This window comes from Actinomyces provencensis (assembly GCF_900155435.1).
GTDB classification, from domain to species: Bacteria; Actinomycetota; Actinomycetes; order Actinomycetales; family Actinomycetaceae; genus Pauljensenia; species Pauljensenia provencensis.
In genome coordinates this window covers 1,162,737-1,253,670 of the sequence record NZ_LT700212.1, presented here as the reverse complement: position 1 = coordinate 1,253,670, position 90,934 = coordinate 1,162,737, and the positions used below count along the sequence as shown (strand labels likewise).

Genomic DNA, 90,934 nt, shown 5'->3' with positions numbered 1-90,934 from the left:
CACCGCCACGACCCCGACCAGGGCGGCGATGAGGGGGAGGACACCGTGGAGGTCCTGGGTGCCCAGGACCACGGGGGAGACAGCGTGGGAGATCAGGAGTGCCTGGGCGATGACGAGGGCGGCTGTGAGCAGTCCGAGTCCGGCCGTGACGATGATGTGGACCCGCGCCGATCGGGCGTGTCGGAGCAGACGCGGGTCGAGGGGTTTCACCCGCCCCATTGTGCCAGCTGTGGGACCGAGGTCCATGGTCAGCGGGGTGTGGGGCGTCGATCACCACGCTGCGTGACCGGGGGCGGAACCGGAGGCAGGCAGGCAGGTCGGCGCGGAAGGGGAGCAGGACGGGGGAGCGGGCAGGTGACGAGGGCGCGGAGGGAGGGCCGGTCATGCGATGGGGGCGCGACGAGGGCGAGCACGCAACGAGGACGCGGGGAGCGGGAACGCGACGAGGGTGCGGCAGGGGCGGGCACGCGACGAGGCAGGTGCGCCAGGCCTCGGGCCAGAACCAGAGCGGACCTCGTGCCTCGAACAGAGCGGACTTCGAGCCGGGAACTGAGCGGACTTCGCGGGGGAAAGGCGGTGGGCCCCTTCCCGGGAGGGAAGGGGCCCACCGGTGTGGCAGGTGGCGCAGGCAGGATCAGCCGGCCAGGAAGTTCGAACCGAGTCGGATCTTCCCGGGCAGCAGGCCCGCGTTGGTGTCGACGTCCGCGGTGGAGACGCGGTGGCGGAACACCCAGTAGGACCAGGTCGTGTAGGCCAGGACGATGGGCACCAGGCACAGTGCCACGATCGACATGATCACCAGGGTCGGGTGGGTGGAGGACGCCTGGGAGATCGTCAGCGAGTAGGCGGGGTCGATGCTGGACTTCATCACGGCCGGAGCCATGGAGGCGAAGACCCAGGACACGGCTCCGGCGATGCCGACGGAGGAGGCCGCGAAGGACAGCTTTTCGTTGCGGGTGGCGTGCTGGGACCAGGTCGCCGAGGCGATGAGCGCCAGGGCGGCCACCATCAGGGGGATCCAGGACCAGACGTTGTTCGAGTAGGCGAACTGTCCCCACAGGACCCATGCGGCGCCGAGCACCACGGCCACCAGGCTGGCGGGAGCCGCCACCCCGTTGGCGCGGTCGCGGACCTCGCCCTTGGTCTTCAGTGCCAGGAACTGTGCGCCGTGTGCGAAGCAGATGGCCACCAGCGCCACGCCCCCCAGCAGGGTGTAGGGCGTGAGCAGGCTGAAGAAGCCACCCGTGAGCTGGTGGGCAGCCCCGGCGAGGACCTCGGGGGTCACGTCCGAGGCGGGGACGACCTCCTGGGTGGCGCGCTCCACGACCTCGATCTTCATGCCCTGGACGAGGTTCGCGAAGGCGACCCCCAGGAGCAGGGGAACGGTGACGGCAGCCACCGTGTGGAAACGGTCCCACACGGTGCGCCACTTCTCCGAGGCGATCTTGGAGCGCCACTCGATGGCTGAGATGCGCAGGATGAGCATGACCAGGATCAGGAAGAGGGCCAGGTACATGCCGGAGAACATCGTGGCGTACCACTCGGGGAAGGCGGCGAACATTGCGCCACCGGCCGTGAGCAGCCAGACCTCGTTGCCGTCCCAGTGGGGTCCGATGGTGCGCACGACGGTGGTGCGCTCCCGGTCATTGCGGGCCGCGATCGGCAGGAGCATGCCCACACCGAAGTCGAAGCCCTCCAGGACCAGGTAGCCGGTCCACAGGACCGCGATGAGGATGAACCAGAGAATGCTGAGATCCATGGGAGTTTCTCCGTCCGATCAGTAGCCGAAGGACAGGGCGCCGACGTTCTCGTCGTCCTCGTCCGGCTCGGCGGAGTGGGTGTGGATGCCCTCGAGGGCGAATCGCTTCATCAGCAGGAACCACACGACGCCGAGCGCTGCGTAGAGGAGCGTGAAGAGCACCATCGTCGTGAGGACCTGCGCCGCGGGGACCGCGGTGGAGATGCCCGCCTCCGTCATCATCATGACCGAGGCGACCGGGTCGCCGTTGTCCAGGGCAGCGAGGTTCGGGTAGACCACCCAGGGCTGGCGGCCCATCTCGGTGAAGATCCACCCGAAGGACGCGGCGATGAAGGGCGTGGGGATCGTGATGATCGCGAAGCGCCCCAGCCACTTGTTCTCGGGCACCGCCCCCTTGCGTGTGGCCCACAGTCCCCACAGGGCCAGCACGGCGGCGAAGCCTGCCAGGCCGATCATCAGGCGGAAGGACCAGAAGATCACGTTGGCGGTGGGACGGAAGTCGTACTGGGAGGCGTCGCCGTACTTCTCGGTGAAGGCCGGTGTCGCGTTGAGCTTCTCGACGAGGTCCTGCTGGGCCTGCGCCACACCCGTGATCTCGCCGTTGGGGCTGTTGGTGAAGAGGATCGAGGAGACGAAGGGGATCTCGATGAACTTCGTCGGTTCACCGGAGTCGTCGAGGGGGCAGGCACCGAACTGGGCGACCGTCATGGCGACCTGGGTGTCCGAGACGCAGACACCGTCCGCCACGGCCATCTTCATGGGCTGGACGCGTGCGAGCTCCTGGCCCTGGATGTGGCCGGTGCCGGCGGTACCGAGTCCGCCGATGATGATGACGAGCAGGCCGAAGCGGGCCAGGGGGCGCCAGATCTCCCGCGCTTCGCGCTGGCCGTCCGCACCGCCCAGTCGGGCTGCGCGAGTCATCCACCAGATGGACAGGCCCGCCACGAAGGTCCCGGCGACCAGCCAGGAGGAGGTGATGACGTGGGAGAACTCCCACATGAGGACCGGGTTGGTGATGACCTTGAGGAAACCGCCCACCCCGTCCAGTTCCGCGCGACCGGTCTCGGCGTTGAAGACCGCACCGACAGGGTGCTGCATCCAGGAGTTCGCCGCGAGGATCCACAGGGCGGAGAGGGTGGTGCCCACTGCCACGAACCAGATGGTGGCGAGGTGCCATCCCTTGGAGAGGCGGCCCCATCCGAAGATCCACAGTCCGAGGAAGGTGGACTCGAGGAAGAAGGCCGCGAGGGCCTCGATGGCGAGCGGCGCCCCGAAGATGTCCCCGACGTAGCGGGAGTACTCCGACCAGTTCATGCCGAACTGGAACTCCTGGACGATGCCGGTGGCGACGCCCAGTGCGAAGTTGATGAGGAGGAGCTTTCCGAAGAACCGGGTCGCCTGGAGCCACGTGTCGTTACCGGTGCGGTGCCAGATCGTCTGCATGATCGCGACGAGGACGGACAGTCCGATGGTCAACGGGACCAGGATGAAGTGGTAGACGGTCGTGATGCCGAACTGCCACCGACCCAGTGTCAGCGCATCCAGCGCTGCCGGAACGAGTGTCATTGTGCTCGCCTTTCCGGTGATGGGATGGAATTGGGCGTGGGGACGAGGTCATCGTCCTGACGCCATGTCAAGAAGATATCTCATTGACCAGACGGTCAGGGCGACATCGCCGTGTGTCGTGGCCGATCCGTGACACTTCACACGGCGTTCCGGTGCGGCCAGTCTAGGCGAATTCCTGCCATTTGAGCAGGGGGATCGGAAAGTTCCTGACGCGGTGTCGCAGCCTCGTGCACATTCGCGTGTCCGACCCGTGCGGGCCCGCCTGCGCCACCGTCGTCCGCCCTCGTGGTGCACCCCTGTGTGCAGCGCCGGCCCGCCCTCGTGTTCCCCGGGCGCCGAGCGCCACCGTCGTCCGCCCTCGTGGTGCACCCCTGTGTGCAGCGCCGGTCCGCCCTCGTCAGCGTCCCCGCCCCGGGGAGAGGAGCCGGCCCATCGGGGCTGCCCCAGCCGCGCCCCGGCCGCCGCGCTGATCGCCCGCAGCGGACATCCCCGGTACCCGGCCCACCCTGTGCGACAATGGGAGTCAAGTATGGACGTCGTGGGCACACCTCCACGACGCGAGCGCCGGAAGAGCCAGCTGACCGGAGACGGTCGCTGCCACCGGGCGCCATCGCGCGAGAGCGCGGTCCTGTCAGGATTTCCGCCCCTCGCGGGCGAGCAAGAGGGACCGCCCGGTGTGGGGCGGCCCCCACAATTGGAGAACCGTGACCAACCCCGACACATCCGCCGCCCCTGAATCACCGGTGGCCTCACTGCTGTTCCAGGCGCCCGCATTCCAGGCACCGACCTCCCAGGAGCCCGAGGCCCCCACCCGTGGCAGCGGGCGTTCCTCCTCCCACGACGAGCCCGACGAGGACGCTCCCGCACCCCGCCGCAAGCGCGGTGGACGCACGAAGGCCGACCAGGCCGAGGCCCCCGATACACCTCGCGACGAGGACGAGGACGCCAAGCCCGCCCGCAAGCGTCGCTCCCGCCGCAAGAAGGACGAGGACACCGGCTCCGGCCAGGACAGCTCCTCCTCCGACTCCGCGGACCAGGACGACTCCGCCTCCCAGGACCACGCTCCTGACGAGGAGTCCGAGGCGGCACCGAAGAAGCGCTCCCGTCGTTCCTCGCGCTCGAAGGCCAAGAAGGAGGAGGACCAGTCCTCTTCCGACACCCCCACCGACTCCGCCGCGTCCGATGACACCTCCGCCGAGGAGGGCTCCGGGCGTTCCTCGGGGAAGTCATCGGGCCGCCACTCCGGTTCCGAGGACTCCGGGGACGACTCCGGCTCCCGCTCCGGCGGGGACGACGAGGACGAGCAGGAAGGTGGCACCTCGCGTCGACGCAGGCGTCGCCGCTCGCGCTCCTCGGAGTCCCGGGGCTCGGACTCCCGTGGTTCAGAGGACCCCTCGGACCAGGTGACCGCCCTCAAGGGCTCCACCCGCCTGGAGGCCAAGAAGCAGCGCCGCCGCGAGGGCCGCAAGGAGGGCCGTCGCCGCCACGTCATCACCGAGTCGGAGTTCCTCGCGCGCCGTGAGGCCGTCGACCGCCAGATGGTCATCCGCCACCACAACGGGCTCGACCAGGTCGCACTCCTGGAGGACGGGCTCCTCGTCGAGCACTACGTCACCCGCCGCACCAGCGCGTCCATGGTCGGCAACATCTACCTGGGCCGTGTCCAGAACGTCCTGCCCTCCATGGAGGCCGCCTTCATCGACGTGGGCCGCGGGCGCAACGCCGTCCTCTACGCCGGTGAGGTCAACTGGGACGCCGTCGGGCTGGAGGGACGTCCGCGTCGCATCGAGGCCGCCCTCAAGTCCGGCGACCCGGTGCTGGTGCAGGTCACCAAGGACCCGATCGGGCACAAGGGCGCGCGCCTGACCAGCCAGATCACCCTGGCGGGCCGGTACCTGGTGCTCATCCCCAACGGCTCCATGATGGGCATCTCGCGCAAGCTCCCCGAGAAGGAGCGCATGCGCCTGAAGAAGATCCTCAAGAAGGCCGTCCCCGGCGGGTCCGGCGTCATCGTGCGCACGGCGGCCGAGGGTGCCACTGAGCAGCAGCTCGCCGACGACATCGCGCGCCTGAGCAAGCAGTGGGCCGACATCGAGGCCAAGCAGAAGAAGACGAAGTCCGCCCCCGTCCTGCTGCGCGGTGAGCCGGAGCTCGCCGTGCGCGTCGTGCGCGACATCTTCAACGAGGACTTCAACAAGCTCGTCATCCAGGGCCGCGAGACCTTCGACACCGTCTCGGAGTACGTCCACGACCTCTCCCCGGAGCTGTCCGACCGCGTCGAGCAGTGGGTGGGCACCGACGACGCCTTCCACGCCTTCCGCATCGACGAGCAGCTCGCCAAGGGCATGGACCGCAAGGTTTGGTTGCCCAGTGGTGGCACGCTGATCATCGACCGCACCGAGGCGATGACCGTCATCGACGTCAACACCGGCAAGTACATCGGCGCCGGCGGCACGCTGGAGGAGACGGTCACCCGCAACAACCTCGAGGCCGCCGAGGAGATCGTGCGCCAGCTGCGCCTGCGCGACATCGGCGGCATCATCATCGTCGACTTCGTGGACATGGTGCTGGAGTCCAACCGCGACCTGGTGCTGCGCCGGCTGGTGGAGTGCCTGGGCCGGGACCGCACCCGCCACCAGGTCACCGAGATCACCTCCCTCGGCCTGGTCCAGATGACCCGCAAGCGCGTGGGGGAGGGACTCGTCGAGGCCTTCTCCACCCCCTGCGAGGTCTGCGAGGGCCGCGGTTTCATCGTCCACCACGAGCCGGTGGAGAACGCCGGCTCCAGCGACCACACCGGTGGCGGACACGGCTCCGGACGCGGCAAGGGACACAAGTCGGTGGAGGAACCCCGTCGCCTCGACGAGGGCGCGGACCGCGGCAGGACGCGCGAGGCCCTCAGTGCCATCGCCGCCGCCTCCGGTCATGCCACCAGGAGCAGTGACGAGGGCGGCCCCGCGATCGCCCCCGTCGCGAGCACACATCCCGAGGTCGTGGCCAACACGGTCGCGGCCCGGAGCGGTGCAGCTGCTGCACCGGACGACGCCACCCCCGGCGAGTTCGCCGACGGGTCGGAGGAGACCCCGACCCCGCGCACCCGCGGATCGCGTCGCCGTCGCGCCGTGAAGGCCTCCTCGGCCGAGCCGGGGGCCGCACAGTCCCAGGAGGTGCCCGAGGTCGAGGCCGAGGTCGCCGCAGCCCCGGTGGAGTCCCTGCTGGTCTCCTCCGAGGAGCCCGAGGACGTCGCCGAGACGGAACTGGTCCCTGTCACCAAGCCCAAGCGTCGTCGTGTGGCCCGCTCCTCCGGGGAGACGGTGCCCGCGAAGTCCGCAGGGGACCGGACCACCGGTGCGCACAGGACCCAGACCACCGGCAGCACCGGGGTCGACACCGGTGCCTCCACCGAGCGGGTCGCAGGAGAGCTGGCCGGTGAGGCGGGCGAGGCCCCCACCGCTGCGGCCACGACCTCCTCCCGTCGGCGTTCGGGTCACCGTCGCGTGGCCTCCTCGGGCACCGTGGACACCGGGGCCGCGCAGGTCCCCGCTTCCGGGTCCGAGGGCACCGGGACACCCGAGCCCACCACGGAGGGGGAGTCCGGCACCCGCTCCGCCGGCCGGAAGTCCAGGGCCACCCGTTCCCGTGCGACGGCCGCGAGCATCGAACTGCCCGAGCCGAAGGCCACCGAGGCGGAGCCCCCGACGCATTCGGTCGCCGAGATCGAGCTGCCCACGCGTGCCGGGTCCGCCGTGGCGGAGGCTCCCGCCGCGGAGCTGCCCGCAGCGAAGGAACCCCGCATCGAGCTGCCCGAGCGTCCCGCGGACGGGGGTCAGTCCCGTCCTGCGGCCAAGCGTCCGCGCCGTCGCCGCGCAGTGACGACCTCGGTCGTGGAACCCGAGGAGGCCGCACCCGCGGCTTCCGCCGACACCACGGTCGGCTCGGCCGACGCCCAGACGGTGGAGGTCGGTGCGGCCCAGCCCCGCGCCGTGACCACCGGTGGTGCCGTGACCACGGAGCCCGACTCGGCGCCGTCCGTGGAGGTCACCGTGCCGACGAGCGTCGACGAGATCAAGTTGCCCGAGCGCCCCGCGGGTGAGGGGTCGACCGGCACGCCGCGCAAGGCGCGCCGTCACCGTCGCGCCGCCTCCACGGGTGTCGTGGACCCGGGGGAGCAGGCCTGACAGCGGTGCTGCGACCCCGCCCGGGAATCCGGGTGGTGCAGTGACGGATGGGAGTGGGCGGGACCGGGTGACCGGTCCCGCCCACTCCCTCGTCCGGGTCCGGACACCACCGGCGGGGTCGGGCACACCGGCACCACAGGGCGCCAGCCAACACGCCCTTCAGTGGTGAACTCGCCCTCCGTGTGGAATCACACAGCTCACCCGGTGCCCTGCACACGGTCCACGGGTTGCCCGGGCGCGCGCGGATCGGCTAGATTGGACCGTCGGCGCACACAGGCGCCAGCGGGATCCGTCCCTCAGTTTCCGGCCTCCGGGTCGACGTCGAGGAGTGGGTCCTGTCCCGAACGAGACAGAGATGAGCTCCAACGTGGTCTACGCGATCGTCAAGGCCGGCGGCCGACAGGAAAAGGTGTCCGTCGGTGACGTCGTGGTCGTCGACAAGCTGGCTGATGAAATCGGCTCCAGCATCGAACTCCAGCCGCTGATGCTGGTGGACGGCGACGCCGTCACCACTGACAAGGCCGGCCTGGAGAAGGTCAGCGTCAAGGCAGAGGTCGTCGACTCCGCGAAGGGGCCGAAGATCCGCATCATCAAGTTCAAGAACAAGACCGGCTACCGCAAGCGCCAGGGACACCGTCAGAAGCTGTCGGTCGTCAAGATCACCGAGATCGCCTGACCGTCCCCGCATCGAGTAGAAAGCACCCACTGAGATGGCACACAAGAAGGGCCTCGGCTCCTCCCGCAATGGTCGCGACTCGAACGCCCAGCGTCTGGGCGTCAAGCGCTTCGGCGGCCAGTCTGTCAACGCCGGCGAGATCATCATCCGTCAGCGTGGCACCCACTTCCACCCCGGCGTCAACGTCGGCCGTGGCAAGGATGACACCCTCTTCGCGCTGAAGGCCGGCGCGGTGGAGTTCTCGACGAAGCGTGACCGCAAGGTCATCAACGTCGTCGAGCCGGTCGAGGCCTGAGCGCCAGACCGCACGAGCATCGCAGGGGCGTCCGGCGTCAGCCGGGCGCCCTTCGTGCACATTCCACACCCCCACCACCATTCCCACAGCCCATCCAGGAGGACGCGTGCCGAGTTTCGTCGACCGAGTGACCATCCACGCCGCCGGCGGTGACGGGGGCAACGGGGTCGCGTCGGTGCACCGCGAGAAGTTCAAGCCCCTGGGTGGGCCGGACGGCGGCAACGGCGGCAACGGTGGCTCCGTGGTGCTGGTCGTGGACCCCCAGGTGACCACCCTGCTGACCTACCACCGCAGCCCCCACCAGCGCGCCGGCAACGGCACCCAGGGCATGGGGGACTACCGCCAGGGCCGCGCCGGTGAGGACATCATCGTGCCCGTGCCCGACGGCACCGTCGTGAAGTCCACCGACGGGGAACTGCTCGCCGACCTCACGGGCGCGGGCGCCCGTTTCGTCGTCGCGGAGGGCGGACGAGGGGGACTGGGCAACTCAGCCCTGGCCTCCAAGAAGCGCAAGGCCCCCGGCTTCGCGCTGCTGGGTGAGCCCGGTGAGGAACGCGACGTCGTCCTGGAGCTGAAGTCCGTGGCGGACGTGGCGCTGGTCGGGTTCCCCTCCTCCGGCAAGTCCTCCATGATCGCGGCCATGTCCCAGGCCCGCCCCAAGATCGCCGACTACCCCTTCACGACCCTGGTGCCGAACCTGGGTGTGGTGCAGGCGGGTGACTCGCGTTTCACCATGGCCGACGTGCCCGGCCTGATCCCCGGTGCCTCCCAGGGCAAGGGACTGGGCCTGGAGTTCCTGCGCCACATCGAGCGCTGCGCCGTCATCGTGCACGTCCTGGACACCGCCACCTTCGAGTACGACCGGGAACCCCTGGCGGACCTGCGCACCATCGAGGCCGAGCTCGGCGCCTACGAGGGCGACCTCGGTGAGGTCGAGGGGTACGTGCCCCTCATGGAGCGCCCGCGCGTGGTCGTGCTCAACAAGATCGACGTCCCCGACGGGCGCGAGCTCGCCGAGATCTGCCGCCCGGAGTTGGAGGAACTCGGCTGGCCCGTCTTCGAGGTCTCCGCGGTGACCCACGAGGGCCTCAAGCCCCTGTCCTTCGCCCTGGCCGAGCTGGTGGAGAAGCAGCGGGCCCTGCTGCCCACGCTGGAGGCTGCACGTCCCGTGATCCGCCCCCGCGCGGTGGGTTCGCGTGACGAGGTGACCGTCAGGCGCCAGGAGCACGCGGGGGAGACCGTCTACCAGGTGCGTGGCGAGAAGCCGGAGCGCTGGGTGCGCCAGACCGACTTCGCCAATGACGAGGCCGTGGGCTACCTGGCGGACCGCCTGGCGGCGGCCGGCGTCGAGGACAAGCTCATGAAGGCCGGGGCCGTGCCCGGGGACACCGTGGTCATCGGTGAGCTGGTGGGTGGCGTGATCTTCGACTGGGAGCCGACCCTGTCCACGGGTCCGGAACTGCTGGGACAGCGCGGCACCGACCTGCGCATCGACGAGAACAAGCGACCCACACGCAAGGAGCGCCGGGAGCGCTACTTCGACTCCATGGATGCCAAGGCCGAGGCCCGCCAGGAGCTGTGGACCGAGCGCGAGGCAGGCGTGTGGACCGACGCGGGTGAGGACACCAAGTGAGCGCCGCCGGTGCCGCGCGGGCGGTACCCGGAGGATCGGGCACCGGGTCCGGTGCGGTTCGGAGCTCGGGTGCCCCGACGCCGGGTCCGGGCAACGGGGGCTCCGCGACGCAGGCTGCCACGGCTGCGGACTCCGTTCCCACCGGCATCGCCTCCGCCCGACGCGTGGTCGTCAAGATCGGTTCCTCCTCGCTCACCCGTGAGGACGGGGGACTGGACCTCAACCGCATCGACGTCGTGGCCAGGCTCGCCTCGCAGTGGTGCGAGGGCGGCCGCGAGATCCTCATCGTCTCCTCAGGTGCCATTGCTGCGGGTCTGGAGCCGCTGGGGCTGGGGGCTCGCCCTCGTGACCTGCCCACTGCCCAGGCCACCGCCGCCATGGGGCAGGGCCTCCTGGTGGCACGCTGGTCCGCGGCCTTCCAGTCCCACCACCGCCACGTCGCCCAGGTGCTGCTCACCACGGACGACGTCATGCGCCGCGACCACTACACGAACGCCCGCCAGGCGCTGGAAAAGCTCCTGGGGTTCGGGGTGGTACCCATCATCAACGAGAACGACACCGTGGCCACCCGTGAGGTCCGCTTCGGTGACAACGACCGCCTCGCCTCCTACGTGGCCCAGATGGTGGCCGCCGATGCGCTGGTGCTGCTCACTGATGTCGACGGGCTCTACACCGCACCGCCGGGAACTCCCGGTGCGCACCTGGTGCCGACGGTGGGCTCGCACGACGAGCTGCGCTCGGTGCTGGTCACGGGAGCGGGCTCCAAGGTGGGCTCGGGCGGCATGGTCACCAAGGTGCAGGCCGCGACCATGGCCACCTCCTCCGGCATCGGTGTGCTGCTCACGCATGCCGACCGGCTGGGGGAGGCCCTGCGTGGTGAGCGCGTGGGTACCTGGTTCGAGGCGACCGGGCAGCGGCCGGCCTCGCGGACCCTGTGGATCGCGCATGCCGCGCCCTCGCGCGGGGAACTGCTGTTGGACCAGGGCGCGGTCGAGGCGATCACGGCTCGCAAAAAGTCGCTGCTGGCGGCGGGCGTGCGCCAGGTGATCAGCCATTTCGACTCCGGTGACGTCGTGGACATCGCGGGGCCCAGTGGCCTGGTGGCGCGCGGCATCGTGTCCTACGATTCCGACACCGTGGCCGCCATGGCCGGGCTGAGTGCCCGCGACCTGCTGCGCTCCGGCTGGGAGAACCCGCGCCCCATCGTCCACCGCGACGACCTGGCAGTCCTCCTCTGACCCCCTCGCCGAAGTCCGCTCTGTTCCACCCTCGAAGTCCGCTCTGTTCGCACCGCGAAGTCCGCTCTGTTGGGGCATTGAGGTCCGCTCTGTTCCACCCTCGAAGTCCGCTCTGTTGGGGCACCGAGGTCCGCTCTGTTCCACCCTCGAGGTCCGCTCTGTTCGGGCGCCGAGGTCCGCTCCCGCCGCCCCGCGAGTACACCCCGGCGCTGCGGGCAGGTGCGTGTCCGGAGCGCCGAGGCAGCTGCGGCGACGAAGACGCCGGGCACTTCAATCAGCACTCAGGACGCGAGCAGCCGGCTGATCCCCTCGCGGTAGGTCGTGGTCCTGAACTCCGGGAACCGCGCGGTGAACTTCATGGACTCGAAGATGTTGTCGCAGCGGTAGCGGGGCAGCAGCTCCTCCACCTCCCTGAGGGCCGGGTTGACCAGTCCACCGATCCGGAACGCGAAGCCCGGGACGGTGACGGAGGGGATGCGCCGCCCGGTGACCTGCGAGGCGACCTCGATCATGCCCTCGTAGGTCAGGCGGTCCGCGTCGCAGGGCAGGTGCCAGGTCTGGCCGAAGGCGTCGGGGGTGTTGCCGATCAGAGCCATGGCCCGGCTGGCATCCGGTGTCCAGATGAGGGTGTGTCGCGTGTGGGCACTCAGGGGCACGATGGGCCGTTGTCCCTGCCTGATCCGGTCGAAGACGGCCGAGTTGGTCAGGCTCTGGGTGTTGCCGGGACCGTAGAACTCGGGTGCCCGGCAGATCGCGGCCTCGATCGTGCCTGCGCCCATCCGGGCGAGCAGCATCTCCGCCATCCGCGCCCGCACCGTCGACTTGCGTCCCACGGGCTCGAAGGGCGTCTCCTCGGTCTGGGGCGTGGCGGTGCGCGGGTACATGTAGGTGTTGTCGAAGAACACCAGCTTGCACGAGTGCCGCTGACAGGCGGCGATCGTGTTCGCCATCATGGGCGGGAATCGCTCCTCCCACAGGTGGGAGTCCATGGGGAGCCCGGCCGTGAAGTACACGATGTCGCTGCCCTCGACCGCTGCCGCCGTGGCCTCGGCATCCGTGAGATCGGCAGCGACGACCTGGTCGCCCTCGTGGATCCTGTGCGGATGCCTGCTCACCAGGCGGATGTCGCGGGTGTGGGAGCGGTGCAGCTCGCGGGCGAGTTCCTCGCCGATCTGGCCGCCGGCTCCGAGGATCGTCTGCATGTGGTGCCGTCCTTGCCGTGGGTGTGGGTGTGGGTGTGGGTGCGGGTCCGGAGGTGGAGAGACGGACGAGGGCGGAGGGGGGTCGCCCGTCGCTCAGAGGAGCGCGGCGATCCTGGTCGCGGTGGCCTTGGCCGAAGCGGGGTTCTGCCCGGTCACGAGGTGGCCGTCGACGACCGTGTTCGGGACGAACGGCAGGAACGCCTTGGAGTAGTGGGCGCCGCGCCTGCGCACCTCCTCCTCGACGTCGTAGGGCACGATCCGGTTGACGCGGCCGAGGACCTCCTCCCGCCAGGAGAAGCCCGTGAGTCGGCGGCCCGCGACGAGGTACTCACCGGTGGAGAGGCGGGTGTCGAGCAGACCGCAGTACCCGTGGCACACGGCGCCGACGACACCGCCGGCCTCGAAGATCGCCCGGGTGATCTCCTGCAGGCCCTCGCTGCCCGGGAAGTCGAACATGGCACCGTGACCGCCGGCGAAGTAGATGGCGTCGTAGTCGCCCGGGTCCACCTGCTCGGGGCTGGCGGTGTGCCTGAGCAGGGCCATCCTCTCGGGGTCGTCGCGCCACGCCCTGGCCGAGGAGTCGAAGTAGGGGAAGCGCAGGGACCGGGGCTCCAGGGGTGACTCCCCTCCGGCGGGGCTCACGATCGTCTGGTCGAAGCCGTGGGCGGCGAACACGTCGTGGGCGTGGCTCAGCTCCGAGAGCCACAGTCCGGTGGGGTGGGAGGGATCGGCCTCGAAGTGGTCGACGTTGGTGACGACGTCCAGGATGCGCGGTGTCATGGTGGCCTCAGTTCTGTTCCGTGGTGGGCGGGGAGGGGAAGACCGAGGCGACGGTGGACCGCACGCGCTGGTCCACCTCCGCAGGGTCCGTGTTGGTGAGCTTGCCGTCGAGGTGGAGGAACGCCAGGCCGTGGGCCAGGGACCAGGCGGCCATGGCCAGGGGGACGGGGTCCGAGTGTGGGTGGACCTCGGACACGACGGAGACCAGGTGCTCCTCCAGGGCCTGGGCGGCGGCGTGCACCGGGTCAGTGGCTCCGTCGACCCCGGGCGTGCAGGCCCGTCCGAACATGAGCCTGAAGAGTGCGGGTCGGCGCAGGGCGAAGCGCACGTAGCGCACGGCGAGCTCGCCGACTGCGGCGGGGGTGCCGGGCAGGGGAGGTCCGTCCGTCAGGTCGTGCATGAGCTCCTGCAGTCCGTGCACGGCCAGGGCCGATTCGAGGGCGTCGCGGTCCGCGAAGTGCCGGTAGGGAGCGGCCGTGGACACGCCTGCCCGTCGGGCGACCGCACGCAGGGAGAAGGACTCACCGGCCTCGAGCATCTCCAGGGCGGTGGTGAGGAGCGTGGCCCGCAGATCGCCGTGGTGGTACCCGTGGGGCGGCGCGACCGGTGTCGCTGCCGGTGTCGCGACCGCTGCCGGCGCGTCCTGTCCCATGGGTCCTCCCTCCATCAAGTAAGCAGTGCTCACATTAGCAGCGTCCTGGGCAGGGCACAGAGGGAAGGAGCGTGGGGCGTGGGCACCGGACGAGGGTGCACGTGCCCGACCGAGCAGGGCACTGGACCGACCTCAGACGTCGAACGCGAGCGTCCCCGACCAGGGGTGCAGTGTGACCCGCGGTCGGGCCGACCGACCGACGGTGTGTGGGGCACCCCACCCCGGTCAGGACCGTCAGAGCCGTGCGCGATGGCTGCTCCCGACATATAGTTGCGACGTCAACAAACTAGACGGGCCACGCGGCCCCCTTCCACACCACCTCGGAGGCACACATGTCGACCTACACCATCGACCCCACCCACTCGACCCTCGGCTTCACCGTTCGTCACGCCGGCATCGGCAAGACCCGTGGAGCATTCGACGACTTCCACGGCACCATCACCGTGGCCGATGAGACCACCCCCGAGGGTTCCTCCGCCACGGCGACCATCAATGCCGCCTCCGTGAACACCAACAACGCCGACCGAGACAACCACCTGCGTTCGGCCGACTTCTTCGAGGTGGAGAAGTTCCCGGAGTGGACCTTCACCTCCACCGGCGTCTCCGGCACCCGCGACGAGTTCGTCCTCTCGGGCGACCTCACCATCCACGGCGTCACCCAGCCCGTCGACATCGACGTGACCTTCGAGGGCACGGCCACCGACCCCTTCGGCTTCGACCGCGCCGCCTTCGAGGGCACCACCACCATCTCGCGGAAGGACTTCGGCCTGACCTGGAACAAGGCACAGGCCGCCGGCGGTATGCTGGTCGGCGACAAGATCGCCATCACCCTGGAGATCGAGGCCACCAAGCAGGCCTGAGCCACTCGCCGCGCGCAGCGGTGAACGTGTAGAGGTGATCCCCGGGACGTCGGCTCCGTGAGCTGAACAGCGTCCGGGGTCGCCTCCCGCGCAGGCGGCAGTCGCTGAACTCGCTGGTCCTCGCCCGTGTGGGTGGGGGCCAGCGAGCTGCTTCGGGGGACGCTCGCGATGTCGGAATGTCGGGGCGTCGGGAGACCAGTGATCGGCACTCCCGCAGGCCGCAGGTCTGCGTTGCTCCGCGCGGGACACGACCCGCGCACGAGGGCGACCCCGGTGGCCTTGCGCTTCCACTCCCGCCGACGAGGGCGACCCCGCCGCCCTCACGCTCCAGACCCAGCCCTGAACCGCCAACCACCGCCCATCCCGCCCCACCTGCTGTGGAATCATTGCGACATGACTGACGTGCCTGACATCTCCGCCCTCACCGACGCCGCTCGCGTCGCCTCCCGTGTGCTTGCCACCTCCACCTCCCGGGTGAAGGACCGCGCCCTGGAGGCCATGGCCACCGCCCTGGAGGACCGCGCCGAGGAGGTCCTGGCCGCCAATGCCGAGGACGTGGCCCGTGCCCGTGCTGAGCACATGGACGACGCCCTCGTCGACCGCCTACGTCTGGACGCGCCCCGCCTCACCGCTGTCGCCGCCGCCGTGCGCGAGGTCGCCGCCCTGCCCGACCCGGTCGGACGCGTCGTGCGCGGAAGCGTCACCGAGGACGGCCTGCGCGTCACGCAGGTAGCGGTGCCGCTGGGCGTCATCGGCATGATCTACGAGGCCCGCCCCAACGTCACCGTCGACGCCGCCAGCCTCGCCCTCAAGTCCGGCAACGCCGTCATCCTGCGCGGCGGCACCGCGGCGGAGGCCACCAACCGGGTCACCATCACCGTCCTGCGCGACGCGCTGGTCTCCGCCGACCTGCCCGCAGACCTCATCCAGACGGTCGACCCCTGGGGCCGCGCGGGAGCCACGGCGTTGATGGAGGCCCGCGGCGGCATCGACGTCCTCATCCCGCGAGGCGGGGCCGGGCTGATCCGCTCCGTCGTCGACCACGCCAAGGTGCCTGTCATCGAGACGGGCACCGGCAACTGCCACGTCTACGTCGACGCCGGAGCGGACCTGGCGCAGGCGGAGAACATCGTCATGAACTCCAAGACCCAGCGCGTGGGCGTGTGCAACGCGGCCGAGACCCTGCTGGTCCACCACGATGTCGCCGAGGAGTTCCTGGTCCAGGCCCTCACCCGCCTGACGACAGTCGGTGTGCGCATCCACGGGGACGAGGCGACGGTGGCCATCGCGCGCGCGAACCCGGGCATCGACCAGGACCTGGTCGTGGACGCCACCGAGGAGGACTGGGGCCGCGAGTACCTCTCCATGGACCTGGCGGTGCGGGTGGTGGCCGACCTGGACGAGGCGATCGAGCACATCCGCCGCCACTCCACCGGGCACACGGAGGCGATCTGCACGCGCAGCATCGACTCCGCGCGTCGCTTCCGCACGGAACTGGACTCCGCGGCCATCGCGATCAACGCCTCCACGCGCTTCACCGACGGCGGCCAGCTGGGTCTGGGTGCGGAGATCGGCATCTCCACCCAGAAGCTCCACGCGAGGGGCCCCATGGGTCTGGAAGAGCTGACCACGACCACCTGGGTCATCGAGGGTAACGGCGCGATCCGGAGCTGACGTCCTCCGGCGGCGTGGCTCCTCGCGCTCCGGCGCGCGGTTCGGCGCGGGGTATGGTGGGGGAGTGCCGCGCTGTGGGCAGGGTTGTGCTCGTCGTGCGCAGCGCGAACGGGCACCGGCATTGACGAGGGCGGACATCCCTTGCCTTCATGACCGGCCCCCCGACAGTGCGCACGTGCGTGCGCCCACTTGTGGTACATCGGCATCGACGTGGACCGATCTGAGCGCTCAACGACGAAACCTACGAGGTGACTTGGCGACGCATGAAGTATCGAGAGTGCGTGCGCTGGATGGTGTCGATACTGTCGGCCACCAACAGGGCGATCTCGATGTCCATGTCTCTTCTCGCGCTCTCCAGCTCCAGACGCTCGTCCACGGCGTCTTCGACCGAGGCGTGGGTGGTCGACACGGACGTCACCCGTGCGTCGGTTGCACTGGACGACGAAACCGCACAGGGTTGACATGCGTCACTTGCGTCCGCGAGCAGCTCTCAGAGCTGTCCGTACAGCGGCAAGGTCCTGGTCGTAGTCACCGAACGCAGTGGCATCCGCAACAATGTCGGACAGCGCTGCATCAGCTTCCTGCGCCTGCCGTTCCCGATACTTGTGTACCTCTGTCAGCAGGATCCGTCGATGTCGACGCGGCTCAATCAATGGGATTTCACCCTCCTCAAGAAGCCGAGACAGTGCAGGGCGGGAGATCCCCAGCATGTCCGCGGCCTCGATGATGGACAGGACCGTGGTGGTCGGGTCCCGGCTACCTTCTGTGCTGCGCATCATCTGTCCCATCTCGAGCCTCATGTGGATGAGGTTCGCGTACCACCGATTTGCTTGCATCGTGATCAGGGGGCGAAGCGCTCGGGCGCTGTCGCGGCCTCGCGTGCCTTCGCCGTCAGTGAGCGCGGGAGTGGCTGAGGTCGAGAGAGACTCAGTAGTGGTACCTCGCCTGGAGAATGACCAGGTCATCGCCGTCCACCAGATACACCAGTCGGTGTTCGTCAGTGATCCTCCTGGACCACGCCCCCTGCGCACCGTACTTGAGCTGCTCAGGCTTCCCGATACCGTCGAATGGATCGCGCAGGCATGCGTCAATGAGAGCGTTGAGTCGCTTGAGAGTCCTCCGGTCCGCGGTCTGCCAGTGCTTGTAGTCCTCCCACGCATACGAGGCCCAGACCAAGCGCATCAGTCCTCCCGGTCGAGCTCGTGCGGCTCCGAGTCTCCCGATCGAGCGCTCTCGTAGGCATCGAGCAGCCTGCGAGCATTGGCGGGCGAGCGGAACAGATAGGCAGTCTCCTGCCAGGCCGCGTACTCGTCGGCAGCCATGAGAACGGCATTGCCCTTCCGGGAAACGATCTCAACTGCGTCGCGATCCTCGTTCACACGTTCAATGAGGGGAAACAGGGTCTTGCGCGCTTCGCTGGCGCTGATGGACATCCTCAGACCTCTCCTTGTGTCGATGGAACAGTACCTATTTACGGTACCACTCGGATGTCGAAAGAGCCATGGTGTGCGTTGTGCATCCCTCCCTGTAGCGCCTACTCGTCGCTCGAGGGGCCGACGCCGCTCCATCCATCAACACGGGCGCGAGGGCGGCCCCTGTTGCCCCCGCGCCATGTGACCCACGTCGCACTACGATCAGGTATGGGCACTCTCAGCTTCACCGCAACTGTCTCTGTCGATGGGTACGCCGCCGACGCCGATGGCGACTTCCAGTGGTCGGCGCCCAATGTGGAGGTCTTCGACTTCCACGTGGAGCGCATGGGGGCGGTCTCCACCGAGGTGCTCGGGCGCAGGACCTACCAGTTGATGAGGTACTGGGAGGCCGAGCCGGAGGGGGAGGAGTGGGGCGACGCCGAGAAGGAGTTCGCCCGCCGCTGGCTGGCCCTGGACCTGGTGGTCGCGTCCTCGACCCTTGGTGAGTCCGATCTGGGGGAAGGAAGCGTGACCCTCGTGCCCCACCTCGACCTCGAGGGGCTCGAGCGCATCGTCGACGATGCGGCGGGGGAGGTGGAGATCTTCGGACCGACAACGGCGGCGGAGGCGATCCGTGCTGGTCTGGTGCGGGACTTCAGGTTCTTCATCGTCCCGAAGACCGTGGGCGGTGGGCTGCGTGCGCTGCCTGACGGCTGCAGGCTCGCCCTCGACCTCGTGGAGGAGCGGACCTTCGAGAACGGGGTCGTGCTCCTGCACTACCGGGGACGTTGAGATCGGGCCGTCCGTCGGGCGCGCGGGACACTCGCCGCCGTCGCACCCGACCGCATTGACGAGTGCGGCACTGGTCGACCGAGGCATGGATGATCCTGCGGTGCTGGTTCGTGTTGGCCGCGGGTGACCCTGCTCTCAGGCGATGGAGATGCGCGGCGCAAGGTCGTGGACGCGCGCCGCCAGATCCTCAAATGTCGCATCGAAGGCGGCATCCGAGCCGTCGCGCACGGGGTCGGGCACCGACCAGTGCACCCGTCCCCGACCGCCGAGCTCCTCGTGGGCGGAGTCGCAGACGGTGATCACGCAGTCATCTGCCACCAGTACCTGGTCGACTGCCCGTGGACTGCGTGCCCGCAGGGCGACGCCGTGGCGTGCGGCAGTGGCGATTGCCCCCGGCTCGATGGCTGCGGCAGGGTGCGTGCCCGCAGATGCGACCGGTACGGCGCTGCACCGGTGCCAGAGGGCGGTGGCCAATTGGGAGCGTGCAGAGTTGCCCGTGCACACGAAGACCACGCGCCGTACGCCCATGGTCGGGGATGGCAGCAGGTCGGCGAATGCGGTCGGGGTCAGGTGGAGGTACGTGCGACGACGGTCCGCCTCGGAGCGGGTGCGTGCCAGCATGCCCGCGTCCTCGAGCGAGTTCAAGTGATGTGCGAGCAGGCTGGAGGAGATGCCGAGCTGGTCCTGGAGTTCGACGGGCGCGAGGTCGCCCAGGGTGAGCAGGTCGACGATCCGCAGGCGCACGGGGTCGGCCAGTGCCGCGAACCTCGCGACCCGGCCCGACAGATCCAATTGCTCAGTGCTCATTACCTCAATGATGATTGAGTGATACTCTCGCGTCAAGAGGAGTCCCACCCAGTGACTCCTGGGGCGCCCCAGGACTGGGGCAACCCCGTCCACCGGTTCCCCCGCTGGTGGCGAACGTCCCACCCGTCGAAAGGCCCACCCGTGACCCATCTGATCGTGGTCGGCGGCAGTGATGCCGGCATTTCCGCAGCACTGCGCGCCCGGGAGCTCGCCCCTGACACGGATGTGAGTGTCGTCGTGGCGGACGAGTACCCCAACTACTCCATCTGTGGCATCCCGTACTACTTCACCGGAGAAGTGGCCCCGTGGCAGTCCCTCGCACACCGCACCGTGGCTGACCTCGAGGCAGCAGGTCTGACCCTGCGACCTGACACGCTGGCCACCGCGATCGACGTCGCCGACCAACGCCTGGAGGTCCGCACTCCCGAGGGATGCAGGGAGTGGATGCCGTACGACGAACTGGTCGTCGGCACGGGCGCGCTGCCCTCCCGCGTCGGGATTGCCGGGCTCGACCTCCTCGGTCCGGGTGACGGGGTCCACGTCATCCATTCGATGGGGGACACCTTCGCCCTCGAGCGCTCCCTCCAGGAGCGTCACCCCGCCTCGGTGATCATCGTCGGCGCCGGGTACGTCGGCCTGGAGATGGCGGAGGCCTTCACTGCCCGCGGCCTGCACGTGACCCAGCTCCAGCGCGGCGGGGAGGTGCTCTCCACCCTCGACCCCGAACTCGGCGCCCTCGTCCACGAGGAGCTCACTGCCCACGGCGTCAGGGTACGGGTGGGCACCACTGTCACCGGTGTCGAGAAGACCTCGGGGAGCTTGACAGTCCGCGGCGCCGACGAGGGCGGGGCCTTCGAGCAGACCGCGGACCTCGTGCTCGTCGTCGTCGGTGTGCGCCCCAACACGGAGCTCCTCCAGCGTGCGGGAGCGGGTCTCGGTGCGGGGCGCGCCGTGGTGGTGGATGAGCACATGCGCACCGGGCTCCCTCGCATCTGGGCCGCCGGTGACGGCGTGATCACCCACCACCGCCTCCTGGGTGAGACCTACCTACCGCTGGGCACCACCAGCCACAAGCAGGGCCGCACCGCGGGGGAGAACGCCGTGGGTGGGAACCGGTCCTTCGCCGGTTCCGTCGGTACCCAGGTGGTCAAGGTCTTCGACCTGGTGGCGGCGCGCACCGGCGTGCGCGACCATGAAGCAGTTGGCGTCGGGCGCACTCCTGTGACGGTCGCCTCGGTCGCCGATGACCACAAGGCCTACTATCCGGGGGCGAACGAGATCCACTTCCGCATCACCGGGGACCCCACAGACGGGCGTCTCCTCGGTGCCCAGCTCGTGGGCCGACGCGGCAGCGAGGTCGCCAAGCGGGTCGACACCTTCGCCACTGCCCTCCACTGCGGACTCACGATCGACCAGATCAGCGACCTCGACCTCGCCTACACCCCACCCCTGGGCTCACCGTGGGACGCCGTCCAGGTCGCGGCCCAGACCTGGTCAGCTCGGCTGGGACAGACGCGGGCCCGCAGCTGATCCGGTCACTGCACCGACCGGTGTGGCGACCGCCCTGGTGTCCGGGGACCCGGTCATGGCGAGCAGAGCGGGGGCTGTGGTCGGCGGATCCGCGAGCAGGGGGACCACGGCCAGGCGCTCGGCCGCTGACCGGACCCGTTCCAGTGGTTCTGCCTCGTTGGCGGCGATGGCACGCAGGAAGGGTGACGTCGGGTCGGCTGCGGTGACCGAGTCGTTGACGATCCACGCCCACGGGGTGATGTCGGCCCTGGCGAGGTCGTCCTGGAGCTGTACGGCCTCCAGAACGGGTGTCGTCTCCGGGGTCGTGACGATCAGGAGCCTCGTGCGGTGGGGGTCCTGGAGGCGCATCAGGGGGGTGACGCACCCGGTGCCCGCGCCCATCTGCTGGATGACCTCGCGGTGGTAGGAGCCCGTGGCGTCCAGCAACAGGAGGGTGTGCCCGGTGGGGGCGGTGTCCATGACGACGAACTTGCGGTCCGCCTGTGCGATGGCCGCGGAGAACTGGCGGAATACTGCGACCTCCTGGGTGCAGGGGGATCGCAGGTCCTCGGCCAGCTGTCGTCGACCGGCCTCGTCGAGGTGGGCGCCCTTGGTGGCGAGCACCTCGCGCGAGTACTCGGTGAGGGCCTCGTCCGGATCGATGCGTTCCACCGTGAGGTCGTCCAGGTCGTGACCCAGTGCCTCGGCCACGATCCCAGCCGGATCCGTCGTGGTCAGCAGGACCTCGTGGCCGCGGGAAGCCAGGGTCGCGGCGATCGACTGGGCGATGGTCGTCTTGCCGACACCTCCCTTGCCCATGCACAGGATGAGACCGTTGCCCTCCGACTCCAGGGAGTCGATGAGTGCGCCCAGCGGGGGGAGACCGGGACCGGGCCGGGTGGAGGAGGGGGTCTCCTCTTCGGTGGTGGATCCCACTCCGGGAGCGCCCTCGTCCGGGTAGGGGGCGAAGAGGTCGCGCAGTCGTCTGACTCCCATGATGTTCCAGGGGCGCAGCTCGAGGACGTCGCGTGGCAGGGACGCGATCCCGGGGGGCATCGTGTCGATCGCACGCTGCTCCCGGGTGCGGATCGCGGTCCGGAGGGGGTCCGTGTCGCGGGCGGCGGGCATGACCGCGTTGATGACGAGGTACTGGTTGACGAGCCCGATGTCAGCCAGTTCCCTGTGCGTGCGCTCGGCCTCCCGGAGGGTGGGGTCCTGCGGTCGGGCGACCAGCACCAGCCGGGACCGTTGTGGGTCTGCGAGGGCGAGGACGGCCGCCGCATAGACCTCGCGGTGTCTGTCCAGGCCGGACATGGGCCCGAGGCAGGACGCGTCACCCTGTCCGTCGTCGATGAAGCGGCTCCAGTCCCCGGGGAGTTGGAGGAGGCGGATCGTGTGACCGGTCGGTGCGGTGTCGAAGATGACGTGGTCGTAGCCACGCGTGCGCCCCGGGTCGGCCAGGAGGTCGGTGAACTCGTTGAAGGAGGCGATCTCCGTGGTGCAGGATCCCGAGAGTTGTTCGGTCATGGTGGCGATCTCCGCAGCGGGCAGGAAGGCCCGAACCGGTCCGATGACCGTCTCACGGTAGGCGGCCGCAGCTGCCTCAGGATCAATCTCCAGGGCGTCGATGCCGGGCACGGCCTCCAGGGGGACGATGCTGTTGCCGATGTGCTGGGCGAAGACCTGCCCGACGTTGGAGGCCGGATCAGTGCTGACCAACAGCACCCTGCTGCCTCGTTCGGCCAGTGTCACGGCGGTGGCGCAGGCCACCGAGGTCTTGCCGACACCACCCTTGCCGGTGAAGAACACGAACTTGGGCAGTGAGGTGAGGAACGTGGTGTCGGGGTGCGGCTGCCCTGCCCCGGACCGCGCGTGGTCCCCGGTCCTCACATCGCTCAACAGCATGATCCGCCCTCACAGCAGCTCTCGGCGGGGCCTGCAGCGGTGAGTCCCAGGTCATTGTGGACCGGCTCGTCAGGGTGGGGGAGCGCCAGTTGCTCCAGGTGGGCGCGGTCCGGGTAGGAACCGGTGGCCACGGTGACTCCGTCCACGAGGACCAGTGGCAGCCCGGCTGATCCGACCACGTCGAGGAAGGCCCTGACGGTCCCGTTGTCGACGAAGGCCTGGGGATCGTTGGCCAGGTTGTGGCGAAGTACCCTCACGCCGCGGGACGCGAGGTACGAGCAGTCCGCGGTGAAGGAGATCAGTGCCTGGCTGGGGTCCGTCCCACACACGCCCGTGTTGCAGCACAGGGCTGGTTCGAACACCTCGATCAACCGTGAGGTGATGCGGGTGGGCTGGGCCGGGTCGGCGGTGTGCGTCTGTGTCATGGGTGACTCTCCTGAGTTGTGGTGGCTGGTGGCTGGTGGCTGGTGGCTGGTGGCTGGTGTCGGGCTTCGCGGTGTGGAGGGTGGGGCGTGGCGGGTGGGGCCGTACCTGCCCAGGGCCTCGCCGGTCCTGGCCTCAGTGTGGTTTTGTGGCGCGGATGACGGCTCCGTGCATGCCGGGTGCGACCTGGTGGGTGAACTCCACCGAGGCGTCCGCGAAGCCGACGGCCGCGAGGCCATCGAGGTACTCCGACCGGGAGAGGGCTCCTGCCACGCATCCGACGCGGGAACCCCGCTCGGCCCGCTCTGCGGCGCTCACCTCGTCCTCGGCGACGACGTCGGAGACCCCGATCCGGCCGCCGTCGGCCAGGACGCGGAACATCTCGGCGAGCACCGCCGACTTGTCGGTGGAAAGGTTGATGACACAGTTGGAGATCACGACGTCGACCGAAGCGTCGGGCAGCGGTACCGCCTCGATCGTCCCCTTGAGGAACTCGACGTTGTCGGCCCCGGCCTCGGCGGCGTTCGCCCGCGCCAGTTCCAGCATCTCATCGGTCATGTCCACGCCGTAGGCGAATCCGCTCGGTCCGACCCGGCGGGCCGAGAGCAGCACGTCGATGCCACCCCCGGACCCGAGGTCGAGCACGCATTCGCCCTCGTGCAGATCAGCGACTGCCGTCGGGTTGCCGCAGCCCAGGCTCGCCAGGACGGCGTGGGTGGGCAGACCACTGGTCTGGGCCGCGTCGTAGAGCACCGACCCGAAGACTGTCCCGACCCCGGTCGACACGGCTCCGGTCGCCGGGGAGGGCTCGCAGCAGGAGCTGGTCGCGGTGCCACAGCGACCTTCGGCGACAGACCGAGCGGCGTCCGCGTATCGCTGACGCACCGCATCCCTGGCAACTTCGCCCATGTCGGTCATCCCCACTTCCCATCGACGTACGTCTATGCGATCCATCCTGTCGCAATGCATCGACGGCTGTCAATACGAGAGGTAGGCTGTACCCCATGAGCACGGTCGCGAACACGAGTCCTGACCCCGCCGACGCCAGCTGCTGTGGATCGTCCTCGTCGACGTCCATCGCGCTCGCCGCCCCGGTGGACGCCGACCGGGTCGCCCAGGTGTTCAAGGCGCTGGGCGACCCCACCCGGGTGAGGCTGCTGTCCCTGATCGCCACCAGCCCGGGGGGTGAGGCCTGCATCTGCGACCTGACCGGACCCGTCGGTCTCTCGCAACCCACCGTCTCCCACCACATGAGGCAGCTGAGCGACGCCGGGCTGGTGACGCGCGAGCAACGGGGGAAGTGGGCCTACTTCCGCGTGGTCCCCGCAGCGCTGGAGGACCTCACCAGCGCACTCGGCCCCATCCTGTGGACGCCACGGAGCTGAGCTCTCCGGTGCGCCGCCGGTGCGCTGGACGCCATTGACGAGGGCGGCGCTGCTCTGTTCGACGGGAGAGCACCACGCGGAGTGGGTCCATCAACGCCAACGGGTGGACGCGCCCATGGGTGGTCGGCTACTGCGAGGTCAGCCCGAGGTCTTGTACGCATCACGCCCGACGTGGACGACCCAAGCTGCCTCGTCCGCGAAGCGGGCCATGTCGGCCAGACGGTGATTCAGACGCTGGTCCTCGGCGCTCATACGCGAACGGCGTCTTCTGGAACCGAGTTGTGGATCGCGGAGGAATGGGCGGAGATGACGTCGACGGGCACCGTGAGGAGGGCGCTGAGCTCATCTTCGAGGGAGAGCAGACCGATCATGGAGACCTCGGGGGGAAACGCGCTGACGAGGTCGAGGTCGGGCTGGCTGGTGTCCTCGCCTCGGGCCACCGATCCGATCGTCAGCGGATCCCTGCCACCGATGCGTTCGATGGATTCGAGGACCTGGGCTCGGCGTGCACCCAAGGCGGTCGACGGCCTAAGTTCCAAGGCTCGAGTCAGTGCGTCCCGGGTCGCATCGGTTGCGGTGCGCCTGCCGGTCTCGATTGCAGCGATCAATGGTTGTGCGACGCCGGACCTGCGTGCGAGCTCCCGTTGGCTGAGCCCCAGAATGGCCCGCCGATCGCGAAGGAACTCCCGGAATCCAGGAATGTCCCGACGACAGCAAGACTGTTATCAGAGCGGGGTGTGCGAACCGTGTCTCTCCCGAGGAAAGGGCACTCAGATTGGGATGCTCGATGTCCACCGACGTGCTCGGGCGCGGGAGTGACCAGTTGATGACGTCCTGAAAGCTTGGTGAATCGGCGTCGGAGGCGCACCGGGGCTCTGACGCCGCTGTCGTTCGTTCGCCTCAGGCCCGCTCGATCAGGTCGAGCCAATCGTTGAGTTCCTCGACGGCGTCGACGAGGGAGACGGACAGGCTGGCGGAGTCGGCAGCACTCACGAAGCTCGGAACCCAATGTGGATGGGCGATGCATCTGGATGGCCAGGTGCGGGGTGTCGCGCCGACTCGCCTGGCTTCGGATGCTCGAGTCGCGAAGATGTCCTCGATTGCGGCGCGGACCTCGACGAGTGTTGGTGACATTGTCTCGGAAGTCAGATCGCGCAGCAGCAGGAGGTCGACCACATCGCGAGCGCGATCGTTGACAAGAGCAGGCGGGTTGTGGGGATCAGTGCATGCGTGGACCTTCTGTGCGATCTGGTAGGCCATCGACAGGCTTGTGAGGTGCTCAGGGCTCGGAAGACCGAATCCGGCCAATGACGGAGCCCTGATGTTCTCCGGCGCCGCTCCTGCCTGCCCTTCGTCCGGCGAGACCTCGACCTGGACGCGTCGCCATGTCACGCCATTGAGCTGCACCACGATGTCAAATCGGCGAGGCTTGACGATACGGCTCGGGACCTGAATGGTCTCAACGTCACCGCGCATGAGCGTGAGCGGACCCCACGGTGCCACGAGGACCTTGTCGAGTTCAGCGAGGAACTCGTCGATGCCACCGCGCACGAGACCGTCGATGTCCCGGGTGGACCGAGATGTGGCCGGCAGACGGTACTGGAGCAGGGTCCCGCCCTTGAGGAGGAACAGTGGCGAGCCGTGCTCGTCCACTGCGCGCTGAAGGGCCGCTGAGACGACGGTCGCGGCGACCAGCCAACTCAGTCTTGGTCCGGAGGTGGCGAGTCGGTCCTGGGCCTGTGTGATCCAGGCATTCAGGATGCGGGCGGAGGAGGGTGCCTTGGTCTTCGGGGTGAGCTGGTTGAGTGACTCGGCGAGGTTCGTGGGCTCACGCTCGGCCATCGCGATCCTCCAGTTTGATGGCGAGACGCTCGCGGTCCTCGCTCAACAGCATGCCGGAGTGTCCGGAGCGCTCGAGGGCCTGACGGATCAGATAGGTGGGGACACCAGACTCGATGCACTGCGCGATCGCGGTCGGCAGGTTGACTGTTCGGATGCCCTGCCACCACGTGAGGTGGTGGGATTCAAGGTCTTCATGATGGACCATGTAGCGTTCCCCACCAGCGCGCCGAAGTCGGCGGTGTCGTGCGACCGAGACATGGATTCGGTCGGGATTGATGTCGGTGACGCCCCATGCATCCAGCGCAGTGTCGTGGCTCAGGCAGGCCTCGGGCGCCCCTGTCCAGAGCACTGCCAGTTGGTACTCGTCAAACTCCGTCTCGGGAACTTGGGGGATTCGGTAGACACCGTACGAAGTCCTGTCGATGCGGCCTCGGGCGACCATGGTGGAGAGCTCGGCGTGCGAGAGACCGTCTTCAATGGCCTGCGCGGTCGTCACGAAGCCATGCTGGTCCATCGCGATCTCACGCAAGCGTTCCAACTTCGTCACCGTGTGCATGTCAATACCTTAGCAAGATGTGAAGGTATTGACATGGGATGTGGACGAAGGCCCGTCGAGACCCTACGCCAACACCACCTTCACCCCCGCCCTCCGGAACTTCTCCACCTGTGCGGGGTCCGCTTCGTCGTCGGTCACCAGCACCCCAACACCCTCGGAGTCCAGGATCCTCGCGAACGCGAACTCACCCAGCTTCGAGTGGTCGGCGATCACCACCACCTGCCGGGCAGACCTCGCCAGTGCGGCATTGATCGCCGCCTCGCCCTCGTGACGGGTGAAGATTCCCTTGCCCGCCACGATCCCGTGTACCCCGAGGAACGCGGTGTCGACGGAGATTTGGGGGAGTGACAGCTGCGCCAGCGGGCCGACCAACTCATACGACTGCGCCCTCGCGACGCCTCCGGTCACGACCACCCGCACGTGCGGCCGCACCGCGAGGTCTGTGGCGATGTTGACGGCATTGGTGACCACGGTGACGGGCCGGTCCGCGAAGGCCGGCTCCGAGGAGCTCCGGATCCCCAGCTCCAGTGCCATCCCCGTCGTCGTCGTACCACCGTTGAGCGCGATGACCTCACCGGGGTGCACCATGGCCACCGCGGCCTGGGCGATGCGCAGCTTCTGCTCACCCTGCTTGGTCGCCCGGTAGCGCAGCGGCAACTCCCCGGAGGACGCATTGGCCAGTGCCCCACCACGCGTGCGCGTGATGAGCTGCTGGGAGGCCAGGGCGTCGAGGTCCCGGCGGGCGGTGGCGGGCGAGATGCCGAGTTCGCGCTGGATCTCCTCCACGCGCACGGACCCGCGTTCGATCACCAGGTCAACCAGTCGGGAGAGTCGGTCGTGTCGATTCGTTGCCATGGGTCTCCGGTGGGCGCCCCGCCGGTGCGGCGCGGTCGCGTCGTCGGTTCCCGCTGTCGGGGCTCCTCCCGATCCTACGCGTGGGCGTCCGCAGCACGCCGTGGCGCAGCCCGTGCGATCTGCCGGTGCGCGGTAGCCTGTGCCAGTACCCGGCGCCGGCTCCCGGCGCCCGTGACGCAGCGGCATCGCGCCCGGCGTCAACGATCCAGCGTCGCGTGGTCGTCCCGAGGTGGCGACGACCGGAGGAGGACCCCGTGGCACCCAGCACCCACCGCCGCTCCATCGGCATCATGGGCGGCACCTTCGACCCCATCCACCACGGGCACCTCGTGGCGGCCTCGGAGGTCATGAACGTCTTCGGACTGGACCAGGTGGTCTTCGTCCCCGCCGCCATGCAGCCCTTCAAGGCGGGGCGCCGCGTCACGCCCGCCGAGCACCGCTACCTCATGACGGTCATCGCCACCGCCGCCAACCCCGACTTCACGGTCTCGCGCGCGGACATCGACCGCGGCGGCACCACCTACACGATCGACACCCTCACCGACATGCACCGGGCCAACCCGGATGCCGACCTCTTCTTCATCACGGGCGCGGACGCCCTGGAGCAGATCGCGGCGTGGAAGGACTCCGACCAGCTCTTCGAGATGGCGCACTTCGTCGGGGTCACCCGCCCCGGGCACGTCCTCAAGGCCCCGGGTCTGCCCCATGAGCAGGTGTCCCTGCTGGAGGTGCCCGCCATGGCGATCTCCTCGACCGACTGCCGCCAGCGCGTGCGCTCCGGCAAGCCCGTGTGGTACCTGGTGCCCGACGGGGTCGTGCAGTACATCGGGAAGCACCAGCTCTACCGCGATTGACGAGGGCGACCGCGCAGTCGCGCTGCGGGCGCGGTGGGTCCGCGGGCTGCCGTCCGGGCGTGGTGGTGGCCGGCGGAGCCCGGGGGAGTGACCGGGGACACACGCCGGACCTCACACGCTTGCGTGCATCCCGTCATGGCACACTGGAGGTGTCAGGAGCCATTGATGGACGGAGGGCATGTGACCTGCAGCCAGGAGACCCAGGACATCATCCGAGTGGTGGCGGCAGCCGCCTACGACAAGCTTGCGACAGATCCAGTCCTCATTGACGTCTCCGAACGACTGCTGCTGGCCGATGCCTTCGTCATCGCGTCCGCGCCCACGGAGCGTCAGGTCCGCGCCATCGCCGAGAACGTCATGGACGAGGTCGCCACCGAACTCCACCTCCGCCCCGAGCGCATCGAGGGTCGCTCCGACGCCCGCTGGATGCTGCTGGACTACGGCGATGTCGTGGTGCACGTCCTGGTGGAGGAGGACCGCGCGTACTACGCCCTGGAGAAGCTGTGGGGTGACCAGCCCGCCCAGCACCTGGCTGATCCCAACGCTGCCGCCGACGAGGCACGTGCGAGGGCCGTCTAGAGTCGTGAGTTCTGCAGCCCGCATAGTCTTGTTACGCCACGGACAGACCGACTACAACGTCCAGGCGCGCTTCCAGGGAGCCTCCGACTTCCCCCTCAATGTCACCGGCCGCCGCCAGGCGGACCGGGCGGCGGCCGTCCTCGCCCAACGCCTCACATCGCGGGCTGACTCCGTGGGCCTGTGGGCCGATGGGGGCAGCGGTGGGGGAGTGCGCGTGGTGACGTCACCTCTGATCCGAGCGCGGGAGACCGCGGGGCGCGTGGCCCGGGCGCTGCTCGAGGCCGGTGCCCTGCTCGAGGGTGAGGACGGCGCGGAGGTCTATGTGGACGAGCGCCTGAAGGAGCGGGCCTACGGCCTGTTCGAGGGACGGACGTATGAGGACATCCGCACCGACCTGCCAGACGCGTTTGCCGAGTGGAGCGAGACGGGGGAGAGCGTGGCCGCCGGCATCGAGGACTCCGTCCTTGTCGGCCGGCGCGTGGCCGAGGCCTTGTTGGACCATGCACACCAGGCCACAGCGGGCCAGACGGTGGTGGCCGTGGCCCACGGCTCGGCGATCACGCGGGGGCTGCTCACGGTGCTCGGGCTGGACCCGGCGACTTTCCAAGGTATGCGTGGCTTGGACAACTGCCACTGGTCGGAACTGGTGCCGGACCAGCGCCACGGGGTGTGGCGTCTGGCGGCCCACAACCTGGGTGCCACGGAGGACCGCATCGGCGCGTGAGCGTCGGCACGACGTGCCGTGTCCGGGCTGCGTCCGTGCAGGTGGGGGAGCGTTGCCCAAGCGCTGCGTGACCACCAGCACAGCGAGCCGATTTTGTGCCCGGGCAACTCTCCCGGTACAGTTGTCTGGTCGCCGCGGGAACGCGGAGACTCCCTTCGGGGCTATGGCGCAGTTGGTAGCGCGCTTCCATGGCATGGAAGAGGTCGGGGGTTCGAATCCCCCTAGCTCCACAACACTGGTCAGCGTTGATCTCGGTCGCTCTATACAGATTCATTGTTGGCAGGTTGCTTCACCGGTCGTCCTTGGCACGTTTGAGCCGCCCCTGTCGTGTCAATTACAGCTACGCGCCCGCCTGCCGATTGACTGAGTGAGCAGGCTTCTCTCGTACTGCGAGTCTGATGCGTGTGATTGTGTGACGTCAAATTGTCTGAAGGCGAGATGGCGCTATTATCGTGGCGGGCGCAGTCGTCACAATGACTTGTTATGGGAGCTGGGTGGAGGCACACCGTTCGATGAAGCTATGTCAGTCACAGCCGACGCATGACTGGGGCAGGATTGTCGCTGCGGCAGCTCTTGCCGGTTTCATCTCTACCAGACCACGTCTCAGATGACTGATTCGCTCACCGACTACCAAGCCAAGTACTACGCACACGAGTTGCAGCGTAGTCACGCCAACGACCACGTCGGCAAGCTCGCCGGCCTGCTGTTCGACGCGCAGGTGGAGCCGAAGCCTCATCAGATCGATGCGGCACTGTTCGCGTTGCAGACACCGTTCCTGCCGGGCGTGATCCTGGCTGACGAGGTGGGCCTCGGGAAGACGATCGAGGCGGGCATTGTCATCTCGCAGTACTGGGCGGAGCGCCGTCGCAGCATCCTGATCGTTGCCCCGTCAAGCCTGCGCCAGCAGTGGCAGCAGGAGCTGTACGAGAAGTTTCTGATCCCGTCCGCCATCCTCGACCCGAAGTCGAAGGACTCGCTGCTAGCTGCTGCGGGTGGTCGCTCGGCGCGGGTGCTGATCTGTTCCTACGAGTTCGCGCTCCGGCACGAGACCTCGCTGCTCAAGGCGTGGGATCTCGTGGTTGCGGATGAGGCGCACCGGCTGCGGAACTACTGGACGGGCAAGACGAAGGCCGCCGAGGCGGTGGCGCACATCGTTGGTGGCGCACACAAGACCGTGCTGCTGACGGCGACGCCACTGCAGAACAAGCTCGAGGAACTGTACGGGCTGGTGTCGATCTTCGCCCCCGACTACTTCTACTCGCTCGATGCATTCCGGGAGCGGTACGTCAAGAACCGTGATCTGGGCGGCGATGACGACCTGGTGGAGCGTGTCGCCACGGTCTCGAAGCGCACGCTTCGGCGCGACGCTGACAAGTACATCCACTTCACGAAGCGCCTGCCACTGACTGTCGAGTTCACGCCGTCGCCGGAGGAGGTACGGCTCTATGGCCTGGTGAACGACTACCTCCAGCGCGACGAGTTGTTCGCCTTCGCGGGAAGTCAGCGTCATCTCTCTGCCCTGATCATCCGTAAGCGCCTCGGATCGTCGACGTACGCGGTCGCGAGCACGCTGGAGAACATCGCGAACCGTCTGGCGGACGAGGTCGCGGCCGGGCAGCGCCGTGATGGGCGTGGTGGCCTCGTGGCAGCCGACTTCGCCGTGGATGATGAGATCACCAGCGAGGAGCTGGAGGAGACCGAGGAGATCGACGGAACCGGCAACGGTTCCCGTGCGTCATCGATGCCGCTGGACGAATCGCTGCTGGAGGCGATGCGCGCCGAGGCTGCGGAGCTGCGCGAATACGCGGCGCTTGCCCGTTCGATCACGGAGAACCAGAAGGCCGTCAAGCTCGGTGAGGCGCTTGACCTTGGCTTCGAGCGGCTCCGTGAGCTGGGCGCTCCCGAGAAGGCCATTATCTTCACCGACTCGACTAAAACGCAGGAGTACATCGCCCGGTCGCTGCGTGAAGCCGGTCGCGGCGAGGGACTCGTCTTGTTCAACGGTTCGAACAACGGGCCTGAGCAGACCGCGATCTACCAGGCGTGGTTGGAGAAGAACAGGGACGGCGACCTGATCACCGGCATTGCGGCTGTGGATCGCCGTAAGGCGCTCGTGGACTACTACCGCAACGAGGGCACGATCATGATCGCGACTGAGGCGGCGGCCGAGGGTATCAACCTGCAGTTCTGTTCGATGCTCGTCAACTACGACCTGCCGTGGAACCCGCAGCGGGTCGAGCAGCGCATCGGCCGTGTGCACCGCTTCGGGCAAAAGTACAACGTCGTCGTCGTGAACTTCTCGAACAAGGGCAACATCGCCGAGCAACGCATCCTGGAGCTGCTGACGAACAAGTTCCAGCTGTTCTCCAGTGTGTTCGGCGCCAGTGACGAGGTGCTCGGCGCGATCGAGGACGGCCTGGACTTCGAGAAGACGATCAGCAATATCCTGACTCGTTGCAGAACCGCCGACGAGCTGGATGCCGCGTTCCGGGAACTTGAGGGTCAGTACGCGAGCGAGATCTCGCGTGAAATGGACAGCGCCAAGGCCAAGGTCTTCGACAACCTCGACCCGCATGTGCAGGATCGCCTCAAGGCGTATGACACGCAGTCGGGCGAGGTGCTCAACAAGTTCGAGCGCCTCCTGCTCGCGGTGACCCGACACGAACTGGACGAGTACGCCACCTTCGAGGGCGACGGGCGCACCTTCGTGCTGAACCATTCGCCGGTGAAGGATGCGCCGACCGGGCGCTACTTCTTCAAGTCCCAGCCGCTGGAGAACGCCCATCAGTACCGCTACTCGAGCCCGCTGGCCCAGCACGTCGTTGAGACCGCGAAGACCCACGACACCCCGGCACGCGAGCTGACGTTCTCGCTCGGTGAGTCGGGGCGTGTGAGCAGCGCGATTCGTGCGCTGGAGGGCACCAGCGGCGAACTCACCGTCAGCGTTGCGACCTTCCGGATGAGGGCGCGCGACGAGGATGTCTCCGAGTCCTACATGCTCGCCGGCGCCCTGACCGATGACGGCCGGTGGCTTGATGAAGAGTACGTCGCAGACATCCTTGACCTCGCCTGCGTCGACGTTGGGACACGGCCGGTGGTGATCGATGAGGGCCGCTTCACGCCGCACCTGGACACTCGACGGGCGGAGCTGGAGAAGGAAGTCCAGGGCCGCAACTCCCGCTACTACGACCAGCAGGAGGAACTGCTCTACCGCAATCAGCAGGATCGCAAGGCCGAGCACGAAGGCAAGATCCGCGAGTACCGAGCCAAGGAAAAGGAAGCCCGCAAGCTCGCCCGGCAGGCCGACGACCCGATGGAACAGCTACGACTCAAGAAAGAGGCCCGCAAGTGGGAGCAGCGTGCCGAGGAGGCCGACGAGGACTTCCGGGACGCGCGCAAGAAGCTCCGCGCCGAGGCCGACAAATACCTCGAGCTGATCGAGCAGGCTCTCCAGGGCACCCAGGAGACCGAGCACCTGTTCACGATTCGCTGGCGGGTTGTCACATAGACCACGGATCATTCACAAACCCGACGCAAATTGTTAAAATCATGAAAGAGAATCACCCGAATGACTGACGAGATCTACGAAACACCATCCACTACACCGAACTTCCAGACCGAGCTGGCAGCGCAGCTTGCCGATCTGATTCCCGAGGCCATCGCCGACGGCAAGGTGGATGTCGAGAAACTCAAGGAACTGCTCGACGACGACGTCGCGGATGGCGTGGAACGGTTCGGACTGTTCTGGCCCGGCAAGAAACGCGCCATGCGCGCGGCGCAGGAGCCGACCACGGCGACGCTGAAGCCCGACTTCGAGAACTCGAAGGACTGGGACACGACGAAGAACGTCTTCATCGAGGGTGACAACCTCGAAGTGCTCAAGATTCTGCAGAAGCACTACCACGCGAAGATCAAGATGATCTACATCGACCCTCCGTACAACACCGGCAAGGACTTCGTCTACCCGGACAACTACAAAGAGGGCCTCGACACCTACCTCGAGTGGACCCGCCAGGTCAACGAGGAGGGCAAGAAAGTCTCGACCAACGCCGAGACCGAGGGCCGCTACCACTCCAACTGGCTCAACATGATGTACCCGCGACTCAAGCTCGCGCGGAATCTGTTGACAGAGGATGGCGTAATTTTCATCTCGATCGACCACAATGAAGAGCCTCACCTGAGAAAGCTCGCAGATGAGATTTTTGGTGAAGCAAACTTCCTGAATGATCTCACATGGGTAGCGAACCTTACTGGAAGACAAATCAGCGGGAAGGGCGCAGTCCGCACTTTTGAGCGCATCCTCGCCTACGCTCGCAACGCGAACCGTGTTTCAGAGTTCATGGTGGACGTCGATTTTGCAACAACGAAGATGCCCGGTGCATACAAGGGGTTCAAGAAGGACGTGAGAAAGGATGAGTTGGGTGAGTACGCCGTCGGGGATACCCTTTGGAATCACAACCGAATATTCAATGAGATTTCTCGCCCGAATCTGGTTTTCTCAATCTTCTACAATCCCGACACCGGCGATATTCGAAGTGGGGACATGGGAGCCGAAATTCCAGGTTACGTAGAAATTCTGCCTCATGTGAACGGAGACGGGAGGCATCGCTTTCATGCTTGGCGGTGGTCTCGCGAAAAGGTCGACCGGGAAAAGCTAGACCTACTCGTCCTGCCCATGAAGAGGGGTGGGTTCGAGGTCTACACCAAGATCCGCGGGTTTAACGAAACGGTCATGAAGGATCTCATCACCAACATCTCGAATGGACTACGAGAAACAACCCAGTTGTTTAACGGCAAGAAGCTATTCGATTATCCCAAGTCGGTCGATTTGCTCCGGCTGTTGATTGCCGCCGTCACCAAGAATGACGATTTGGTCTTGGACTTTTTTGCTGGGTCTGGGACCACAGGGCACGCGGTCATGGAGCAGAATGCAGCCGATGGTGCCCGCCGCAAGTGGATCCAAGTTCAGCTCCCTGAGCCAACACCCGATTCTTCACCGGCGAGAGCCGAGGGCTACCTCACGATTTCGGCGTTGTCTCGTCGTCGTCTAGAGCTTGCTGGTCTGAAGGTCTCCGAGGAGCACGCAAGTAGACTCGCATCACGCACTAGATCTTTTGACACCGGCTTCCGCGCATACACACTTGTCGATACAAACTTCGCCAAGTGGCGCGCGTCAAGCGACGTCGAGGAGGATGCGCTCCAGCAGCACCTGCTCAGCCTTCGTGACAGTGCGACCGACGATGCGACTGTCGACGATCTGCTCACCGAGATCCTGCTCAAGCAGGGCTACTCGCTGACCGAGGCGATCTCCCCTGCTGAGGTCGGTGGTCTCGATGTCCGGCTTGTGCGTGACCGTGACGGAGATGTCGCCGTGCTGGCGTACCTGAACGAGCACGTCAAGCCGACGCTCGAACAGCTGCGTGCGCTCGTTGACAAATCTCCGACGCGGATCATCGTGCTCGAGGACGCCTTCCAGGGCGATGACGAACTCAAGACCAACCTAGCCCAGCTCGCGAAGAGCAAGGGCATTGAGCTCTGGACGGCGTGATGAGCAGCGGGTTCAAGTTCGACGCCAGTCAGCCGTATCAGCTGGATGCAATCGCGTCCGTGGTCGACCTGTTCGACGGGCAGCCGAAGGACGCAGAGAAGCTGGTCACGACCCTGCGCGGTGCGGCGGTGCTGCCCGACTCGGATCAGGCCGCACTCGATATCGATCTCACGCAGGAGGTCGGTGCGGTCGGTAACAGCCTCGTGCTCGACCGCGACCTGATCCTCGCGAACCTGCAACGTGTGCAGGATCGCAACGGCCTCGAGGTCGCGCCGTCGCTTGCGGGTGACGCGCTCGACTTCGATATCGAGATGGAGACCGGTACGGGTAAGACCTACGTCTACCTGCGCACGATCTTTGATCTGGCCGTCCGGTACAACTTCACGAAGTTCGTGATCCTCGTGCCCAGCGTGGCGATCCGCGAGGGCGTCAGCACGAGCATCCGGCTCATGCGCGAGCACTTCGAGAACCTCTACAAGCCGCACGGCATCACCTTCGATGCCTCCATCTATAGCGGCAAGAGCGCAGAGGAGGTGCAGTCATTCGCGACGTCCACGAACGTGCAGATCCTGATCATGACGATCGACTCGATCCGTGGCAACGCGAACACTCGCATCATTCACCAGACGCGCGACAAGCTGAACGGCCTGCGCCCGATCGACTACCTGAAGGCGACCCACCCGGTCGTGATCATGGACGAGCCGCAGAACATGGAGTCGCAGCTCTCGCAGTCGGCGGTCGGTGAACTCGACCCGGTGTTCACCCTGCGCTACAGCGCGACGCACAAGAAGCAGCGCAACGTCGTGTACCGGCTTGACCCGGTGGATGCGCACGATCTTGGGCTGGTGAAGCAGATCGTTGTGGCTGAGGTGGCCCAGCAGGGCGCGGACGCGACGCCGTATATCAAGCTGGTTGAGGTGCGGCGTGAGCCGTCGTGGTCGGCCCGGCTGGAGCTGTCGTGTCGCAAGGCCGATGGCTCCCTTGAGCGCCGGGTCGTGAGCGTGAAGCAGCACCAGGAGCTGTCGGACGAGCGCCTGACGAACAACCCGATCTACGAGGGCTGGCGCATCAACGAGATGAGCATCGAGCCTGCCTATGTCGATCTCACCACCCACGGCTTCCTCTATGAGGGCGAGAGCATCGGTGCCTCGGCCGGTGCGATCTACAAGGAGATGATCCGCGAGACCGTTCGCGAGCACCTGCGCAAGGAATCGATGCTGCGAGCCAAGGGCATTAAGGTGCTCAGCCTGTTCTTCGTCGACAAGGTCGCCAGCTACTTGGGCGATGGCACGAACAATGACGACGCTAATGGTGACTTCGTGCAGTGGTTCGACGAGGTCTTCGTCGAGGAACGCGCGAAGTCCGCGCGCTACCAGGAGCTGCTGCCGCAGGCGCCGAGCGAACTGCGCCGGGCCTACTTCTCCCAGATCAAGCGCGGCAAGACGACGACCTACCAGGACTCGTCTGGCACGACGAAAGCCGATGACGACGCCTATGAACTGATCATGCAAGACAAGCAGCGGCTGCTCGACGAGAACGAGCCGGTGCGGTTCATCTTCAGCCACTCTGCCCTGCGCGAGGGCTGGGACAACCCGAACGTTTTCCAGATCTGCACCCTGCGTGAAATGGGCAAAGAAGTTGAACGCCGCCAGACGCTCGGTCGTGGCCTGCGCCTCCCCGTCGCCAAGACCGCTGACGGCTACACCCGTGTTGCTGACCGTGGTGTTGCGACGCTGACGGTCGTGGCGAACGAGTCGTACACGAAGTTCGCGGACGCGCTCCAGCGTGAGTATAAGGACGCGGGTGTCGAGATTGGTCGGGTGCGCCGGGCTGAGTTCTCGAAGATCCCGCTGCAGGACGAGAACGGTGCGCTCACCGACGACCAGTTCGGCTACCAGCGCTCCGTCCTGGTCTGGGAGCACCTCAAGGACAAGGGCTTCATCGACAAGGACGGCGTTGTCACTCCGAAGTTCCAGCCGAACCAGCTCGGCTTCGATCTTGGTCTGCCGGTCGACTTCGCGTGGGCTGAGCCGATCATCATCGAGCTGGTCGAGCGCGCGAACATCGGCAAGTATGTCAAGCCGGTCAGCAAGCGTCAGCCGCGCGTGCTCAACAAGCAGCTGTACTCGACTCCGGAGTTCGAGGAGTTCTGGGAGACGATCAGCCAGAAGACCACCTACCGCGTCAAGGTCGAGCGTAAGCAGCTGATTGAGAACGCCATCCGGGCGCTCCGTGAAGCGCCGAAGATCGACGCGCTGCGTATCCAGGTCACCCGCGCCGGAGTCAAGGTGTTGCGAGGCGGTGCCAAGGGCGAAGAACTCGGCACCCGCTCGGCCGATCTCAAGGGCAGCTACGACCTGCCAGACATCATCACGGAGCTTCAGGAAGCCACCTCCCTCACCCGCAAGACCATCGTCGACATCCTGATCGGCATCGGCCGGCTGGGCGAGTTCATCGGCAACCCGAACGACTTCATTGCGATGGCCAAGCGCGTGCTCAAAGCGGAACTCGGCGCGCTCCTTGTCGATGGCGTCCAGTACGAGCGCATCGCGGGCTCGGTATACGAACTGCGTGAGTTGCAGAAGGACGGTGAGGAGGAGAAGGAGCGCTTCCTCGACCAGATGTACAAGGTGCAGCACACCCAGAAGACCGACTTCGACTACGTCGTCTTCGACTCCGACGTCGAGCGCCAGTTCGCGGAGTTGCTCGACTCTCGCGAGGACATCAAGCTGTTCATGAAGCTGCCCGCCAAGTTCAAGATCGACACCCCTGTCGGCCCGTACAACCCCGACTGGGCGATCATCAAGCAGGAGGACGGCGAGGACCGGATCTACATGATCCGCGAGACGAAGAGCACGCTCGACGACTCGAAGCTCCGCCCGACTGAGCGCGACAAAATCAAGTCCGCCAAGCGCCACTTCGAAGCCATCGGCATCGACGATTACGCGCGTGCAGTGCCGGGAGTGTGGAAGCTATGACGAAGAGGGACACGACACAGGTGTCAATGATCAAGATCGTCTACTTCGACGAAGAATCGGCATCGGACTTTCTGGACATCGTGGCCGGCGGCAAAGCGACTTCTTCGAAGGAATCGACCAAGGAACGTGCCGCTGAAGTGGAGGCCGAGGCGCGCGCGAAGGCCGCCGCGAAGTTCAACTGGCTTCCCTTCTTCGGAGGGTCTGTCAAGCGAACGGTGTAACTGGGTTGTGGTGTCAGGCTCGGACGGCGCTGAGGCGGCCGTCGAATCGGATGTCGAACGCATTGAGTGCTTGCTTCCAGCGTTGGGTCCATCGGGCTCTGCCCTTGCCGGTGGGGTCCAGGGCCATCACGGCGAGGTAGACGCACTTGAGCGCGGCCTGCTCGTTCGGGAAGTGTCCCCGAGCTCGCACGGCCTTCCGGATCCTCGCGTTTACGGACTCGATCGCGTTCGTGGTGCAGACGATCCGGCGGATCTCGCGGTCGAAGCCGAGGAACGGTACGAACTCGGCCCACGCGTTCTCCCAGAGCCGCATGATCGCGGGATACTTGCCGCCCCATGCTTCGGCGAACTCGAGGAACCGTTCTTCGGCCTCGGCGACAGTCGCGGCCTGGTAGACCGGCTTGAGGGCCCGGGAGATCGCGTCCCAGTCCTGCCGAGCGGAGTACTTGAAGCTGTTGCGCATCAAGTGCACGACGCAGGTCTGCACGATCGTGTCGGCCCAGACCGTGTTCACGCTGTCGGGCAGGCCGCGCAGTCCGTCACACACGACCATGAGGACGTCTTCGACGCCGCGGTTCTTGATCTCGGTGAGCACCTGCAGCCAGTACTTCGCGCCCTCTCCGCCGTCCCCGGCCCACAACCCGAGGATGTCCCGGTTGCCCTCGACCGTGACGGCCAGGGCGATGTAGATGGGCCGGTTGGCGACCTGCCCGTCACGGACCTTCACGTGGATGCAGTCGATGAACACCACCGGGTAGACCGGGTCCAGCGGCCGGTTCTGCCACTCCGCCATCCCGTCCAGCACCTTGTCGGTGATTCGAAAGAGATCGTCGTCTTCGACACGTCGCTGCCATACGTGTCGGCCAGGTGCACACTGATGTCGCCGTGTGTCATCCCCCGCGCCGACAGCGACAGCACGATGTCCTCGATCGAGCCCAGCCGACGCTGCCGTTTCGCGACGATCTTCGGCTCGAAGCTGCCCGCACGATCCCGCGGCACGTCAATCTGGACCGGCCCCGCCTTGGTGAGCACCGTCTTGGACCGGGTACCGTTGCGGGCGTTCCCCTCCGCCGACCCGCCACGCTCGTGCTTGTCATAGCCGAGGTGATCGGTGATCTCGCCCTCCAACGCAGACTCCAAAACCAGCCTCGTCAGCTCGGCCAGCAGACCACCCTCCCCATCGACCGGGAGCCCCTGACGCTGCGCGTCGCCCACGAGCTGCGCGACCAGCCCTCTGTCAACCGCCGGCATCACCGGCTCCGTCACTGTCGTCGCCACGCTCGGCTCGACCCCTTCCATCACGGCCACCAGGACCGCCGTCACTTGCTTGCTCATCGTGTTCCTCCTTGATCGGAGTTACACCGTTGAAAGTACAGTCCCGCCATCGAGTGGACCCCACGTGCCTCGAGTGCGACCGATGAGCGCGGTTATGAGGGCTCCTGGGTGGCGTCTCGGAAGCAACGTGGAGCCATGGAGTCTGTGGACTGGTGGACTGTCGGACCGGCTTTCGGATCAGTTGTAATGGCAGTTCTGGGTGGCGTCGGGGCTGGGATTTCTTGGTGGCGGTCTAACCTCTCAACCAACGCAAGAGATGCAGCAAGAGCTGCCGAGAAGCGCACCGCCGATGCAGAGGATCGAGCTGAGAAGATCCTCACCGAGAGTCGGAGAATGGCAGACAGTTTGGAGAAGGTAGCGGCTGCGCTGTCTCCTGGCGGATCCCCTGCAGACGGATCTACAGTCGCCGAGGTTTGGGATAGGGCTCTTGCTACTGCCAGGAGAGCCAGTGCGGGCGCAGTTCGGTTGGCCTCGGTCGTGCCTGCTTTGCATCTGCAGTGGACCTCGAAGTCGAGCTTCTCGATCTCCAACACGGGCGATTACGCTGTCCGCTGCGTTCGGGTGCTGGATCGCGATGAGTTCGTGAAGTTGACTCTTCCGGATGGGTTCGAACTCCAACCTGGAGCAGGCAAGTCTGGTGTTGCCATTGGTGCTATGCAGTTGCCGTTGCCAGACAACCTGATACTCGAGATCGAGGGCAGGGGGGCGCCGCTGTATCTGTCATTGGCTGGGCGCCCGAGATGAACGTCATCGTTGTACTCCTCGTGTTGAGCTCTGCAACAGTTCTCGCCAGCTTTCTCCTCTCGGTCAAGGGCTACAGGCGGACCATCAGGCGGTTCCGTTCGGCGATCAAGCCCGAGAATCCGGACGCTCCGGGTGGCATTACGCTCGATCAACTCGGGGTGATCACGGAGGAGCTCTGGGTGGATCTCGACAAGAAGCTGATCACACAGACCTGGGCTCTGGGGCTCGCGGCTCTCAGTGCCATCTTGGCGGCTGTCGCAGGCATTCTCGCTGCGCTCTGAGCTACTCACCAGTTTGCGCCTTCTGCTCGTCGAGATACTGTTGCTAGACATTGATGATGTGACCGGTAGGGCACCTGCTGGCAGGCAGGGGTTCAGCTTTTGCGTTCGACTTCGAGTACCCGCAGGTCTGCGTCCTCACCGATGACGAGCAGGTCTTGACCGGGATGGGCCGTGAGTTCGGCGATGATCTGCTCGAGGTCCCACTGCGCAGCGTCGGGGTGTAGCCAGACCTCCACGCTGGCTCCGGTACGCCGGGCGAGTTCTTGCCCGAGACCGTCGGGCACGTTGCCTACGAGGATGATGGAGACAGGCCGCGGAACCTGCGGCAACGCAGCGCCATCCGCGAGAGCCTCTTCCTGGGTGATGGTGATATCTGCATCAACGCCTGACGACCCGGGTGCTCCGGTGGTGACAGTCTGAGCTCCCACGTCCGTCCTCGCCCTCGTCACTGCCACCCGGTCCTCCCGCCACACGGCCGCGTGGTACCCGGCAACGGCCGTCGCGGCGACAAGTACCCCGAGTCCGTAGCGTGCCGAGTGGAGGGTGGCCGCAGAGAAGTCCCCGGCGAGCAGATCCTGGGCCAGCGTCATCACGACGGCGATCAGGGCGATCACCGCAGTGACCGTCGAGAGTCCGAGCACCAGGACCAGTGCGATGCGCCGGGTGGGGGAGGCGCCCTCGTCAATGGGGTCGGCGGCCATCGCCCGCTGGATGCGTCGCCAGAAGACGACCCACACGGGAACCCCGACCGCCAACAGCGTCAGTGCCGAGAGCAGGGTGTTGCGCACGGACATCCCGACGTCATCCCCGGGCGTGAGGGAGGCGATGAGGGCGACCACGAGCATCCCGGTGCCCGCTGCGCTCGCTGCCAGTGCGACGCCGGCGACCAGGTACTCGTAGACGCGGCGGACCTCGCTGCGCGCGTCCTCCCCGGAACCGGCGACGGCGGCGCGGTGGTACCACCACACGACGACCCCGGCCAGCGCCGCGGCGACGTGTCCGGGCGTGCCGGAGAAGTGGGAGGCGGCACCGCGGGTCCCCGGATCCCCGACGAGCCAGACCAGGACGTCCCAGAGTGTGAGGCTGGCGCCTGTCAGGGCCAGCAGCAGCCCGCCGGCGACGCCGACGACCAGGACGTGGAGGTGCCACCACGTGGAGTGCGGGTCCGACTGGGCGGCGAGGATCCAGTAGCGGATCCACACGAGCGCGCCGACCAGCAGGACGGCACCCGCCGAGGCCAGGGCCGTGCGCCCGCCCACCAGTGTGTCGCCGGTGATCAGGATCTGCAGGCTCGTGGACAGGAGGGTGGTGAACCCCCAGGTCATTGTGACCAGGCCGACGGTGGAACCCAGCGTGCGGTGGGGGAGTTGACGGGTGGGAGGCAGGGCGCGTGCGGCGATGAACCAGGTCGCGACCCAGACCAGACCCCAGACGAGGGCGGGAGCCGCCTGGGTGCCGGGGTCGCCGTTGGGTCGCACCAGAGCGGCGATGAAGGCCTGGAGGTGGACGATGGTGGTGATCAGGGAGGTCAGGGCCGTTGCCGTGACGGCCAGGACTAGACCGAGGGAGCTCGCCTCGCGTGGGTCGCGGCGCAGGGTGCGCCACGTCCACCACACCAGCGTTGCGAGGACCAGGGAACCCACCAGTGCGAAGGAGACGTCCTCGGCGAGCAGGCGGGCCTCCCACTCCTGGGAGGACTCGTCCGTGGGGCTGTTCGATGAGGTCAACGCGCGGGTGAGGAGGTTCGAGAAGCCGACCGCGGCGAGGACCGTCATCGCGTACATCAGGGTGTACTGGAAGAAGCGGCGCACGGAGTGCGCCCCCGCCCCGGGTGCAGATCCGGGCCCGCCCTCGTCGGCGCGGCCGGAGGTTGGTCGTCGCACCGCCCACACCAGCAGCGCGATGAGCGCCACGAACAGCGCCAGGACGAGGAGAGCGAAGATGCCGAAGGCGGCCATGGTGTCACCAGTCCCTGCAGGAGTAGAGCGGCCACGGTTCCCCGTCGATCAGCCAGCGACCGTCGCGCTGGATGAGGGAGAAGGTCTCGCGGTGGGAGTAGGGCTCCCCGAAGAGTGGTCCGCCGCCCGGGCCCTCGGTGATCTCCAGGACGACCGTGGCGGTTGTGCCGCTGGTATCGGTGCTGACGAGGGAGACCGTGGCGGAGTCGGGCGCCCTGTTCGGCGGCAGGGGTGTGGTGCACCCGAGAGCGGGGTCGAGTTGGGCGACGGCGGTGTCGTCGTCACCCTCGATGATGGCTGCGACGTAGGTCCGGGCGACACCTTGGGGTGTGGAGGTGCCCGGGGGAGTGGAGGCGCGCCTGGTGGAGGCCACGGCCGCGACCACTGCCAGGACGATGACCAGCAGTGCCACCACCGCCAGCACGAGGTTCGACGTCGAAGGTCTCCGCATGACCCCATTGTCCGGGACGTGCGGGGCCGGGGCGAGGGAGCCGGGTCTCGAAATGGTGTCGGGAGGGCGGAGAGTACGGGTGCGGTGCGCATCTTGTTCCGGCGAACGACGAGCGCGATGTATTGCTGCAAATACAAATTCAGACAGGTTCGAGAGGGGTCCATCGTAGGCGAGACTGCCTCGGTGCCGTCCTCTTCACCGGGTAGAATGATGGAGAACTGGGATGGGGTCTTGAGGTCTTCTTCGGGATTGGCTGGCAGACCTTCCGCCTTGAGCACTTGCAGATGAGAGTATTGGACGGGACGTTCAAGATAACTCGGGGCCTCAGTTCCTCAGTGTGAATCAATCCCCGCCACAACCGGTGGACCCTAGCATAATCAGGGGTCCTTGAAGATGGAATTTCAAAGTGCAAACATCACTCTTCTCAACATACAACACCGGAGAGAATCGCGTTACCGCCTCGACTCTCGCTGTGTTCGAACGGCTTCCGCTCGAAGTTGTTTCAACACTCCTACAGAAGGCGGGCGACGTATCTGATGACCTTGAGTCCGTCTACTTTGAGAACCAAGTGGTGGGACCTGACTCAGTGCCGGACGCGGTCATAAGAGGAGACTTTAGATGGTTCTTCGAGACAAAGACGACCCGTGGTTGCTACGAGAGTGAAGGGCACTCCAGGATGCAACTGAGAAAGCATCTCCGTCTTCTGCGTTCGGGGGCGAACGCAATGCTCTTCGTGTTGACACCGGATCTCGTGGAGCCGACTTGGATTCGAGAGCGCGATTTTTGTGCTGGCGACGCCCAAGTGAGCGACCGGGTGGTTTGGATCTCTTTCAGGTCGCTCGCAGACACGATTCTTGAACGAGTGTCAAGCAGTTCAGTTCAGAGCTCAGAGATTGAGCGATTCCTATTGAGGGAACTCGCGGCTCTCTATGAGAATGAGGGGCTCCTGAGTGCAGATGACACGGTAGTCGTTGCTGCCGGAAAAGGCGCTTGGCGCGAGTATCAGGAGGCGTCGGTATATGTCTGCCAGCCTGGGCGATCATTTCGCGAGGGCGTGAACTATTGGGCCTTCTACAGCAGTGGTCGGATTCAACCGCTGGTTCCCAAGGTCGTTGGAGGAGTGTATTCATCGGTGCTGTTCTCTGAAGAGACAGCAGACTCATGTGACAGGTGTGGAGACGTAGAGGTCGCTGAAGCTATCCGAAAACTGCTGCAGGTTGGCCACAGGCACGAAGGCGACGTCCTCGACTTGAGGATTCTGTCCCGTCCGGATTCGATGGACACAATTAGATTGAGTCAGCCCATCGAGAACGACTCGCGCAGCCAAACAGGCCGAAGGACTGCTTGGGTCCAAGGTCAACGCTATGTGTCGAGCGTCGCGCTCAGAGCTTCTCCCCGATTGACCTCGGAACTATAGTCCTGGAGTGTTCAACCGACCCCGCCGTGCTCATCGCGGTTCTGGGCCACCCCCTCATCGAAGAGTGACTGCCAGGGATCAGGCGCGCCGGGATCCAGGGCTGACACGGCATGGTCAGCGGCGACACCGAGAAGGGAGTCGGACCTCGACCGCGTATGGACCGCTGTTCAGCCCTGATCCACCGTTTTGGGGTGGGTGGGTCGAGTGATCCCGTGGGAGGTCTCGTGGAGGGGTGTGGGTGTGACTGGTTCTCCGACCGCTGGTGTCGGCTTGTCCTGGGGTTCCTCGGGGTTGGGCCCGGTGGGGCTGTGTGGGTGGTGGTCAGGCCGCGATGGGCGGGTCGCTGCCGGTGGCGTGGTCCCACAGGTCCATGAACTCCTGCTGCCAGGGCCAGTGGGTGGGGTAGTGCAGGAATCGGCGCCTGGAGCGGTGGGCGATGCGGGCTGGCACCATGACCAGGCGCTGGCGGATGGTGGGCATGCGGGCGGTGTTCATGCCCGCCTTGTGGGCTGCGGCGCGAGAGATGTTGAAGGCGAGGATGGCCAGCTGCAGCCAGGCGGCGTTGGCGGTGAAGCGGCCTGAGGGCAGGTGGGCCAAGGCGTTGCCCTTCAGTTCGGCCATGACTTGTTCGATGATGGCATGGCCTCGGTGGCGCTCATCGGCTTCCAGCATGGCCAGGGTGGAGTTGGTGAGTGAGGGGTGGTACCTGTACGTGTCGAAGAGTTCCCCCTGACCCGTATGAGCCTTCGTGTTCAACCGCTTGACGCGTCGCACGATCAGGCGGCACGTCACCTGGTCCTTCTTGGGGTGAGAGGTGAAGGCGGTTGAGAAGGGACTTCAGCGACCTCAGCGTCACTGATCCACTCTCCGGTGTCTTCTTCGAAGATGGCGTCCGGGTAGTGGATCCCCACCCAGGCATCTTCCTCGATCATGGTGATGGCTCGGATCACGCTCGACCATTGGGGCACCGTGACGGAGAACCAGCATCCGGCGTCTTGGAAGGCGTGGACGAAGGTGCAGGTGCAAAACGCGCTGTCAGCCCGACCCATGATCTGGGCTGCGGGGCGGACCTTCTTCGCCAGGGTGAGGGCTCTCGTGGCATGCCAGGCAGCATGATCCCCCGACTTCACGTTGCCGCGACGCAGTTGGGCGCCTGCGATCACGGGCGCAGAGTGCTCGGTGCTGATGGTGGCAACCAGGGCATTGAGGCCCTTGACGTGGTTGTAGCCATACGCCACCGCTTGCTTCGCGTACCCGTGCACCTCGCGAATGTGGGGGCACCTCCCGCGTGCGGGGGAGCATCGAGGTCGACCATCACCGGCTCTTCGCGATCCGGGGTGTAGCGGGGGGTTGANCGACTTGAGGATTCTGTCCCGTCCGGATTCGATGGACACAATTAGATTGAGTCAGCCCATCGAGAACGACTCGCGCAGCCAAACAGGCCGAAGGACTGCTTGGGTCCAAGGTCAACGCTATGTGTCGAGCGTCGCGCTCAGAGCTTCTCCCCGATTGACCTCGGAACTATAGTCCTGGAGTGTTCAACCGACCCCGCCGTGCTCATCGCGGTTCTGGGCCACCCCCTCATCGAAGAGTGACTGCCAGGGATCAGGCGCGCCGGGATCCAGGGCTGACACGGCATGGTCAGCGGCGACACCGAGAAGGGAGTCGGACCTCGACCGCGTATGGACCGCTGCTCAGCCCTGATCCACCGTTTTGGGGTGGGTGGGTCGAGTGATCCCGTGGGAGGTCTCGTGGAGGGGTGTGGGTGTGACTGGTTCTCCGACCGCTGGTGTCGGCTTGTCCTGGGGTTCCTCGGGGTTGGGCCCGGTGGGGCTGTGTGGGTGGTGGTCAGGCCGCGATGGGCGGGTCGCTGCCGGTGGCGTGGTCCCACAGGTCCATGAACTCCTGCTGCCAGGGCCAGTGGGTGGGGTAGTGCAGGAATCGGCGCCTGGAGCGGTGGGCGATGCGGGCTGGCACCATGACCAGGCGCTGGCGGATGGTGGGCATGCGGGCGGTGTTCATGCCCGCCTTGTGGGCTGCGGCGCGAGAGATGTTGAAGGCGAGGATGGCCAGCTGCAGCCAGGCGGCGTTGGCGGTGAAGCGGCCTGAGGGCAGGTGGGCCAAGGCGTTGCCCTTCAGTTCGGCCATGACTTGTTCGATGATGGCATGGCCTCGGTGGCGCTCATCGGCTTCCAGCATGGCCAGGGTGGAGTTGGTGAGTGAGGGGTGGTACCTGTACGTGTCGAAGAGTTCCCCCTGACCCGTATGAGCCTTCGTGTTCAACCGCTTGACGCGTCGCACGATCAGGCGGCACGTCACCTGGTCCTTCTTGGGGTGAGAGGTGAAGGCGGTTGAGAAGGGACTTCAGCGACCTCAGCGTCACTGATCCACTCTCCGGTGTCTTCTTCGAAGATGGCGTCCGGGTAGTGGATCCCCACCCAGGCATCTTCCTCGATCATGGTGATGGCTCGGATCACGCTCGACCATTGGGGCACCGTGACGGAGAACCAGCATCCGGCGTCTTGGAAGGCGTGGACGAAGGTGCAGGTGCAAAACGCGCTGTCAGCCCGACCCATGATCTGGGCTGCGGGGCGGACCTTCTTCGCCAGGGTGAGGGCTCTCGTGGCATGCCAGGCAGCATGATCCCCCGACTTCACGTTGCCGCGACGCAGTTGGGCGCCTGCGATCACGGGCGCAGAGTGCTCGGTGCTGATGGTGGCAACCAGGGCATTGAGGCCCTTGACGTGGTTGTAGCCATACGCCACCGCTTGCTTCGCGTACCCGTGCACCTCGCGAATGTGGGGGCACCTCCCGCGTGCGGGGGAGCATCGAGGTCGACCATCACCGGCTCTTCGCGATCCGGGGTGTAGCGGGGGGTTGAGTCTGGCTGGCGTGTCGGGGTGGGTGTGAGGGTCGGGGTCTTCCGATGATGGGAGTTCCTACACAGCCCATCTGAAAGACCCCGACGTGTCCCACGCTACCTTCACGCGCCCTGATCTGACCACGTTCGCCCGCTTGGATGACCTCGGCCTCGTGGTGGTGGGCCAGAGAGTCCTCCCGGATCGCTGCGAGGTGGCCTGCCGGGTGGTGGACGAGTGAGCCGGTGGTGTCGCGAGTGTGGGTGCGAAGGGATCCCCCGCGACACCGTGGTCCGTCGCCTCGCCCACGAGCCCTCGGGCTGGAGACCGGTGACACTGCGGGTAGCGAGTGCGTCGCTACCGCTGTTCGGGGTGTGGGCGTGTGTGGAGGCAGGACACCACTGGGGCGGCCCAGCCGCGCTCGAAACTGTCCCGGGGCGGACTGCGTTGGGCCCGTGGCGGGCATCGTCGTCCAACACCTCACCGTCGCCCGGGTCGCTGAGGGTCTGGGCGTGTCCTGGGACTGCGCCAACACCTCCGTCCTGGAGGAGGGACGCAGGGTCCTCATCAACGATGAGCATCGCTTCGAGGGTGTGACCACGATCGGGGTGGACGATTCCCCCGCGCGCTGCGCTCTCTGCGGGAGGTGCCCCCAGCGTGTGGCGGCACACGCGCAGGGGCGACAAGTTCGTCACCGTGATCATCGACCTCACCCCCCTGCGCGAGGGAAGGGGTCCTGCCAGGTTGTTGGACATGGTGGAGGGCCGCTCCAAGAAGGCCTTCAAGGACTGGCTCAGCCAGCAAGACGCTGCGTGGCGTGACCGGATTGAGGTGGTCGCCATGGATGGGTTCACCGGGTTCAAGACCGCAGCCAAGGAAGAACTCCCCGACGCGGTGGAGGTCATGGATCCCTGTCCTGGTCGTCCAGCTCGCCGGCGATGCCCTGAACCACTGCCGCCAGCGCGTCCAGCAGGAGACCACCGGGCATCGTGGCAGGTCCGGGGACCCCCTGTACGGGGTGCGTCGGACGCTGCACACCGGGATGGATCTCCTCACAGACAAGCAACGCACCCGCCTGGAGGGCGTCTTCGCCCAGGACGCTCACGTCGGGGTGGAAGCCACCTGGGGCATCTACCAGAAGATCGTGGCCGCCTACCGCGATCCCGACCCCAAGGCCGGGCGAGCCCAGCTGGCCCACGTCATCGAGGTCATCAGCCGCGGCGTTCCCGCCGCCCTCGCTGAGATCATCACCCTGGGGCGCACCCTCAAGCGGCGCGCCACAGACGTCCTGGCCTACTTCGAGCGCCCCCACACCTCCAACGGCCCGACAGAAGCCCTCAATGGTCGACTGGAACACCTGCGCGGCTCAGCCTTGGGCTTCCGAAACCTGACGAACTACATTGCCCGCAGTCTCCTCGAGGCCGGCGGATTCAGACCACAACTACACCCTCAATCGTGAAGAGCCCCCGTTCCGCGTCTGAGTTCGTTGACCAGAACCGGGTTTTAACTTCCCTCATCTGAGCTGGTTGGATGTCTACCAGCAAGGGAGAGTTTGAATGTCACAGGAGACGAGACCCGAGGCCGCCAAGGGCTCGGCGAGGGCGGTGCGTAAGCCGCGTGTCCGCTTGGCGCCCTCGCAGAAGTATGAGGTGTTCACCGCGGTGCTCACCAATGCTGCGACCCAGCGGGAGTTGGCGGAGAAGTACCACATTGACCGCTCCACGATCCAGGGGATCTGCCGTACCGCGAAGCAGGGAGCCATCTCAGCTTTGACCCAGGCGGTGCCTGGCCGACGCGCCCGGGACCCCCAGGAGGCGGAGTTGGCCTCGGCGCGGGAGCGGATTGCGCGGTTGGAGACCACGATCGCGGAGCAGGCGATGCGCCTGCACTTGATCGAGGGAAAAGACGGGTGGGACTGATGGCCGGGCCGGTCCCCACTCGGCTGGGGGGTCCGGCCAAGCAGGCACTGCTTGACCTGGTCTCAGATGCGGCTGGGGCGGGGTTCTCGCTGCGTCAGGCGTGTGTGTGGCTGGGGATCAACCACTCCCGGGTACTGGCCTGGCAGGAACGCCTGGATCGTGGTGTCTCCTTGGAGGACCAGCCAGCTGGCCCAGTGGCCGGAGAAGTCCTCCACGCGCTCTTGGAGTGGGAGAAGGAGGCGATCGTGGCCCTGGCCGGGCAGTGGGAGCGCGTCGACCTCTCCCACCGCAAGCTCGCCCATCGAGGTTCCCGCCTCGATGTGGTCTACGTGTCCGAATCCTCCGTGTTGCGGGTCCTGACCGAGGCGGGGGTGCGCCTGCCCGGCCTCCCCAGGCCCACTCCACGTGAACGCAAGGCGTTCCCCGACTGGGCCCAACTGGTCCCCGGCGTCATCTGGGTCTACGACTTCACGCACTTCTCGGGCCTGCCCGGGTGGTGTGCGATCGCTGTGGTGGACGTGGTGTCCAAGAAGTGCCTGGCGTTGAACCTGAGTGTGGAAGAGACCAGCACCCAGGTCGAGGCCGCCTTCATCGACGCACTCCACTGTGATGGGAAGGCCTGGCTGCTCGCCGATGACGCCTTTGCAGTGGAACTGGCCCAAGGACACGTCCCTGACCCTGACATCGACGTCGAAGACGACGGGACGGGCAGTGTGCCAGTCCTGCTGGCAGTGTCTGACAACGGGCCCCAGATGACGTCCTCTGCCACGGCGAGGTTCATGGCCGCCGCCCGCATCGGGCAACACTTCGGCCGCCCCGGCACCCCCAACGACCAGGCCTGGATCGAGTCGTTCTTCGGCCACCTCAAGGCCGAGAACCCCCACCTTGACGCCATCGCCGATCCCGGTGCCCTACGCGCTGAACTCGACCACCTGTGCGTCCACTACAACACCGTGCGCCTCCACGAGTCCATCGGCTACGTCACCCCCCAGGAGGAACACGAAGGGCGCGGACCCGCCATCCGCAAGGCCAGACAAGACGGCCTCAAACGAGCCCGAGAAGCCCGCATTGCCACCAGACGACAAACACGACACAATCACACCAACAACACCAGCACCGATGAGGGTATTTGAACCCGCGAACTGGTCAATTTACTCAGACACGCCGCGGCCCCATCACCAGCTCATCACTGCCGAAGAGGGTGGGGACCAGGTGTGCGAGGTTGGCTTGGAGATCCCGGTTGATGGCCCCCAACTGGAGAGTGTGACCATGGGTGAAGGACCTGAGGTGCGTCCCCAACGTGGAAGGAGCACGCACCGCCCCCAGCACTTTCGCTGTTCCTCCTGACCGCAAGACATCCATGCCGTCAATGTCATCAGCCCCGGCCAGCATGCCCGACACCAGCGCGCGGACCTTCACGGGCGCGTTGGGGGAAGCCACCGTGAGGCGCGCCTTCAGCAGACCTGTGAAGCCTGCCCGCTCGGCCAGGCCCATCACCGCAGGCAGGCCCCCAGCCGACACCAAGTGATCCTCATCGAAGACGGGCGTGAAACGGCGGGTGTGAGTGTGAGACGATTGCACCTCGAAGATGCCCCCTCGACCTGGTCAAATGGATTGTCTACCAACACCCATTGTCCCAGATCAGAAGGGGCATCTTCTCTGTTCCGACACCCCAAAACCACCCCCACAACGGTGGATCAGGGCTGAGACCGCCCCGCGTTGGCGCTCAGCGATCTCGATCCCCTTGGTTGACCCGTCAGACGACAACTTCGGAGACATCAAGGGGATGCGGGTGACGGGATTCAGGATGAACAGCTCCGTGGGCTACAGTCCAGACCTTCGGGGCGCGGAACCTCCGCATGAGAGTTAATGCCCTCTCGCCCGTGACGACGGGCGCAGCGACCAACGTGTGTCTGTAGGAGTTGCTGCACTGGCAATGGGGTGCACAGTCTTCATGAGCAAGATCTCGTGTGCCCGTGGAGTACGTGTGTCCCCTCACGCCAGATCGCGGTCTCCGGGGTCACCAGCCTGTGGACGCTTCTCCTCCAGATGCACATGCCACCATGGACCATGGTGTCAGGCGGGACATCGCGAGGGACCGAGGACGGTGGTGGCGGGCATGCACGTGACATTCGGGTGGGGCTTCGACGGCGCTCGGTGGGGCACGGGGGCACCCGGCCCCACGAGCTTCCTGGCAGAGGTGACGCTGGGCCCGGCCGGCCTGGTCGACCTCCTGTCCACCCGCCTCGCATGCGGGGGAGTGCTGGCCGAACAGCCTATGCGGATCGCAGCGTACCGGCGGGCGCTGGCCGACCTGGTCCAGGGCAGCACACCTGAGCTCTCACGCTGGTACGCCCGCGGGTTCGAGGTCGATCCCTGGCGCACCGCCCGGGAGCTACTCGCCTGGCGTGACGAGCTGGTCTCGGCCGGATGGCTGCCGGCCCCCTCACCGGCATCCGACCGGGCTCCCATTCCGGTTCACGTTCCTGTGCCCGAGGGCCCCACTGCAGGAACTCCGACTCCCGTCACCCCGACCACGCCCCACCGCCTCGCCACACTGGCCGCAGTCGAGACCCTCCTGGCAGGGGACCCCACCTGGGGTCCGGGACCCGCGGACCTCCTCCGCGAGGTCGCAGGCACCCTCGCAGACCTCGCGTCCTCCCACACACGCTGGCCCACGGGCATCGAACGCATCGACGTGGACCACCGGATCAACCTCCTTCCCCCGATCTGGCGATGGATGCTCCAGCACCTGGAGGATCTCGGCGTCGAGGTCCACGAGCTGCCAGAACCCGCACCGCTCGAGCAGCTCACCATCCTCACGGCCGACACCGTCTGGGACGCAGCTCCCGTAGCCGCGCGCGTGCTCAGCCAGTGGCACCGCGACGACACCCCCCACACCGTGCTCGCCACACTGCCCAGCGACCAACTGGATCGTGAGCTCCGCCGCCGCCACCTCCCGACCCTGGGCGTGGCCGAGCAGAGCGCGCAACGTCCCGTCGCCCAAGTCATCCGTGTCTTCCTGGAGGCAGTCTCCGCCCCCCACGACATCGCGGCCCTGGCCGACCTGCTGACCACCAGCCTCACGGTCAGCGTCCCCGACCTCCCCGCCGACAGCACCCCTCGCCCCGTCAGACTCCTGCCACTCCCGGTCTGCTCCGCCCTGCTGGACGCCCTGGCCGAACAACCCGGCGTCGGGGGCCCCGCCTGGACGTCCGCCATCGACCGCTTCCAGGACACCGACCCCGCCCAGACCCCGTCCGCCCGCCTCGCCCGCGAGTTCGATGATCTCCTCCGCGTCCACCCCATCCGGCCCCGCACGGCCCACATCCCGGCAGCGTTGACCACAGCTGCGCTGACCCCGCCCGCCCCGACCCCCACCCCCGGCCACGCCCTCTGGCCTGTCGCCGAGATCCTCGACCACCTCAACTGGCTGCGCGCCCGACTCAGCGTGCTCGGCCGGACGCACCACGCGTCCGCCCTCGTCGATGCTGCACATCGGGCGAAGCTAGCCGCGCAGATCCTCGCTGACCTCGGCGAATCCGTCTCGCGTCGGGAACTGGACGCCGTCATCGACGAGTGCGTGGACGCCACCCCGCTGCCCGCCGCGCTCTGCACCCCGGCCGCCGACCCCCTGCGCGACGTCGCCCAGACACCCGCCCAACTCGCCCTGGGCACTGCGGGCGTCCTGTGGTGGGGGCCCGTCGACCCGACCGGCTCGCCGCGCCAACGCACACGCAGCGCCGAGCGCACCCACCTCGCAGGCCTCGGCATCACCCTGCCCGATCGCCAGGCCCTCGCCGCCCTGGACCTTGACTCCGCCCTGCGTGGCTTGCGCAGACGCCGCCGCGTCATCGCCGTCCTGCCCACCCGCCTCGCCGGGCGCGACACCACCGTGCACCCAGCCCTCACCTTCCTCGTCAACGACCTGCGCGGCAGCGACCCCACCGCGACGCTGTCCGACATCCGCAGTGCGGCCACCGTCCCACCGAGCGCCGCCCACCGCACGGACCCACCCGCCTGGATCGTCCCCGGGCTGGCCAGCGCCGCACTGCGCCGCCCCGCCCACCGCGACCTTCCGCGCCCCGACCCCGTCCACCGCCGTGTCGCGCCCGGCGACCAGCTGCTGCCCACCCGGCTGAGCTTCACCCAGCTCGAACGCCTCCTCATCCACCCCCTCGACTGGCTGCTGCGCCACCCCCTCCTCATCCGCCCCTCCGGCCTCGCCGCCGTACCCACGGGCGCGCCCATGCTCGGCACCTGGATGCACGCGGGCGTCCAGACGGTCGTGCGCGGAGCCCTCGAGCGCTCCGGGGGCCAGCCCGTCCTCGTCGCCACAGGTCAGGACGGGTCCGAAGGAGGAGCTTCCGCAGTCCGCGCCGTCCTGGAGGCACTCGTCCCCGTCCTCGCCTCCGAACTCGACCTCCCGGGACGCTCCCGGGAACGCGCGGCCCTCCTCGACCAGGGCTCCCGCGCCATCGCCGGCCTGTTCGAGGCGCTCGGCTCCGCAGGCGTGCGCGTGGTGGGCTCCGAGGTCGCCTTCCCCGACGACGTCGTCCTCCCATCGACGAGGGCGGACGCGGGAGCCGGACTCCTGGTCCGTGGAGCCCGCGACCTGGACGTCCTGCTCCCGGACGGCCGACGCGGCGTGGTGGACCTGAAGTTCTCGCGCTCGAAGCGCAAGTACCACGACCTGGTCGCAGCAGGTCAGGCACTGCAGCTGGCGGTCTACGCCCACGCGGTCGCCCAGGAAGTGGCGGGGGAGCACCCCGGTGCTGGTGCTGGTGCTGCCCCGGCGCCGACGTCGGCGCTGCGCCCCGCACTGCGCGATGTCCCCGTCGGCTACTGGTCGCTGCGGCTGGGGCGCATGGACTCCTCCTTCCCGGAACTCGCCGGCGACGCCGCCATCGAGGTGACGCCCGCGGGGACCGGGGGCGCGGACGCCGATGACCTCATGCGGCGCGCCATGGCCGGACTGGGGGACACCCTGGAGCGGCTGCAGGCAGGCGAGATCCTGGACCTCGGCAATGCCCTGGCCGTGCTGGACCGGGAGGTGGGGCCCAAGGTGCGCCGAGCCCTGGAGAAGAGGGATCCACTGGCGGACGTCGTGCCACCGGACCTCATCTCCGGCCCCGGGGCACTGTTGACATCCGAGGACCTGAGGCTGTTGGAGCGCTCCTGGCGGACCACGTTCCTCCCCGTCGGCTCAGCCGGGTACGCGGACTTCGCACGCATCACGGGCATCCAGGAGGAACAGCTGTGAACACCACACCCTTGGTCCCGGGCCAGCCCGTCGGCCCCGCCGCCCCCGCAGACCCAGCTGGCCCCGCCAACCCTGCCGCTCCTGTCGGCCCCGCCGACCTCTCCGCCTACACGATCATCCGGGCGTCGGCCGGCTCCGGGAAGACCTACAGCCTGGTCCAGCTCCTCACCGAACGCCTGCGGGCCGTCGACGCTGACGGTCAGCCCCTGTTGCGCCCCGACCAGGTGATCGCCACGACCTTCACCATCAAGGCCGCCGGCGAGCTGTCCACCCGCATCCGAGAACACCTGGTGGAGGAAGGTCTCCTGGAGCAGGCCGCCGCCGTGCCCACCGCCCTGATCGGCAGCGTCAACTCCATCACGGGGCGCATCCTCCAGGACTTCGCCATGGATGCCGGACTTTCACCCGAACTCTCCGTCCTCACCGAGCAGGCCGGTCGGCGCGCCTTCACCATCGCGACCTCCGACATCCTCGCCGAGGCCGAGGAGGCCAACCGCCCACTCCTGGCCCGCACCGGCTACGACCTGCCCGAGGGCGACGACCCGCTCTTCTCCTCCGGCCGGCGCAACTGGGCGAGCACGGTCCGCGTTCTGGTGGACCTGGCCCGCGCCAACGACATCGACCAAGCCTCCTTCGACGCCTTCGCCCGGGCCTCCGCCGCCGAGCTGCGGGCCGCACTGGAGGCCACCGCGCGGGGAGGCGCCCCGGCCGTCCTGGACCCCACGCCCACCCCGGCCCCGGACCTCACCCTGTCCGCGACACCTGAACCGACCCCGGCTCCCGACCCCACCCCGATCGACGCCCGCGCCCGCGTGGCCGACATGGCCGGCCACATCGCCGCCACCCTGCGCGATGCCCTGGACGCCGGGGAGATCAACAAGCGCTCCGTTGCGGCCCTGCAACGCATCCTGCCGGGCATCGAGTCCTTCGCCACCGCACACACCGGCTTCTCCGCCTCCGCCCGCCGGGCCCGCGAGAGGCTCCCCTGGAAGGACTGGTTCCGAGCCGCCACAGGCTACTTCCCCGACTGCGCCAACCCCACGCGCCCCATCCAGGAGGCCGTCGACCTGGCCTCCGACCCCACCTGGTTCGCCCGCGACCCGCAGTTCCGCGCCGACATGGACGACCTCATCACCCTGGTCCTCACCACCGCGCGGCGTTGCCTGGGCGCCTACGCGCAGTACAAGACCGACCTCGGACTCATCGACTTCGTCGACCAGGAGCACCTCACCCTCCACCTCCTGCGAAGCAACTCCGAGGTCCGCGCAGCCTTCGCCGGGCACTACCGCATCCTCGTCGTCGACGAGTTCCAAGACACCAGCCCACTGGAGCTCGCCCTGTTCACCGAGCTCGGAGCCCTGGTCCGCGAGGTCATCTGGGTGGGCGACCCCAAGCAGTCCATCTACGCCTTCCGCGGCTCCGACCCCGCCCTCATGGGCGCCGCCGTCCAGGCGATCACGCGCGGCGGCGGTCACTCCCGCCTCCTGCGCCACTCCTGGCGCTCCCACGAGGTCCCCCTCGCGCTCACCAACACCGTATTCTCCCGCCTCTTCCCTCCCACCACCCCCATTGACGAGGGCGACTCCCCGAGTTCCCACGACGCCCAGGAGGGCCCCACCCGTACCGAGGCTGCGAGCCCGCGACCCGGGGAGCGGAACCCCGAGGTGTGGCTGGACATCCCCGCCCAGCGTGCCCGCGAACACGCTGGTGGCGAGGCCGCGCTCTGGCAGGTCCAGCGCGAACCTGGCCACAGGGGGCAACTCACCAACAGTGAGTGGTACACGAGCCTGGCGCGGGGCATCAGTGACGCCCGGGAACGTGATCGACAGGCGGGTGTGTCCGGGTCCTGGGCGGTGCTCACCCGCACCAACCAGCAGGTCGCGGACATCCAGTCGGCCCTGCGCGCCGTCGGCATCCCCTGTGTGGGAGGCGGTACCCCACTGCTGGCCACGCGGGAGGGGGCGACGCTGCGCGCCGCCCTGTCCTGGCTGGTCGACCCCCGCGACACCCAGTCCCTCATCGAGGTGGTCATGGTGGTGCCCGAGCACCCCGCCCACACCGACTGGCTCCAGACCCTCAGTGCTGCACCCGATGTGGAGAGCCGCCGTGGCCTGCTCGAGCGGTGGGCTGCGGATCTGAGCCTGGCACCGGTGCGGGCACTGGCCACCGAGTTGCCGGGACTCACCGTGAAGGAGGCCGTGGTCGCCCTCGTCGATGCCCTGGACCTGCGGCGCCGCATCGCAGAATGGGGGGAGGTGGGGCGGCGTTCCGGGGCCGTCGTCGGGGTGGTGCGCGCGGCGGAGGACTACATGGCGGAGGCCGACAGCGCAGGTCACCCAGCCACCCTCTCCGGTTTCCTCGCCGCCCTGGATTCAGGCGGTTCGACGACCGTGGCGGGGGAGGCGGGCGCGGACGCCGTGACCGTGTCGACCACGCACCAGGCCAAGGGGCTGGAGTGGGACTCCGTGGTGCTGGCCCTGCCTGATCGGCGCGACAGGTTCGCGGCGGCCGGGTCCTGGGTGCAGGCCACCGGCGAGCTGTCGATGTCGGACCCCCTGGCGGGGCGGAGCCTGAGGTTCTGGCCCGAGACTGCCCTGGAGTGCGACCCGATCGCGGCCACCCTGGCGGCGATGCCCGCCCAGGAGGAGCGTCGACGTGTCGGTCAGTTGGAGTCCCGGCGCCTGTTCTACGTGGCCTGCACGCGCGCCAAGCGCCGCCTCGTCCTCGCCCCGAAGCACGACCTGGCCAAGGCCGACGTCTTCGACGGGGAGTTCGAGCTGGCGGTGGTGGAGGACGGGCTCGAGTTCCGGTACGGGCAGGCGGGGAGTGACGCGGAGGGTTCTGCCGACACTGGTTCCGGCTGCGACCTGCTCGACTGCCAGGTCCTCCCCGTCCCCTCCGACGCTGCGGAGCTGGCGGACCTCGCGGCGGCGCGTCGGGTGCCCTCACTCGAGCCTGCGGCGTGGGTTGATGTCGAACGCTCGGAGATCCCCGAGGTGCTCGCTGCTCCGGAAGCCCCGCAGGCAGCACCTTTCATTCCCGCAACCTTCACGGCCAGCGGCGTGGAGGTCACCCCGGCGCAGGCGGCTGCCGCCGACATCCGGGTGGTCGCGCACCTGGGTGATCCCCTCGTGCGGGGTGGTGGTCCTGAGTGGGACCACGTCGGCGATTGCGTGCACGCCTACCTCGCCGCGCCCCTGCGCGAGCTCGACGCCGCAGCACAGCTGGTCGTGGCCCGACGTCTGGTCCGGTCCTGTGGAGTCGGGGCGTACGTGCAGCCCGCTGACATCGTGGACTGCGGCGCCCGCTGGACACAGTGGCGGGAGCAGGCGTTCCCCGGGGCGGATGCCTCCACCGAGGTGCCCTTCACCTGGACGAACCCCGCCCACCAGCGCACCCAGGGGTGGCTGGACCAGTTGGTGTCCACCAAGGACGGCCGGATGGTCGTCGTCGACCACAAGACCTACCCCGGTTCCGATCCGCTTGGCCACGTACGCCGCCACTACGTCGGGCAGATGGCCACCTACCGCGAGGCCGTCAGCCGGATCTGCTCCGTGCCCCGCACAGACGTCGAGGTCCTCATCCACCTGCCACTCCTCGGCCTGGTCGTGGCCGTGGACCTGGGCGGCGCTGTGATGTCGCGGGGGGATGGAGGTGGCGAGCTCAAGTCATGACCGGTCCGGAACCTCCATCTCCAGGAGTCGACGACCCGGAGCTGAGGGCGATGGTTGGAGATGCGGACGACCACCGGGTGCTTCAGGCACATTCCCAGGACAGCGTTGCGTTGCCGGACTCCAGCGGGATTCGCTGGCCTGTCCTGAGAGGAGTGGATCGACGAAGCCATTCATGAGTTCTCGCGCTCCCTCGAAGCTGAGTCCAGAGGGGGGAGTGCCCTTGGCGAGCACGGGGTAGCGGCGTCCCCAGCTGGTCGGAAGCGTGAAAGTGTGCGGCACCTCCAGCCCGAGCAGCTCGGCCTCCTTGACGAATGCCTCGTGGGTTCTCCCACCATCGACACTCTGGGACAGAGCAACAATGACGAGATCGATCAGATCCTTCTCGCGACTCCAGGGACGTCCCGAGTACGAGGCCAGCGTCGCACAGACCTCGCCGCACCAATCATCACCACTGACGCCTCATCCGCGAAGCCTGGACCCGCCGTCACTGGAGCAATCGCCCCACCCGCAGGCCATGACCTGTCAACGCGACCTCTATGGTGCTTGCTCCCAGGTCAGGAGTTTCGGGTTCCAATAGGTCCCGCCGACCGATCCCGAGAGGACCGGATCGACGAAATCTTTCATGAGGTCTCGGGCGTCTGCGAAAGTCTGGCCGGCGGCAGCGCTGTTCTTGGCGAGCTTGGTATAGGCCGTTCCCCAGGACAGCGGCAACGCGAAGGTATCCGGCGCAGTGATCCCACGCAGTCTCGCCTCGTGGAGGATGGCAGCGCGAGTGGTGTCCGCGCTGACCGCTTGGGTGAGAGCGATGATCACCAGATCGACCAGGTCCTTCTCCCGGCTGGACGGCCTACCGTTGTGCGAGGTGAGTGTCGCGCAGACCTTGTCCGCGATCTGCTTGGGCAACGGATACAGCCGGTATGGACTGCATGCCAAGTTTGGCAGCGAAAGACGGTTGGCCGGCAGCGTGCCGCTGATCTCATCGGTCGCGCCGTCGTGCGTCGAGAGATCCACCTTGATGGTCCCGAGGGGTTTCGGACCCAGCCTTGCATCGAATGCCACGTGGAAACCATCTGTGTACGGCTGGAGATCGTCGGTCAGGATCGGATGGTGCTCGGTGTAGGTGAAGACGAAGTAGTCTCCCAGATCCACTTCGGCCAGGTGACGGAGATCGGTCAGGGCGAGGTGCTTGTCGTACCCTTCCCTGTACAGGTCGACATCGAGGGTACGTCGGGAGTTCGGGACTCTTGCCAGCATCCCCGAGCCACCCTTCAGGACCCATTCCGATGCTGCACCTTCGCTGAAGACGCGGCTCAGGAAGCGGTCGTAGTGGGCTTGCCGGATCAGGTCCCCCACTTGACGTGACGGGTTCTCGTCATTCACTCTCAGTGCCGCGGCCTTGATGGCTGACTCAACTGCTCGCCAGTTGGCGTATCGCTTCACGTCTCCCGTCATTGCTCCTCGGTCACCTTTCCGGGTGTTGCGCCGTGGCCGGTTTGTCAGACAGCTGCTGAAGGTGCTTCATCTGTTCGGCCATGCTGATGATCTGTCTGCGGGTCCGGTCGTCAAGTGTCGCTGGGGGCGCAGGAGGCTCGATCAGAGTCCCTTGGAGCTTCTTCATCGCGGTGATGAACAGGTTCGTTGTCTCTTGCGGGAACGAGAGACGAGATGTGGCCTCGACAAGTTCATGTAGCACGTTCTGCATGGCGTGAACCGCCGAACTCGTTGCCACAGACTCTTTGAGAGCATCGTTCGTCCGGGCGATCTCCGCCATGACTGCAGCCTGTGCCACGGGGTCGAGAGCATGGAGAAACTGCTTCGAGATCTCCCCAGCCAGCGCGGTTCCCGACACCGCTCGCGCGAGCGAAGCGACGTCCCGATGGGCGAGGCGTTCGAGTTCGTCGAGAAGAGCCTCGCCGTCCCCGCGTTCGAAACCGTTCCTCTGCGCCAGCGGGGAGAGCAGCGCAGCAAGCCTCTTCGAGTCGAGTGCTTCGGTCTCGGACAGGACGTCCGCCACGAGCGACAGGTCGATCCGGGACTCGACCAGATCGGCGATCGTCTGTTCCTGGGTGGTCACGGGGAGGCCCTCACGCATGGTCAGAGCCTCTGGTGGAAGTTCCCGGACGCGGTACGTGAGCTCGGTGCGTTGAGTCTGTCGGCGCCTGGGGACGGTGAACTCGTAGGGTTCCGGAACGAGGTCGCCGATGCCGAGAAGATGGGAAGCTGCCGCACCGGAGACGACGGCATCACTAGGCCTGTCCGAGAGGCGGTCCTGGGCGGTGCGTTGAGGGTCAATCGAAAGCCAGGCTGCCTTGAGAGTGTCATAGCGCTCTGGAGGAGCCCCCGGGTCGCGGTAGATTCCGTGGGACACACGTTCAAGATGGCCGCCCTCGGCCAGACGGGAGAGCTGCAGGCGGCTGATGCCGAGTGTGTTGGCTTGGGCGGTCGTCACCATTCCCCACTGCGAAGCGGTGAGGTCTGCCAGCTCCTTGAGCGCTTGTGTCACCTCCATGCTTGGAAAGTATCACCATGGGCGATACAAAGCAAGAGATCGATGGCGCGTCTCGCTGCGGCTCGCGGTTCTCGATCCCGGGTCAGCGCCCGCAAGCGCTCGCTGCTCTCGCCCTCGTCGACGGGTGTTCTTCTGGATTCACTCCGGCTGGTAGTTGATGATCTCGCTGGCTCCTCGATCGCCAGCAGCGCGTTATACACGAAGTCGTCGCAGCGGAAGCGGGCCAACAGGGACGAGCCCTTGCGCATGAGGTTCAGTGCGAGCTGTCGGGCCGCCAGCTCCAGACGCGGCGTTCCGTCGAGCCGGGATGCCAAGGATCCCGCCGTCCCTCCCGTGATCCTGTCGACCACTCCCGCAGTCGACAACGGCATCGAGGACAGAGCCGGACTAGGACCGACCACTGGCCCAGTTCAGACCTCGGCCGAACCCTGCGGGAACCTGACGAACGTAGAGGCGTCTGCCAACACCGACTGGATCTCGCGGATCGTCGCGGCAAGCACTCCCGACGACAGGAGTCCGCTTCCCAACGGCCCGGATGAGTCCTCTCCGAGCATGGGCAACTTCGACAGTGCTGCACGGACCTCGCTTGTCATGTGGTCGATCTGCCAGCGAACCTCATCGCGGCGTGCGGCCTCGTGGTTGGTCTCCGCAAGAGAAGCGGCCTTCGCGGCGTATGTGGCCGCACCCAGCGCGTGTGCGCCCATGTGGGCAACTCCCGATGCTTGTCCGGAAGACCGAGCAGCTGCGACCGCAGCAGGAGACTTCGCAGACTGAGCCGCCCGGCCCGCGACAAACCTCCGCTTGATCTCGCCAGCGGCATCGAGCTCGCCACGGCCATATGCACGCGCCCGCAGGATGCCGTCCCGCACACGGCTGTCGTCCGGGGCCTCGGCCTCGAACAGCGGCAGAACTCGTTCAGCGCAGTCTGCCGCCCACAGGGCAACGAGACGCCGATCAGCGTCCTCAAGAGTCTGCGGAGAGGTCATGCATCAAGCCTCTCACGGCGCTCGAGCAACCACATTGGTCTCGCTCGACTCCGAGGTGTGCCGATGGGGACGCCCTTCGTATGAGGACCCGTTCCTCCTAGTCGGAGCAGACCTCTGAGCCAGAGGCGCGTGCGTCAGTCCTCGTTCGAGGACTCCATCAGCTGCGCGGCATATCGGGAGACTGCGCCCCCATACATCGGCAGCGTGGGCGCCAGTGCCTCAAGTGCGGTTCGTAGTGAGGCGGCGTGGTCTCCGCAGTCATGCAGTGCCAAGGCCAGGAAGGCCTGCCGTGCGTCCCCGGTGATGGCGGAGGTCGGCGCGTTCTGCAGCAGCTCGACCGCTGCTTCAGGCTCACCGATGTTCCTCAGTGAGCTCGCCAATTGGATGATCGCCTGGGGCAGGCGGTCTCCTGAGAGCCCCAGGTCGAGGGCCTTGCGGTACAGCGGGATTGCCTCGCGTTCCCTGCCGAGGAAGTCGTGCGCCGATGCCCACTCGAACAGTGCTTCGGGGTCGTCCGTGTCGCGTTCCTCGACGAGGATGCGCATGTCGTCGAGTACTTCCTGGGGGTACGCATCATCTACACGGTCCCAGAACGCCGCGATTCGCTCATCCCACGTCATTGACACGTCCGCGATTGTCCCACGTCATGGGGGAGTGGCAGTCCTTCCACCACGTCCCTCCCGACGATCCGCTCGCAGGGACGGAGTGCGTGCCCACCCCCGCCCGGCCCACCCGGGACCGAGTGCCCTGTCACCTTCCAGGAAGCTCACCTAGGGTGTGTCGCATGGCAGCGATGATGAGGTCGGCCGTGTCCACGCTGGACGCGCGTCACCCTGTTCGCCCTGATCTGGGACTGTGCGTGGCACAGATCCGCGCCGCGTCCGGGTGCCGCACCCGCTGCCCCGACGCCGAACTCCTCCGGGCGTCCTTCCACATCATGGTGCTGTGCACCGGTGGCAACGACACGCAGGTCGTCGACTTCCAGGACGTGCACCACAGGCCCGGTTCCCTGTTGTGGATCCCGTCAGGCACCGTCCACGAACGGGTGCCCGCCATCCAGGGCCGTGCGGTGTGCTTCACCGCCGCCTTCCTCTCACCCGGCTCCCCGCAGATCTCCAGTCCTGTCGGTGGCATGTGGAACCTCCAGGGCAGTGACCTCGACGAGGTCAATGCCCTGGTCACCGTCCTGGACAATGAGTACGCCCGGTACGTGTCCGGACCCACCGGGGCGGTACAGGCACGCAGCCTGCCCCTCCTGCGTCACCTGCTGTGTGCCCTGGTGATGCGGGTGCAGTCGGTCCCGCGTGAGCGTGCCGCCTCCAACGCGGTCAACCCCGTGGTCCGGGACTTCCTCGACATGGTCGAGGCGCAGTGCTGCACCATGCACACGGTGGAGGAGTACGCCGCAGCACTCGGCTACTCAGCGAGGACCCTGCAGCGGGTGTGCTACGAGGAGGTCGGCACACCACCCCGACAGGTCATCGACGAGAGGGTCAGCGCCGAGGCCGAGCGCCTCCTGGCCCTCACCGACATGCCGGTGGCCGCTGTCGCCCACACCGTGGGTTTCGGCGATGCCGCCAACTTCTCGAAGTTCTTCCAGCGCCAGACCGGGCAGACTCCCGGATCCTTCCGTCGCCAGCTCCTCTCCTGATCTCCCGAGCTGCGCCGCCTCGGCAGCGCCCCGCCCGTCCTTGCGGAGGGACGCGGTGTGCCACGACCGCACTGCCTCCTCCGTACCCCGGCTGGCCCCCGCCCGGCCCCGTTCCCCTCGCGCGGTGACCGTCCTTTCGCGTCCGTTCCCCCGTGCTCGGCAGCCGTGTCCGACCCCCACCACACGGTGTCCGACGGCCACCACGATCCGCGCCACCCCGACGGGCACGACCGCGAAGGATTGGGTTCATCAAGGAGCGATGCCGACGACGCCTCCGCGAAGTGGCGGGGTCGGCACCGACACCGCACCGGAATGGAAGGAACCCGATGACGATCATTGCCTGCTTCAAGTGGGTCGTGAGTGACCAGGACCTGAGGACCGATCCCTCCACGCACGACCTGGACACGAGCCGCGCGCGCCACGAGATCTCGCCCTACGACCGCAACACCATCGAGTGCGCACGTCTCACCGCAGCCGCCCGCGCGACCGCATCGGGCACCAGCCAGGAGCTGGTCGGCCTGACCTTCGGGGACATCACCCCGGTCGGGCTCAAGGACGCCCTGGCCCGCGGCCTGGACTCCACCCTCCAGGTCCTCCCCCCCAGTGGCGTCGAGGTCGACGGCCGCGTGACGGCGCAGGCCCTCGCCGCGGCCATCCGTGGCGTGGAGGGCGCCGATCTGGTCATCACCACCGAGGGCGCAGCGGACACCTACGCCCACGAGACCGCCCCCCGCATCGCCGAACTCCTCGACTGGCCGCTCATCACGAACGCCCAGTCCATCGAGGTCGACGGGACGACGCTGCGCGCCACGCGGGTCCTCGATGACGCCATCGAGCACGTCGAGTGCTCACTGCCCGCCGTCGTCTCCGTGGTCCCGGAGATCGCCCCGGCCCCCATCCCCGGCCTGAAGGCCGTGATGGGCGCCGCCAAGAAGGCCAAGAAGAAGGTCACTGTCGAGGACCTCGGCCTCGCGACCGCTGACCTCGCACCCCGCACGCACACCGCACGGACCACCGGCTACGTCGCGGAGCGGCGCCACGTGCGCCACGACGGAACACCACAGGAGATCGCCGATTCCCTGATCTCCTCCCTCCAGCAGGACGGAGTCCTCGCATGAGCACGATCCTCGTCGTCGAGACCCCCGAGCTCGCTGCCGACCTCGAACGCCAGGCCGCCTCACTGGGTGGCACCCTTCTCCGGGCCGTCCTCCCCACCGGGGCACGCCCCGAGGCCACGGTGCCCTCCCTGGAGACCATTGCGCGGGAGCACGGGTGCGCCCTCGTCCTCGTGCCCGCCACCATCGCCGGACGTGAGATCGCCGCACGCCTGGCCCAGCGACTCGACGTCGCCCTCGTCCCCGAGGCCGTCTCACTGGAGCTGACCGCGAACGGTGGCCGCGCCGAGCGGGTCGTCTACGCCGGCGGTGCCGTGGCGGCACTCGCGTGGGAGGGACCCGCGGTGGTCTCCGTCGTCGCCCGCGCGGGCGCTGACGCCCCCACGCCCGACCCCACCGTCGACACCGTCGAGGTCACCGCCCCCGACACCCGGGTGGTGCGTACCGGACTCGAGGAGCGCCCGAAGTCCGACGTCGACCTCACGAACGCCCAGCGCGTGGTGTGCGTCGGCATGGGCCTCAAGGAGCGCTCCGACCTGGACCTGGTCGACCGACTCGCCGAGGCCCTCGACGCCCAGGTCGCCTGCACCCGCCCGGTGTCCGAGGACCGCGGATGGCTGCCCGTGGAGCGCTACATCGGCATCTCCGGCCTCCACGTCTCACCCGCCCTGTACCTCGGCCTGGGAGTGTCCGGCCAGGTGCAGCACGCCGTCGGGATGCGCGGGGCGAATGTGGTCGTCGAGGTGAACACCGACGGTGACAGCCCCGCCATCGCGGACGCCGACCACCAGGTCGTCGCCGACCTCTACGGCATCGTCCCCGCCCTCATCGAACGGCTCTCCGCAGGGGCGAAGTGATGGAGGAGGAACACACCGACGTCATCGTCGTCGGCGCCGGACCCGCCGGATCTGCCTGCGCCCTCACACTGGCACGGGCCGGCCGCAGCGTGATCCTCGTCGACCGCGGTGTCACACCCGGCGCGAAGAACGTCTCCGGGGGACGCCTCTACACCGCAGCGCTCGACGCACTGGAGCCGGGCCTGGCCCAGCGCGTGCCCGCCGAACGCCACGTCGTCCAGGAGCGCATCGGGCTGATCGATGGCGACCGCTCGGTGCTGGTCTCGACCCAGGCCCCCACGAGGGCGGACGACAGCCCCCAGTCCGTCACCGTCACACGCTCCGTCCTCGACGAGTGGATGGCGGGACTGGCCGAGGAGGCCGGCGCCATGGTCGTCCCCGGGATCACCGTGGACGGCCTGGTCCGCGAGAGCGGGGTGGTCGTGGGCATCCGCGCCGACGGCGAGGAACTGCGCAGCGACGTGGTGGTGGCTGCCGACGGCACCAACTCCCTGCTGGCGCGTGAGGTCGGGATCGTCCGACCGCCCGTGTCCGGTCAGGTGGCCACCGGCGTCAAGGAGGTCATCGAACTCCCGCAGGGCGCGATCGAGAACCGCTTCGGGGTCGGCGAGGGCGAGGGCGTCGCCCAGCTGATGGTGGGCTGCACCCGCGGTCTGCACGGCGGCGGTTTCCTCTACACGAACGCCATCTCGGTCGCCCTGGGCATCGTCGTGGACCCGATGGGTTTGGCACGCATCGACGGGACCCCCCGCGGGCTCCTGGAGGACCTGCGCGCCCACCCGGCCATCGCCCCGCTGCTGCGTGGGGGAGAGGTCGTGGAGTACGCGGCCCACCTCGTCCGCGAGGACGGGCTCGCAGGCGTCCCCGAACACCTCACCGCCCCCGGCTTCATGGTCACCGGTGAGGCGGGTGGGTTCATCCTCAACCTCGGCTACACCATCCGCGGTATGGACCTCGCGATCCTGTCGGGTCTGGCCGCCGCCCGCGCGATCCTCGGCAACGGCCCCACGGAGGAGTCGTACCGGGCGGAGCTGGAGGGCACCGGACTGATGGCGATCATGCGCGAGGCCAAGGGATACCCCCGCTTCCTCGGGGCGGACAGGATCTACGCCGACTACCCGGCACTGGCCCTGCAGATGGCCGGACAACTGTTCACCGTGCCCGACCCGGGCCCGCACACCCCACCCCAGAGGGTCGTGCCCCGGCTGTGGCACACGTTCAAGTCCTCCCGCGTGCGCATGAGGGACGCGGCAGGAGACGCGATGAGGGCGGTGAGGGGACTGTGAGCCCGGTGGAGGACACGCAGCGACGGCTCGAGGTCTCCGACCTGCTGGGTCGCGACAGCTTCGAGGTGGACGAGGACTACGCCCACATCGCGATCGACCCCACGGTCTGCGCCGGATGCCCGCACCACGCGTGCATCGCGGCCTGCCCCGCCTCCCTCTTCACCCGCGACGAGGGCGGCCAGATGCACTTCGACCACGCCGGATGCCTCGAGTGCGGAACCTGCCGCGTGGTGTGCACGCCGGGGGGAATCGTCCGCTGGACGTACCCGCACTCCGGATTCGGCGTGACCTACCGGGCCTCGTGAGGGCCCACCCCCACACCCAACCCCACCCCGGCCGCCCGCCCCACCCGACGTGGTGGGCGGCACCGACATCAACCAAGGAGACGCATCATGAGCATGTGGTACATGAACGACGACCGTGAGGCCGTCCTGGCCATCGCCCGCGAGTTCGCGAAGACAGAGGTCGCCCCGCAGGCACTGGAGATCGACCGGGACGACAGGTTCCCCCTCGAGCTCTTCAAACGCGCCGGCGAGCTGGGCCTCCTCGGTATCACCGTGCCCGAGGAGGACGGTGGCCTGGGCATGGACCAGACCACCAACGCCCTCGTCCTGGAGGAGATCGCCAAGGTCAGCCCGGTCCTCACGATCGCGATGGGCGCGCACATCCTCCTGGCCGGCGGCATCCTGCAGATGCTCGGCACCCCGGAGCAGAAGGCCAAGTGGCTGGCGCCCGCGGCCACCGGCGAGGTCGTCCTGTCCTGCGGACAGACCGAGGCGATCGGGGGCGACGACCAGGGCGAGTACACCACGCGCGCCGTCCTGGACGGGGACGAGTGGGTCATCAACGGCGGCAAGGTCCTCGTCTCCAATATCGGAGTGGCCGACTACTACGTGATTGTCGCCGTCACCGCCGAGCACCCGGACCCGGTGGCGAAGACCGGACTGTCGGCCTTCGTGGTGCCGGCGGGCACCCCCGGCTTCGGGGTGGGCAAGGCCGAGCACAAGCTCGGGTGGCACGGCTCGGCGACCGGCTCCCTGTCCTTCAGCAACTGCCGCATCCCCAAGGAGAACCTCGTCGGCGCCCAGGACCAGGCTCTGCAGGCCATGTTCATCTCCGCGACTGCCGAGTTCCTCTCCTGCGGTCCGGTCTCCCTGGGCATCGCCGAGGGCGCCTACGAGATGGCGAAGGCCTACTCGATGGAGCGGGTCCAGATGGGCCAGACGCAGTTCGACCGCTTCCAGGTGACCCGCCACAAGCTGATGAAGATGTACACCCAGATCGAGTCCCTGCGAGCCCTCGTCTACTCCACCTACGCCCAGCGTGACGCCGGCGAGCTCGAGCTCGCGCGTGGTCGACTCCTCAAGGTCGAGGGGTCCCGGGTCGCGGAGGAGGTCGGGCGCGACGCCATCCAGATCTTCGGGGGTGTCGGCGTCATCCGCGAGACCGGCGTCGAGCGTTTCTGGCGCGACGGGAAGGTCATGGCCATCGGTGGCGCCTCCGCGGAGGCCCTCGTCGAGGCCGTCTCGATGATGATGCGTCGCGGAATGATCTGAGCATCCGTCGGGGGCGACCGATGTGGGTCGCCCCCGGTGGCAGCACGACCCGGCCGCCGCAGGCGGCCGGCCACCCAATGAAGGGATGTGTGGACATGAAGGACTACTCAGACAAGGTCGTCGTCGTCACCGGCGCCGCCAACGGCATCGGGGCCGAACTGGCACGGCGTTTCGCAGGTGCGGGGGCGGCGCTGGCTCTCTACGACATCGACAAGGAGCATCTGGAGGCGATCCGTCAGGAACTGGTCGCTGCTGGGAGTACTGTGCTCGCGGTGCCCGGGGACGTCGTGGACGCCCCGGCCGTGCGCGCCTTCGCGGACCGGGTCTTCGGGGAACTGGGGCGCGTCGACGTGCTCTTCAACAATGCCGGCGTCATCTCCGCGGGCCTCCTGTGGGAGGAGCCCCTGGAGGACTGGGACTGGCTGCTCGGTGTCAACGTCAAGGGCCTGGTCAACACGATCGCCGCATTCGTGCCGCGCATGAGCGAGCAGGGCTTCCCCTCCGACATCGTCGACACCGCCTCGATCGCGGGACTCCTCACGGTGGAGAACTCCCCGGCCTACGTCGCCTCCAAGTTCGCGGCGCTGGGCATGACGGAGGTGCTCGACCTCCAGCTCCAGACCACCCACTCACCCGTCAAGGCGCACGCGGTGTGCCCGGCGGTCGTCCAGACGGACCTCGCGCGGTGCAACGAACACCGCGACCAACCCGGGTTCGACCCCTCCGACCACCCCTACCTGCAGTCCGAGGACTACCAGAAGCGCTGGGCCGTGGTCGAGGGCTCCCTGCCCTACGGGCTCCCCGTCGCCGAGGCGGTCGACACGATCATCCGGGGGGTCGAGGACGACACCTTCCTCATCCTCACCCATCCGGCCTACAACCCTGCCATCGCGGGCCGGGTGCAACTGCTGCTCAGTGGGGCGCACCCCCAACTGGTCCAGCGCTGAGGCCCCGACATCCCGGCCGGGTTCCGGCCGGACTCCAGTCACGGATGAAAGAAGCACACATGTATCCCTATGAGAAGACCTACGACCACGTCGTGACGGTCGACCTGGACCACGAGTCACACATCGCCACGGTCACCCTCGACTCGCCCGAGAACCTCAACCGGTTCTCCGAGCAGCTCATCGACGAGCTCTCCGCCGCCATCGACCAGATCCGCGTCGACCGGGAGATCCGCGTCGTCATCCTGCACGGCACCGGACCCGTCTCCTTCGGGCCCGGGGACCTGTCCGTCCTCAAGTCGAAGTTCGCGGTCTCGCTGCCCGCCGGGCGTCAGGTCATGACCGAGATCGGTGAGCTGATCCGCGCCATGATGTTCATGCCGCAGCCGGTGATCGGTGTGGCGGAGGGACAGTGCCTGGGCGGGGGCTGCAACTTGCTGCTCAGCACCGACCTGGTGATCGCCCAGGAGTCGGCCGTGTTCCACGAGCTCTTCGTCAACTACTCGATGAGCCCCGACACGGGTGGCCTGTGGGCCCTGCAGCGGCTCGTCGGTCCCATGCGCGCGAAGCAGCTCGCCATGCTCGCCGAACCCATCAGCGCGGCCGCCGCCAAGGAGTACGGGATGGTCCTCGACGTGGTGCCGGACGGCACCGCGATGGAGGCGGCCCACGACCTGGCCGTGCGGATCGCCGCGAAGTCGCCGGTCGGTGTCGCCCACACGAAGGCGATCTCGAACCACATGGAGGACTACACGCTGCAGACCTACTTCCAGGTCGAGGCCGACTACCTGTGTCTGGGAGCCCTCTCGTCGGACTTCCGTGAGACGAACATCGCGGCAGCCCAGCACCGGGAGCCCGAGTTCACGGGGGAGTGAGACCCGGAACGCGGCAGCGGTGGCCGCCCTCGTACAGGTGCACGAGGGGCGGCCACCGCGCTGTTGGGACCCGTCGTGGTGCTGCGCCACGGAGGACCGGGTCGGTGTCCACGGGAGCGCCCACAATGGGGCTCTTGTGACTGATCTGTGGGTGGTTGGGCGGGTCTGGACGGGTGCACGCCGTTCTCTCGTCTATGTTCCTGGCTTGTCGAGAGTCAGTAACGAAACAGGGAGAACGGCGTGCAGGAAACCACCCTATGGCGAGGGCTGCTGGGAGTCGAGAAGACCACGGTCGTCGAGCAGGTCGAGTATGACGCGGACGAGGGCATCGTGGTCGCGTCGGTGCGTGCGTCGGGGAAGCTGAGGCCTCGGTGCGGGAGGTGCGGCAGACGTGCTGCCCGTTACGACCTCGGTGAGGGGCTGCGGCGGTGGAGGGCGCTGGACCTGGGCCCTGTCCCGGTGTGGCTGGAAGCGGAGGCGCCGCGTGTGAAGTGTACTGAGCATGGGGTGATCGTCGCGCNCCAGATCAAGCACATGATCGACTTGCTCGATCGCCTCATCATTGTGCACTTCGATGTGCTTAAGTCGAGCCTGCTCTGCAAGACACTCGGCGAGCTCCTCGGCGTAGGCTGAGTTCTTTTCGGTGAAGACACAAGTGATCTCTCGACCGAATTTCTGAACCGTTGTCGCCATATCCAATGCAATGACAGGAGAACCCTTTTCACCATTGGAATAACGGCCCGGCCCCGCGAAGGCATCAAAGTAGACGCCTCGACCCTCTTCGCTAATTGAGCCCGTCTTCGAGAAGAAGATCAGCGGATACCGTGAGATGATCCCATGCTTGAAGACTGCGGCGGGCTTCTTATCCGAAAAGAACTCGGAGTTATTTGACATCAGAATCCACGATCAAGTCCCTGTTGGTGGTGTAAGTGTCTGTTGTTTCGTTTGGGCTGGTGGGGGTTGGTTTCAGGCTGTGAGGAGGTGGGTGGGGTCGGGGTGGTTGGGGTGGGTGAGTTGGTCAGTAAGGTCGCGCATGGAGGTCTCTGAGAGGTAGCGGCGTTCCCCGTATTGCCATTCCTCGTTTTGGTCTTGGAGGATGGCTCCGATGAGGCGGGTGGCGGAGGCGTCGTCGGGGAAGACTTGGACGACGTCGGTGCGGCGTTTGATCTCGCGGTTGAGTCGCTCGATGGGGTTGTTGGACNGAGCAAGCCATCGACGCACTGGAGCGGTGGATCTCCTGGGCCAGGCGATGTCGTATCCCCGCCTTCGTGAAACTCCAACGCTCGATCGTCAAACACCGCGAGAGGATCCTCGCCGCGATCGAGCACGGCCTCTCCAACGGACGCATCGAGTCCGTCAACACCAAGATCCGACTCATCACCCGCGTCGCGTACGGGTTCCGCTCACCCGACGCACTCATCGCCCTGGCCATGCTCACCCTCGGCGGCCACCGCCCCACCCTCCCCGGCCGACCATGACCCACGGAAGAGTCAGAAGCGCCCACAATGGGCTCGATTTCGTATGACATTGATGGCATGGCTGAGGAAGAGACGATCAACGGCGTTCCCGTCACCGAGGAACAGATCGCGGCCTGGGTGGACGGGGCCGAGACCGGGTTCGACCTCGAAGCGTTGAGGAAGCGGGGACGCGGACGGCCCGGGCGTGGAGCTGGGCCGTCACAGGTCGTCGCCCTTCGCCTGACGGTGGAAGAACTCTCTGCTCTTGATGCGCGGGCGAAGCGGGAGGGCAAGTCCCGCTCCGAGGTGATCCGAGAGGCGTTGGCCTCGATCAAGTCCCTGTTGGTGGTGTAAGTGTCTGTTGTTTCGTTTGGGCTGGTGGGGGTTGGTTTCAGGCTGTGAGGAGGTGGGTGGGGTCGGGGTGGTTGGGGTGGGTGAGTTGGTCAGTAAGGTCGCGCATGGAGGTCTCTGAGAGGTAGCGGCGTTCCCCGTATTGCCATTCCTCGTTTTGGTCTTGGAGGATGGCTCCGATGAGGCGGGTGGCGGAGGCGTCGTCGGGGAAGACTTGGACGACGTCGGTGCGGCGTTTGATCTCGCGGTTGAGTCGCTCGATGGGGTTGTGTGGTGCAGATCTTCTGCCAGTGGGGGCGGGGCTGGTCAGCGAAGGCGGTGAGGTCGACTTCGGCGTCGGTGAGCATCTGGGCGATCTGGGGGAAGGTCGGGGTCAGGGAGGCCACGACCTGGTGGTAGGCGTCCTTGACGGCCTCTGGGGTGGTCTGGGCGAAGATGGTGGCGATGAGGGCGTTGACGGGCTTGGAGCGGGTGGAGCCCAGGGTCTGGGTGACGTTGCGAGCGAAGTGGACGCGGCAGCGTTGCCAAGAGGCGCCGGTGAGGATGGCTTTGACGGCGTTCTTGATGCCTTGGTGGGCGTCACTGGTGACGACTTGCACTCCCAGTGGGTCAGTGTCGGTTGAGACCTTGAGGCCGCGCTCGCGCAAGGATCGTAGGAACTCCGTCCAGAAGTAGGTGGACTCACTGTCGCCGATCCTCATGCCCAGGATCTCACGCCTGCCCTGGGCGGAGACGCCGGTGGCGACCACGACCGCTTTGGACACGACATGGCCGGCGTGGCGGACGTCGACGTAGGTGGCGTCCAGGAACAGGTACGGGTACCACGTGTGGGACAGGGGACGGGTCAGGAACTCCTCGACCACGGAGTCGATGTCGGCGCAGATCCTTGAGACCTGGGACTTCGAGATGCCCGACTCGCATCCCAATGCCTTGACGAGCTCGTCGACCTTGCGGGTGGACACCCCGTTGATCCACGCTTGGCAGATGACGGCGTAGAGGGCCTTGTCGATCCGCTTGCGGGGGTTGAGGAGGCTGGGGAAGAAGGACCCCTCACGCAGCTTGGGGATGGCCACCACCACGTCTCCTGCCGGGGTGGACACCGTCTTGTCGCGACTTCCGTTGCGTCGGGTGAGGCGGGACTCGCTGCGCTCATAGCGCCCCGCCCCGATCTTGGTGGTGGCCTCAGCATCGATGAGGTCTTGGAGGCCCGCCTCCAACAGTCGACGGAACACGGCGTCTCCTGCAAGGCTCGGGTCGGACAGGACTTCACTGATCAAGGTGGACAGGGCAGACTGGTTGCGGGCCATCGTGGGAACACTCCTAGGATTCTTGGTCGAAACTCTGGACACCCACGATGGCCCACCAACACCCCAAGGATGCTCGCTGGCCTGCAGGAATTGCCACCACCCTAAGGGACTCCGCCTTGGCCTCAGCCTGAAGGTCTGGCCCGTGCGCCCACCCGCGCATCCGTCTGGGCAGGCGGATCGCACGTGCAGGGGAGCTCGAGGGGGATGTCTCCTTTCGCGAGTACTCACTTTTTGTGAGCGGTCTCCGGGCATGGAACCACCCCGCGATGCCTCGGGTCCTCGTGGAGAAGTGTGCGCTGCTCGGCGTGCCTGGTGCGGCGCCCTGGCACGCGTGCACGAGGGCGGGACGTACTACGTCGACTCCTTCGGACGAGTGCTGGTCGGCTGGCACGGGACGACGACCCCGCCGGCGGACATGGCCGGGTACCCGATGGTCCGCGTCGAGGGCAGCCGGGACTCTCGGCGGCAACCGTTTGGGGACGACTGAGGGACCGCCGCCGTCACCGGGTCTCCAGGTCTGAGATCAGCGCCTGGACCCGGGTCCTGATCTCGTCACGGATCCTGCGGACAGTCGCGATGTCCTGACCGGCGGGATCGTCGAGGTCCCAGTCCTCGTAGCGGGTGCCGGGGAAGAACGGGCACGTGTCCCCGCACCCCATGGTCACCACCACGTCGGAGGACTCCACGGCCTCGGCGGTGAGCACCTTCGGCTCCTCCGCCGTGATGTCAATGCCCTCCTCCAGCATGACCTCGACGGCGAGGGGATTGATCCGGTCGGCGGGGATGCTGCCCGCGGAGCGGACCTCGACGCGTCCTGCGGCGAGGTGTCGGAGGTAGCCCGCGGCCATCTGGGAGCGCCCGGCATTGTGGACGCAGACGAAGAGGACAGACGGCTTCCTTCCGGACATCGCGGTCTCCCTCCACTAATAAGTGCGAGCAGGTGTTCCCCACCCTATGTGTCGCGCCGTGGTGATCGAGACGTGAGTGCGATCGACTGGCCGAGGCTCACGCCCCAGGCCCTGCAGACGTGGAGGGATCACATCACCGTGAGCCATGAGGACGACACCCACCAGATCATCAACTGACCCCCGGGGCGGCCGTCGCCAACGGAGATGCGCGGACGCAACCTCCCCTTGCTTCCCGGACAGGCCACCGATACCACCCGGCCAGCACGCCGACCACGCGGCACAATGGACGTGGCCGCCGGAGTCCCCGGCCGCCGGACTGTACGGATGGGAGACGGACATGGGTGCACGCATCGCATTCCTCGGACTGGGTCGCATGGGACGGGAACTGGCCACCCACCTGGTCGAGGACGGTCATGACGTCACGGTGTGGAACAGGACCGCGAGCAAGGCCCAGCCCCTCGTGGACAAGGGGGCGACCCTGGCCCCGACCCCTGCCGCAGCAGTGGCCGACGTCGACGTGGTCGTCACCGCCTTCTTCGGACCCACCGCAGTCCAGGAGGTCGTCCTCGACGCCGACCTGCCGATCGCCGCAGGGACACTGTGGATGGACGTCAGCACGGTCTCGCCCGACGACGCCACCTCCTACGCCGAGTGGGCCGCTGCCCGCGGGATCCGCTTCGCCGCCACCCCCGTCATCGGCACGATCGCCCCGGCCCGCGCCCGCACGCTGGGCACCGCGGTCGGCTCCCCGGACGCACCGACGAGGGCGGAGGCGTGCGACATCGCGCGGTCATGGTCCAGCGAGCAGGCCGGAGGGTGGATCCGGCAGTACCCGACCCCTGCTGGTGCCGAGGTCGCCAAACTCATCGCCAATGTCGGCATCGCCACCGCCACGGAGGGCATCCGCGAGGCCCTGCGCATCGGGCACGGTGGGGGACTGACCACCGAGCAGGTCATCGACGCACTCCAGGGCTCCATGCTCGAGAAGCAGGTCAACGCCAAGCGCGCCCTGCTCCTGGGAGCCGACTTCTCCGACACGGCCTTCTCCGCGAACCTCCTGGCCAAGGACATCCGCCTCATGCTGGGTGTGGCCGACGGGGCCCTGCCCGCGGCCACGGCGTTCCTCGACGCGCTCACCACCGTCCAGCGCACCGGTGACGGCGAGGACGACTTCACGGCTGCCCTGCGCCACGACGTGTGAGCCACTGACTCCGAGAACTGACGGCGTGCCCGAGGCGTTCCCGTGTCGACGTCCCCGGGGCACCCGGGGCCCGTGGCCCCACCTGCGCTACTGGTCCCTGCGGGTGGTGGTGCCGTCCCCGAACAGGTCCTTCGAGGTGCGCATCACCGAGCCGTCGTCACCCCGGGTCGTGTACCCGTCGCCGAAGAGGTCCTTGGTGGTGTGGTAGGTGGTGCCGTCGGACCCATGGGTGGTGGTCCCGCCACCGAAGAGGTCGCTGGTGGTGTGGTAGGTGGTGCCGTCGGACCCGTGGGTCGTCGTGCCACCGCCGAAGAGATCGCTGGTCGTGCGGTAGGTGCTCCCGTCCGACCCGTAGGACGTGGTCCCGCCCCCGAAGAGGTCCCTGCTCGTGCGGTACGTCGTCGCACCGCCGTACCCGAACCCCGCCCCCACGGGGCCCGCGGACGCGCCGGACCCGTACAGGGAGGAGCCTCCGGTGTAGCCCGAGCCGACGTAGCCCCCCGACGCCCGTCCCGGCGGAGTGGGCTTGCCGAACAGCACGGTGAGGAGGACGAGGGCGGGAATGGCCCACACCCCGCCCATGATGATGGTGCGCTGGTGGTCGAGGACGTCGGGGACGAATCCCCTGACGATCACCAGGACGACGGAGACCGCAGCGGCCCACACCACCGAGGCGATCATGGACGCGACCGGGATGAGGACGGCGGAGACCAGGTGGAGTCCCGTCCCGCGCTCACCGGGGAGCAGGGCCCGGACGACCCCCACCGCGAGACCCACCAGGGCGCCGCTGACTGCACGCGCCCTGAGCAACTCGATGAGCTCACCGTTGCCCATCGGGGAGCCCCCGGTGCTGAAGTCGATGGAGGAGAACACCGCGACGCAGAAGGTGACCGAGACGGCCATGAGGGCGCCGAAGACGGTGTAGGAGATGACCAGGAGAATGCTGCGGCCCACGCCGCGATTCGTGACTGCCATGACTTCGTTCCTCACCGACCTGGGGAGTCTGCCCCCTGCACAGGACCTCGACAACGGTCCTGCCTGCATTCTTGGGTCAGGGGACGACCCAGTCAACCACCGATCCCACGGGTGACCACTATCAGGTCAGGGAAGTGCCCCTGCGAGGAGAGGCCCCTGACCTGTCCGCCCTCGTCGCGTCCGTCCGCCCTCGTCGGGTCAGTCCGCCCGGGCGACGATGTCGGCCTCGGCGAAGGCGGCCTCGCGCGGACGACTCACCCGCAGGTGGTCGGCAGTCATGAGGCCGATGGTGACCAGCACCGCGAGGGCAGCCGCCACGTACGGTGCCTGCGCCCCGAAGGCGTCACTGATCGGGCCGGACAGTGTCGGCCCCATCGCACCTCCGACGAAGCGGACCCCGGAGTACGCGGAGGAGGCGATGGAACGCGGCAGGTCGGTGGCCTCCATCGCGGCCTCGGTCATCGCGGTGTTCGTGATGCCGACCAGGCCACCGCCGATGATCGTGGCCGTCACTTGGATCGGGAGGCTCGCGGGGAAGAGCGTGAGGACCGCGAGGGTCAGGGTGATGGCCACCAGTGTCGCCATGATCGTCTGGCGCAGGCCCAGGGTGCGTGTCAGGCGAGGTGCGATGAGGATCGAGCACAGGGCCAGCAGCCCACCCCAGCCGAAGAAGACCAGGCCCAGGTCCATCGGCGTGAAGGTGCGTCCGTTCAGGGTGGCGGCGTTCTCCACGGGGAAGGGCGCGTAGGCCAGCATGATGAAGTACGCGAAGTTGTAGAAGAGCGTGGCGGTCAGCAGGAGGCGGAACTCATGGTGGCCGAGTGCCCGGAAGGGTGCGGCGAGGTCCGTGCGGGGCCCGCGCGGCTCGTGGGTGGGCAGGAACACGGCGATCGAGACCAGGGCGATCGCCATGAGGGCCGCGGTCCCCAGGAACGGACCCCTCCAGGAGATCCCGCCGAGCAGGCCGCTGGCCATCGGGCCCAGCGCCATGCCGGCGCCCATCGCGGCCTCGTAGAGCATGACGGCGCGGCGTGAGTCGGAGGTGGAGCCGATGATCGCGGCCAGGGCGGTGGAGACGAAGAGCGCATTGCCCACCCCCCAGCCGCCGCGGAAGCCGATCACCCAGGAGACGCTGGGGGAGGAGGCGCAGGCCAGTGCGAAGACGACGATGAGTCCGAGGCCCAGCAGCAGCGTGGTGCGCCGCCCGATGCGTGAGGACACCCAGGAGCTGAGGAACATCACGAGCGCCGTGACCGCCAGGTAGGTGGAGAAGAGGAGTTCCGTCTGGCCCGGCGAGGCGTTGAGGTCCTGGGAGATGGTGGGCAGGATCGGGTCGATGAGGCCGATGCCCATGTAGGAGATGGCGCAGGCGAAGGCGATGGCCCACACGGCGGGGGAGATCTTCTCGGGGTGGGCTGTGCTCTCGGTGTCCCGGGGCGTGGCCGGTGTCGTGTGCTGGGTCGTGGTCGACCGGGTGGGGCCGTCAGGCGTCGCGCTCCCGGGTGTCGTCTGCTGGGGCGTGCTGGTCGTGGTCATGGGTGTCCTCGGTGATGAATCCGTGGGTGGCCCGCAGCATCTGTTGCAGGTCGTGCAGGGCCGGGGCCGCGGCGAGGATGGCGTCTCGGTCGGAGCGGGGGAGCCGGTCGACGACGGCTGCGACCTGTTGGCCGACGGCCTGCTCGAAGGCGCGGATGGTCCGTGACCCCTCGGGGGTGATGCTCAGGTGGGACACGCGGCGGTCCTCGGGGGAGTCGGTGCGTTCGATGAGGTGGTCGCGTTCGAGGTCGCGCAGCTGTCGCGTCGACGAGGACGGGGCATGTCCGTCCAGTCGCGTGAACTCACCGACCGTGAGGGGCCCGAAGGTCTCGACGACCTGGAGTGCCCTCCAGCGTGCGGCGCTGACCGGAATGCCGCCGAGTCGTTTGGAGAGTCTCTCGATGCGCCCGAGCATCAGCACCAGGCGGGCCCACTGGACGGGGTCCTCGTCGGACGCCGCCGGGATCTGTTCCTGTTCCTGCACGTGGGGAAAAGTAGCACGCTTTGCGTAGCATTTGAAGGGGGCGGTCGGAGGGTGGTCGCTCGTCCGTCGGCGGCCGTCCGCCGGAGGCTGGTCGGTGGATACCGACGACTTCAGCGGAACCCGGCCGTGGCCGCCCTCGTCCGCCTGATCCGCACGCACCCGCCCTCCCGCGCGGCCGAGGGGCCCCTCGGAGAGAATGGACCCATGGCGAAACCACGGATCTTCACCATCACAATGGCGCGCGTGTACCCGCTCTACGTCGAGAAGGCGGAGAAGAAGGGGCGCACACGCGCGGAGGTCGACCGCATCATCGAATGGCTGACCGGCTACACCCCCGACGCGCTCGCCGAGGAGCTCTCGGCGGGCACCGACCTGGAGACCTTCTTCGCCCGCGCGCCGTCGCCCAACCCCGCTCGCGACCGGGTCACGGGCGTCGTGTGCGGGGTGCGGGTGGAGGACGTCGAGGACCCGACGATGCGGGAGATCCGCCGCCTGGACAAGCTCATCGACGAGCTCGCCCGCGGACGCGCCATGGAGAAGATCCTGCGGGACTGAGGTCGACGGTGAGCGGTTTCCCGCAGACGACGGGAGTTGAGAGGGGAAAGCACATGAGCGACGATCACGTGGTCTCCACGATGTCGGCGTCGGACCTGGCGGCGGCGTTCGTCAGGCGACCGGGCATGTTCATCGGTGTCCCGGTCCGCTTCGACCGGGTGGTGGCCTGCATCCGGGGCTACATCCTCGCGGTCGAGGATGTCCGCGCTGCCCTGGCGCCGGGCCATGCGGGCGCGCACCACCCGGTCGGCCTCGAGAGCCAGTACCGCGACCAGCTCCGCGCCGAGGGGCGACTGCGGTGGGACCGGTGGGACCTGACCATCGTGGCTGATGCGATCGGCTGGGACCAGGAGGCGCCCCCTGTCCTCGACGATCTCAGCGAGGACCAGCACCGCGCAGCGATCTCCCAGCTCCGTCCCTTCCTGGAACGCGCGTTCGCGCTGCCCGGAGAGGTCGCGCTGGCTGTCAGGGCGGACATGTCGAGAACCGGTTGAGCCCTGCCCAGTGTGACCCCGGAGATTGACCCCCAAGGAACTCTCCTGCGTCGTCCCTCCCTGCGGGAGATGGCGCCGCGCCCATGGGTCTCACCCTGGACCATTGTTCTGCTGCCCTCGCTGAGCGCTACGGGCTCGGATCGACACACATGCATCGGGGCGAAGACGCGCTTGCCCACGTGGATCGCCCACAACACCTTCGAGGCTGCGCCCTGATGGTGGACACGTGACGTCGAGGGTGTCTCAGGGCGGAGTCCTGTGAGTCCTGTGAGTCCAAGGGGCCTACTCCCACCTGCGGGGATGCTGGCCACCTGTCGGTCTTCTTCGAGAGCCAGCAGGACGTCATCCACGAAGTCATCGCAGTGGAAGCGAGCGAAGAGGGAGGGGCCCTTGCGCATGAGGTTGAGGGCGAGCTGGCGCGAGGCAGTTTCCAGGTGCGTGGTCTCGTCCAGCCAGGAAGCCAGAGAACCTGCCACACCGCCGAAGACCTGGTCGACCGTTCCGACAGTCCGGTAGTTGTCAGAGAAGGTCAGCGCATCTTGTAGGTCGTGGGGCAGTGAACTGCGGGACACCACTCCATGCTCCATGTTGAGGAACCACCACAGCTGCCCGGACTCCCGGTCTTCCAGGACGACGAAGGTCTCAACGCGGCCGCAACTGAGACATGCCAGACGCTGGGACTGCCGGGAGCGCCCGGTGCTCGGCAATGCGGTGAGCGTCCAGAAACGTCCGTCCGTGGCGGAGGGCCACGCAATGACTCGGTCGACGTAGGTGCAGATGTCGGTGAAGACATCGGCGAACCCGCGGTGCTCCTGGAGTGCTGCGTACTTCTTCCGGGTCGCCCGGCGGCGTCGAGCAGTGAGCATTCGCAGATCATCAGGATGGGTCTGGGGTGCTCCCGCGGTCCAGGAGATCTGGATTGTGCGATCGACGACGGCATCGAGGACGGAGTCGCTCCACGACTGTGAGACAAGGACGATGTTGCGCAGGTGGTACCCCAGATCGCGCTGGTTCTGTATCAGCTGTCGCTCCGCGGCATCGAGGTCGCTGGACTGGACGGCGCAGAACTGCGCGCCGACTATGTCTGGATACGTGCGTGCATGGTCAGCGAAACGGCGCACCACGTCGTGGCTCTGGCCCACGTAGCGTTGCCCGTCGGCGAACTCGAGGACATAGATCCCGCACCGATCCTCGCCGGGCCTGAAGTGAGTGCTGAGACTGGTCCCAGGGCTGATCGCCCAGCGTGCGAACGCGCTGACATCCATGGTTCATTGTGCGTCACCCCGACGCCCAGTTCCCACAGATGATTGTTGGAATCCCTGTCCGCGCTGCGCGGTCGAGCCAACCGGTCCTGGTCAGTGCACCTGGCCCCAGGTGAGGCCCATGCCACTCACGCCGACCACGGCTCCCGCCAGTGCGCCGACCAGGACAGCGATCCAGGCCGGCCGCTTCCACACCACGAGCAGCAGCACACATCCCAGGGCGATGACCAGTGAGGGGAGCCCGGTGATCCCCGTGGTGATGATCGGGGTCCACCAGGCGGCGAGGAGGATGCCGACCACAGCCGCGTTGGCTCCCGCCATGGCAGAGCGGGCGACGGGGTGTGTCCTGACCAACTCCCAGTAGGGGAGCGCCGCCACGACCAGGAGGAGGCCGGGCAGGAAGATCGCGACCAGTGCCAGTGCGGCAGCCGCAGGTGCTGCCCCTGCGGGCTCCATGGCGAAACCCAGCGGGGCGGCCAGGGTGAAGAGGGGCCCCGGTATCGCCTGCGCTGCGCTGTATCCGGCCAGGAACTGCTCCTGGCTGATCGACGCTGCGATCACTGGTTCGCCCTGGAGGAGCGGGAGGACGACGTGCCCCCCGCCGAAGACCAGTGCTCCCGCCCGGTAGAACGCGTCGGCCAGGGAGACCCACTTGTCCTGGGTGTGGGCGGTGAGGACCGGCAGCGCCAGGAGCAGCACCACGTACACGCAGAGGGCAGCCAGTCCGGTGCGACGCGAGACACCCGCCTCGACGTGTGCGGCCTCGCGCCCGTCCTCCTCCCCACGCCACAGGAGTCCCGCACCCAGGCCCACGGCGAGGGCGCCCAGTTGCCCCAGGACGCCCGGGAGCGCCAGGGCCAGGCCTGCGGCGGTGACCGCGATGAGCATCCGCGGGACGTCCGGTGTGAGCGTGCGCGCCATCCCCCACACTGCGTGCGCGACCACCGCGACTGCCACCGCCTTGAGACCCATGAGGACCCCGTCGCCCACCACGCCCCCCAGGGAGACCAACCCGAGTCCCGCCAGCACCAGCACCAGGGCCGAAGGCATGGTGAAGGCCACCCAGGCGGCCAGTGCCCCCATCGCACCCGCACGTCGGAGGCCCAAGGCAAAGCCGACCTGGCTGGAGGCAGGGCCGGGCAGGAACTGGCACAGCGCCACCAGCTCGGCGTACTGGGTGTCACTGATCCACCGCCTGCGTGCCACGAACTCCTCACGGAAGTAGCCGATGTGGGCGATGGGCCCACCGAAGGACGTCACACCGAGGCGGAGGAAGACGCGGAAGACCTCGCGGGCGCCGGCATGCTCCGGGGCAGGCGGGGGGCCGCCCTCAGATGCCACTGGTCGCCCGCAGGGGGGTGGCCGCCCGCTCCAGTGCCGGGAGGTCCACGATCGAGATGTCGCGGCGGCCCTGCAGGGTGATGGCGCCGGAGGCGACGAGGGCGGACAGGCGCCGGCTCAGGGTCTCCGGTGTGGTTCCCAGATGGGCTGCGACCTCATGCTTGGCCATGGGCAGGTGCACCCCGGGCACTCCGTCGTGGAGGGTTGCGGGGAGGTCCAGGAGGTAGGCGGCCACCCGCGCACCCACGTCGCTGGAGGTCACGGCCGTGAGCAGGCGCTCCGCGGAGGCGAGGCGATCGGAGAGGGTGCGCAGCATCCGCTGGCTGATGTCAGGGTGTTCACGCAGCAGGGCGGACAGGTCCCCATGGTCCAGGACGCACATGCGGGAGTCCTCCAGGGCGACGACGGTGTTGTCGGAGAGCTCCCCGGTCAGGAACGCGCGTTCGCCCACGACATCTCCTTCGGAGAGGGTGCGCAGGACCTGCTCCTGCCCCTCAGCGGTCGTGCGACTGACCTTGAGGCGCCCGCTGTGGATGATGAGGACACGTGAGACCGGCTGGCCGGGGAAGACGACGGTCTGGCCCGTGCGCACCTGGAGGGGGCGGATGAATCCCGCCACCTGCAGTTGGTCCTGGCGGCTGAGCCCCTGGAAGATCGGGACGCGCGCCACGCAGAGTTCGCCGGGGGACATGGTGGGAGCCTATCGGAGGTGGGCGGGCCCGTGCACGGTCCTCACGTCCGGATGCCCTCTGGACCCAGGCGCGGACACCGACCACGGTGCCTCGGTGTCGCCCTGGTAGGGGAGGGGGTGCGGGTCGCCCTCGTCCGCCCGGGGCGAAGCCCCCGGGGAACTTGACCTGGGTCAAGGAAATGGCCGACGGGTGCACCTACCTTCGGGGTGTCAGACACGAAAGCCCACGAAAGGCACCTGCACCATGAGCACGCTCCACACCACCACCCCCACCCACACCGTCCTGCGGGCCCAGGGATTCTCCTGCCCCTCCTGCGTGGCCAAGATCGAGAAGCAGCTCCGTCGACTGCCAGGCGTCCAGGGTGTGTCGGTCCACTTCGCCTCCTCCCGGGTCGAGGTGGACCACGACCCCGCCCGGGTGTCGACCCAGGACCTGGTCGACGCCCTGGCCCACGCCGGCTACCCGAGCGCTCCGTCCGACCTCTGACCCCGCCCGCCGCCCCCCACTCAGCCGTGCCCAGACCGGAAAGGCTTCGGCAGCTGTGGAACAAGTCCGCCAGATCCTCAGGAACCGCTGGTTCATCCCCGCGATCTCCGCAACGCTCATCCTGACCGCCCTGCTCCTGCGCCACGCGGGCGGGGGAGTGGGGGCGGTGGTGCTGGGCCCCCGGTGGTGGCTGCCAAGCGCCGCAGATGTCCGAGCTCCCGAGGCTTTCACCCTGCCCGACCTGGTCATGGTCGCAGCCGCCGCGGTGGCGGGTCTCCCCGTCCTGGTCCGCGCGCTGCGTGCTCTTCGCGCGCACGTGATCGGCATCGACCTGCTGGTGGCGATCGCCGCGCTCGGTGCCCTGGCCATCGGCAGCTTCTGGGAGGCGGCGGCGGTGACCTTCCTCTTCGCACTCGGGCACGCCCTGGAGGACGCGACCCTGGGCCGCACACGCTCGGCCCTGACGCAGCTGGTCGCCCTGGCACCCCAGACCGCCACCGTCATCCGCCAGGGCTCCCCCCACCAGGTGCCCGCCTCCCAGGTGCACCACGGTGAGACAGTCCTGGTCAGGAACGGTGCGAGGATCCCGGTGGACGGCCGGGTCATCTCAGGCACAGGAGCGATTGACGAGTCCTCCATCACCGGGGAGTCGATCCCGGTGGAGAAGTCCGTCGGCGGACGCGTCTTCGCCGGGACGATCTGTCGGGGCGGCGTCCTGGAGGTGCGAGCCACTGGCATCGGCTCCGACACGACCCTGGCACGCATCATCCACCGGGTCGAGGACGCCCAGGACGCTCAGGCTCCCACCCAGACGTTCATGGAGCGCTTCTCGCGCTGGTACACGCCCGCAGTCATCGTCCTGGCATCGGCAGTGGGCCTGGCAACGGGGGACATCGCCCGGGCCCTCACACTGTTGGTGATCAGCTGCCCTGGGGCCCTGGTCATCTCCATCCCCGTGGCGGTCGTGGCCGGGATCGGGCGTGCGGCGCGCACCGGCATCCTCATCAAGGGCGGGGAGTACCTGGAGACCACGGCCCGGATCAGCGCCGTCGCCCTGGACAAGACGGGGACCCTCACCCAGGGGCACCCGCACCTGGAGGACGTCGTGGTCCTGGACCCCGCACGGGACGAGGGCGAGGTGCTGGGACTGGCCGCCGCCGCGGAGATCGGGTCGGAACACCCACTGGCTCCCGCGGTGCTGGAGGCTGCCCGCGCTCGCGGTGTGGGACCCGGTGGGCTGCCCGACCAGGTCACCCCCGTGCCGGGGGCGGGCATCATCGCCAGGGTCGGGGGCCGACGTGTCCTGGTCGCCAGCCTCTCCCTGCTGCCACGCCAGGGCGTGGAGGACCCGGGCGGTCGGGCGGCACGGGCCTGGGAGGACCTGGCCGCGCGTGGGCGCACGCCGATGGTCGTGGCCGTGGACCAGCAGGTCATCGGCGTGCTGGGCGTGGCAGACAGGGTACGCACCGAGGCCCCCCAGATGGTGGAGGAGCTGCGCCGGACGGGTGTCACACGCATCGTCATGCTCACCGGGGACGCCCGGCCCGTGGCCGAGGCGGTCGCAGCGGCGACGGGCATCACCGAGGTCCGGGCCGGGCTGCTGCCCGAGGACAAGCAGGACGCCGTCGCAGCACTGCGACACGACGGACACGTCATCGCGATGGTGGGCGACGGGGTCAACGACACTCCCGCCCTGGCCACCGCAGACATCGGCGTGGCCATGGGGGCAGCCGGATCCGCAGTCGCAGTGGAGACCGCAGACATTGCGCTGATGTCGCAGGACCTGCTCCGAGTGCCCCAGGCCCTGGGGATCGCGAAGCGGACCGTTCGCGTCATGCGTCAGAACATCGTGGTTGCCCTGGCCACTGTCGCTCTCCTGCTGGTGGGGGTGTTCACCGGTGGGGTCACGATGGCGCTGGGCATGCTGGTCCACGAGGCCTCCGTCCTGGTGGTCATCCTCAATGCCATGCGCCTGATGGGGGCCCGTGGTGTGCGGGGCTCCAGGAGCGCACACCGCCCCGGCCCCCGTGAGGACATCGAGCCCAGGGCGGAGTCGCGCGGGTTGGGGGTACCCCGCATGGAGAGCTACGCGCACGGGGGAGTTGGCGACGCCAGCCACGAACTGCACAACGTGCGCCCCAAGATGGCTGGACATCGCGAGTGAGAGCGGGCACCGTGGGGACATGGACTCACACCCGTCAGATCAGGCCCCGGCCCCGGCTCGGACTCCTGCCCTGTGGTGGACGGTGGCGGTGGTCGCCGCGTTGGTGGCCCTGGTGGCGTGGTGGGCGATGGGCAGAGGAGGCGTCGGGTCGGGATCCGATCAGCCCCGGTCGACAGGGGTCGCGTCACCGACCGTGACGGCGAGCCCCGATGCACCCCAGTCGGTCGGGGAGCCCTCGGAGGGGGAACTCGGCAGCGGGTGGGACCGGGCGACCCTCTCGCCGGTGCCGGAACCCTCCGGCCTTGACGCCGACCAGCGCAGCGCCCTGCTCCGGCTCGACGCCACGGCGCAGCAGAGTGACGAGTCCTGCAGGGCTGAGGACGTCGCCTTCTTCCTGCGCGGCTTCGACGTGGCCATGGGTCACCGCTACTCACACCTGATGGTCACCAACACCTCCTCGCACACCTGCACGGTCCAGGGGTACCCCGGCATCGGTGGATACGGGGACTGGGGGTCGACGTTCCTGTGGACGGCAGAGCAGAGGAACCTGACCGGGTCCACCACGTCCGGCGAGGACGAGCAGCCGCTCATCACCCTCGCGCCCGGAGGGATCGCCGCTGCGGACCTGGAGTGGACGGGGGAACTGGCAGGCGCCGGTGCTGAGCGGCTGTGGGCGTTCGCCCTCCAGCTCACCCAGGGGCAGACGCCAGCGCTGTTCGTCCCCCCGGGCGAGGACCCGCTTGAGGACTCCAGCACCTGGAACAGCTCGCAGGGTGACGGAGACCCCTCGCTGGCCGAGGCGCGCGCCCAACTGGAGGACCTGGACATCGGCATGCTCACCACCGTTCGGATCGGTGCGTGGCGGGAAGTCGACTGAGTGGTTCCCGGGCATCGCGAGGGCGGTCACACAAGCACCCACCAGCAGAAGGCCGCGCTCGATGCGCTCCGCCTGCGCAAGATCGAGCTCGCTGACCGGGTACTCGTCGTCAACCCGGCGGGTACATCGGAGAGTCCGGGAGTCGAGAGATCGCCCACTCCCTTGCCGCTGGCACACCGGTGTCGTTCAGCTGTCACGCCCAGGCGGTCCAGTCCGGCGGCGAGCGGGGATGGAACCCCGATCGAGTCTCAAGCGCACGCGCCCCGGGGATCTCGGATCCGTGTCACCCAGATGACAGGACGCCACGCCTCGGACCTGTCACTCCAGATCGTCAGGTTGCGCGGCGGAACGCTTGGCGCGGGCCCGCTCGAGTCTGCTGGCAAGCCCGCCAGCGAACGCACTGCCGACGTCGAGGATCCGGTCGACCGTTTCGTCCCCTACCTGCTTGGCAACGCCGACACCCTCAACGCCGGACTCGAGAGCCCGGTCCTCCAGGGGTGTGGGGCGGAAACCCTCGAAGACGTCCTTGTGGGAGTGGGAGGGGTGGAACTGGACGATCGTCGTGCTGCCGGGTGCGAGATGACGGGCGACGGCGCGGGCCAGATAGGTCTTCCCGGTCCCGGGGGGGGACCGTGGAGGATCACCTGACGGCGGCGGTCGAGCAGGTCGATGAAACCGTCCAGCCAGGGCATGTCGATGGTGGTGCGGTCGGCGAGGGCCGTCGTGGCGGGGGAGAGCAGCAGCTCGACCGGTGCCGGGACCTGTCGCGGGACCGGCTCGCGCTCGGCGGTCGCCGGGGAGCCCGGAGAAGGACACGGGCTCCGGGCTTCACCCGACCGCGCGACGCAGCCGCTGGCGGTCATCGGCGAGTTCCAGCGGTCTGCTGATCGTGGCGAGCTGGGCGTCGTCACCGACACGGACCAGGACCAGGTCCCCGACCTTCATGCGCGAGGCGTCGGAGATGCCCGGTCGGAAGGTGTCGGGGAGGGCCAGCGGGAGCAGCGTGTTGCGCATGGCGGAGTGGAGTTCGCGCCCGGTGTCAGGGGTCCAGCACGGGGTGTCGCGGTCGAAGACGGAGCGACCGTCTCCGAAGAGGGGTTCTGCGCTCCCCGGGGCGTGGCTGCCGCGTCAGCGGGGAGAGGACTCTGCAGGCTCAAGTATGCGACGGTCCGTCGCACCTCCTGACGGCATCGCGGCAGAAGTCACCGGACCGCAACCCGATGTCTGACGGCCGCGTGCACACTGCGGCTCACCGACACGGACAGCGCCTCACGCCGCTCGGTCGACGTCCCCCTCGGCCGAGGCGATCCCCAGCCAGGTGTGGCGGTTGCGCCACCAGCACCAGCCGAGCTTCGGGGCGTTGCGGTGCTCGGCACCGTCGCGGCCCGTCCCTCCGCTGATCCACAGTGCGGGGGTGCGGGTGTCGAACACCGGCTCGCCCGCGCGTGAGGATCCCTTCTGCTTCCGGGAGGCGATCGTCATGAAGCAGGCGTTCGTCTCGATCACCCCGGGATCGGTGAGCGCCCAGCTGAGGCCCTCCTGCAGGGTCAACCCACGTCGTCCGGTGGCGTCGAACTCACGCAGTGCCTCCTGCGGGGAGGCATTGCGCAGGTCGTCGCCACGGCTGACACCGCGCACCAAGTAGAGCGGCGAGTCCGGGAGCCTCACGCCCACGGGGAGGAACTCGTCGACGTCCGTCATGTCCGTGACGACGAACCCGGCCTTCCCCTCACGCCTCATCAGGGGGGCCAGGTCAGAGGCCCGGAACCACCGCGGGTGCAGGCCCACCAGTGCGACCTCGTCGGGCACCTCCTGGAGGAGGCGGTGGGCCGCCGCGCGCACGGCGCCCGCGTCGAGGGAGACTCCGAACGCCCCCGAGGACTCCAGGAGCCCGATCTGGTCGCCGACTGACAGTGCTGGTTGCCGCATGGGCCCTCCCGGGGTTGATGGGGATGCATCCATGGACCACAACGCGTCGAGCGGTGATCCATTCCCGCCGGTGCCCGGACCCCAGCGCCCGGTACCCCGCCCCGGAAGGGGGGGCGCAGGTTCAGTGGCGCGGCGAACGGGCGGCGGGACGCGGACCCATGTAGGCGGCGAACCAGCGCTCGGTCTCGGTCCAGACGACTTCGCGGACGGGGGCCGCGGAGAGGGTGACGTCGTGCAGCGCGCCCTCGACCCGCACGATGGTGACATGGCTGCCCAGGTCGGGGGACCTGCGGGCCACCCCGACGACGTCCAGGACGGTGTCGGTGCGCATGGCTGCCTCGCTCCACACCAGGGGCAGGCTCGACGAGGCGCTGAGCAGCACCAGGACGGGAACGGTGATCCCCAGACCCTTGGCGACGGTCTCCTGGCCCTGCAGGATCGCGGAGAGCCACGCCGGCGTCGCGTGCCACCCCGCGTCGGAGCGCAGGGTCGGGTCGTAGTCCCACTCCCCGTCGAAGCGGGAGGAGATCGAGCGCGTGTAGACACCGAGGTCCACGTTGACCATGCGGTTCTGTGGGGCCAGCGCAGCATGCACCCGCACCCCCGGCTCCAGCAGGCGACGCCCGATGTTGCGGGTCTGGAACTCCAACCACGGGGAGTTCAACACCAATCCGTCAGCCCACCCGGGATGGCGCGAGACCCACAGGCTGAGGATGAGGCCCCCGGTCGAGTGCCCCACCAGCAACAGCTTGCGGCGCTCGGGATCGGGTTCCATGTGCGCGGCGTCCTCGAGGGTTTCCCCCGGATGGGCGACATGGCGTGGCTCGGACCCGGCGACGTGAGCCGACGACGGGGGAGTGGGCGGGGACCCGGCACCGATCCGGCCCTCGTCAGCGGGGGGCGCGGTGGCTGCCGGTGACGGCGGGAGTTCCGCGGACCCCTCGGGACCCGTGGGGGAGGTCAGGAGGTTCGGCGCCGGGTCTACTGCTGGGGGAGCGACGCTCCCGGAAGGATCTTCCGCCGACGCGGGACCCTCCCTCAGGGGTCGGGACTCCGCTGCCGTGGATCTGCGGGAGAGCGGGTCGGAGAACAGTGCGCGCACGGCGGCCGCCGCGAGGCCTCCCGCCGGGAGCGGACCCGTCAGGGAACTGAGCGCTGTCGGCGCGCTGCCCTCCGCACCGACCAGTGCGGTGCCGCCACCGGTGGCGTCGGTGGCGGCGGGGGCCGGGTGACCCATGGCGACGAGGGCGGCCCCGATCTCCTCGTCATAGGTGGCAAGGTCCCGGATGAACCCCGGGGTCTGGTGCTCGCGGATGCTGCGGCCGTACTTGCGCAGGTCCAGGGCGAAGAAGCGCGCGCCTCGGCGCTCCCAGAAGTCGGCCACGTGGGCCTGGAAGAAGTAGTCGTTCCAGCCGTGCACGTACAGCACGTCCACGCCGACATCGGGGGCGCCGTCCTCGTGGATGCTCCCTGCTGCGTCCTCGCGGATGCTCTTGGCCTCGCCCTCGCCGGGGTTCCCGGCGCTGCCCTCGTCGGTGCGCCCTCCGGCCCCCGCATCCGCACCCGATCCCGCTCTCCGCGCAGGGCGCACGAGCGTGGCGACGACGTCACCCTCCTCGTCCGGTGCGAGCTCCAGCGTGAGGCGCTCGAAACCGGGGAGGATGTCGGGCCCCCAGCCGTCGGCCGCGGTGGGCGGCGGGGGAGCGCCGGCGCCGTCGTCCGGGTGCGCCGGGGGTGTGCTCTGTGGATCGCTCACACCCCCAAGGTACGGCTGCCCCCGGGCCGCGGAGACCCGGTATCGGGATTCGGATCCGGAGCGCAGCACGACGCCCCGTGCCACGACGTGGTGGCCCGGGGCGCTGTGGTCGGTGCTGGAGAGGTCAGGCCTCGTGGGCCTTGGCGTCGTGCTTGGCCTTCTTGGCCGCCCGCTTCTCCTTGAGGGTCTTCCCGGCGGGGGTCTTCGAGCCGGACTTCTTCGGGGACTTGTCACCCATCGGATCATCACCTCCTCAGGTGTGTCGGTGGTCACGTCACGTCGAGCCTACGCCGGATCGGCGGTGGCCGACACCCGCACTTCGTGGCGTCGGTGGTCCTCCGCCCGGAACGAGTCCGTGGAATGTCCGGGGACCGGGGGACGCGGGACGTCGCTCCCAGCCGATCGGTGACTACCGCGGGGCTCCGCCGACGGGGAGTCCGCTGCGGAGATTGTCGACAAAGGAGGTGATCTCATCGAGCAGTCCGTGGAAGGACCCGGCGAGCGGTGTCTCCTCGTCCAGGATCGCCGCGATCTCGTCCAGGGCGTCAGATGTCCGCTGCTCGGCATGTCGGAGCCC

At 67.8% G+C, this 90,934-nt stretch carries 76 protein-coding genes, 1 tRNA gene and 10 pseudogenes (1 of these 87 running past the window's edge); 42 read left to right on the top strand and 45 right to left on the bottom strand.

Translation table 11 applies throughout. From position 1 onward, the window contains the following. From BQ9890_RS15830 to BQ9890_RS05490, 3 genes and pseudogenes are all read right to left on the bottom strand, one after another. Nucleotides 1-219 (bottom strand): annotated as a pseudogene (locus tag BQ9890_RS15830) (thiol reductant ABC exporter subunit CydD); the annotation flags it as partial. 415 nt (nt 220-634) lie between these two features. Beyond that, nucleotides 635-1,759, bottom strand: coding sequence for a cytochrome d ubiquinol oxidase subunit II (cydB, locus tag BQ9890_RS05495; protein ID WP_075889974.1), 1,125 nt, complete (start codon nt 1,757-1,759; stop codon nt 635-637). Between the two features lie 18 nt (nt 1,760-1,777). After that, nucleotides 1,778-3,325 carry a cytochrome ubiquinol oxidase subunit I gene (locus tag BQ9890_RS05490; RefSeq protein ID WP_075889972.1) on the bottom strand — a complete coding sequence of 516 codons (1,548 nt, stop codon included), beginning with the start codon at nt 3,323-3,325 and terminating at the stop codon, nt 1,778-1,780. 704 nt (nt 3,326-4,029) lie between these two features. On the opposite strand from BQ9890_RS05490, the pseudogene BQ9890_RS16850 reads away from it, so the two are divergent. The 5 genes and pseudogenes from BQ9890_RS16850 to proB form a co-directional block, all read left to right on the top strand. Further along, nucleotides 4,030-6,109: pseudogene (locus BQ9890_RS16850) on the top strand (Rne/Rng family ribonuclease); the annotation flags it as partial. Between the two features lie 1,749 nt (nt 6,110-7,858). Continuing rightward, nucleotides 7,859-8,179 (top strand): 50S ribosomal protein L21, encoded by a 321-nt coding sequence (gene rplU / locus BQ9890_RS05480; protein ID WP_075889968.1) that lies wholly within the window; start codon nt 7,859-7,861, stop codon nt 8,177-8,179. Nucleotides 8,180-8,213: 34 nt separating this feature from the next. Next, entirely contained in the window at nt 8,214-8,474 is a 261-nt protein-coding gene (gene rpmA / locus BQ9890_RS05475) for a 50S ribosomal protein L27 (RefSeq protein WP_075889966.1), read from the top strand. A gap of 106 nt (nt 8,475-8,580) precedes the next feature. Next, nucleotides 8,581-10,107, top strand: a complete 1,527-nt coding sequence (obgE, locus tag BQ9890_RS05470; protein WP_075889964.1) for a GTPase ObgE — start codon at nt 8,581-8,583, stop codon at nt 10,105-10,107. A gap of 146 nt (nt 10,108-10,253) precedes the next feature. Beyond that, nucleotides 10,254-11,345 carry a glutamate 5-kinase gene (gene proB, locus BQ9890_RS05465; RefSeq protein ID WP_075892774.1) on the top strand — a complete coding sequence of 364 codons (1,092 nt, stop codon included), beginning with the start codon at nt 10,254-10,256 and terminating at the stop codon, nt 11,343-11,345. Nucleotides 11,346-11,626: 281 nt separating this feature from the next. On the opposite strand, the gene BQ9890_RS05460 is transcribed toward proB, so the two are convergent. From BQ9890_RS05460 to BQ9890_RS05450, 3 genes are all read right to left on the bottom strand, one after another. Further along, a complete protein-coding gene (locus tag BQ9890_RS05460; RefSeq protein ID WP_075889962.1) occupies nt 11,627-12,547 on the bottom strand; it encodes an NAD-dependent epimerase/dehydratase family protein in 921 nt (306 codons plus the stop codon). 93 nt (nt 12,548-12,640) lie between these two features. After that, nucleotides 12,641-13,327 carry a type 1 glutamine amidotransferase domain-containing protein gene (locus BQ9890_RS05455; RefSeq protein WP_075889960.1) on the bottom strand — a complete coding sequence of 229 codons (687 nt, stop codon included), beginning with the start codon at nt 13,325-13,327 and terminating at the stop codon, nt 12,641-12,643. Between the two features lie 7 nt (nt 13,328-13,334). Further along, nucleotides 13,335-13,979, bottom strand: a complete 645-nt coding sequence (locus BQ9890_RS05450; RefSeq protein ID WP_078062253.1) for a TetR/AcrR family transcriptional regulator — start codon at nt 13,977-13,979, stop codon at nt 13,335-13,337. Nucleotides 13,980-14,311: 332 nt separating this feature from the next. Here BQ9890_RS05450 and BQ9890_RS05445 point away from each other — a divergent pair, with 332 nt between their 5' ends. Continuing rightward, nucleotides 14,312-14,839, top strand: a complete 528-nt coding sequence (locus tag BQ9890_RS05445; RefSeq protein ID WP_075889958.1) for a YceI family protein — start codon at nt 14,312-14,314, stop codon at nt 14,837-14,839. Between the two features lie 393 nt (nt 14,840-15,232). Then, nucleotides 15,233-16,513: a glutamate-5-semialdehyde dehydrogenase gene (locus BQ9890_RS05440; protein ID WP_075889956.1), complete on the top strand. Its 1,281-nt coding sequence runs from the start codon at nt 15,233-15,235 to the stop codon at nt 16,511-16,513. 241 nt (nt 16,514-16,754) lie between these two features. Here BQ9890_RS05440 and BQ9890_RS15620 read toward each other — a convergent pair whose 3' ends face one another. The 4 genes from BQ9890_RS15620 to BQ9890_RS05420 all read right to left on the bottom strand — a co-directional run bounded on the left by BQ9890_RS15620 (nt 16,755) and on the right by BQ9890_RS05420 (nt 17,946). Beyond that, the gene (locus tag BQ9890_RS15620) at nt 16,755-16,922 is read right to left on the bottom strand and encodes a hypothetical protein (protein ID WP_154671900.1); all 168 of its coding nucleotides are present in this window, start codon (nt 16,920-16,922) and stop codon (nt 16,755-16,757) included. A 58-nt stretch (nt 16,923-16,980) separates the two neighbouring features. Next, nucleotides 16,981-17,313: an excisionase family DNA-binding protein gene (locus BQ9890_RS05430; protein ID WP_075889954.1), complete on the bottom strand. Its 333-nt coding sequence runs from the start codon at nt 17,311-17,313 to the stop codon at nt 16,981-16,983. Nucleotides 17,314-17,440: 127 nt separating this feature from the next. Next, a complete protein-coding gene (locus tag BQ9890_RS05425; protein WP_075889952.1) occupies nt 17,441-17,695 on the bottom strand; it encodes a Txe/YoeB family addiction module toxin in 255 nt (84 codons plus the stop codon). Then, complete coding sequence (locus tag BQ9890_RS05420; RefSeq protein ID WP_043536934.1) at nt 17,695-17,946, bottom strand: type II toxin-antitoxin system Phd/YefM family antitoxin; 252 nt, start codon at nt 17,944-17,946, stop codon at nt 17,695-17,697. Before BQ9890_RS05420 ends, BQ9890_RS05425 begins: the two co-directional genes overlap by 1 nt. A 207-nt stretch (nt 17,947-18,153) precedes the next feature. Here BQ9890_RS05420 and BQ9890_RS05415 point away from each other — a divergent pair, with 207 nt between their 5' ends. Continuing rightward, nucleotides 18,154-18,717, top strand: a complete 564-nt coding sequence (locus BQ9890_RS05415; protein ID WP_075889950.1) for a dihydrofolate reductase family protein — start codon at nt 18,154-18,156, stop codon at nt 18,715-18,717. Between the two features lie 135 nt (nt 18,718-18,852). Here BQ9890_RS05415 and BQ9890_RS05410 read toward each other — a convergent pair whose 3' ends face one another. Continuing rightward, nucleotides 18,853-19,524: an arsenate reductase/protein-tyrosine-phosphatase family protein gene (locus BQ9890_RS05410; RefSeq protein WP_075889948.1), complete on the bottom strand. Its 672-nt coding sequence runs from the start codon at nt 19,522-19,524 to the stop codon at nt 18,853-18,855. A 141-nt stretch (nt 19,525-19,665) separates the two neighbouring features. On the opposite strand from BQ9890_RS05410, the gene BQ9890_RS05405 reads away from it, so the two are divergent. Further along, nucleotides 19,666-21,054, top strand: coding sequence for an FAD-dependent oxidoreductase (locus BQ9890_RS05405; RefSeq protein ID WP_075889946.1), 1,389 nt, complete (start codon nt 19,666-19,668; stop codon nt 21,052-21,054). Here the strand turns inward: BQ9890_RS05405 and arsA are convergent. The 3 genes from arsA to arsM form a co-directional block, all read right to left on the bottom strand. Beyond that, a complete protein-coding gene (gene arsA, locus BQ9890_RS05400) occupies nt 21,019-22,938 on the bottom strand; it encodes an arsenical pump-driving ATPase (RefSeq protein ID WP_078062251.1) in 1,920 nt (639 codons plus the stop codon). The two genes, BQ9890_RS05405 and arsA, sit on opposite strands and share 36 nt — an antisense overlap. Next, complete coding sequence (gene arsD / locus BQ9890_RS05395; RefSeq protein ID WP_052450866.1) at nt 22,929-23,363, bottom strand: arsenite efflux transporter metallochaperone ArsD; 435 nt, start codon at nt 23,361-23,363, stop codon at nt 22,929-22,931. The genes arsA and arsD overlap by 10 nt, the downstream gene beginning before the upstream one ends. Before the next feature lie 133 nt (nt 23,364-23,496). Then, complete coding sequence (arsM, locus tag BQ9890_RS05390; RefSeq protein WP_197067907.1) at nt 23,497-24,270, bottom strand: arsenite methyltransferase; 774 nt, start codon at nt 24,268-24,270, stop codon at nt 23,497-23,499. A 95-nt stretch (nt 24,271-24,365) separates the two neighbouring features. Here arsM and BQ9890_RS05385 point away from each other — a divergent pair, with 95 nt between their 5' ends. After that, nucleotides 24,366-24,746, top strand: a complete 381-nt coding sequence (locus BQ9890_RS05385; RefSeq protein WP_075889942.1) for an ArsR/SmtB family transcription factor — start codon at nt 24,366-24,368, stop codon at nt 24,744-24,746. A 248-nt stretch (nt 24,747-24,994) separates the two neighbouring features. Here BQ9890_RS05385 and BQ9890_RS16205 read toward each other — a convergent pair whose 3' ends face one another. The 5 genes and pseudogenes from BQ9890_RS16205 to BQ9890_RS05365 form a co-directional block, all read right to left on the bottom strand. After that, entirely contained in the window at nt 24,995-25,261 is a 267-nt protein-coding gene (locus BQ9890_RS16205) for a nucleotidyltransferase family protein (protein WP_230297834.1), read from the bottom strand. 24 nt (nt 25,262-25,285) lie between these two features. Beyond that, nucleotides 25,286-25,447, bottom strand: a pseudogene (locus tag BQ9890_RS16845) (helix-turn-helix domain-containing protein); the annotation flags it as partial. A gap of 199 nt (nt 25,448-25,646) precedes the next feature. Beyond that, nucleotides 25,647-26,588, bottom strand: a complete 942-nt coding sequence (locus BQ9890_RS05375) for a nucleotidyl transferase AbiEii/AbiGii toxin family protein (RefSeq protein ID WP_075889938.1) — start codon at nt 26,586-26,588, stop codon at nt 25,647-25,649. After that, on the bottom strand, nt 26,575-27,144 hold the full coding sequence (locus tag BQ9890_RS05370; protein ID WP_143226250.1) for a type IV toxin-antitoxin system AbiEi family antitoxin domain-containing protein: 570 nt from the start codon (nt 27,142-27,144) through the stop codon (nt 26,575-26,577). The genes BQ9890_RS05375 and BQ9890_RS05370 overlap by 14 nt, the downstream gene beginning before the upstream one ends. 63 nt (nt 27,145-27,207) lie before the next feature. Beyond that, nucleotides 27,208-27,999: a DeoR/GlpR family DNA-binding transcription regulator gene (locus BQ9890_RS05365; RefSeq protein ID WP_075889936.1), complete on the bottom strand. Its 792-nt coding sequence runs from the start codon at nt 27,997-27,999 to the stop codon at nt 27,208-27,210. A 254-nt stretch (nt 28,000-28,253) separates the two neighbouring features. Between BQ9890_RS05365 and nadD the strand changes: the two genes are divergently transcribed. From nadD to BQ9890_RS05325, 8 genes are all read left to right on the top strand, one after another. Beyond that, nucleotides 28,254-28,853: a nicotinate-nucleotide adenylyltransferase gene (gene nadD / locus BQ9890_RS05360; RefSeq protein WP_268258640.1), complete on the top strand. Its 600-nt coding sequence runs from the start codon at nt 28,254-28,256 to the stop codon at nt 28,851-28,853. Nucleotides 28,854-29,018: 165 nt separating this feature from the next. Beyond that, nucleotides 29,019-29,432: a ribosome silencing factor gene (gene rsfS, locus BQ9890_RS05355; RefSeq protein WP_075889932.1), complete on the top strand. Its 414-nt coding sequence runs from the start codon at nt 29,019-29,021 to the stop codon at nt 29,430-29,432. Nucleotides 29,433-29,460: 28 nt separating this feature from the next. Beyond that, nucleotides 29,461-30,156: a histidine phosphatase family protein gene (locus tag BQ9890_RS05350; RefSeq protein ID WP_230297833.1), complete on the top strand. Its 696-nt coding sequence runs from the start codon at nt 29,461-29,463 to the stop codon at nt 30,154-30,156. A gap of 157 nt (nt 30,157-30,313) precedes the next feature. Then, nucleotides 30,314-30,386 (top strand) — tRNA-Ala (locus tag BQ9890_RS05345). 377 nt (nt 30,387-30,763) lie between these two features. Next, complete coding sequence (locus BQ9890_RS05340; RefSeq protein WP_075889928.1) at nt 30,764-33,664, top strand: SNF2-related protein; 2,901 nt, start codon at nt 30,764-30,766, stop codon at nt 33,662-33,664. 60 nt (nt 33,665-33,724) lie between these two features. Further along, on the top strand, nt 33,725-35,704 hold the full coding sequence (locus tag BQ9890_RS05335; protein WP_075889926.1) for a site-specific DNA-methyltransferase: 1,980 nt from the start codon (nt 33,725-33,727) through the stop codon (nt 35,702-35,704). Then, nucleotides 35,704-38,682, top strand: a complete 2,979-nt coding sequence (locus BQ9890_RS05330) for a restriction endonuclease (RefSeq protein WP_075889924.1) — start codon at nt 35,704-35,706, stop codon at nt 38,680-38,682. The genes BQ9890_RS05335 and BQ9890_RS05330 overlap by 1 nt, the downstream gene beginning before the upstream one ends. Before the next feature lie 26 nt (nt 38,683-38,708). After that, complete coding sequence (locus tag BQ9890_RS05325) at nt 38,709-38,903, top strand: DUF6414 family protein (protein WP_195907630.1); 195 nt, start codon at nt 38,709-38,711, stop codon at nt 38,901-38,903. A 13-nt stretch (nt 38,904-38,916) separates the two neighbouring features. Here the strand turns inward: BQ9890_RS05325 and BQ9890_RS05320 are convergent. Further along, a pseudogene (locus tag BQ9890_RS05320) lies at nt 38,917-40,202 on the bottom strand (IS256 family transposase). 776 nt (nt 40,203-40,978) lie between these two features. Between BQ9890_RS05320 and BQ9890_RS05315 the strand changes: the two are divergent. Next, nucleotides 40,979-41,263 carry a hypothetical protein gene (locus BQ9890_RS05315; RefSeq protein WP_075889920.1) on the top strand — a complete coding sequence of 95 codons (285 nt, stop codon included), beginning with the start codon at nt 40,979-40,981 and terminating at the stop codon, nt 41,261-41,263. 92 nt (nt 41,264-41,355) lie between these two features. Here the strand turns inward: BQ9890_RS05315 and BQ9890_RS05310 are convergent, their stop codons facing one another. Both BQ9890_RS05310 and BQ9890_RS05305 read right to left on the bottom strand, forming a co-directional pair. After that, a complete protein-coding gene (locus BQ9890_RS05310; RefSeq protein WP_075889918.1) occupies nt 41,356-43,221 on the bottom strand; it encodes a DUF5671 domain-containing protein in 1,866 nt (621 codons plus the stop codon). Between the two features lie 4 nt (nt 43,222-43,225). Further along, nucleotides 43,226-43,672 (bottom strand): hypothetical protein, encoded by a 447-nt coding sequence (locus BQ9890_RS05305; RefSeq protein ID WP_143226249.1) that lies wholly within the window; start codon nt 43,670-43,672, stop codon nt 43,226-43,228. Between the two features lie 406 nt (nt 43,673-44,078). Here BQ9890_RS05305 and BQ9890_RS15225 point away from each other — a divergent pair, with 406 nt between their 5' ends. Continuing rightward, nucleotides 44,079-45,089 (top strand): hypothetical protein, encoded by a 1,011-nt coding sequence (locus tag BQ9890_RS15225; protein WP_075889914.1) that lies wholly within the window; start codon nt 44,079-44,081, stop codon nt 45,087-45,089. Between the two features lie 321 nt (nt 45,090-45,410). Here BQ9890_RS15225 and BQ9890_RS14770 read toward each other — a convergent pair whose 3' ends face one another. The 4 genes from BQ9890_RS14770 to BQ9890_RS14755 form a co-directional block, all read right to left on the bottom strand. Next, nucleotides 45,411-45,881: a transposase gene (locus BQ9890_RS14770; protein ID WP_078062249.1), complete on the bottom strand. Its 471-nt coding sequence runs from the start codon at nt 45,879-45,881 to the stop codon at nt 45,411-45,413. Next, nucleotides 45,878-46,351, bottom strand: coding sequence for a transposase (locus tag BQ9890_RS14765; RefSeq protein WP_078062248.1), 474 nt, complete (start codon nt 46,349-46,351; stop codon nt 45,878-45,880). Before BQ9890_RS14765 ends, BQ9890_RS14770 begins: the two co-directional genes overlap by 4 nt. Nucleotides 46,352-46,937: 586 nt before the next feature. Beyond that, nucleotides 46,938-47,408 carry a transposase gene (locus BQ9890_RS14760; protein WP_078062249.1) on the bottom strand — a complete coding sequence of 157 codons (471 nt, stop codon included), beginning with the start codon at nt 47,406-47,408 and terminating at the stop codon, nt 46,938-46,940. Next, entirely contained in the window at nt 47,405-47,878 is a 474-nt protein-coding gene (locus BQ9890_RS14755) for a transposase (protein ID WP_078062248.1), read from the bottom strand. Before BQ9890_RS14755 ends, BQ9890_RS14760 begins: the two co-directional genes overlap by 4 nt. 178 nt (nt 47,879-48,056) lie before the next feature. Between BQ9890_RS14755 and BQ9890_RS05285 the strand changes: the two are divergent. From BQ9890_RS05285 to BQ9890_RS05275, 3 genes and pseudogenes are all read left to right on the top strand, one after another. Beyond that, a pseudogene (locus tag BQ9890_RS05285) lies at nt 48,057-49,406 on the top strand (ISL3 family transposase). A gap of 97 nt (nt 49,407-49,503) precedes the next feature. Next, nucleotides 49,504-49,866 carry a helix-turn-helix domain-containing protein gene (locus tag BQ9890_RS05280; protein WP_143226246.1) on the top strand — a complete coding sequence of 121 codons (363 nt, stop codon included), beginning with the start codon at nt 49,504-49,506 and terminating at the stop codon, nt 49,864-49,866. After that, a complete protein-coding gene (locus BQ9890_RS05275) occupies nt 49,866-50,999 on the top strand; it encodes an integrase core domain-containing protein (RefSeq protein ID WP_078062541.1) in 1,134 nt (377 codons plus the stop codon). Before BQ9890_RS05280 ends, BQ9890_RS05275 begins: the two co-directional genes overlap by 1 nt. A 22-nt stretch (nt 51,000-51,021) precedes the next feature. Here BQ9890_RS05275 and BQ9890_RS05270 read toward each other — a convergent pair whose 3' ends face one another. Continuing rightward, complete coding sequence (locus BQ9890_RS05270) at nt 51,022-51,387, bottom strand: hypothetical protein (protein WP_143226244.1); 366 nt, start codon at nt 51,385-51,387, stop codon at nt 51,022-51,024. 598 nt (nt 51,388-51,985) lie between these two features. On the opposite strand from BQ9890_RS05270, the gene BQ9890_RS05265 reads away from it, so the two are divergent. Both BQ9890_RS05265 and BQ9890_RS05260 read left to right on the top strand, forming a co-directional pair. Beyond that, complete coding sequence (locus tag BQ9890_RS05265; RefSeq protein WP_075892764.1) at nt 51,986-55,129, top strand: PD-(D/E)XK nuclease family protein; 3,144 nt, start codon at nt 51,986-51,988, stop codon at nt 55,127-55,129. Next, nucleotides 55,126-58,803, top strand: coding sequence for a UvrD-helicase domain-containing protein (locus tag BQ9890_RS05260; RefSeq protein WP_230297832.1), 3,678 nt, complete (start codon nt 55,126-55,128; stop codon nt 58,801-58,803). The genes BQ9890_RS05265 and BQ9890_RS05260 overlap by 4 nt, the downstream gene beginning before the upstream one ends. Before the next feature lie 534 nt (nt 58,804-59,337). Here BQ9890_RS05260 and BQ9890_RS05255 read toward each other — a convergent pair. The 4 genes from BQ9890_RS05255 to BQ9890_RS05240 form a co-directional block, all read right to left on the bottom strand. Further along, a complete protein-coding gene (locus BQ9890_RS05255; RefSeq protein ID WP_075889910.1) occupies nt 59,338-60,255 on the bottom strand; it encodes a nucleotidyl transferase AbiEii/AbiGii toxin family protein in 918 nt (305 codons plus the stop codon). Nucleotides 60,256-60,265: 10 nt separating this feature from the next. After that, entirely contained in the window at nt 60,266-61,312 is a 1,047-nt protein-coding gene (locus BQ9890_RS05250) for a type IV toxin-antitoxin system AbiEi family antitoxin domain-containing protein (RefSeq protein ID WP_075889908.1), read from the bottom strand. 410 nt (nt 61,313-61,722) lie between these two features. Beyond that, the gene (locus tag BQ9890_RS05245; protein WP_075889906.1) at nt 61,723-62,298 is read right to left on the bottom strand and encodes a putative immunity protein; all 576 of its coding nucleotides are present in this window, start codon (nt 62,296-62,298) and stop codon (nt 61,723-61,725) included. A 134-nt stretch (nt 62,299-62,432) separates the two neighbouring features. Next, the gene (locus tag BQ9890_RS05240) at nt 62,433-62,918 is read right to left on the bottom strand and encodes a tetratricopeptide repeat protein (protein ID WP_075889904.1); all 486 of its coding nucleotides are present in this window, start codon (nt 62,916-62,918) and stop codon (nt 62,433-62,435) included. Nucleotides 62,919-63,082: 164 nt separating this feature from the next. Between BQ9890_RS05240 and BQ9890_RS05235 the strand changes: the two genes are divergently transcribed. The 9 genes and pseudogenes from BQ9890_RS05235 to BQ9890_RS16200 form a co-directional block, all read left to right on the top strand. Further along, entirely contained in the window at nt 63,083-63,949 is an 867-nt protein-coding gene (locus BQ9890_RS05235) for a helix-turn-helix domain-containing protein (RefSeq protein WP_075889902.1), read from the top strand. Between the two features lie 326 nt (nt 63,950-64,275). Continuing rightward, nucleotides 64,276-65,067: an electron transfer flavoprotein subunit beta/FixA family protein gene (locus BQ9890_RS05230; protein WP_075889900.1), complete on the top strand. Its 792-nt coding sequence runs from the start codon at nt 64,276-64,278 to the stop codon at nt 65,065-65,067. Continuing rightward, entirely contained in the window at nt 65,064-65,921 is an 858-nt protein-coding gene (locus BQ9890_RS05225) for an electron transfer flavoprotein subunit alpha/FixB family protein (RefSeq protein ID WP_075889899.1), read from the top strand. The genes BQ9890_RS05230 and BQ9890_RS05225 overlap by 4 nt, the downstream gene beginning before the upstream one ends. After that, nucleotides 65,921-67,207, top strand: a complete 1,287-nt coding sequence (locus tag BQ9890_RS05220) for an FAD-dependent oxidoreductase (RefSeq protein ID WP_075889897.1) — start codon at nt 65,921-65,923, stop codon at nt 67,205-67,207. The genes BQ9890_RS05225 and BQ9890_RS05220 overlap by 1 nt, the downstream gene beginning before the upstream one ends. A 5-nt stretch (nt 67,208-67,212) precedes the next feature. Beyond that, nucleotides 67,213-67,512, top strand: a complete 300-nt coding sequence (locus BQ9890_RS05215) for a ferredoxin family protein (protein WP_043536735.1) — start codon at nt 67,213-67,215, stop codon at nt 67,510-67,512. 87 nt (nt 67,513-67,599) lie between these two features. Then, nucleotides 67,600-68,763, top strand: coding sequence for an acyl-CoA dehydrogenase family protein (locus tag BQ9890_RS05210; RefSeq protein ID WP_075889895.1), 1,164 nt, complete (start codon nt 67,600-67,602; stop codon nt 68,761-68,763). A 95-nt stretch (nt 68,764-68,858) separates the two neighbouring features. Further along, nucleotides 68,859-69,710: an SDR family NAD(P)-dependent oxidoreductase gene (locus tag BQ9890_RS05205; protein WP_075892760.1), complete on the top strand. Its 852-nt coding sequence runs from the start codon at nt 68,859-68,861 to the stop codon at nt 69,708-69,710. 59 nt (nt 69,711-69,769) lie between these two features. Further along, the gene (locus BQ9890_RS05200; RefSeq protein WP_075889893.1) at nt 69,770-70,582 is read left to right on the top strand and encodes an enoyl-CoA hydratase/isomerase family protein; all 813 of its coding nucleotides are present in this window, start codon (nt 69,770-69,772) and stop codon (nt 70,580-70,582) included. Between the two features lie 240 nt (nt 70,583-70,822). After that, nucleotides 70,823-71,101: pseudogene (locus BQ9890_RS16200) on the top strand (transposase family protein); the annotation flags it as partial. Between the two features lie 51 nt (nt 71,102-71,152). Here the strand turns inward: BQ9890_RS16200 and tcmP are convergent. Further along, a pseudogene (tcmP, locus tag BQ9890_RS16840) lies at nt 71,153-71,476 on the bottom strand (three-Cys-motif partner protein TcmP); the annotation flags it as partial. Between the two features lie 72 nt (nt 71,477-71,548). After that, nucleotides 71,549-71,782, bottom strand: a pseudogene (locus BQ9890_RS05185) (transposase); the annotation flags it as partial. Between the two features lie 2 nt (nt 71,783-71,784). Between BQ9890_RS05185 and BQ9890_RS05180 the strand changes: the two are divergent. Both BQ9890_RS05180 and BQ9890_RS05175 read left to right on the top strand, forming a co-directional pair. Further along, a pseudogene (locus tag BQ9890_RS05180) lies at nt 71,785-72,060 on the top strand (ISL3 family transposase); the annotation flags it as partial. Nucleotides 72,061-72,117: 57 nt separating this feature from the next. Beyond that, on the top strand, nt 72,118-72,393 hold the full coding sequence (locus tag BQ9890_RS05175) for a ribbon-helix-helix domain-containing protein (RefSeq protein ID WP_075892758.1): 276 nt from the start codon (nt 72,118-72,120) through the stop codon (nt 72,391-72,393). 37 nt (nt 72,394-72,430) lie between these two features. On the opposite strand, the pseudogene BQ9890_RS05170 reads toward BQ9890_RS05175, so the two are convergent. Beyond that, nucleotides 72,431-73,697: pseudogene (locus tag BQ9890_RS05170) on the bottom strand (IS256 family transposase). 500 nt (nt 73,698-74,197) lie between these two features. After that, entirely contained in the window at nt 74,198-74,605 is a 408-nt protein-coding gene (locus BQ9890_RS05165; protein ID WP_075889888.1) for an arsenate reductase ArsC, read from the bottom strand. Between the two features lie 337 nt (nt 74,606-74,942). Here BQ9890_RS05165 and BQ9890_RS05160 point away from each other — a divergent pair, with 337 nt between their 5' ends. Further along, on the top strand, nt 74,943-75,806 hold the full coding sequence (locus tag BQ9890_RS05160) for an NAD(P)-dependent oxidoreductase (protein ID WP_075889886.1): 864 nt from the start codon (nt 74,943-74,945) through the stop codon (nt 75,804-75,806). 87 nt (nt 75,807-75,893) lie between these two features. Here BQ9890_RS05160 and BQ9890_RS05155 read toward each other — a convergent pair whose 3' ends face one another. The 3 genes from BQ9890_RS05155 to BQ9890_RS05145 form a co-directional block, all read right to left on the bottom strand. Beyond that, the gene (locus BQ9890_RS05155) at nt 75,894-76,781 is read right to left on the bottom strand and encodes a hypothetical protein (protein ID WP_075889884.1); all 888 of its coding nucleotides are present in this window, start codon (nt 76,779-76,781) and stop codon (nt 75,894-75,896) included. Between the two features lie 198 nt (nt 76,782-76,979). After that, the gene (locus tag BQ9890_RS05150; RefSeq protein ID WP_078062241.1) at nt 76,980-78,317 is read right to left on the bottom strand and encodes an MFS transporter; all 1,338 of its coding nucleotides are present in this window, start codon (nt 78,315-78,317) and stop codon (nt 76,980-76,982) included. After that, the gene (locus BQ9890_RS05145) at nt 78,265-78,801 is read right to left on the bottom strand and encodes a MarR family winged helix-turn-helix transcriptional regulator (RefSeq protein WP_075889882.1); all 537 of its coding nucleotides are present in this window, start codon (nt 78,799-78,801) and stop codon (nt 78,265-78,267) included. Before BQ9890_RS05145 ends, BQ9890_RS05150 begins: the two co-directional genes overlap by 53 nt. Nucleotides 78,802-79,005: 204 nt before the next feature. On the opposite strand from BQ9890_RS05145, the gene BQ9890_RS05140 reads away from it, so the two are divergent. Together BQ9890_RS05140 and BQ9890_RS05135 are read left to right on the top strand one after the other, a co-directional pair. Beyond that, on the top strand, nt 79,006-79,356 hold the full coding sequence (locus BQ9890_RS05140; RefSeq protein ID WP_075892754.1) for a DUF2200 domain-containing protein: 351 nt from the start codon (nt 79,006-79,008) through the stop codon (nt 79,354-79,356). A 53-nt stretch (nt 79,357-79,409) separates the two neighbouring features. Next, the gene (locus tag BQ9890_RS05135) at nt 79,410-79,850 is read left to right on the top strand and encodes a hypothetical protein (RefSeq protein ID WP_075889880.1); all 441 of its coding nucleotides are present in this window, start codon (nt 79,410-79,412) and stop codon (nt 79,848-79,850) included. 1,355 nt (nt 79,851-81,205) lie between these two features. On the opposite strand, the gene chrA is transcribed toward BQ9890_RS05135, so the two are convergent. Beyond that, nucleotides 81,206-82,453: a chromate efflux transporter gene (gene chrA, locus BQ9890_RS05130; RefSeq protein ID WP_075889878.1), complete on the bottom strand. Its 1,248-nt coding sequence runs from the start codon at nt 82,451-82,453 to the stop codon at nt 81,206-81,208. Beyond that, nucleotides 82,443-83,144 carry a Crp/Fnr family transcriptional regulator gene (locus tag BQ9890_RS05125; RefSeq protein WP_043536709.1) on the bottom strand — a complete coding sequence of 234 codons (702 nt, stop codon included), beginning with the start codon at nt 83,142-83,144 and terminating at the stop codon, nt 82,443-82,445. Before BQ9890_RS05125 ends, chrA begins: the two co-directional genes overlap by 11 nt. Nucleotides 83,145-83,388: 244 nt before the next feature. Between BQ9890_RS05125 and BQ9890_RS05120 the strand changes: the two genes are divergently transcribed. From BQ9890_RS05120 to BQ9890_RS05110, 3 genes are read left to right on the top strand one after another with little or no spacing between them, the layout of a single operon-like run. Beyond that, complete coding sequence (locus BQ9890_RS05120; protein ID WP_075889876.1) at nt 83,389-83,631, top strand: heavy-metal-associated domain-containing protein; 243 nt, start codon at nt 83,389-83,391, stop codon at nt 83,629-83,631. A gap of 55 nt (nt 83,632-83,686) precedes the next feature. Continuing rightward, the gene (locus BQ9890_RS05115; protein ID WP_075889874.1) at nt 83,687-85,795 is read left to right on the top strand and encodes a heavy metal translocating P-type ATPase; all 2,109 of its coding nucleotides are present in this window, start codon (nt 83,687-83,689) and stop codon (nt 85,793-85,795) included. Between the two features lie 19 nt (nt 85,796-85,814). Then, entirely contained in the window at nt 85,815-86,672 is an 858-nt protein-coding gene (locus BQ9890_RS05110; protein ID WP_143226242.1) for a DUF4232 domain-containing protein, read from the top strand. 318 nt (nt 86,673-86,990) lie between these two features. On the opposite strand, the gene BQ9890_RS16835 is transcribed toward BQ9890_RS05110, so the two are convergent. The 5 genes from BQ9890_RS16835 to BQ9890_RS05090 all read right to left on the bottom strand — a co-directional run. Then, nucleotides 86,991-87,488, bottom strand: a complete 498-nt coding sequence (locus BQ9890_RS16835; RefSeq protein WP_407638873.1) for an AAA family ATPase — start codon at nt 87,486-87,488, stop codon at nt 86,991-86,993. A gap of 12 nt (nt 87,489-87,500) precedes the next feature. Continuing rightward, the gene (locus BQ9890_RS05105; RefSeq protein WP_075889870.1) at nt 87,501-87,686 is read right to left on the bottom strand and encodes a hypothetical protein; all 186 of its coding nucleotides are present in this window, start codon (nt 87,684-87,686) and stop codon (nt 87,501-87,503) included. A gap of 255 nt (nt 87,687-87,941) precedes the next feature. Continuing rightward, the gene (locus tag BQ9890_RS05100; RefSeq protein WP_230297830.1) at nt 87,942-88,601 is read right to left on the bottom strand and encodes a DUF5701 family protein; all 660 of its coding nucleotides are present in this window, start codon (nt 88,599-88,601) and stop codon (nt 87,942-87,944) included. A 121-nt stretch (nt 88,602-88,722) separates the two neighbouring features. Then, complete coding sequence (locus BQ9890_RS16830) at nt 88,723-90,357, bottom strand: alpha/beta hydrolase (RefSeq protein ID WP_075889866.1); 1,635 nt, start codon at nt 90,355-90,357, stop codon at nt 88,723-88,725. A gap of 409 nt (nt 90,358-90,766) precedes the next feature. Then, nucleotides 90,767-90,934, bottom strand: partial view of a type II toxin-antitoxin system HipA family toxin gene (locus tag BQ9890_RS05090; RefSeq protein WP_230297829.1) — the 3' portion only. It continues 771 nt past the right edge of the window; only the last 168 of its 939 coding nucleotides appear in the window; its start codon lies beyond the right edge, outside the window; its stop codon occupies nt 90,767-90,769.

Coding starts and splice junctions, on each gene's coding strand:
- BQ9890_RS05420 (WP_043536934.1), bottom strand. CDS start 17,946: ATGTCCATCAGCGCCAGCGAAGCGCGCAAGACCCTGTTTCCCCTCATT.
- BQ9890_RS05490 (WP_075889972.1), bottom strand. CDS start 3,325: ATGACACTCGTTCCGGCAGCGCTGGATGCGCTGACACTGGGTCGGTGG.
- BQ9890_RS05460 (WP_075889962.1), bottom strand. CDS start 12,547: ATGCAGACGATCCTCGGAGCCGGCGGCCAGATCGGCGAGGAACTCGCC.
- arsD (WP_052450866.1), bottom strand. CDS start 23,363: ATGACACAGACGCACACCGCCGACCCGGCCCAGCCCACCCGCATCACC.
- BQ9890_RS05310 (WP_075889918.1), bottom strand. CDS start 43,221: ATGGCCGCCTTCGGCATCTTCGCTCTCCTCGTCCTGGCGCTGTTCGTG.
- BQ9890_RS05335 (WP_075889926.1), top strand. CDS start 33,725: ATGACTGACGAGATCTACGAAACACCATCCACTACACCGAACTTCCAG.
- BQ9890_RS05340 (WP_075889928.1), top strand. CDS start 30,764: ATGACTGATTCGCTCACCGACTACCAAGCCAAGTACTACGCACACGAG.
- BQ9890_RS05415 (WP_075889950.1), top strand. CDS start 18,154: ATGGGCACTCTCAGCTTCACCGCAACTGTCTCTGTCGATGGGTACGCC.
- BQ9890_RS05140 (WP_075892754.1), top strand. CDS start 79,006: ATGGCGAAACCACGGATCTTCACCATCACAATGGCGCGCGTGTACCCG.
- rsfS (WP_075889932.1), top strand. CDS start 29,019: ATGGACGGAGGGCATGTGACCTGCAGCCAGGAGACCCAGGACATCATC.
- arsA (WP_078062251.1), bottom strand. CDS start 22,938: ATGCTGTTGAGCGATGTGAGGACCGGGGACCACGCGCGGTCCGGGGCA.
- BQ9890_RS05385 (WP_075889942.1), top strand. CDS start 24,366: ATGAGCACGGTCGCGAACACGAGTCCTGACCCCGCCGACGCCAGCTGC.
- BQ9890_RS05370 (WP_143226250.1), bottom strand. CDS start 27,144: ATGCACACGGTGACGAAGTTGGAACGCTTGCGTGAGATCGCGATGGAC.
- BQ9890_RS05450 (WP_078062253.1), bottom strand. CDS start 13,979: ATGGGACAGGACGCGCCGGCAGCGGTCGCGACACCGGCAGCGACACCG.
- BQ9890_RS05165 (WP_075889888.1), bottom strand. CDS start 74,605: ATGTCCGGAAGGAAGCCGTCTGTCCTCTTCGTCTGCGTCCACAATGCC.
- arsM (WP_197067907.1), bottom strand. CDS start 24,270: ATGGGCGAAGTTGCCAGGGATGCGGTGCGTCAGCGATACGCGGACGCC.
- BQ9890_RS05135 (WP_075889880.1), top strand. CDS start 79,410: ATGAGCGACGATCACGTGGTCTCCACGATGTCGGCGTCGGACCTGGCG.
- BQ9890_RS05430 (WP_075889954.1), bottom strand. CDS start 17,313: ATGAGGCTCGAGATGGGACAGATGATGCGCAGCACAGAAGGTAGCCGG.
- BQ9890_RS05120 (WP_075889876.1), top strand. CDS start 83,389: ATGAGCACGCTCCACACCACCACCCCCACCCACACCGTCCTGCGGGCC.
- BQ9890_RS05410 (WP_075889948.1), bottom strand. CDS start 19,524: ATGAGCACTGAGCAATTGGATCTGTCGGGCCGGGTCGCGAGGTTCGCG.
- BQ9890_RS05305 (WP_143226249.1), bottom strand. CDS start 43,672: ATGCGGAGACCTTCGACGTCGAACCTCGTGCTGGCGGTGGTGGCACTG.
- BQ9890_RS05240 (WP_075889904.1), bottom strand. CDS start 62,918: ATGACGTGGGATGAGCGAATCGCGGCGTTCTGGGACCGTGTAGATGAT.
- BQ9890_RS05210 (WP_075889895.1), top strand. CDS start 67,600: ATGAGCATGTGGTACATGAACGACGACCGTGAGGCCGTCCTGGCCATC.
- BQ9890_RS05155 (WP_075889884.1), bottom strand. CDS start 76,781: ATGGCAGTCACGAATCGCGGCGTGGGCCGCAGCATTCTCCTGGTCATC.
- BQ9890_RS05100 (WP_230297830.1), bottom strand. CDS start 88,601: ATGCGGCAACCAGCACTGTCAGTCGGCGACCAGATCGGGCTCCTGGAG.
- rpmA (WP_075889966.1), top strand. CDS start 8,214: ATGGCACACAAGAAGGGCCTCGGCTCCTCCCGCAATGGTCGCGACTCG.
- BQ9890_RS05275 (WP_078062541.1), top strand. CDS start 49,866: ATGGCCGGGCCGGTCCCCACTCGGCTGGGGGGTCCGGCCAAGCAGGCA.
- BQ9890_RS05445 (WP_075889958.1), top strand. CDS start 14,312: ATGTCGACCTACACCATCGACCCCACCCACTCGACCCTCGGCTTCACC.
- BQ9890_RS05160 (WP_075889886.1), top strand. CDS start 74,943: ATGGGTGCACGCATCGCATTCCTCGGACTGGGTCGCATGGGACGGGAA.
- BQ9890_RS05250 (WP_075889908.1), bottom strand. CDS start 61,312: ATGGAGGTGACACAAGCGCTCAAGGAGCTGGCAGACCTCACCGCTTCG.
- BQ9890_RS05325 (WP_195907630.1), top strand. CDS start 38,709: ATGATCAAGATCGTCTACTTCGACGAAGAATCGGCATCGGACTTTCTG.
- BQ9890_RS05200 (WP_075889893.1), top strand. CDS start 69,770: ATGTATCCCTATGAGAAGACCTACGACCACGTCGTGACGGTCGACCTG.
- BQ9890_RS05455 (WP_075889960.1), bottom strand. CDS start 13,327: ATGACACCGCGCATCCTGGACGTCGTCACCAACGTCGACCACTTCGAG.
- BQ9890_RS05230 (WP_075889900.1), top strand. CDS start 64,276: ATGACGATCATTGCCTGCTTCAAGTGGGTCGTGAGTGACCAGGACCTG.
- BQ9890_RS05330 (WP_075889924.1), top strand. CDS start 35,704: ATGAGCAGCGGGTTCAAGTTCGACGCCAGTCAGCCGTATCAGCTGGAT.
- BQ9890_RS05255 (WP_075889910.1), bottom strand. CDS start 60,255: ATGACGGGAGACGTGAAGCGATACGCCAACTGGCGAGCAGTTGAGTCA.
- BQ9890_RS05205 (WP_075892760.1), top strand. CDS start 68,859: ATGAAGGACTACTCAGACAAGGTCGTCGTCGTCACCGGCGCCGCCAAC.
- cydB (WP_075889974.1), bottom strand. CDS start 1,759: ATGGATCTCAGCATTCTCTGGTTCATCCTCATCGCGGTCCTGTGGACC.
- BQ9890_RS05280 (WP_143226246.1), top strand. CDS start 49,504: ATGTCACAGGAGACGAGACCCGAGGCCGCCAAGGGCTCGGCGAGGGCG.
- BQ9890_RS05315 (WP_075889920.1), top strand. CDS start 40,979: ATGAACGTCATCGTTGTACTCCTCGTGTTGAGCTCTGCAACAGTTCTC.
- BQ9890_RS05265 (WP_075892764.1), top strand. CDS start 51,986: ATGCACGTGACATTCGGGTGGGGCTTCGACGGCGCTCGGTGGGGCACG.
- BQ9890_RS05235 (WP_075889902.1), top strand. CDS start 63,083: ATGGCAGCGATGATGAGGTCGGCCGTGTCCACGCTGGACGCGCGTCAC.
- BQ9890_RS05425 (WP_075889952.1), bottom strand. CDS start 17,695: ATGCGCTTGGTCTGGGCCTCGTATGCGTGGGAGGACTACAAGCACTGG.
- BQ9890_RS05365 (WP_075889936.1), bottom strand. CDS start 27,999: ATGGCAACGAATCGACACGACCGACTCTCCCGACTGGTTGACCTGGTG.
- BQ9890_RS05150 (WP_078062241.1), bottom strand. CDS start 78,317: ATGACCACGACCAGCACGCCCCAGCAGACGACACCCGGGAGCGCGACG.
- BQ9890_RS05105 (WP_075889870.1), bottom strand. CDS start 87,686: ATGCGCAACACGCTGCTCCCGCTGGCCCTCCCCGACACCTTCCGACCG.
- BQ9890_RS05175 (WP_075892758.1), top strand. CDS start 72,118: ATGGCTGAGGAAGAGACGATCAACGGCGTTCCCGTCACCGAGGAACAG.
- BQ9890_RS05245 (WP_075889906.1), bottom strand. CDS start 62,298: ATGACCTCTCCGCAGACTCTTGAGGACGCTGATCGGCGTCTCGTTGCC.
- BQ9890_RS05220 (WP_075889897.1), top strand. CDS start 65,921: ATGGAGGAGGAACACACCGACGTCATCGTCGTCGGCGCCGGACCCGCC.
- rplU (WP_075889968.1), top strand. CDS start 7,859: ATGAGCTCCAACGTGGTCTACGCGATCGTCAAGGCCGGCGGCCGACAG.
- BQ9890_RS05225 (WP_075889899.1), top strand. CDS start 65,064: ATGAGCACGATCCTCGTCGTCGAGACCCCCGAGCTCGCTGCCGACCTC.
- BQ9890_RS05110 (WP_143226242.1), top strand. CDS start 85,815: ATGGACTCACACCCGTCAGATCAGGCCCCGGCCCCGGCTCGGACTCCT.
- BQ9890_RS05125 (WP_043536709.1), bottom strand. CDS start 83,144: ATGTCCCCCGGCGAACTCTGCGTGGCGCGCGTCCCGATCTTCCAGGGG.
- BQ9890_RS05375 (WP_075889938.1), bottom strand. CDS start 26,588: ATGGCCGAGCGTGAGCCCACGAACCTCGCCGAGTCACTCAACCAGCTC.
- BQ9890_RS05440 (WP_075889956.1), top strand. CDS start 15,233: ATGACTGACGTGCCTGACATCTCCGCCCTCACCGACGCCGCTCGCGTC.